Below are 115,343 nucleotides of genomic sequence, written 5' to 3' on the forward strand. Positions count from 1 at the left end.
AGCCCTCGCGACTTGCGCCTTCGGCGCGTGCGCTGCGAGGGCTGAAACGCGAGCCGGGCCGCAAACCGGGCGGGGTTGGTTTGGGTGTGGGTAGGGGCGGTTGGTTCAGGGCAGCTTTGGGAGGGTGTGCGCGTGCGCAGCGGTCGCTGGAACGCGAGCGGGATCGCAAACCGGGCGGGTCGGTCGGGGGTTGTGGGCGGGATCCAGGCAGGTGCTGGTCGCCTATCTGTGCCGCGACCGCCGAGGTGTCGTCGTGATGCCGGGGTGCTGATTCTCTTCCGAATTCAGGGGTAGGCAGGGCGTATCCGCGTTTTGCTCGGCTATGCGCTCAGGCGGTATCCGGTTGCGGCCGGTACCGCCCGCATGGCTGAGTGGATGTTATGTTCGGCCGTTTTTTTACCTGCTCGTCTGGCTTGGGCCGGGCGTTCTGCCGATGTGATCGGCTGCCCGGTTGTGGTTCGGAATGTCCTGGTCGGTGGTTTGTCCGCCGGCGTCACGAAGTGCGTGAAGTTGTAGGGCGAATCGAACATCCGAGTGGAAGGGCTGACAGCTGATGCGAATCGGTGTATCGGTGCATGCTGCCGTAGTGCTGCTGGTCGCGGTCGGCCTGGGGTTCGCAACGGGGGGTCGTGCGGGGGCGAACGACCTGGATCGCTACCTGGATGTGCCGCTGGTGAACCGGGATGCCGCGAACGGGCCGGGCGGCGTGCACCCGGACCTGCCCTACGATGCGGCACGATTGCGCGAACTGCTGGATCAGGCCCGCGACCGGGGCATCGCACCGTTCAGGTATGCCGCGCTGCTGCAGCAGTACTGGTTGGTCGAAGCAACCAACCGGGCCGGGATCGATCTTCGATCCTGGGATCCGCGCGCCGGGGTGCAGGCCAATCGCGACAACCTGATCGGGTCGTATCGCCTGTACGAAGATCTGCAGCTGACGCATCGGGAACTGCAGTGGGCCGGTATGGCAGGCCAGGTCGGCGCCGATTTCGGTGGGGGACTGCTCGACTTCGAACTGCTCGGCGATATCTACGGGCTGCCCGGGATCTCCGAATCCGCACGCGGTGTGATCGCCGCCGTCGAACAGACCGCGGGCCCGCAGGCGCTGGCTCTGCTACCGCGCGGGCTGCACGCCCTGGCCGAGGCCGGGCCGCGGATAACCCCCCAGGACCTGGACTACATCGTCGGGATGATCCTGGTGATGCAGAAGAACATCTTCTCCGACCTCATGCCCATGCATATCGCCTACGTCACCGGCGGCTTTCCCGCCGTGGCCGAATTCGAGGCGGCGGGGCTGATCGACGCGCAGATCGCGCAGGCCTGGCGGGATATCGCCTCCGGTGACCGCGATCGGGTCGCGAGCGGTAACGCCGCTCTGCTGCGGCGGGAGCAGGACTGGGCCATCGGCGACCAGTGGAACCAGGTACGCGCCTATAAGGGCTCGATCGGTGAGGCCGTCACCTACCTCAGCGGCACGGTCGGTTCACCGTCAGTGGCCGGGGTCGTCCCGCCGCGGGCGTTCCGGCCGATCCAGGTGCCGTTCACCATGGCCGACGGCCGGCCTGCGCTGCTGACCCTGCCGCTACCCCATTGGAACTGGTCGGTTCTCGACGAACGGTGGGACTACATCACCACCGAACTGCTACCGAAATACAAATACCAGGTGGAGCACAACTGGCCTGCTCTGGAGGCCGTCCTGCGCACCCCGTACGAGGTGCAGCTGGAAACGCACCGGCCGCTGCTGAACATCCCGCAGCTGTTGAATTCGGCGATCCGGCAATTGCAGGTGACACCGGTCGACGCGGAACTGGCGGTGAACTGATATGCGCACACACCAGGTCGGGAAACAGTCAGGAAAGACCGGGCTACGTCAGCGGGCAGCCGGACGGCTACTCGTGACGTTCGGTATCGCGATGACCCTGTTCACTGCGACAAGCGTCGTCGTCACCGCCCAACCCGCGCCGGAGCCCCCGCCCCCGCCCGTCCCGATGCGCACCCCGGGACTGGGCGAGGTGTTCAACGGTTACGTGGTCGGCACCCTGCAGGGCGCCACCCTCGCCTCCCCGCAGGAGCTGTTCCAGGCGCTAATGGCCGATGACCCCTTCTATCAGGAACCGCCGCTGACCGGGAACGAACGCCCGGGGGACGTACTGAAGGCCAAGAAGGTCGACGTGATGTTCTGGGGCGTGAAACCAGCGAACCTGGACGCCTACAAGCTCATGTATGTCACCACCGGCAACGACGGGAAGCAGCCCGTCATCAGCACTGGCATTCTGATGATCCCGGTCGACGGCAAGCCGAATTCGCAGCGGAAGCTGATCTCCTACCAGGAGGCCAACGACAGCGTCGGCGCGAAATGCCACCCCAGCACCCAGTGGACCGGCGGCGACCCGCTCGACGGCGCATCCTGGTCGGCGCTCGGCCCGCTGGCGCAGATGTTCGGCAGGGGGTACGCGGTGATGATCTCCGATGTCGGCAACGACGCCGACCGCAGGCCGCACGGTATTTTCGCAGGCAAGTTCGCCGCGCACGCCCAACTCGACGGTGCCCGCGCGGCACGGAACTTCCGCGACGCCGGGCTGGACCCGGACGCGCAGATCGCGCTGTTCGGTATCGCGGGCGGCGGCGTCGGGGCGGGTTTTGCGGCCGAGATGCAGCCCGAATACGCGCCGGAGCTGAACGTGAAATCGACCGTTTTGCAGGGCATGGTGGTCGAACCGAAGAACTTCATGCGCGTCGCCGACGGCTCGGTCGGCTCGGGTTTCGTCTTGGCCACCCTGCTCGGGCTGGAGCCTTGGTACCCGGAGATGAAGATCGACGAGAAACTGACCCCGGTCGGTAAGGTGATCGCCGACTTCTTCCGCACCCAATGCCAGACCCCGGCCTATTTCACCATGCCGTTCGTCCCGATGAACGTCCTGTTCGAGTCGGGTCTCAACCCGGCAGACGAACCGGCGTTCCAGCATGCCTACGAGGACAATATCCTCGGCCGCTCCGGCACCCCGGAATCCAAGGTGCTCATCACGTCCTGCGCCCGCGACGATTCGTTGATGTCGCTGGTTCCCGCCCAAGATTCCCGCGAGCTCGCCGCCATATACCGAGCGCAAGGCGTCGACGTCACCTACGCCCCGTCGGATTGCAGCATGGTCCGCATGATCACCAACCTGTACGGCTGGGGCACCGACGTGTTCGGCATGCAAACCCTCGACTGGCTCGACGCCGGCTTCGACTGACTTGATTACCCGTCCGGCAGTTCGTCGTGCCCGCCGAATGCTTTACGCATCGCAGACAGGAGTTGATCGGCGTACCGGGATTCGCCGCGGGAGGAGAAGCGCTGGAACAGGGCGGCCGACAGCATGGGGGCTGGGACGCCGATATCGACGGCGGCGTCGAGGGTCCAGCGGCCTTCCCCGGAGTCGGAGACTCGGCCGTCGAAGGTGTCCAGGTTCGGGTCGGCGTGCAGGGCTTCGGCGGTGAGGTCCAGCAGCCAGGAGGCGACTACCGAGCCGCGCCGCCACACCTCGGTGACCTCGGGGATGTCGATGTCGTAGCGGTAGTACTCGGGGTGCTCCAGCGGGGTCTGCTCGGCCGAGGTTCCGCCGCTGTGGCGGGCGCCGTAATCGGCTTTGTGCAGGATGTTCAGTCCCTCGGCGTAGGCGGCCATCGCGCCGTATTCGATGCCGTTGTGCACCATCTTCACGAAATGGCCCGCGCCGGCCGGGCCGCAGTGCAGGTAGCCGTATTCAGCCTGAGTGGGTTCTCCGGTGCGGCCCGGGGTGCGCGGGGCGGCGTCTACGCCGGGGGCGATGGACCGTAGCAGCGGGTCCAGGTAGGCCACCTGTTCGGTCTCGCCGCCGATCATCAGACAGAAACCGCGGGTGCGCCCGAATACCCCGCCGGAGGTGCCGATATCCACATAGTGGATGCCTAGCGGGGTGAGCTTTTCGGCCCGCTCCAGATCCTGGTGGTAGCGGCTGTTGCCGCCGTCGATGACGATATCGCCTGGTTCGAGCAGTTCGGCGACCTCGTCGATCACCGCGCCGGTCACGCCCGCCGGGATCATCACCCACACCACCCTGGGGGTGTGCAGCGCGGCCACGAATTCGGCCAGGTCGGTGCTGCCGGTGAACCGTTCACCGAGCTCGGTGGACAGGTCGTCGATGAGGGCGCCGCGACGTTCGTAGCCGACCGCGGTGTGCCCATCGGCGACAACGCGACGCACGATATTGCTGCCCATCCGGCCGAGACCGATCATCCCCAGCTGCATACCGTCTCACTTTCCGTTCCTATCGGGCCCCGTTGGTGTTTCGTTCACGATCGCTATACCCGATGTGTAACGCCCCGCACGCGGCGCCGATAGACAGATTGGCTCCGTGTAGTTGCCTGACCCCCGACCCGGCAACTGCGCGGAGCCTCAGCATGCCCCGGCCCGGTCCCACTGTGACGCGATCGGCAATGCCGAGACCGGGCCCTGATCGTTATCGTTGGCGGAGGCTCGCAGTCCGAGCGAGTCCTCCATGGAACTCCGAATGGGGAGGACGGTTCGTGAGCGGCGAATCGAGCGCCGGAAGCGGTGACAGAGCGAGAGCGGCAGGCCGCGCCGAGTACGGCGACGGCGGTCTACGTCAGCTTCTCCAGGCCGCTCGATCACACACCCCCAACGATCCCCCGCCCCCGCCGCGCATACCCCGGCCTCGGCGCGCCCCCGCCGATCCGGCTCGGCAGCACGCGCAGCCCGCGGATACGGCCGCGTTCGCCGATGCCGTCACCCAGGAGCATGCCCTCCCTCACGGCTTCGCCGACCAGGGTGGGACCGCGCCGACCGAGCCCATGACCGCCCCACGGGCGCAGCACGGGACGCGAGGTTCCGAGCCCCACGCGGCGCCGCGTCCTCCCGCGCCGCGGCGGCCCGGTGAGCGCAGGCCCATCTCCCGATCGCAGCCCGAGCCCGGGCGCGGTGAATTCTTGGCGAAGCTGAAATCCCCGCTGGCCCGGCGCGCCGGTATCGCAGCCGGTGCGGTGCTGGGTTTGGCCGCGCTCGGTTATGTTGCCGACCTGGCGATGAGCTCCGGCGAGGTGCCGCGCGGGGTGGTGGTCGCCGGGATCGATATCGGTGGGATGGACATCGCGGCCGCCGACGCACGGCTGCGCACCGAACTGGATGGCCGCGCCGACCGGGAATTGCCGGTGCGCATCGCGGATGTGCGGACCACGGTTGTCCCGAGCGAGGCCGGGCTCGGTATCGATTGGGATGGCACCTGGGAGCGGATCGGCGGCCAGCCGCTCAACCCGATTGCCCGGGTGGTCTCGCTGTTCGGCACCCGCAACGTCCCGGTGGCCAGCACCGTCGACGACGCGGCGCTGGACCGGCAGCTCGACGAACTGCGGGTGCACGACCAGCCGACCGTCGAGGGCACCGTTGTGTTCGTGGACGTGACGCCTGTCGCGGTTGACCCGGTTCCGGGCCGGGTGCTCGATCTGCCCACGGCCCGATCCATGCTGATCGAGCGCTGGGTGGCGGCGAACTCGTTGCAGCTCCCGGTCACGCCCGCACCGCTCACCGTGCGCCCGGAAGCGATCGACCAGGCGCTGCGCACCGTGGCCGAACCCGCGGTCGCCGCTCCGGTGGTCTTCACCGGTAAGGACGGCGTCACCGCCACCCTCGATCCGGTGCAGATCGCCTCCATTGTCTCCTTCGCGCCGGACGGCAAGGGCGGTCTCGCCGTCCAGTTCGACCACAAGGCCGCCACCGACCTGCTGGCGCCGCAGCTCGCGGAAAGTGAGATCGAACCGAAAGACGCAAGTTTCACTCTTTCCGGTGGTGTGGCGACGGTCGTGCCCGCGGTAGTGGGCGAGAAGATCAACTGGCCCAAAACGCTGGAACAACTGCCCGCTCTCCTGGCCGCGCCCACCCCGGACCGCACCGCGCAGGCCGTCTACGACAAGATTCCGCCGAAGCTGACCACCGAGGCCGCCGAAGGGCTTGGCATCACCGAACCGATGGCCGAGTTCACCACCAGCGGGTTCAGCGGACCGTCGGGGGTGAACATCCGCACCGTGGCCAGGGAAGTGAACGGGGCAGTGGTCAAACCCGGTGAAACGTTCTCGCTGAACGGGCACACCGGTACGCGCGGTGTCGCTGAAGGCTACGTGGAATCGGGCATCATCGACCACGGCCGCCCCAGCACCGCGGTCGGCGGCGGTATCAGTCAGTTCGCCACCACCCTCTACAACGCCGCCTATTTCGCGGGGCTAGAGGATGCGGGCCATACCGAGCACAGCTACTACATTTCGCGGTACCCGGCGGCCAGGGAAGCCACTGTCTTCGACGGCGTGATCGACCTGCAGTTCCGCAACAACACCCCGCACGGCATCTATATCGAGGCGTTCGCCGACAGTTCCGAAGTGACGGTGCGGATCTGGGGCACCAAAACCGTCGAGGTCGAATCCATCACCGGGGAACGCACCAAACCGACGGAGCCGAAAACCATTACCCTCCCCAAGGGCGATGATTGCATCGCCACCGAGGGCGCACCCGGCTTCACGATCAGCGATACCCGGGTCATCACCGATATCGCCACCGGGCGGGAGATCTCCCGGAATACGCGTACCGTGAAATACGACCCGATTCCGATCGTGAAGTGCGAGTGAGCCGAGCGAACGCTATCGGTCAGCGGGCAAGGGGGTCGGGGACCAGCCGGCACAACCACCAGGGGCGAGCGGGGAATTCGGGCGAATAGAACCGCGGGACCAGGGTGCGGACGCGGCGCGTGACCGGGTCACGAACCACAATCCGTGGGGTGCCGATATCGTCCGCCGCGATCGCCGCCCAGAGCTCGTTCCATTCCGGGGCGCGTTCGCAGGTGGCGACGATCTCGGCGACCCGTTGCTGGTCGGCGCTCTCGCGGGTCAGTGCCCAGAACGCGGCGACGAGCCGTCGCGCGTCGGTGAACCATTCCGGAAACACCCTTTTCGCCGCGGGCTCTAGCAGCATCCATTCCAGCAGGTTCACCCCGGGACGCGTGCCGGGGAACCAGCGCTGGAACGCCGTGTTCGCGGCGATCACATCGAAGGTGGCGGGCGTCTGGTAGACGGCAGGATGCGTCAAGCTCTGCAGGTCGGCCAGCTCGTCGGCGGAGGGTTCGATGCGGCCGCCTGGATAACGCCCGCTCAGCCGGTCCGGTGCCTCTAGCGCGGTGGGTAGCAGCCGGATGTTCGCACTGTTGACCTGTCCGGCGCCAGGCTGCGCCGCGCTGGTCAGTGTTCTCGCGAGGCCGGAGCGCGGCGTCGGTTCGGGGCAGGCTACCCCGGGCTCAGGGTGGTGTGCCCGAAGATGCTTACCGATCCGGTGCTGTTCGATCATCGCCTCACTGCCTTTGGGTCGAATCCGCGTCCGCGCGCGGCCATGAGTGCCTCGATGTACCGTCGCCGCGCGACGGCACATCGTTCGACTCGTGATCTAGGGAACCGCAACTACGAGTGTACGTACATCTGTACTTGCATCGAGTGTCTCAGTCGCTGACGCCTCGTGGCCGAACACTCCAGTATTCGCGAAATGAATCCGGGTTGCTGCGCACGGAGAAAGAAGCGAAAACCGGAGGCGCAGAAGGCGAGTCGCAGCTACACCGGATAGACAGCCGGGTAGAGCGGGTCGCCATGACAGGTCCCCGGAACCGGCCCTGAATCGATACTGCGAAACCCGCGAACGGCAACCCATGCTGTTCTTGTCTTGGTAGGTTTCTCGAGCTGATGATGGGTTTCGGACCCATATTGGTGCGGTTTCTACCATGTCATGGCGTCTTGTTCGGGCATGTCCCCGTGAAGGTAGCTGGAGGAGATGCGCGTGAGGGCGCTGGCACGAGGGGAAAACCGGCCCTTGGTTGGACGCATCGAGGAGATGCGCTCGCTCCGCGAGGTACTGAAAGTATGCGCCGACGGTGGGACGGCAGCGGTCTCGGTATCCGGCGAACCGGGCATCGGGAAGACCCGGCTCCTGCAAGAAGCGTGTAAGACAGGACAGGAGCTCGGTTTTCGGATCCTGACCGGCGGGGCCACCGAGCTGGAGCGCGAGATTCCGTACTCGGTGCTGGTAGACGCGCTGGACCAGCCGTTGGGCGCACTTCCCGACCGCCAGTTGCGGGCGCTCGGCGCGAAGAATCTGGCGGAGCTCGGCCGGTTCCTTCCCTCACTGCGGACGTGGGCTGCCCCGTTGTCGGCCGCGACATGGATCGAGCGGCAGCAATGTCACCATAGCGTGCGAATGACGTTGCAGTATTTGGCCGAACAACAACCGGTCGTGCTAGTGCTCGACGATGTGCATTGGGCCGACCACGCGTCGTTGGAGATCATCGCGCATCTCCTCCGCAGCGGCGTGCCACGCTGCGCGCTGTTGCTGGCGCATCGCACGGCGCAGTTACCCGAGGTCCATGCCGCGGCCTTGAACCGAGCCGCATACGAGGGCATTCTCACGTCGCTGGGACTCGGCCCGCTGTCCCTGACGGAGACGGCGCAGCTACTCGGGGGGCAGGTGCGCGGGCAGGAGCTGGCCGAGCTGCACCACGACTGTGGTGGGAATCCGTTCTATGTACGTGAGCTCGCATGGGCGCGGGGCGGGCCGCACGATGCGGTCGACGACCGGGCGGGTGGCGGCGACAGCGGCCGCGTACCCGCGGTCGTGCAGGGCGCATTGGATCAGGAGATCCGCGCGCTATCGTCGCGGTCCCGGCGATTGCTGTATGCCGCCGCCGTCGCTGGGGAGCCGTTCGATCTGGGGCTGGCGGTATTGATTGCAGGTTTGGCCGAGGACGAGATCGCCGCGACAGCAGACGAATTGGTGGCCACCCAGTTGGTTCAGGAGACGAAGACATTCGGCAGGCTGTCCTTCCGGCATCCCCTCATCCGGCGCGCGGTTTATGAGCGAAGCGGATATGGATGGCGTCGCGCCGCACACCGTCGCGCCGCGCAGGTGCTCACCGCACGGGGGGCCGATTTATCGCTGCGTGCGCATCACATCGAGCACAGCAGCGATATCGGCGACCCGGCGGCGGTCGCTGTGCTGGCCGAGGCCGGGGCGGCCGCCGCGGCACGCGCACCGGTCACCGCCGTCCGCTGGTTCCGGGCGGCCTTGCGTCTCCTTCCCGCAGATGCGGCGACCGAGCAGAGACTTACCCTTGTCATGGCGCTATCGGAGGTGCTGAACGCCTGCGGTCGCCTCCGCGAGAGCCGAGACGTCCTTCGCGCAGTGGTCGAGTTGGCCTCGTCGGCGGCACCGGCTGATCACGCGCGCATGCTGGTCATGCTCGCGGCGACCGAACAAGGACTCGGCAACACCACCGAAGGTCAGCGGTTGCTGACGGCTGCCCTCATGCTGGCGCCGCCGGACAGTGTCGAGGCCGCGTCGTACAAGCTGGAGCTCGCGAAGAGTCACATGGTGCTCGGTGCTTGGGACCGCGCCGTGGCCATCCTCGCCGAATTGAAAACCACAGCGCGGTCGAGAGCTGACCGCCGTCTGCATTTCCTGGCCACCGCGGCCAGCGCCTACCTGGCGACCACCCAGCTGAACCCGAGGTTGGATGACGGACTCAGCGACCTCGACGAGTCGGCGCGAACACTGGACACGCTCACCGACTGTGATGTAGCGCCAGGCCTGCTGGGAGGGCTGGCGGATGTGGTGTATGCCGACGTCTGCTTCGAACGCTGGACAGTCGGAGTGGAGCATGCCGACCGGGGTATCCAGCTGTGTCGCAGCACCGGCCGCGGGCAGCATGTCGTAGACCTGATACACCTGAAGGCGGTGGCTCTTCTGGTGCAGGGAAGTCTAGAGCGTGCTTTGGCAGAGGCGGAGAATGCCGTCGAAACCGCACTGGTGCTGGACCATCCGCCGATGGTCGCCATGACCGAGGCGACGCGGTGCTGGGCGTTGTCCCTGCTGGGGCATACTCGGCAAGCCCTCACGGTCGGTGCTCGAAGTGTGAATATCGCCGCTCAGGTACCGCGCGGTGTGAGTTCTTGGCATGCTTCCCTGTCCTATGGGGCGGCGCTCATCGAGAACGGCCAGTACGAACATGGTCGCGAGCAGATCACCACTGTCGGCGGCTATCGCGAATTCGGCGAGATCCTGCCGACATCACTTCCCTACTGGTTGCGTTGGCTGGTCGAAGCCGAGGTGGAGCTGGGCCGGCTGGACCGGGCGGCGCAGGTCGTCGAGCATTTGGAGGTCATCGCTGAGACGGCGCCGATGATGCGTATGCGTATCGGTGACGCCCGATATGCCCGTTCCCGGCTGCTACTGGCCCGCGGCGAGGTGAACGACGCGGCGGTCTCGGCTCGTGTTGCGGTCGCGGCGTATGAGAAGAGCGGAACCCTCGTGGAAGCTGCCCGTTCCCGGTTGCTGCTCGGCCGTATTCTGTCCGGTATCGGTGACTTCGCCACTGCTGAAAGGGAACTCGGTGCGGCGCTGTCGGTGGCGACCCACTGTGGCGCCGCCACGTTGGTCGAGCGGGTGCGGCGGGTGCTGGACGAACTCGAGGTGGAACCGGGACGCAGCAGGCAGCCATGTCCGGCGGTATCGGTTTTCGCCGATCTCACTTCGCGCCAGCGGGAGATTGTCAACCGAGTGGTTCTGGGTAAGACCAACCGCCAGATCTCCACAGAGCTGCATGTGAGCGAGAAGACCGTAGAGGCACATCTGTCACGGTTGTTCACCAGGCTGGGTGTCGCATCGCGCACCGAACTGGCCGCACGTGCCGTGGCTGATCGAGCTCGCCGCGGCACCTGAGTATCTCCGAGAACGCTTACTGTAGTGGGGTTTTCCCTACTTGTGTTCGTCGGTAGAACTGCCGAGCATACGAGATGCGTCTTCGTTCGGGACGCGAGCCCTTGGTGGGGTGCCGCTCGAATCAGAGAAAACCTCGAATCAGAGAGAACACGGCCATGACGGATACTTCTTCGAAACCATCGACTTCTCCGGGAAGGGGAGCGCGTCCGCCTGGTCCACCCGGCGGGTTGCGGTCAGCGCTCGCCTTCCAGCGATCACCCTTGGCTTTTCTCTCCGCTACCGTCGACAAGTACGGGGATGTCGCCACGGTCGAGATCCCCAGGATGCCGTTCGTCATGGTCAATCATCCCGACCATGTAAACCACATCTTGAAGAAGCATCAACGCAACTACGACCGCCATGGTCCCGCGCACGATATGGCCCGCAACTTTTTCGGTAACGGCCTGGCCACTGCGGCCCGACCTGGTTGGCTGGCTCAGCGTCGTCTGCTCCAGCCGGCGTTTCACCGGAAGCACATCACCGAGTTCGGTGCGGCGATGGCCGACACCATCGCAACCACCATGGACAGGTGGGAGACGGTTCGTGCGGGCGGCGGCACCCTCGACCTGACCGACGAGATGAGCGATCTCACGCTGCGCATCGTGGTGCGTGCGCTGTTCGGCATGGATCCCGAAGACGCGATGATCCGCCGCTTCACCGGCGCTGTGGCGACCGCGACCCGGGAACTCGCCGCGTACATGCAGTTTCCGCTGATCCCGCTGTCTGTGCCGACCCTTGGGCATCGCAGGTTTCGCCGGGCGCTCGCCACCATGGACGAAATCGTTTACACCATGATCGAGCGGCAGCGCCGCGAAGTCCTGGCCGGTACGGACAGCGGTAGCTTGCTGTCGCTGATGGTCCGGGCCCGCGACGCCGACACCGGCGCATCCATGGACGATGAGCAGCTGCGCGACGAAGTACGCACCATGCTGTTCGCCGGACATGAGACCAGCGCGAACACGCTGGCCTGGGCCTGGTACTCGATCGGTCGCCATCCCGAGGTCGAGCAGCGTCTCCGGGAGGAGGTAGATCGGGTACTCGGCGATCGGCAGCCCACCATGGACGATGTACCGGCGCTCACCTACACCCGGCAGGTCATCCTGGAGACGCTGCGGATGTATGCACCGGCCTGGCAGAATTTCCGGCAGGCCGAAGAAGACGACGAGATCGACGGCTTCCGGATTCCCGCGGGAACCCTGCTTTTCTGGAGCTACTATCTGGTGCATCGTCACCCCGATTTCTGGGAGCAGCCCGACCGGTTCGATCCGAACCGTTTCACCGGACAAGACGGCATCAACGGCGAAGCCCCAGCCTTCTTCCCGTTCGGCACGGGCCCCAGGCTCTGTATCGGAAATACCTTCGCGATGACCGAGATGCAGCTGGCGATCGTCATGATCTTGCAGCGTTTCCGGCTGGAACCGGTGGATTCCGCGGAAATAGCACCGAAAGCCAGTGTGACGCTCAAAATGGCCGAGCCGCTCATCGTGCGGCTCGCGCAGGCCGAGTAACGGTATCGGGCCGAAGACCGAGGTCGAGGTCAGGTGGTCTCGTCCCCGAGGTGAGAACGACGTCTTATAGCGGGGTGCGCATCAACAGCACGTTGTATTGGTGATGGACGGTCAGCAGGAAGTACAGATCGCTACCGGTCTGATACGGAAAGATCATCGGCGCGTAGGCCGAAGGCAGCGCTGCGGTGTCGACCAGCGTCCGCGGCGGGCTCCAGGGCCCCTGCGGCGCTGCGGCGGTCCGCATGACCACCGAATTCGTCGGATCCGTTGTCAACATGACGTACTGGCCCAGGTGCTCGTTCCACTGCACGGACAGTTCCGCAACACCCTCGACGATCGGCGCCGCTGCCTTGGCGTCGCCTGGTTTCCAGGCCGTCCCGTCCCAGTACTCGTAGGCGTCTATATTCGCGATATCGAATTCCTGCACCCGCGAAATGAATCCGGGGTTGTTGCGCCCGGCGGGAGTGCCATAGCGGTAGACGTAACCGTCTTCCTTGACGAAGGCGTTCTGCTGAAACCGCTCGTGCCCGTCGACGTTGGCGCGGCGCGTGGTCGGCAGCTGCGCCCAGGTCTGCCCGCCGTCACCGGATGCGGCGAGAGTGACGAAGTTGGTGGTCCATCTGCCGTGGTCGCCCCATCCACGAACCGACATCAGGCTCAGGTATTGCACGCCGCCCACCGCGATACCCGCGGTGGGGATCAGGCTGATCTCGATACCGGGGATCTTCGGGCTGGGCAGCGGGTTCGGCACCACACTGTCGAAAAAGATGCCCTGGGACGGGTCTTTGGTGTGGCTGCGGAAGATCACGTTGCTGGTCCAGGCCCACACACTGCCCGCGAGCAGGTTCGGAATGCCCAGCCCGGCGCTGTCGCCGAAAGCGGTGAGCAGGGTGCCGTTGCCGTCGTCCCACATCACCCCGAGGTCGGTGCCGAGCACATTGACCTGATGGGTGCGGTTCGGGCTGTCCATTCCAGTGACCTGGAAGATCGCCTGAGTGGGGCCGGGTAGTGCGGGCAACCCACGCGGTTGGCCGTTGAAACCGGGGATCGGGTTCACATTGTTGGGGTCCGCAACAGCGGCGCCGGTCGCCACCAGCGTCAATGCGGCTGCCAGAGCACCGATTCGAGCGATTGCCGACAGCGAACGGTTCATTGCCAACGGTCCCTCCTGCGCGATCTGCCGCGATTGTGCCACGGACACGACGAAGCGGCCCGGATTGTCCGGGCCGCTTCAGGAGATCGCGCACAGGTCAACGCATCAGAACGCTGCTTCGTCGAGCTCCATGATGTCGTTGTCCAGGTTGGCCAGGATCGCGCGGGTCGCGGTCAGCTCGGGCAGGATATTGCGTGCGAAGAACTGCGCCACACCGACCTTGCCCTGGTAGAACGCGCGGTCGGCGCCCTCGGCGCCCGCGTCCAGCGCCGCACCGGCCACTTCGGCGCCGCGCAGCAGCTGCCAGCCGATGAGCAGGTCACCGACGGAGAGCAGGAAACGCACCGATCCCAGGCCGACCTTGTACAGCTCGCTCGGCTGTTCCTGGGCGCCCATCAGGTGCCCGGTGAGGGTGGCGGCCATGGCCTGCACATCCTCTAGCGCGGTGGCCAGCAGCTTGCGCTCCCCCTTCAGCCGGCCGTTGCCCGCCTCGGAATCGATGAACTTCTGGATTTGCCCGGCCACATGGCCCAGCGCCACCCCGCGGTCGCGGGCGATCTTGCGGAAGAAGAAGTCCTGCGCCTGGATGGCGGTGGTGCCCTCGTACAGCGAGTCGATCTTCGCGTCGCGAATGTACTGCTCGATCGGGTAGTCCTGCAGGAAGCCGGAACCGCCCAGGGTCTGCAGCGATTCGGTCAGGTACTGGTAGGCCCGCTCCGATCCCACACCCTTGACGATCGGCAGCAGCAGATCGTTGACCCGGGCGGCGGTATCGGCGTCGGCGCCGGAAACCAGCTCGGCCACATCGGCGTTCTGGTGAGCGGCAGTGTAGAGGTATACCGCGCGCAGCCCCTCCGCGTACGCCTTCTGGGTCGCCAGGCTGCGCCGCACGTCCGGGTGATGAGTGATGGTGACGCGCGGGGCGGCCTTATCGGCCATCTGGGTGAGGTCGGCGCCCTGCACGCGCTCCTTGGCGTACTCGAGCGCGTTCAGGTAACCGGTCGACAGGGTCGCGATGGCTTTGGTGCCCACCATCATGCGGGCGTGCTCGATGACCTCGAACATCTGCGCGATGCCGTCGTGCACCTCGCCGACCAGCCAGCCCTGGGCAGGAACACCGTGGCCGCCGAAGGTGACCTCGCAGGTGGCCGAAACCTTCAGACCCATCTTGTGTTCGACGCCGGTGACGAAAACGCCGTTGCGGTCGCCGAGTTCACCGGTCTCGGGATCGAAGTGGTACTTCGGCACGAAGAACAGCGACAGACCCTTGGTGCCCGGTCCCGCGCCCTCGGGACGGGCCAGCACCAGGTGCATGATGTTGGGGAACAGGTCGTCGGAGTCGGCGGAGGTGATGAACCGCTTGACGCCCTCGATATGCCAGGAGCCGTCCTCCTGTTTGACGGCCTTGGTGCGGCCTGCGCCCACGTCGGAGCCTGCGTCGGGCTCGGTCAGCACCATGGTGGCGCCCCAGCCCTGCTCGACGGCGATCTGCGCCCACTTCTTCTGCTCGTCGGTGGCGTTGTTGTAGAAGATGTTGGCGAAGCCGGGGCCAGCGGCGTACATGAACGCGGCAGGCTGAGCGCCCAGGATCAGTTCGGCGATGGCCCAGTAGGCGGCGCGCGGAACCGGAATGCCGCCTAGTTCCTCGGCAACCGAGAACTTGTCCCAACCGCCCTCTTCGAGGGTCTTGTAGCTCTTCTTGAACGATTCCGGCAGCGAGACGGAGTGGGTCTCGGGGTCGAAGACCGGCGGGTTGCGGTCGGCGTCGGCGAACGACTCACCCAGCGGCCCTTCGGCCAGGCGGCGCACCTCGTTGAGCATCTCTTTGACGGTGTCGGTGTCGAGATCGCCGTACGCACCGCTGTCGAGGAGGTTGCCGAGGCCGAGTACCTCGAAGAGGTTGAACTCCAGGTCGCGGACGTTGCTCTTGTAATGACCCATGTCAGTAACTCACTCTCCGTTGAGTTGGTGCGGTCGGTTGGTTGCCGTTCCCGCCCGTTGTCGCCATCGGGTAGCCTTACCGGATCAACCGCATGCTACTCGCGGGTAACTTAGTGTACATATTACCGATCGGTAAGGCAGCCGCAAAGATGAATCCGCTCAATGTGACGAGTTGAACACGAAGGTTTGCCGACAAGCTGCTATACGTCACACCTTGGTTACGGTGAGGCGTGTGCGGATCTCCACCAGCGCCGGCCCGGCCGACATCGAACTCGACACACCGGACGAACCGAGATTCCTGCTAGCGATCACCCACGGTGCGGGCGGCGGCGTCGACGCGGCCGATATTCTCACCGTGCGCGACACCGCGCTGGAACACGGGGGTGCGGTCGCGCGCATAGTGCAGCCCTACCGGGTAGCCGGACGGCGCGCCCCCGGCTCGGCCACTATCCAGGACGCGGCGTGGCTGGACATCGTCGCCACCGTAGGAGAACAAGTCGCCCCAGGGTTGCCGCTGATCCTCGGCGGGCGCAGCAACGGCGCTCGCGTCGCCTGCCGCACCGCCTCCCGGCTCCAGGCGCGTGGCGTCATCGCACTGTCGTTTCCGCTGCATCCCCCCGGGAAACCCGAAAGCTCCCGCCGCGACGAACTACTCGCCGCGCACCCGATCGAGGTGGTGGTAGTCAACGGCGGGAGCGACCCGTTCGGCATCCCGGACCCCGCCGATGCCGCCGAGGTGCGCATCATCCCAGGTCAACCGCATTCGTTCCGGAAAGGTTTCGACATCATCGCCGAAACGACGGGCTCGTGGCTCGAGCGCTGGGCTGGGTGAGCGAGAGCGAAAGCCGTATGGGCACCAACACCCAGGCGTACAGCCACCCTCACCCGGTGCGTCGTTGCGCGCGCCGCGTTCCAGCTGGGACTGGTGGAAGCCCGTGCCGCGGATCCTGGGGCCGCCGGTACGGCCGAGGGTTCAGACAATCCCATGCGCCGAGCGTGGCCGTCGACGTGATTCAGATACCTTGTGAATCGCTCGACTCGGAGGGGTCTGGTTTCGGTGGTTTCATCGCGATGACCAGGGCGTCGATGGCATCGGGACCCTCGGTTGCGCGGGGCACCTGTTCGGCGGTTTGGATTGTCACATCCGAGTCGTAGCCGAGGTCGGCGACGATATCGTCCGGGGTGAACAGAATCTCCGGGTCCTGCGGACCGCCGTAGCCGTCGGTGAGGTTGCTGCTGTCGTGGCCGAGGACGAGCAGGGTGCCGCCAGGGGAGAGCAGGCGGGCGGACTGCCGGACCACCTCGCGGCGCTGCGGGGCGGGCAGATGCAGGAACACCATCAGCACCAGCTCGTAGGGGCCGGTGATACCGGCTCCGGGCAGATCGGTGACGTCGGCACATTGCCAGTGGATTCGTCCGCGCACCGAACGCGACAGCCGGGAGGCGATGGTGCGCGCCTTGTCGATGCCGACCTGCGAGAAATCCACCGCGTGCACCTGCCAGCCGTGCGTGGCCAGCCACAGGGTGTTGCGTCCCTCGCCGCAGGCCAGGTCCAGCGCACGCGGTGATTCCGGTAGCTGCCCGTCGGCGTCCGGGTACAGCGGTGTCCGCCGGTGCAATCCGTGCACATGCTGCACCACCGTGCTGTTGGGCGGAGCACCCCACACCAATTCACTCTGCGCGTACCGCGCGTCCCACTCGGCCGCGTCCATACCCCGAGTCTATGGACGCGGCCGGCGTCCGGAACATCCCCTCGCTTATTACCCGTCGAATTCCGGCAGCCAGTGCAGCGCCGTTGCCTTCCTGATGTGGATGAGCATGTCGAATGCACCCGCCAGCGAGTTCAGCTCGATATGCGCCTTGTCGTCCTCGGCCGGGTCGTAGACACCGCTGATGACGCGGGCGCGCGCGGGTCCGCGCCGCCACCGGTGTACGTCCTCGGGTGCTTCGTCGCGCAGATCGACATAGAAGGCGGACAGGCCGACGGTCCCGAGCGTCGCGTCCACCAGGTCCGGTCGCGGTTCCGGGGCGGTCACCACGCCGAGGTCACCGTGGTGGAATCCGATGGCCACCGAGAGGTAGCGTGGCCCGAAATACGTGCGCAGATGGCTGCCGATACCGAGGAACTCGTCGCCGCCCATGCCGACGGGCAGGCCGGACGTGTGGGCGGTCCCGTCCCAGAACACGATCCGTGCTCCGGTGCGGGTGTGGTGCTCGATGATGATTTCGGCGAGCCGCCGTTCATCCCGGGCGAAACCGCCCTGACCTGCGACACTGCTCTCATGGAAGGCCACGATCCGCCCGGCGTGCGCGAGTGCCGCCCGGTGCGCGTCGGGGTCGCCGGGCAGGGCCGACAGCAGTGTGAGTGCGTCCCTGGCGTCGTCGGCGAACGGTCGTCCCGGGTGGATGCCCTGATGTCGTTGCACATGTTCGTCGATCTGGTGTGCGGTACGGATCGGGTCCAGATGTGCCCGAAGCTGCGGCAGGTGTTGCGGCGCGGCGGTGCGCACGTAGTCCAGGATCGCGTCGTAGTCGGCGGGTTCCGCGCTGGGGGGTGCCACCCCGATCACCTCGACCTGTCTGTCGGGGTGGCGTTCGTTGTGGCCGCGGAGCCATTTCAGAGTGGTGACCATCTCTTCGGTGCGCCACGGCCGCCACGCTCCGGCCAGGATGGTGTGCGGGTCGCCTTTTCCGGCGCGGACATACGCATTGATCCGCTCGCCGACGGCCGCGCTGTCCTGGATGGCCAATGCGCGGAACCCGTGTTCTTCCACCAGGGTCCGGGTGATGCGTTCCCTGACCCCGTAGGTCTGCCGGGAGAACCTGGTGGATTCGCCGAGACCGACCACCTTCGCGGGTGCGAGGCGGTCGGTCAGCGGCTTCAGATCGGTTCCGGTCGCGTCCGGTTCGGTGGCGTGCACCGGATGGGCTGCACCGCACAGCCAATCGAGCACAGCGGTTTCGGCGATGGTGCTGGACGAGGTCGGCATGGTTCCTCCCGGGTCTGGGTGATCTGACAGGAACAGCCTTATACCTAAACAATTGTTTAGGTCAAGCCTTCGGTTCACAACCGGGTGCGCATCAGAATCACGTTGTACTGGCTGTGCACCGTGACCAGGAAATACAGATCGCGGCCTGTCTGATACGGGAAGATCGACGGTGCGTAGGCGGTGGGCAGTTCGCGGGTATCGATCAGCACCCGCGGTGCGCTCCACGGACCGGTCGGGGCGGGGGCGGTGCGCAGCACCACCGAATTCCATGGATCGGTGGTGAGCGAGACGAACTGCCCGAGGTATTCGTTGTACATCACCGACAGTTCCCCGACGCCGTGCATGATCGGCACCGCCGCGTTCGCATCGTTCAAGCGCCAGGTCCGTCCGTCCCAGTACTCGTAGGCGGCGAGATCGGTGATGGCGTGTTCGCGTACCCGGGCGACCCGCGCCGGATGATTGCGTCCCGAAGGGGTTCCGTACACGTAGACGTACCCGCCGTCTTTGAGGAAGGCGTTCATCTGGAAGTTGGCATTACCGCCCTCGTTGGGGCGCCGGGTGTGCGTGAGATCCGCCCAGGTTTCGCCGTTGTCACCGGAGGCGACCAGGCCGGAGAAGTTGGTGGTCCATTGGCCGACATCGTCCCAGGTCTTCACCGACATCATGCTCATGTACTGGGTGCCGCCCACCGAGATTCCTGCGGTCGGGATACGGCTGATCTCCAGGAACGGAATCTTGGGGCTCGGCACCAGATCGCGGGCCTGACCGAAGATATCGCGGACCACGCTGTCGAAGTAGATGCCATGGGACGGATCGCGGGTGTGGCTGCGCACCAGGATATTGCTGCGCCAGGCCCAGGTGCTGCCCGCGAGTAGGTTGGGGAAGCCGATTCCGGCGGTATCGCCGAACGCGGTGAGCATTTCGCCGTGCCCGTTGTCCCACATGATGCCCAGGTCGGTGCCGAGCACATTATAGGTGTGGGTGTTGTTGGGGCTGGCCATACCGGTTGCTTGGAAGACGGCCTTGGTCGTACCGGGCAGGTTGGGGAGACCGGTGGTGCCGTTGAGTACGGGAATCGGATTGATGGCGTTGGGGTTCGCCGTTGCGGGGGCGGTGGCGGTCAGCAGCAGAGCCGACGCGCCCGCCAGCGCGGACAACAGGATGGATCCGGTCTTGGTCAAGTCCGTCGGCCCTCCGGGTCATGCCGAAACGCGACGCTCGAACACGGACCCGACAGACCTTCGGAGAGTGTCTCGCGTCACGTCTCGACTGGCTGGCAAATAGTCCGCAAATGCTAGCAGTGAAAACAGAAAATATGGTCTGTTTGCTTCTGACCTCGTTGGATGTCCTCTGTTGAGGCGGTTTCTCCTTCGTATGCGCCGTGTGCTGATCTGTAGCCAGGAGGGTCTGGTGCATGCGGCCGGACTCTGTTCTAATCGAACTCAAGTTACCGTCAATGTTGACGGTAACTGGGTGTGACGTATGCGGAGGAACAATGCTGCCTGCCGGGATGGACCCGCGAACACCGGTGCTCGTCGGCGTCGGCCAAGTCGTGCACCGCAACGGCGAACTCGGATTACCCGGGCCGGTCGAACTGGCCGCCGAAGCGCTGCGCCGCGCAGGCGCAGACAGCGGCACAGGTGACAAGCTGTTGCGTGCGGCCGACCTGGTCGCCTCGATCGCCCCGGTCAGCCGCACGTACCCGGACCTGGGCACGCTGGTCGCGGCCGAGCTCGGAACATCACCGAAACGCACCTGGCAGTCGGCCCCGTTCGGCGGCGACGGGCCGCAGCGCCTGCTCAACGCCGTAGCCGGAGCGATCGCCGACGGCACCGTCGATGTCGCGCTGCTGGCCGGTGCCGAGGCAGTTGCCTCACGCAATGCTGCGAAGAAGACGGGTGCCACCCCGGATTGGCCGGAACAGGCCGCCGACGTGCGGCCGGACAAGATATTCGGCGCGGACAGCGGACCCAACTCCGAGATGGAGAACACCGCCGGGCTATGGGGCCCGATCTACATGTATCCGCTGATGGAATCGGCCATGCGCGGCAAGCTGGGTCTGGGCGTCGCCGAACACCAGCGGCGGATCGGAACGCTGTGGTCGCGGTTCTCGTCTGTCGCGGCGAACAATCCTCATGCGTGGCTGCCCACACAACGGTCGGTCGAGGAGCTCATCACGCCTGCACCGGACAACCGGATGGTGTCGAGCCCCTATCCGAAGCTGCTGGTGGCCAATCTGACCGTCGATCAGGGTGCGGGCCTGATCCTGTGCAGCGCGGCCGCGGCCGACGCGGCAGGCGTACCGCGGGAACAGTGGGTGTTCCCGCACAGCGGCGCCACCGCCACCGACACCTGGTTCGTCTCCGAACGTGCCGATATGGCTGCATCCCCGGCGATCGCAGCGGCCGGGCGTACCGCGCTGGTCGATGCCGGAGTCGGCATCGACGACATCGCCCATATCGACCTCTACTCCTGCTTCCCGATAGCCGTGCAGGTCGGTGCAGCAGCGCTGGGGCTGCCGATCGACGACCCGAACCGGCCGCTCACCGTCACCGGCGGCCTCACCTTCGGTGGCGGACCGGGCAACAACTACACCACCCACGCCATCGCCACCATGGCCGAGCGGCTGCGCGCCAACCCTGGCGACTACGGCCTGACCACCTCGCTCGGCTGGTACATCACCAAACACGGTGTCGGCGTGTACTCCACCGAGCCACCCGCCCGGCTGTTCCGTGCTGTCGAACACCATTCGGTCGAAGACCGCCGCGAGACCGCCCCCGGCTACACCGGTCCGGCCACCGTCGAAGCGTTCACGGTCCCGTACCGCAAGAGCGGCGATGGCGACGAGCCGGAAGCGGTGGTGATCAGTGCCCTGAACCCGGCGGGTGCCCGCATACTTGTCCGGGTGACCGACGCCGACATCATCGCGGCATGCACCGACGGCGACCCACTCGGCGCGAGCGCCGAGATCACCGCCGTCGACCGGATCACCCTGAGCAGCGAGAGGAAAGCCTGATGACCGACACGCTTCTGGTCGAGCGGCGCGACGCGATCACCATCCTGACCGTCAACCGTCCGCAAGCCCGCAACGCGATCGATCTGGCGACCGCGCAGGCGCTCGAAGCCGCGATCGACGCGTTCGAAGAAGACGACACCGCCCGCGTGCTCGTGCTCACCGGCGCGGGCGCAACCTTCAGCGCCGGAATGGATCTGATCGCCGCATCCCGTGGGGAGATGCCGGTGACCCAGCAGCGCGGCCCGCTCGGCATCGCCGCCAAACCGCCGGTGAAACCGATGATTTCGGCAGTGGAGGGTTTCGCACTGGCCGGTGGTTTCGAGCTGGCGCTCTCCGGTGATCTGATCGTCGCCGCGCGCGACGCCCGATTCGGGATCCCCGAGGTGAAGCGTGGCCTGGTCGCCGCGGGCGGCGGCGTATTGCGGCTGACCCAGCGGCTGCCGCGCAGTATGGCCGCCGAACTCGCGTTGACCGGCGGGCGGATCAGCGCCGACCGGCTGTATCAGCTGGGGTTGGTCAACCGGGTCACCGAACCCGGCGACGCGCTCGGTGTCGCGCTGGAGCTGGCGGCCGAAATCGTTGCCGCCGCACCGCTGGCCGTGGCCGCGAGCAAACGGATCATCGACGAATCCCCGGACTGGCCTGCCGCCGAGGCGTTCGCCAAACAGGGCGAAATCGCTTTGCCCGCCTTGATTTCCCAAGATGCCGCCGAGGGTGCGCTGGCGTTCGCGCAGAAGCGTGAACCCCAGTGGCAGGGACGCTGACCGCCGTGGCCGAACGCGTCAGGGAGACGCAGGCGCAGCGCCGGGCACGGATGCGCACGCGGCTCCTGGACGCCGCCGTGGCGAGCCTGGTCGAAGTCGGCTACGCGGGCACGACCACGCTCGCCGTACAGCAGCGTGCCGCCGTCCCGCGCGGCACACTGCAACATCATTTCCCCACCAAAGCCGATCTGCTGGCCGGTGTCGTCGAACATCTGGCACAACGCCGATCGGCTCAGCTGACCAGCGAATTCGAGGCCATCACCCCGGACATCGACCGGTTGACCGCAGCGGTCGAGCTGACCGCGAAAATGCTCAGCGGCCCGTCGTTCGTCGCCGCACTCGAGATCTGGGTGGGCGCACGCACCGACCCGGAGCTGCGGATGGCGTTCCTGCCGTTGGAGAACCGGCTGTTCGAGCTGATGCACACCAGTATTCGCGACGCGTTCCGTCAGGAGTTCCCTGACGACCCCCGGGTCCCGACGATCACGGACTTCACGATCGAGATCATGACCGGACAGGCGCTGCGCACCTTGCTGGCCGGTGACGACGAACGCAACCGTGTTGTTCAGCATCGCTGGCGTAACGCGGTGCAGGTTCTGCTGGGCACCGCCGACGCCGCGTCGCTGCTGGCGCCTCCTTCTCGCAGCTGAGCCGGTGCGGCGCTACCTGGCGGCAAGTCATCGTGAGCTGATATGGCGCTGCGGAGCTGCATCGACGCGGAGCCGTTGTGTCATTGCTGGAGACGCCGCGATGCCGACCGTACTGCCCGTGACGCCGACCGGCTCCCGCCCCCGCTACCTGTTCGCGTGCAGCTGGTCGCGTAGCAGTAGCGCGCAGCCGTCTGGGTCGTCGTAGAACGGGGTGTGCCCGCTGCCGCGCAGCGCGGTATGCCGTGCGTTCGGCAGCACTTGCTCGGCCCGGCGGCTCTGGGTGGCGTAGGTGAGCAGGATGTCGTGGTTGCCCCAGGCGATGGTGACTGGCAGATCGGCCAGTGCGGTGGGGTCGGGCAGTGTTGTGTCGGTGAACGACGCCAGCGCCGGGTCGAATCCGAGCGCGTCGATGGCGCCGTAAGCGGTGTCCAGTGCGGTCTGGGTGTCCAGCGTCCACGGTTTGCCGAAGACCAGGCTCAGGAAGGCGGTGCGGCCTGCCGCGGTGCCGAGGATGGCGGGCAGCGTGGGGCGCAGCATCCGCGCGAGCCGCCGGGAAATGCTCAGCGACCGTTGGCACCAGACGCGGCCGGGGGTGTCCCAGAATCCGATGGGGGAAAACGCGGTTGCCGTTCGGGCCAGTCCGCGGGCGGCGAGGTTCAGCGTGATCAGGCCGCCCATGGAGTTGCCGCCGATATGCGGGCGTTCGATGCCCTGTTCGGCGAGGAAATCGGCCACCGCGTCGGTGAGGGTGGTGACGGTGGTGCGGTCGAGCGGGGCGGAAGCGCCGAACCCGGGCAGGTCGATCGCGATCATCTCGAACGAGTCGGTCAATTGCTCGATCACCGGCTGCCAGACCTGCCAGCGGCTGCCTACCCCGTGGATCAGGACCAGCGGTTCGCCGCTGCCCTCGCGGTGCTGGTTCAACATCGTCATCGGCGTTCTCCTGATCGGTGCAGAATTCCGCTCACATTAACAGCAGGCGGTGGCCGTCAGTTGTGGTCTGCCAATCCCCCGAAACTGGGGGCGGTGAACGGTACGATAAAAGGTATGGCAACACGCAAGGTCACTTTATCGTTGGACGCATCGGCCTGGTCGTACGCCGAACAGGCCGCCGCACGCGCGGGGATGTCACCCTCGGCGTGGATATCCAAGGCCGCCCGCCGGGAGGCGGTGCGCACCGGTGTCGGCACCATCCCCGAGGTGACGGCCGAAGCGGCTGCCGACGCCGCCGAACTAGCGGCCGCCGAGGAGGCGATGCGTGCGCAGGGGTGAGCTGTGGATCTACCACCCGCACGGTTCCCCGCGCCGCCGCACGGTTGTGCTGATCAGCAGCGACGGCATCAATGAATCGCCGCGCCCCTGGCTGGTCGCGGCCGAGGTGCTCGACGAGGACCCGCAGGACATCCTCGCCGTCGCCCTGCCCGAGCACGGCTGGGTGCACGCAGGCAACATCGGCCGCATCTATCGCGGTTGGCTGACCGAACGGGTCGGCGATATCGATCTCGACACCGTGGAACGGCTGGACACCGCTCTGCGCGCCGCCTTGGACCTGTGAGCCCGCTGAGGATCCCTGCCCCGGCTTGCAGTTTCCGCGTGACTGCGGCTACATAAATGGCTTGTGGACAGCGGTCCACCGGACATAGTCGAGAGAGGAACCTGGTGCGGACCACCCTGATCGCCGCGGCCTTCATCACCCTGCCCCTGCTGGCTGCCTGTGGCGGCGGCTCCGGAGCCGAGCCCGTCACCGCGGCGGATATCTCCAAGTCGATGCAGGACAAGGGCCTGCAGGACCCGGCGTTCGCCGATTGCGCGGCGAAACTCTATGTCGACGAGGGTATTTCGCAGGAAGGTCTGCGTGCCATGGTCAACGAAGAACACGACTCCCAAGCCGTGGACCCGCAAACGCTCGGTATGAGCGAAGACGACGCCGACAAGGCGCGCGCGGCCACCGACAAGATCATCAAGCAGTGCCTCGGGAATAAGTAGCCTTCGGCTGACCAGAGCAGGCCGGGTGCGGTTCAGATTGCGACGACGATCTGAACCCGCGCCGACGACCCCGCACTCAGATCTTCGGCCGAACGTACCGCCTTCTTCACCGGCAGGATGTAGGTCCCCCGGGATTTGTCCGGGAACAGCGAAGTCGACCAGCGGCTGCTGCCGATGGTCACATGCACCCGCACCGCGCCGAACCCACCGCTGCGGTGCCCGTAGATCGCCTCGATCTCGTCGGCAATATCCTCGGGCAGGTCGGCGAAATGCCAGCTGCCCTGCCCGTGGTGCTCCCATATCCGGGTCGTGAACGTGTACCGCGCTCCACTCACCCGGCGACGATAACCCCGAGCCCCGACATATTCGCCGCGGTTTCGATCGCGCTGAGGTTCTCCGTATCCACGGGCTCGCCACCCATCCGGCCCCGCGCTTCCACAGCACCCGGTTTCGCCTGCCCTGAGGCGAGTCAGCTGTATCCGCCGCGAGGCGTGCATCCATTCGAGTCACAAACAGCCGCACTTGTCGCGCTGAGCGAGCAAGATCGCACTGAGGGGTGGGTTCCGCAGGTCGGAGCCTCTACCAGCTCTGTTTCGTGAAGTGCGCGGGCTCTGCTAAAGTCTCGGTGGTATCTCTGGGTACTGCGCCGATGTAGTTCAATGGTAGAACTTCTGCTTCCCAAGCAGACAGCGCGGGTTCGATTCCCGTCATCGGCTCCACGAACACAATTGCGATGTTGCGCTGGTTAACCACGCATCTGCTCCACTGCTCCTCGCCGGACGCTTCGTTTGGGCCGCATCGAACCCGCCGTAGTGCCACGCATGTGCCGCTATGCGCCGGTGCGGCCCTCTCGATACTGCTGCATCATCCGCGACATATCGACAGCGATGTGGCTCGGCGTCATCGGCAGCCCGTTAGTAGATCAGCGCTGCCCGTCACGGTTCTATCAGGGGTTCCGCTTCGTATGCGGCTCGCAGTGAGGCGACCAAGTCGGAGCTGCGACTCAAAGCGGCATCGCCTATCCGCTGTACGGCTATGCCCGGTGTCCACGAGTTCATGACAACCGCGCCGGTGAAGGCGGCCACATCGTCGGGTTTCACTATTTGGGTTCGTTGTGGGACGCCCGCATGGGCGAGCTGTCGGCGGAGAATGCCCATCGTGGTGCCGGGAAGAACGTCTGCGTCAGGCCACACGATGGTGTCACCATCCGAGAATGCAAGGTTCCAGATCGACGCCTCGCTCAGGTGCCCGTGCCGGTCCACGAACGCAGCGTCGTCGAACCCGGCAGCGCGTGCACGTCGCATGAAGTACGTCTTCGCGCCCTCACCGACATGTTTGATCTCGGGCATGAACCGTTCGTGCTCGAAGAGGGCGAGCGCCAGCGGACCCTGCGGCCCGTTCGCCGGGGGCGCGGTCCTGATCAGCGTGTGCAACGACGGCTGTCGTGCCTCGTTGGTGAACTCTCCGTTGGAGTCGAAGACCGTGACGGTCAGGGATAGGTCTGCGGGAGACATCGTCAACGCGGCGCGCAGCTCGTGTCGGACCTGATCGGGCGAGAGTGCGGCACCGAACAATGCCCGTGAGGCATCGACCAAGCGGTTGAGGTGGAGATCGAGTCCGCGTACCGCACCATCGCGAACCTGCATCGCGGTGAAATGCGCGAAGCCCGCGAATGCTGTAGGTGCGAGTCCGTCGAGATCGGCAGGATTGCCGTCCAGCAAGGCTGGGTGAAGTCTGCTCATGCGGCCGAAACCTAAACTATGACGTCAGTGTCAATGTCAAGGTCATGGCTCGCTACCACTAGGGAATATCGAGGAACGTTCGCGATTCCCCCTACTACTACTTATTCGTGGACGGGCAGTTGTAAGTGGCTCGTTCATGAGTCAGGTCGGGGTCAGTAGGGCTTGCAGATCGGCGGGCACCGGCATCGGCTGGAGCAGCCCGATCCGCGCTCGCCCGGTGTTGCCCTCGGGGTAACGCCCGATCAGTGAGCCGGGCGCGGCAACGACGATCCGCACGAACTGACCGAGCGCTTCACGGCGGTCACGCTGACGCACCGCCAGGACGAACATGGCGATGTGGTTGCCGGTATGCAGCCACGGGTCGGGCTGGGACAGTATGTGTGCGCGTTCCAGGTGCGCCCACCGCTGTCCGATATCGGTCGCGGCGCGGGCGGCGCGCATTTCCTCGTGGTAGCGGCCGCGGGCAGCTTCCGGGATCCGGGGCATGGCGTGAGAGTCCTTCCGAGAACGATGGTTCAGTCGCGGCAGTCGCAGTCGTGTCCGGCGCTGTCACCGGTGAGCGCGGCCGGGTTCGGGCAGCAGGTGTCACCGCGCCAGGCATCGAGGCCTTCACGGACCGCGATCGCGGCAATGACCAAGGCGGCGATCGGATCAGCCCACGACCAGCCGAACACGCTGTTGAGCAGCAGCCCGGTCAGCAGCACCGCCGATAGATAGGTGCACAGCAGCGTCTGCTTCGAATCGGCGACCGCAGAAGCGGAACCGAGTTCGCGGCCGGCGCGGCGCTGCGCCCACGACAAGCCGGGCATCACTGCCGAACTCACGGCGGCCAACGCGATCCCGACCGTGGAGTGCTCGGCCGCACCGACCCCCAGCAGGGAGCGCGCAGAGTCGACGGTGACGTAGAGCGCCAGAGCGAAGAACGAGAACGCGATGACCCGCAGTGCGACCTTCTCCCGCGCTTCCGGATCGCGCCCGGCGAACTGCCAGGCCACCGCCGCCGCCGAGGACACCTCGATCACCGAGTCCAGACCGAACCCGATCAGCGCGGTCGACGACACCCGCGCGCCCTCGGAGAGTGCCACCACGGCTTCGATCATGTTGTAGGTGATCGTCGCGGCGACAAACCAGCGGATTCGCCGTGCCAGCACCGCCCGCCGCTGCGTTGACGGCTTCGATGCGGCGGCAGAGAGGGGCAACCTCAGCGGCTGAGCCATCAGCAGCAGCCTTCGGTCTCGGTGTCCGGGCAACAGGCCGGATCCACCGCCAGCACCAGACCAAGCAGGTCCTCCAATGCGGCCGCGATCCGGGTATCGGCCAACTCGTAGCGGCTGCGTCGGCCCTCGGGCACCGCCACGACCAGCCCGCAACCACGCAGACAGGCGAGGTGGTTGGACAGGATCTGACGGGTCACCCCGATCTGCTCGGCCAGCTCCGAGGGATATCCGGGCGCTGCCCGCAGGCGCAACAGAATCCGGGTGCGGGTCGGGTCGGACAGGGCGTGCCCGAACCGGGCCAGAGCATCGGTGTGTACAGCGGTCTCCACAACCGAACAGTACATCAGAAACTGAATACAGAAAATTCTGTATTAGTTTGTGAGTTGTCTCTGGCCCGTGACGGCGCAGGTGGGTCAGGGTTCGGCCCAGACGCCGAGTTCGTTTCCGCTGGGGTCGGTGAAGTGGAAGCGGCGGCCGCCAGGGAAGTCGTAGGGGCCGTCGGTGACGGTTCCGCCTGCGGAGCGGACGGCGGTGACGGAGGCGTCCAGGTCGGTGGAGAAGAGCAGGACCAGTGGGCCGCCGGTGCGGGCCTCGGTTGCTACGGCGAGGCCGCCTGCTTCGCCGGGGGAGCCGTCGAAGCGGCGGATGCCTGCGTAGGTGGGGCCGTAGTCGTTGAACTGCCAGCCGAAGGCTGCGGTGTAAAAGCGTTTGGCGGCGTCCAGGTCGGTGACTGTCAGTTCGATGTAGTCGATGCCGTGATGGGTGTGGGTGCCTGAGTCGGTCATGGCGGGCAGTATTCGCCAGGGGTGTGACAAACAGTGGGCGTTATTCACCGGGGGCGTGTCGACTACGAGCGGGCGTCGCCAGGTGAGCGTGCCTGCGGACGGGTGGTGATCAGGCGTTACGCTCGTCGGCGTGCTGCTTTCCGATCGTGATATCCGGGCGGAGATCGCCGCGGGGCGTCTCGGGCTCGAACCGTTTGCCGAAAATCTGATCCAGCCGTCGAGTATCGACGTGCGTTTGGACCGGGTGTTCCGCGTGTTCAACAACACCCGCTATACCCATATCGATCCGGCGCAGCGCCAGGACGAGTTGACGAGTTTGGTGGAACCGGCCGAGGGTGAGCCGTTCGTGCTGCATCCTGGGGAGTTCGTGCTCGGGTCCACTTTGGAGGTGTGCTCGCTGCCCGACGATCTGGCCGGGCGGCTGGAAGGTAAATCGAGTTTGGGGCGGCTCGGGTTGCTCACGCATTCGACGGCGGGATTCATCGACCCGGGGTTCAGCGGGCATATCACGCTGGAGTTGTCGAATGTGGCGAATCTGCCGATCACGTTGTGGCCGGGAATGAAGATCGGGCAGCTGTGCCTGTTCCGGCTGTCCAGCCCCGCACAGAACCCGTACGGCAGCGCGACCACCGGCTCGAAGTATCAGGGGCAGCGCGGCCCGACTCCCTCCAGGGCTTACCTGAATTTCCCGTTGCCGAAGTAGGAGCCGGGCCGCGATATTCAGTGCAGGTCTTCGCCTCCGGCCGTCAGCGCCGTGTCGACGATCGCCGACAGCGGCGGCAGCGGTTCGCCGCGTTCGGGTGGGGCGACCCAGTAACATCCCTCCCTGGTCCAGCGGCCGAGGCCGGTGGGCAGCATGACGGCGCTGCCGACACCGGGTAGTCCGATATCGAGCCGGTTGAGCGTCTGCAGCACTTCCGCCTCGGGCCTGCTGTCCGGGTAGGCGAGGAAACTCCAGCGAATCTGCCTGGCCAGCATGGGAACTCGAACATTTTCAGATCCCTGCTGAGCAACTGCGGCGCGCACTTTTTCGGCGCGCACGGTGGGTAGGTGCAGGATGCAGACTCGGCTGGTGATCGGCAGCATCACGAAACCACCGCGTTCGGCTACCGGCAGACCGAACTCGTGCCGATAGTAGGCGGCCCAATCATCGGCTGTTCTGAGCTTTTCCACGTTCATGGTCGAACTCCTTGCGTCCGGGCGTAAAGAGTCGTGAGCCTCCCGGCGCATCCCCATCGCCGGGTTCCCTGTCCAGTAAGGATCTCGCGACACCCCGGCGCGCCGGAATCGCCTACACGCCCGCCTTTTACTGCCCTTTTGCTGCCAGAGTTATGGACAGCGGCAATCGTTGTGGTTGTGCTCACAAACCGCTCGTACTCTGGGGGAGAAAAACTTTCGAAAGGGTGACAACGTGGTCGGCCAATGGTCAGGGAAGGAGGCCCGGGCGCTGCGCGATGCCAAACGGATGAGCATCCGGGAGTTCGCGGCACATTTGGGTGTGCACGAACGCCTGGTGTCCAAATGGGAGGCAGGCGGTGTGCGGGTGCATCCGCGTCCGGTCAATCAAGCCGCCCTCGATACCTGCCTGGCTCGATCCGACGATATCGAGCGGGCACGGTTCACGGAGTTGATCGCCGCGCCCGAACCGGGGCTCGGGGCACGCACCGGCGCCGTGACGCCCACCAGTTATTCCAACGACGCGGAGCTGCTGGCGCTCATCGACGCGGGGGCGGTACGGGGGGACGCGTCAGCAGCTATTTCGGAGAGGGATCTGATCATGGCGGCTGCCCACGAGGCAAGTGAGCACGCAGGTAAGGCGGAGAGCACCAATGTCGGCGCGAGCACACTGGACCAGCTCGACGCCGACGTCACCCGGATCGCCAACGACTACGTGCACATCCCGCCCATGCCGATGATGGTGGAGATGCTTCGGGTGCGGCGGCGGGTGTATCGGCTGCTGGAGGGGCATCAGCGTCCGGCCGATACCAGTCACCTGTATCTGCTCGCTGGCACGTTGTCCGGGCTGCTGGCCAACGCGAGCACCGATCTGGGCTATCTGGATGCGGCGGGTGAGCAGATCCGCGCGGCGTGGGCCTATTCGGAACTGTGCGGGCACAACGGGTTGCGTGCCTGGACACGGGGAATGCATGCGCTCATCGAGTACTGGTCGGAGCGCCCGCATCGGGCGGTGCTGCTGGCGCAGAGCGGGCAGGAGTTCGCCGATTCGGCCACCGCGAAGGTGCGGCTGTGCAATATCGAGGCCAGAATATGGTCGAAGATCGGCAGCGCCGACGAGACGCAACGGTGTATCCGGGCGGCGGAGGAGGCGCGCGGCGGTGCGGCGACCGACAGCCTGCACGACGAGATCGGCGGGGTGTTCGGTTTCTCCGACGCCAAGGCCATGTATTACGCGGGCGCCACCTACATCCACCTGGATATGGCCGAACCCGCGCTGGAAGCCACCCGTAATGCGATCGACCTGTATTCGCGCGGGCCGTCGCGGCAGCGTTCCTACGGCGCGGAGGCGCTGGCGCGGGTGGACGCGGCCGCCGCGCATCTGATCAACGGCAGCCTCGACGGCGCCGCCGACGCGTTGCGGCCGGTGCTCGACCTCGACGAGGACAAACGCATCGCGCAACTGGAGGAGCGGCTGACCGGGGTGCGCCGCCGCATCTGCGGGCCTGCTTTCCGCGAGGCGGCCGAGGCGCGGACGCTCGACGAACGTATCGAGGAGTTCTGCGGCGGGGCGCCCGCCCGTGGCCTGCCGGTTCCGCCCCGCCCGCCGCGACCGGCGTGACCGGTGGTTTCCTGGTGACGGCGCTGACATTGTCTGCCACCGTCGGAAAAACCACTGGCCAGGCAGTGGCACCATGGTTCAGGTGAGTACCAGTCATCCCCATCGCCCGCGCGTCCTGGAGCAGTCCACGAAGCTGCAGAACGTCGTCTACGAGATTCGTGGACCGGTACTCGCGCATGCAGCACGGCTGGAGGCAGAGGGGCATCGCATCCTCAAGCTGAATATCGGCAACCCGGCCCCGTTCGGTTTCGAGGCGCCGGACGTGATCATGCGCGACATCATCGCCGCGCTGCCGTATGCCCAGGGCTATTCGGAGTCGAAAGGGATCCTGTCGGCGCGGCGCGCGATCGTAACCCGCTACGAGCTGGTGCCCGGCTTCCCTGAGCTGGACGTCGACAGCGTCTACCTCGGCAACGGCGTGTCCGAGCTGATCACCATCACTATGCAGGCGCTGCTGGACAACGGCGACGAAGTGTTGATCCCCGCGCCGGACTATCCGCTGTGGACCGCCATGACCAGTCTGGCCGGCGGCACCCCGGTGCACTATCTGTGCGACGAGGCCAACGGCTGGCAGCCCGATATCGCCGATATCGAATCGAAGATCACCGACAAGACCAAGGCGCTGCTGGTGATCAACCCGAACAACCCCACCGGCGCGGTGTACACCACCGAGGTGCTGCAACAGTTGGTTGATCTGGCCCGCAAGCATCGACTGCTGCTGCTCGCCGACGAGATCTACGACAAGATCCTCTATGACGACGCCAAGCACATTTCGCTGGCCTCGCTGGCTCCCGACCTGCTGTGCCTGACCTTCAACGGACTGTCCAAGGCGTATCGGGTGGCGGGTTACCGTTCGGGTTGGCTGGTCATCACCGGCCCGAAGGACCACGCCGCCGGGTTCATCGAAGGGATCGATCTGCTCGCTTCGTCGCGGCTGTGCCCGAATGTGCCCGCCCAGCATGCCATTCAGGTGGCGCTCGGGGGGCATCAGAGTATCGAGGATCTGATTCTGCCAGGCGGTAGACTGCTCGAACAGCGGGATGTCGCGTGGGAGCGGTTGAACATGATTCCGGGGGTGACGTGTGTGAAGCCGAGGGGGGCGCTGTACGCGTTTCCTCGTTTGGACCCGAATGTGCACGAGATCTACGACGATGCCAAGCTGATCTTGGATCTGTTGCTGCAGGAGAAGATCCTGATGGTGCAGGGGACCGGGTTCAACTGGCCGAACCACGATCATCTGCGGATCGTGACGTTGCCGTGGGCGCGCGATCTGGCGGTGGCGATCGAGCGGTTCGGCAACTTCTTGTCCAGCTACCGGCAGTGACCGGAGAGGTCCGAGAGCCCGTTTCCCCCGATAAAAACATACCTTCTGCACGGCTTTGGACGAGTTTTCCTGACTGACTGGCGCGAAAGCGGATCTTTTGTGTACAGTAGTCCTCGGCACCTCTGGTGCCCGGCCCGGTTGTCTACCCCCCCTGGGCAACCCGGCCTTACGGGTTAGGCCGCCTACCCCCCTGGGCCGCCAACCTGCGGGCGGCGGAGACATCCCCCTGCTCTCCGCCGCCCCCTCCCGAATCTCTGAGCTCTCAATTCTCACCGTCAGTGGGCTTTTCGCTCGCGACGCTGGTGAAAATGACATCCTTTAAGCTCACCCGGGTGAGCGACCACCACCATCACCACAACCATTCGGGCCCGATAGCGATCGGGGCCACCGCGGCCCGGGTTGTCGTCGGACTACTCGCCGTGATCGGCGTGGTCGTTGTTATCGCCACCATCGTGTTGTGGCCGAGCCGCCAGAGCGTCGATATTCCGCTGCCGATGCAGAACGCCGACGGCAGCGCGGTGGTCACCGAGGCAGGCACCGTCTTCCGGCAGGACGTCGGGCCGTGCGGCAGCCCCGATAGCGGCAAGGTGTTCCGCGGCGACCCCGCACCCCCCGCCAGCAACGTCTACACCTGCCAGCGCAGCCTGATCGCGATCGAATCCGGACCGCACAAGGGCAACAACACCCTGTTCGAAATCGCGCCCGGCCCAGGGCAACCCAGTCTGGCCGCCGGTGACGAGCTCCGGATCGTCCGGCAGACCGCACCCGACGGCACCCCGATGTACACGTTCGACGATTACGCCCGTGGCCTGCCGCTGGCCTTGATCGCGGCGGTTTTCGTGATCGTGATCATCGTGGTGGCCCGCTGGCGCGGATTGCGGGCATTGCTCGGCCTCGGGTTCGCATTCGCGGTGTTGGTGATGTTCCTGCTGCCCGCGTTGCTCGACGGAAAACCGGCGATACCGGTCGCGCTGGTCGCCGGGTCGCTGATCCTGTATGCGGTGCTCTACCTTGCGCACGGGGTGAATCTGCGCACCAGTTCGGCGCTGCTCGGCACCTTGACGTCGATGCTGATCGCCGCAGTGCTGTCCTGGGCGGTGATCGAGATGACGCGGTTGACCGGGTTGTCGGAGGAACAGAACACCAACGTCGCCACATATATCGAGAACGTCAGCATCACCGGTCTGCTGCTGGCCGGTTTCATTATCGGCTCACTCGGTGTGCTCAACGATGTCACCATCACTCAGGCTTCGGCTGCGTTCGAACTGGCCGCGCTCGACAAAGCGGCGACGCGGCGGGAGATCTTCGCGGCGGCGATGCGCGTCGGCCGCGACCATATCGCCAGTACCGTCTACACCCTGGTGCTCGCCTACGCCGGTGGCGCGCTGCCGCTGCTGCTGCTGTTCAGTGTGGCGGGCCGCTCGATCCGTGACGTTCTGGTCGGCGACGCTGTTGCCATCGAAATCGCCCGCTCCGCGGTCGGCGGTGTCTGCCTGGCCCTTTCGGTGCCGCTGACCACCGGTATCGCGGTGCTACTTGCCCGCCCCATTGGTTCCGGCCCGCAGGCTCCGGAGCGCCGGAAGCCCGCACGGCGTCATTCTGCCGAGGTTCGGCGGTCGCCGGGAGACCGGCGGACAGCCGGTGATCGTAACCGGAGGGCACCGGGCGATCGCCGAGCCGCTGATCGGCGCACCCCTGACCGGCGCGCAACGGCTGACCGCCGCTCTGCCGCCGAGCAATCGAGCGCCACTCGTCAGCGTCCACCCGCTGACCGCCGTGTTCAGCAATCCGATGGCCGCCTTTCCCCGGACCGGCCTCAGCCTGCCGCACGACCCGAGACCCCGCGTTACGGCCCGGCTCCACAACCCGGGAGCGTCCCACCGAATCCCGACCAGTTCGGCAGGCAACCCGGGCATTGGCCGCGTCACGGCCAGCCATAACGTCTGGTCCTCTCCACGTCGGCCTCTGGCTGTCGTCCATATAGAGCTGGCCATGAGCGCCTGGTCCTCGCTCCGTAACGGCCAGGTGTTGGTCGGTTCGGGGTCGTACGCGTCCCGCTGGCTTCGTTTGTCTCGAATGTTGCCGTGTTTCTCGTGAAGCTGGGGTAGCTGCCCGGCGCATATCGCGGAACCAGCTGAACGCCACCTCGGCCTCGGCGCGGATCTTCGTTCGCTCAGCGCCGTTCCATGCGAGGCCAGCTCGCCGGGTAACGGACGTGACGAACCGGGCCAGTGTGTCGACCAGGCGATCAGGCGGGGGGCTGGGCCGGTGGCGGCGGGAAGGGGAACACGTCCGGCGGGATGGTGGGGACCACGATCGGCGGAAGACCCGGCACTACGAAGGTGTTCGGGCCCTGCGTGGTGGTCGGCGCTTCGGTGGTCTGCCTGCGCGGGGGCGGCTCAGCGACCGATTCGCTTTCCGGGGTGGTGCTGGGGATGCTCGCCAGCTGCTGTTCGCGGGTGGGGGTGGGCGATATGGTGGTTGGCACCGTGGTGGTGTAGTCGTCGCTGCCTTGCGAATCCTGTTCCAGCACTTGGGGTCCGTAGCCGAGGCCGAGACCGAGTGCGGCGAGCACGGCGAGCGCGCTGACGGTGAGGACCGCGCCGCTGACCTCGCGGCGATCCTGGCGGCGGGCGTGTTCGGTGAGCCAGGCCGGTGACATCTGGTCGTTGTCGAAACCGGGGGGTAGGCCTGCCGGGGCCGGTGGGCGGGCCGGCTGCACCGGGCGGGCCAGGAGGGCCGCCCCGCGCGCCATCACCGTCTCGGGGCTGTCCGGGACGACCACCGGGATACCGAGCCGGTGCCGCAGCACCTCTGCGACCAGCGGAATCCGGGATCCCCCTCCGATGGCGAGCACCGCCTGTGCCGGGCGCTCGGAGCGTGCGATCACCTCGCGGGTGATGCGGGCCGACGATTCGATCGCCAGGTTGATCAGGGACTCGAAGTTTTCCTGCGCGAGCAGGACCAGACCGTGTTCGCTGGGCAGGGCGACCGCGGTATTCGTGGACAGTTGTTCTTTGGCGACGCGGCACAGGGTGTCCAGTTCGGCCAGTCCGGACGGGTCGTGCGGGTGGGCGATCCGCCCGGAGGCGATCTGCTGTTCCCGGATCAGCGAATCGATGTAGTCGCCGCTGATATCGCTGGTGCGTTCGGTGTGACGGAGTTGGCGGCTCGGCACGTCGACCAAGCTCACCGACAGTCCCGAGCTGCCGAGGTCGTACACCACCAGCGAGGCGACGCCCTGCAGTTCACCGGAGTTCTCGGCGTAGGCGAGCGCGGCGTCGATCTCCGGGACGAGCTGATAGTTGGTGATCTGCTGGCGAGCCATGGCGGCACGCAGCGCGCTGGCATGCTGGTCGCCGCGGTAGGCGATGGCGGTGGCATTGATTCCGGGGGTGGCTTCCAGAGTGACGCCGATCGTTTCGGCAGCCAGCTCGCCCGGCTGTTGGCCGGTAACGGGGATGGCTTGTAGCTCGAACGACTCGGCGGCGAGCTGACCGGACGGGTTACCGGAAAGCGGGCGCGCAAGGCGAATCGCGCCTGCCCCCACCGAAACTCCCAGAACCGAACTCATCAGTTGCCCATCCCGTTTTCCACGTCACGAATGCGAGCCGCCCGGTGAACGGTGATGGCCCTCCCCCGAACGTACCGACCGCACCGACCCTACCGCCCGTCAGCATCGGTGGCCGAGGCAGGATCGTCGTGCTGCTGGCGGCCTGTTTCGTGGGTGAACTCTACGGTGTGCCGCGTCCGGCGTACACCCGCCCGGCGCCATGTCGAATGGCGCGATCGAGACAGTTGCGGCCGTCGGTGCTCGACCTGGTCCGCACGGCGGAGCTCAGGTCGTGTGGGCGCAGGGCAATGGATTCGGAGCGGCCCTGACCTGGGTTTGTGCCTGCGGGCGGGCAGTAGGATCGGGCGATGCGTCGCCGGATCGGATGGACCGGGATCGGTCTCGTCATCGTTGTGGCGGCGGCGGTTGCCGCGTTGTGGCCGGTCTATGTCCGCCCGCGTATCGATGTTCCGGCGCCTGCCGATGCGATCCTGGTGCTGGGTGGTGCTCATGACGGCCGGGAACAGCTCGCGTTGCGGCTGGCGGCCGAGGGGTACGCGCCGCGGGTGCTGATTTCCAACCCGTATGAATACAGCGCCCTGATCAACCGGATCTGCCATGGCGGCTACAGCTTCGAGGTGGATTGTTTCGACCCGGCCCCGCGGACCACGCGCGGGGAGGGGGCCTATCTGGCGCAGCGGGCGCGGATGGAGGGCTGGCAGCGGGTGATCGTGGTGACGTTCACACCGCATATCTCGCGTGCACGGTATGTCATCGGCAAATGTTGGGACGGTGACTTGCTGTTCGCCGATCCGCGCCCGCGTTTGTCGGTGGCGCGCTGGGCCTACGACTACGTCTACCAATCTGCGGGGTTTGTGAAGGCGATGTTCGAAGACTGCGAGTAGGGTGTGAAGGCACGCGCCTTCAGTTTGACTCAGTGAGAAGAAAGTGCTTACATTTTCTCACTAATCGGCGGAGGCCGACCCCGGTGCGATGCCGCATAACCCTCGGGAGCGCGAATGGATTACGACTGGTCGGAGGCCGATAAGGCCTTTCGAGATGAGGTGCGGGGGTTCCTCCGGGAGAAGCTGACACCGGAATTGCGGGCAGCGGGACGGTTGCAGACCAGCGTCTACTCCGACCACGAAGCCAGCATGCAATGGCAGCGGATCCTGCACGAGCGCGGCTGGGCGGCGCCGGGCTGGCCGATCGAGTACGGCGGCTGCGATTGGACACTGACCCAGCACTACATCTTCAACCGGGAACTGTCGCTGGCCGGTGCGCCCGCGCTGTCACCGATGGGCATCCGGATGGTGGCCCCCGCGATCATCGCCTTCGGCACCCCCGAGCAGAAGGACTTCTACCTGCCGCGCATCCTCACCGGCGAGGTGTTCTTCTGCCAGGGCTACTCCGAACCGGAAGCGGGCTCCGACCTGGCCGCGCTGACCATGGCCGCCGTCGACGACGGCGACGATCTCGTGTGCAGCGGCAGCAAGATCTGGACCACCCACGCCACCGAAGCCAACTGGATCTTCTGCCTGGTCCGCACTTCCCGCCAGAGCAAGAAACAGCAGGGCATCACCTTCCTGCTGATCGATATGCGCACCCCCGGCATCGACATCCGGCCGCTGGTGATGACCTCCGGCGAGCAGGTGCAAAACCAGGTGTTCTTCGACAATGTGCGGGTGCCGAAGACCAATGTGCTCGGCCGGATCGACGACGGCTGGACCGTCGCCAAATACCTGCTGGTACACGAGCGCGGTGGCGCGGCGGCCCCCGCCTTGCAGGCGATGGCGCAGCAGATCGGCGAAGCGGCGGCCGGTCAGCCGGGACCGGACGGCAACCCGCTGATCGAGGATCCCGCTTTCGCCGCGAAACTCGCCGAGGCGCGGATTCGCACCGAAGTGCTGGAGGTCCTCGAAATCCGCACGCTATCGGTGATATCGCACGGACGCGACGCCGCTCCCGCCTCGTCCATGTTGAAGATCCTGTCCACCGAACTCAGCCAGCAGCTCACCGAACTGGCGTTGACCGCTGCGGGACCGCGCGGGCGGGTCTACCAGCCGCACGTCACCGCGCCCGGCGGTCCGATAGCCGAATACACGCCGCCCGCCGACGGCTACGGCAGCGGTGCGGACTGGCAAGCCGTCGCACCGCTGCGCTACTTCAACGACCGCGCAGGCTCGATCTACGCCGGTTCCAACGAGATTCAGCGAAACATCCTCGCCAAAGCAGCATTGGGGCTCTGAATGAACTTCACCTTCACCGATGAACAGCAGATGCTGCGCGACGCGGTCGCAGGTTTTTTCGCCTCCCGGTATGGACTGGAAAACAGCCGCAGCGCCGTGAAAACCGGAGCGGGCTGGCAGCCGGAGATCTGGCGCGGTCTCGCCGAACTGGATGTGCTGGGTGCGACGCTGCCCGAACAGGTCGGCGGTATGGGCGGCGGCCCTGTCGAGAGCATGATCCTCGCCGAGGAGATCGGCCGCGCGCTGGTTGTCGAACCGTATGTGGACACTGTCGTGATCGGCGGCGGGCTGCTGCGGCGCTCAGGAGGGGAGAGCGCCGAGGAACTGCTGCGCACCATCGTCACCGGGGACGCCCGTATCGCGTTCGCTGCGCTGGAACCCACCTCCGGCGAGACCCGCCACGACGTGTCGGTCACCGCCCGCCGCGACGGCGACGACTGGGTGCTCGACGGTACGAAGATCGTAGTCACCAGCGCACCACTGGCCACCCACTTGATCATCTCCGCCCGCACCTCCGGCGAACGACGCGCCAAAGATGGAATCTCGCTGTTCGTCACCGAATTCGACGCGTCCGCCCCGCCCGCAGGTGTCGAGGTGCACAGCTACCGCACCATTGACGACCGCGTCGGCTCCGACCTCACCTTCACCGATTTCCGGCTGCCCGCCACCGCCCTGCTCGGAACCGAAGGCGACGCCTGGCCGGTGATCGAACCAACCATCGACGAGGCGATCGCCGCGATCGCTTCCGAGGCCGTAGGCCTGATGCGCAAGGTGCTCGGCGACACCGTCGAATACACCGGACAACGTCAGCAGTTCGGGGTTCCGATCAGCAGTTTCCAGGTGCTTCAGCACCGCATGGTCGATATGTACATCGAACTGGAACAAAGCATCGCCGCCGCCTACCTCGCCGCTTTCGCCCTGAACGCCGAACCCGCCGAACGCGCCCGCTCGGTATCAGCCGCCAAAGTCACCATCGCCCGCGCAGCCCGTTTCATCGGCCAAAACGCAGTACAACTGCACGGCGCGATGGGCATGACCGAAGAACTGGCCATCGGCCACTACTTCAAACGCCTCACCGCCATCGAACGCGAATTCGGTTCCGCCGATTTCCACCTAGCCCGGTATGCGGCGCTGACCAAGCCCTGATACGGGACCGCAGCGCTGGAGACGTCTCTTCGCATTCGCTTCTCTTGCGCTACGGCTCCTGCCGAGCATCCCGGCGACGCTCGGCAGGCACGCCTCCCAGCCCACGACGGTTGAGGTTGATTCCGCAGGTCACGGACAGGTCGGGTGCCAGCCCGCTAGGCGATAATGCTGATGAACAGCGCCTCGAGTTCGGTGATCGGCAGGAAGGAGGGCCGGGCGTGACCAGGAAAGATGCGCGGCTCCAGCTGATGTTTGCTCGAGTGCTCGACAAGATCGAACGAGAACATTTGCGGCTGGACGGCCCGGCAGTGCGAGATAGGCTGCAGGTGATCCGGCGTGAGGTCACCGGGCCGAGCATGCACCGTGCCGTCAACCAGTGGGAGCAGTGGATCGCCACGGGTGACTTGACCGCGATTCGTCAACTCAGGGATTCGGACGGCGACACGGTTCTGCAACTGCGCAGCCTGTCGCCCTTGAATGTGTTGTTGTCCGAGCGGGAACGCATCGAAGTCCTTGATGAGCTTCATCAAAAGACGCATCAACTGATGAGCGCGTGAATCGCAGCCAGCTTCTCAAAGCGATTCGGGCTGCGCCCATCTACAGGAACCGTACGTGGTGGTGTTCGGGTCGCAGTCAATTCTGGGCAGTTTTGACGAGACTGTGCTGCCGCCAGAGGCCTCGCGCTCTCTCGAGGTGGACATAGCTCCGTTCAGTGCCTTCCATGATGGCGTTGACCCCACAACCATTGCGGACAAGTTGTATGTCCTCGATGTGTGGCTGGGGGAAGGGTCCGCCTTCGAGGAACTGACCGGAACTTACGTCGAAGGCGTCGCCCGCAAAACCGTCGTGCTGCCGTACGGATGGGAAAACCGCCTGGTCAAATTCAGTGTCAGCGGAGGAGATAAAGAAGACTACGGCTGCGTGGGTTACTGCCTCGATCCGATCGACCTGTGTGTGGCGAAGTCTCTCGCAGGCAGAGAGAAGGACAAGGAGTTCGTGGGCGCGCTGGTAGCGGCAAAGATCGTGACCGCTACCGAAATCGTCGGACGGATCGATGCCGCAGGAATCGACTGGCCTGCGGGTTATATCGCGACTAGCGAGGAGGCCGAGGCGCGCGCACGAGCCTGGCTGAGCAGTATCAACGCAGGTTGAAAGATGGTACCGCCGTCAGTGGTGGCGGAGCGTTTGCGCCTGCATGGACCGCTCGCGCCACCTCGAGTCCGAATTGCGCTGGTCGGGCTTCTACTTCGTCCCGCCGTACACCGTGGAGAACGGTATCTCACTGAATTATGAAGGGCTGATCGTTCTGAGGAAAGAAAAATGAGAGCGCGAAAGAACACCGTTTCTTTTCTTGCCCCCTTCAATTTATAGCGGACCGGGGGGCTTGCGGCAAGGCCCGGGTTGTACCTCAGAATTGTCGGCCGAAAGCCAAAAGCCGTAGGGAAACGGGAGATTCGCAAAATGCGTGTGTTGTTGACGACGGTGGGGTCGCGAGGGGACGTCGAACCATTGGTGGGGCTCGCGGTGGCGTTGCTAGGGCTCGGCGCACAGGTGCGGGTGTGCGCGCCGCCGGACGAGGATTTCGCGGCGCTACTGGCGCGTGCCGGTGTGCCGCTGATACCGCTCGGGCCACCAGTGCGCTCGGTGGTGGCCGGTGAGCGGCCGCCGACAGCGGAAGACGCGTTCCGGTTCGCGGCCGAGCTGGTCGCCGCGCGGTTCGACACGCTCACCGCGGCGGCCGAGGGATGTGACGCACTGCTGGCGACCGGCCTGATGCCGGCCGGCGCGCGGGATGTGGCCGAGAAACTGGGCATCCGCTACGTCTACGCGTGTTTCCAGACGTTCGGATTGCCGTCGCGGCACTTCCCGCCCGGGGCGCGGCCGGGCAAACAGTCCTCGCTGGAGGAGACCGACCTCGAGGTGTTGTGGGAAGAAGACGCCCAGCGCGTGAACGCGTTGTACGGTGCGGCGCTCAACAGTCATCGGGCGGCGATCGGCCTGCCACCGGTGGACAACGTCCGCGACTACGTCTTCACCGACCAGCCGTGGCTGGCAGCAGACGCGACACTGTGTCCGTCGCAGGGTATGACGAACCTCGACATCGTGCAGACCGGGGCGTGGTTCCTGCCCGACGACCGACCGCTCCCGGAAGAGCTGGAGGCGTTCCTGAACACCGGCGCGCCACCGGTGTATGTGGGCTTCGGCAGCATGGCCTCATATCTCCCGAAAGACCTCGCCCGGGTGGCCATCGAAGCGGCCCGCGCGCAAGGCCGCCGCGTCGTCCTCGCCCGCGGCTGGGCTGAGTTGGCCCCGATCGACGACGCCGACGACTGCTTCGTCGTCGGCGAGGTCAACCAGCAGGCACTGTTCCGCCGCGTGGCTGCCGTCGTACATCACGGCGGCGCAGGCACCACGACGACAGCCGCGCGAGCCGGCGCACCCCAGCTGGTGGTGCCCCAGATCGCGGACCAGCCGTACTGGGCCGCCCGAGTTGCCGAGCTGGGCATCGGCTCGGCTCACGACGGCCCGACGCCGACCTTCGACTCCCTGTCCACTGCGCTCACCACGGCCCTGACGCCCGAGACCCACGCCCGAGCCAGGGCCGTGGCCGACACGATTCGCACTGACGGGGCGATGGTGGCCGCGAAACTGCTCCTCGACGCAGCCGACCCCAAAGGCCGCCCGTAACCGGGACGTTGGTTCGGCTTCTGCAGCGGATGTAGCCGTGATCACGGGCTGTCCGGAGCTCGACGCGGACCTGTTGCCGTGAATCCTCCCCCTGGTATAAGTCGACCTATTATAAGTCGACTTATACATCCTCGCGGATCGCGGCGTGCGTTTGCGGAGTTGCCCAGCAGATATGCGCTCTCGTTCAAAGCTCGGTCGTTAGCCTTCTCGAGCCGCGAGTGCAGCGCCGATGACGTTTGGCGCGACGTGCGCAACAGAGCTGGCTGTGATGGGGCCGCCGCCGCGGCTACGATGCGCTTCGGCTGCGGCTCGGCCGTGAATGAAGGCTGCCATTTCGCCTGCGTCGAAGGCGTCTACCCCGCCGGACATGAGTGCGCCCGCGATCCCGGCGAGCACATCGCCCGCGCCTGCTGTCGCCAGCCAGGGTGGGGCTTCAGCTTGGCTGGCGATCATCCCGTCGGGGCGCGTGATCAGGGTGGTGGCGCCTTTGACAAGGACGGTGGCGTCGACCGCTCGCGCCACCTCGAGCCCGAAATACGCTGGTCGGGCTTCTACTTCGTCCCGCCGCACATCATGGCCGAGCCAGCCGAGTATCCGGGCCAGCTCACCGGCGTGCGGGGTCAACAGGATGCGGTCTGCGGGGGCGGAGCGCTCGCCTGCCATTCGCCTGCGTACGCACGCCTCGAGCGCCCCGGCGTCGACCACGCAGGGCAGGCCGCTGTTCAGGGCGGTGTCGATGGCGCGGTCCTGTTCGGCGTCGTCCTCGACGCCGGAGCCGAGTAACCACGCCTGTACCTGGCCGAAGCCCGGCACGGCTTCGGGGACTTTGGTCAACACGTGGCCGGTGACTCGGGGTGGGCCTATGTAGCGGATGATGCCCGCCCCGGCTTGTTTCGCGCCTATCACGGCGAGCACCGCTGCGCCGGGATAGGTATCCGAACCGGCTACGACACCGAGAACGCCGCGCAGGTACTTGTGCGAGGTCGTGGTCGGGACCGGCCAACGCTCGGCGATGCCTCGATCACCGAGACAGCGCACGATCGGCTCGGCCGGGATCGGTGGCAGGCCGACGCTGACGAAGCGAAGCCGCCCAGCTGCATAGCTCGCGGGCGGCAGGAAGGTGGCGGCTTTCCAGGCGGCGAACGTGACGGTGATATCGGCTTTGATATGTGGGCCGTGAATTTCTCCGGTGTCGGGTTCGACACCGCTCGGGATATCGACCGCGATAACCGGGGTGCTGGGCGGGATGGCGGCGGCGAGTTCAGCGGCGTAACCGTACAAACCGCCGGTTCCGCTCTCGCCGATGATCCCGTCGACTACCAGATCAGCTCTGCTCAATGCGCTTTTGGCGGAATCTGAATCGCCAGCCGCGAGAACGTAGCCCCCGAGGCGGGTCAGCTCGCCGAGACCGGGTTCGTATGCGCGGTCACCGACGAGAAGCGCGTCGACCACGACTCCCCGACGCCGGAGCCGAACCCCTGCGAGCAACGCATCCGCGCCGTTGTTGCCGGTGCCGACCAGCAAGGCGACCCGACGACCGTACACATTGCCGCATCGCGCGGCCAATTCCTCAGTGCAGATAACGGCCAAACCTGCGGCGGCTTTGTGCAGCAGGCGATCTGCCCGGCCTTCCTTCAACTCTTCAGCGACCGCCGCCAGCACATCGGTGGCGCGATAGGCTTTTCGCATTGTCGTTTCGTCCACTGTGCTGGTCCCCTCTGTTTTCTGACGTATCATCCGGCAATCAGGCCCGACCGTTGCGCAAGCGCCCGCACATGCGGCCGTGCCCGGGCGTGGTCACGGAACAGCAGTTCGCGGAGTAGTTCCCGGACCAGCGTCGAGTGGTGAACCTCGTCCGCAGAGATACGTTCGGCGTCGAGCAAAGCCAGCACCGCAGCCTGGTCTTCCTTTCGCTGAACGTAACCACGAGCTGTGTTGATCAGCACGCTGGCTCGGCGTTCGACCGAGGGCAGGTCGTCTACGTCGAGGCGGGAGGCGTATTCGACTACCGCATCAGGTTTCCCGAGCTCAGCGGAGATGGCTAGGCCGTGGATATCGACAACCATCCCGGTGCCTGGAAAAGCTGCGCGCCGCCATCGAGCATGCCACCGGCGGCCCTGTCGACGCCCTACCCATGGTCAGCGTGCGCCTGAGCTGACCGAGCCGAAAAGCACGGTGACACCGCTCAACCGTCCGACTGGGCGCGGAGGTGTTCCAGGATCGCCAGCACCCTGCGGTTGTGCGCTTCACCGACGGGCAGGTCGAGTTTGCCGAATATCGCGTTGATGTGCTTTTCGACCGCGCTGCGCGTGATGTAGAGGCGTTCGCTGACCGCCGCGTTACTCAGGCCTTGGGCGATGAGTTCGAGCACTTCACGTTCGCGGGTGGTGAGCCGTTGGATCGGGGAGCCGGTCCGGCTGTGCTGCAGTAGTTGCCGGACCACTTCCGGATCGAAGGCAGTGCCGCCTGCGCCGACCCGGTCTACGGCGTCGAGGAAGGAGTCGATGGCGGCGATCCGGTCCTTGAGCAGGTAGCCCACACCGCCAGTGCCGGTGAGGAATTCGGCTGCGTGCCGACGTTCGACGTACTGGGAGAGCACCAGCACCGGGATATCGGGCTGTTCACGCCGGATCGCCAAGGCGGCCCGAATTCCCTCATCGATATGATCCGGTGGCATCCGCACATCGGCCACCACCAGGTCCGGCGGACGCAGCCGGACGGCGTGCAGCAGCTCGACGGCGGTGCCGACCGAGTCGATGATCTCATGGCCTTCGGCTGTGAGCAGCTGAGCCAGGCTTTCCCGCAGCAGTGCCGAGTCTTCGGCAAGGGTTATGCGCAAGGTACCTCCGCGGTGATGGTGGTCGGCCCGCCGGCCGGAGAGTCGACGGTGAACGTACCGTCCAGCGCGTGGATCCTGGCCGCGATACCGGATAACCCGTGCCCGGTCGGGTCGGCGCCGCCGCAGCCGTCGTCGCGTACCCGCAGCCGGACGGCCTCGCCGGTACGGCCGACCGCGATCTCGAGCGCAGCGGCGCCGGAGTGCTTGATGGCGTTGGTGATGGCTTCGCTGGCAGTGAAGTAGCAGGCCGATTCGACCGGTCGAGGTGGCCGTGCGGGGAGATCGATATCGAGACGCGTCGGCAGCGGTGTGCGGTCTGCCAGCGCCTCCAGCGTGGCGTGCAAACCGTCACGCGCCAGCATCGCCGGGTAGATCCGCCACGAGACATCGCGTAGTTCGTCGAGCAGCTGTCCGGTTTCGGCGCGTGCCCGCTGATACAGGTCCGCGCGTACGCCGGCGTCGGTTTCGCGGTTGACCCGGGCCAGGATGATCGATAGCGCGACCACCCGCTGCTGGACACCGTCGTGCAGATCGCGCTCGATACGGCGACGTTCCTCGTCGATGACCTCGGTCACCTCGGCCCGGGTGGTGGTCAACTGAGCGACCCGTTCGGCCAGCTCACCCGCCCCGGGCTTCGCGAAAAACCGCCACGCCCACAGCTCGGCCCGGGTGACACTCAGCAGCCCTTGCACGGTGAGGAAAGCGAAGATCAGCCCCGGTAGTAAGACCACGAGCACGGTTTTCCAGCGGACCTGCCCGGGTTCGGGGGCGTCGACCACCGGGACCGCCGCACCTGTCGACGCACCGTAGACGAGTGCCACGCCGACCATCACCCCCGCGCCGAGTAGCGCCAAGATCACCCCGCCCAGCAGCCCGAGTGCGATCCGCAGGCTCAGATACCCCACCGCGCGCTGGCCGGTGGGTTCCCCGGCCGGCGGCTTGCCGAGCAGCAGGCCCAACCTTCGCCGTTCCAGAGCGACAACGCGCTGCGGATGGCGTGGACCGAACAGCCCGGCCACCGCGGCGGCGAGATCCAGCACAACGGTGCCGACACCGAGTACAGTGCCGATGAGTACGGCAGCGCAGCGGCGCGCGCCGCGCTGCGGGAAAATCCTCATCGTCACCTCCTCACTTGCCGCGTCCGCCGGTGCCGGGCCCACACCCGTACGCAGTACATTACGGACGCCACCAGGACCGCCACGATCACGACCTTCTGCAAAATCCCCGCGTAGGTCTCCACCACCGGCCAGTTCTCGCCGAGGAAATACCCGGACAACACGAACACCGAATTCCAGATCAAACTGCCCGCGGTGGTGAGCAGCGTGAATCGCCCGACCGGCATCCGCTCCACACCGGCGGGAATGGAGATCAGGCTGCGGAAGATCGGGATCATCCGCCCGAAGAACACTGCCTTACCACCGTGTCGGGCGAACCACTCCTCGGTCCGGTCGAAATCGGACAACTGCACCAGCGGCATCCTATCGATAATGGCCCGTAGCCGGTCCCGGCCGAGCAGCACGCCCAGTCCGTACAGCGCCAGTGCGCCGAGCACGGAGCCGAGCGTGGTCCACATAAGGGCCTCCGCCAACCCGAATTGCCCCTTACTCGCCGTGAAGCCGGCCAACGGCAGGATGATCTCGCTGGGTAGCGGCGGGAAAAGGTTCTCGAGGGCGATGGCTGTACCCGCCCCCAGCCCGCCGAGCCGCTCCATGAGATCGACCGCCCAGGCAGCTACCCCGGTCAACTCGTCGGTGGATTCCATTGCAATAGGCATACTCCGAAGCTAGGAATCGGCGGAGTCGCGCACAGTGGTGCCGCCCACCCGGTCCGGCGGGTCCGACCGCAGTACCCCGGTGCGGTTTTCCGCACCCCGACCGACGGGTCTGCACCCTCGCCGCGCTCCCGCCCGCACCCTAGCGTCGAAATCCATGAGGCAGAAGTTGCTCCGGTTCGGGATCGTTGTGACTGCCACCGTCGTGGCGGCGGTCATCATGGCGGCTCTGATCCTGGTCACCGCCCGTGATCAGGTGACAGCACATATCGCTGCAGGGGCGGCGCGGCTCGCCGATGCCGATCTGATGCTGCGAGTGTCCGACCACGCGGACAGCCGCGACGTGATCGCGACGAGCAGTGGTATCGATCAGGATGCCGAATTGGGGTCCGCGACCCGGTTTCGGATCGGCAGTATCACCAAGACCTTCGTCGCGACAGTCGTATTGCAACTGGTGGACGAGGGCCGGATCGAACTGGATGCGCCGATCGCCGGACAGTTGCCCGACCCGATCCCGGGTGGAGATCGAATCACCGTACGCCAGGTGCTCAACCACACCAGCGGTCTATACGACTACATGAAAGAGGAGGGGATGTCGACCAACCGATGGCGCGGGGACGAACGTTTCACCTCCTACCAGCCCAGGCAATTGCTGGCCACGGCGCTGCGCCACGACCCCTACTTCGCCCCCGGCACCCGATTTCGCTACTCCAACACCAACTACATCGTGGCCGGCCTGCTGATCGAGCATGTCACCGGCCGCTCTTACGGCACCGAGATCGCCGACCGTATCCTCACTCCACTTGGCCTGACCTCCACCACAGTTCCCGGCCACGATCCCGGTCTCCCGCGCCCCGCACTGGCCGCGTACCGCACCATCGACGGCGAGCGGACCGCGGTCACCGATATGAACCCGTCGCTGGACTGGGCAGCCGGTGAGATGGTGTCCACCATCGCCGATCTGGAAAAGTTCTTCGCTGCCCTGCTGTCGGGCGAGCTGACCAGCCCACACGCGCTGACGCAGATGCGACAAACCGTTTCGATGGGCGGTATGGGGTTCCATTACGGCCTGGGACTGCAACGCTTCGATCCGCCGTGCGGGGACTCGGTATGGGGTCATGGGGGCGAACTGCTGGGCTATCTCTCCTACGCCTACCGCTCCGACGAGGGCCGCGCGATGACGATGGTCATCGCCTCGGCCGACAGCTCCAACGAGCTGCCGATGTTCGCGGTGCTCACCTCGGTGTACTGCATGAAGTGACTCCGCAGGCACGGGGCCGCCGCACGCACGACGCTGGGCCGATCTGTGGACGCGTGCCCTGCTGCTGTCTTGGCGCGGCGTGGAACCCGATATGACTGACCAAGCCGTGCGGACCAGGAAGACAGCTGCCCTCCGTGCTACAAGCGACGCGGGTCGACCAGCTGGATCCGATATATTCAGCCTTCGTACTGCCAGTCCAACTTGCCTTCCTTTACTGAAGGCCGCCGGTCTCCGTCGAACGAAGCACCGGTCTCGAGGCTGTGTGCGAGATCGGTGAGCATGGCGCTGAGCGAAATCCAGCGGGGCCCGGCCGCGTCGGCGTCAACCTTCTCGAACTCGGTGACGCATCCGTGCAGATCGCCGGGTCGTGTGTCGATGAACAGCAAGTAGCCGTCGAGTCCCGCAAAGGGGATGAACTCGGGCAGGAAGGTGTAAACGGGCGTACCGGCGGTCGTTCCTTCCGGTGGTACGTATTCGTGTAGGGCGTTCGTCTCGTCGTAGATGTCGAGTTCCATTTGCCGCTCACACACGAGCCGCTCGAGGTCGAACAGCTCATGGCTCGGGAGAAGGTGGACCCATTCGTCGCGGGGAAACCCGTTGATCTGTTCATAGAACTCGATCAACTCGGGCGGCCAGGTGATACCGGTTGATTCAGCGGCCTGGGCGATTTGAGTCGGCGTGGCGCCGATGATCGTTGTGGGAGAGTGGTTCGCCCGCAGCCACCGAGCAATGCGTGCCCACTGCTCGGTCACCGATCCGGCCGGTGTCGGCGATCTGGTAGCGCCGCCAGATGACGGTGCTGCCGCTGCTGCACTGGCTTGCAGGCGCTCATTCTCATCGGCGACGGCTTCCGCGATGCGTTCGGAAAGTTGTGCGTCCGTGACAGCTGTATCGCCGAAGCCTGTCACCCAGGCCGTTTCCGTTCCCAGACGAACGAAGAATGGAGTTACGGCCGGGTGGTACTGGGCCGCGAACTGGCGACCCGCCTCGATAACCTCAGCCACTGCTGACGATCGGTCGAAGGCCATGCCGTTCGTCAGGACGGACCGCCCGGGTTCCGTGGGGCACGCGACTTCCCAATGCATCTATTCCCTATCCTCCGAGGTGTATTCGGATGCTACGGGAGTGTCGCCTGCGTTTTCATCTTTCTGTTCGGTGCTCGGAGCGCTCCAGACGGTGTGCGTTCGTCGGTTCAGCCAGCAGATAACTGGTCTCTTTCAGAGCATGGCCCGTACCGGTTTTCGAGCTCCCGCATGCCGCGAGTACAGCGCCGATGATGTTCGGTGTGGCGCGTGCAACGGAGCTGGCGGTGTTCGGTCCGTCGCTTTGTCGGCGGTGCTTCATCCTCGCCTCGACAGCGCAACATAACGCGGCACGTTCATGGCGCATTCAACGATGCTGCAGTCGCGGTGAGCCGCTGCCACGATTTGTGCTCGGTACCACGTGGGAGGACCTGATGCTCGATCGGCGACAGATCAGCAAAGCGTTGGCGACGGTGGTCGTCGGTACACCACTGCTCGAGCCGTTGGAGCGGTGGTTGCGGTACGGGAACGTGCTCACCGTTCCCGGGCGGACGCGAGCCGGGGTGGGGCTCCAGGAAGTCGAGCAGTTGGAGAAAGCTGCCCGAGTGTTCCGGGCTTGGGACGACGAGTACGGCGGTGGGCTACGGCGCAAGGCTGTGGTCGGGCAGCTCGCGGAGGTCAACGAACTGCTCGGCGAAGCGCACCCCTCGGAGATCCGGCAGCGGTTGTTGGGCACGATGGCGCAGCTCGCCGAGACCGCCGCGGTGATGGCGTGGGACCGCGGACAGCAGGCAGTGGCGCAGCGGTACTACGTGCTGGCAGTGAAGGCCGCGCGGGAAGCAGACGATCCCGCGTTCTGTGCTGTGGCGCTCAGCGGGGTGGCGCGGCAGCTGCTGTATCTGGAACGCCCATCGGATGCGTTGGAACTGATCCGGCTCGCACAGGAATACTCCGCAGGCAGGCTCACTGCCACCGCACAAGCCATGCTGTACACGCGGGAGGCATGGGCCTACGGGAAACTCGGCCGACCGACGGCGTTCCGGAAGGCCTGCGACAAGGCGCACGTCGCACTCGATGCCTCCTGTCCGGCAATGGATCCGTACTGGATCAACTACTTCGATTCCGCCGAGTTGGCGGGAACAATAGGCGGACGCCTGCTCGACATCGCCCGTCGCGACCCCTCCTATGCCGGTGAGGCCGCCGGGTATATCGACCGCGCGATTGCGGAGCGGAACCGAAAGCGGCGGCGCAGTGCGACACTCGATCAGTCCAATATGGTGGAAGTGCGGCTGATCCAAGGCGAGATCGAGGAAGCATGCCGGGTCGGTCATACCGCGTTGCAGGTGGTTGAGCAGACCGGGTCCGACCGTGTGGCCAAGAAACTGGCGCGGGTGTACAACCGCACCGGAGAATTCGTGAAACTCGGCGCGGTGACCGAACTGCGGGAACGCATGCGGCCCCTCGTCGCAGCGACAGCATAGGAGCGACCTACATGGTGCGGATTGCCGTCACCGGGCATATGAATATTTCGCGAAGCACCGCGTCGCTGGCGTACGACGCGGTCACCCGTATCCTCGCCGATCACAGTGACCCTGCCGACCTGGTCGGGGTGAGCTGCATTGCACGCGGGGCGGACTCGGTGTTCGCGCAGGCTGTGCTCGATGCTGGTGGACAGCTCGAGGTGGTGTTGCCGTCGCGGAACTACCGCGAGCGAAAGGTGAAACCGGACCACGCCGAGCTGTTCGACGAGCTGATCGGCCGGGCGGCGAAGGTACAGGTGATGGATTTCGACGATGCCGGGCGCGAGGCGTATGAAGCGGCGAACGAGGCGCTGCTGTCCAGCTGTGACCGGTTGGTCGCGGTGTGGGACGGCGAGGTGAGCCAGCGAGGTGGCACGGGCACGGTCGTCGAACTCGCCCGCGAACGCGGCGTTCCCGTCGACGTCGTCTGGCCTTCGGGGGCGGTCCGCGAATAGACGCGAATCAGATCGGTCCGGGCCGGATGGGACTCCGGGCTGATTCCTCCGAGTGACGGGAGCGGCCGTCGGATGCAGCGGTTCTGCAACATCCCGTCGTGGCTGTCTCTGCCTGTGTGGTGCTCGGTTTCAGTCGAGGACTGCGGTTGCTTCGACTTCGACGAGCAGGTCGGGTTCTCCGAGCGCCGCAACACCCAGCAGTGTGATCGGTTTGACCGGGTCGACACCCAACTTTTCGGCTGCGCGGGCGACACCCTCTCCGAGTAGCGGCATCTTGTCTGGCGTCCAATCGACGACGTAGATGGTCAGTTTCGCCACGTCATCGAATGAACCGCCGACTTCGGCCAGGGCGGTGCCGACGTTGAGGTATGCCTGTTCGACCTGAGCGGCAAAATCTCCCGCACCTACCGGTTGCCCTTCGGCATCGCGGGCGACTTGGCCCGCAAGGAACACCAGCTTCGATCCGGTGGCGATCGACATCTGGCGGTAGACGTCGGGTTTGGGCAGCCCATCGGGGTTGATCAGTGTCACGGCCATATTCACTCCTCGCAGGAAGGTACGTAAATGGGCGCTCCAAAACATAGCAATGATATGTAATGTGACGCCATGGTGAGGATGAAGGACCCGGCGGTCCGTTCCCTGCTGATCGAACGAGCCGCCCACATGCTGGCTACCCGGCAGCCGGTCACGCTGCGTTCACTGGTGGATGGCACCGGCGTCTCGACGATGGCCGTCTACACCTACTTCGGTGGTATGGACGGACTGTGGAAGGCGGTGCGGCAAGAGGGATTCACGCGCCTAGCAGCTATCCTCGCCGTGGTCGAGCCATCAGCCGACCCCGTGCGAGACCTCGCCGCCCTGGGGGCCGCCTACCTGTCCAACGCCCTGTCCAGCCCCGATCTCTACCGAGTCATGTTCGATGCCAGTGTGGAACTCGAAGACCTCGCGGCCGCCGACCAGACGCTGCACTACTTGGTTCTGGCTGTCGAAAGGGCGAGGGAGGCCGGGCGCTTTCGCGACACCATCGACCCACTGGAATTGGCCACCCAGGCCTGGACCATCGGCCACGGGCTGGCCTCATTGGTCGCCACCGGGCCCCTGCCGCAGCATGCACTCGCCCACGGCCTGCCGTTGCTGACCGCTCTGTTCACCAGCGCAGGCGATCAGCCCGACCGGTGCCGCCGGTCGGTCGAACTCGGTTGGCACCCCTGACATAGAACACTGCATCGAGCCGGTCGACCGAGACCACTTCCCGTGCAAGGGAATTCGAAAATTTAAAGCACTGCTCGGGATTGTACAGTGCTCTGCTGATTGTTCTTCTTGCTCCGGCGAAGCGCATACGAAACCGCTGTGGCAAGGGCAGTGGCGGAGCGAGAACGAGAGGCCGACTTGGCTGAGCAGTGGATAGCCAAGGCTCTCGCGGCCGCACGTGATGAGCTGCGTGACCTCCTGCCGACAGCGATCTCGGCTATTGCCCGTGGTTGGAGAAACGGCAGTGGTGGCCTACGGGGCGCCTCCACCTCCATGTCTGCCGACGACGGAAAAAACAGGATCGAAATCGAACAGGCAGCGGCCAGGAACGCTGGGCTGGACCGAGCCGCAACGGCCGATGCAACCGCAGATCGCGACAGGTCGACTGACGAGCACCCGGTCGACTCCGGGAGCGCAGATGCCGACACGGGTTCCGAAGCTCGCCCGCATCCATTTCGTGGTCTCTGGCTGGAAAGGCGGGTGTCGGCGGATACGACGCTCAACCCTTTCGGGTCGATCCTGGATTTCCCCGACGAGGAAGCGGCGAGGATCGCGGAGGAGATGGGAAAGCGCGTCGATGGCGATTACGTGACCATCCGCAAGGCTGCTGAGGCCTGGCTGCGATCACATAATACGTCGAACAGGGATTCAACCGAGCCAGCGGTGTACTTCAAGCTCGTGAAAGAGCCGGGTACCTACCCCTTTTCGGAGAAGTCCGCCACGATTTGTATTCCGGCCGACTCGATTCCCGCCGAGCACATGACCATAACGATCGAGGACAGTTTCTTCCACTACCAAATGGTTTCCGGGAACCCTCCCGGAAACACTCCGGAAGGTTTCGTGCCAGGCGTCATCAGCGGTGACGAACTGTACGGTGCGGTCGACTTCGACGGGGAACACCGGGACTACCGCGGGACTCTGGCCGGCGGTAACGGGCGATATATCGAGGCACAAGTGTGGAACCGTGATGTGCCGGTCTTGGCGGAGGTCCGCAGGAGGTTCGAAACAGGATTACCGGCGGACCGGTTGCTCATCGTGGAACCAGGGTCGTGGGAGGGGTGAGAGATCGCAGTTCGGAGATGTCCGATACGGGTCCGGCCAGAGTCCGATGAACTCTGGCCGGACCGCTGTTTCGGTGGGGAACGCTAGCTCTTGCGGCCTGGCGCTTTCGCACCCGACTTGAAGCCCAGCGCGCCCGGTTTGGCCTGCGGCGGCGGGGCACCGTTGCCGGCGGTTTTCGGCTCCGCCTCGGGCGACCCGGTTGCGGCGGGTTCGGAAGGCTCCGTTGCCTCCGTTTCCGGGGCCTCGGCCGCCGCAGCCGGTGCCGGGGCGGTTGCTTTCGCGCCGGGTGCCTTGGGGCCGGGGCGTTTGAAGCCGGACTTCATGGCCAGGCCCTTGGCGGGAACCGTGGGCTTGGTTTCGGTGGGCTCCGATGGCTGAGCAGCCTCGGCGGTGGCTTCCGGGGTTGCGGTGGCTTCCTCGGCCGGTTCTGCAGCCGGTGCCGGGGCGGATGCCTTCGTGTCGGGTGCCTTGGGGCCGGGGCGTTTGAAGCCGGACTTCATGGCCAGGCCCTTGGCGGCGACCGTGGGCTTGGTTTCGGTCGGGCCCGCAGCCGTTTCGGTTGCTGCCGATTCGGGGGTTTCCGTGTCGGCGGCCGGTTCGGCCTTCGCGGCGGGGGCTTTCGCGCCCGGCGCCTTGGCTGCGCCCTTCATAGCCAGGCCCTTACCGCCGGGTGCCTTCGCCGCACCCTTCATACCGAGCCCCTTCACAGGCTTGGCCTCGGTGGTTTCGGCTTCGGCGGCGGGAGCGGTTTCGGCCTTGGCTCCGGGCGCTTTGGCTGCGCCCTTCATCGCGAGACCCTTGCCGCCGGGTGCCTTGGCGGCGCCCTTCATGCCCAGGCCCTTGGCGGGCGCGGCTTCGGTGGTTTCGGCGGCCGGTGCTTTCGCGCCGGGTGCCTTCGCCGCGCCCTTCATGCCGAGGCCTTTGCCGGGTGCCTTGGCCGGACCTTTCATGGCCAGACCGCCGCCGGTGGGCGCGGCCTTCTGGGCGGGGGCCGCGGCTTCGGCGACCGGTTCGGGCTCGGGTTCCGGTTCGGGTGCGGCCTTCGGTTCCTGGATAACGGTCAGGTTCTCGGTCAGCTTCGCCGGTTCGATCCGCTCGATGGAGTCGAGCATCAGTTGCGCGACGTCGATGACCTCGACACCTTCGCCCTGCCCGCCTTCCTGTCGGGCGGTGACGCCGTCGGTGAGCATCACCCGGCAGAACGGGCAACCGGTCGCGATCTTGGCCGGGTTGGTGGTCAGCGCCTCGTCCACGCGGTCGATGTTGACGCGTTTACCCAGCTGCTCTTCCATCCACATCCGCGCCCCACCGGCACCACAGCACATGGAGCGTTCACCGTGGCGCGGCATCTCGACCAGCGTGGAGCCGGAGGCTTCCATCAGCTCACGCGGCGCGTTGTAGATCTTGTTGTGCCTGCCCAGGTAGCAGGGGTCGTGGTAGGTGACGTTCTGCGATACCGAGGCCACCGGGATCAGCTGCTTCTGCCGCACAAGGCGGTTCAGCAGCTGGGTGTGGTGCACCACCTCGTAGGTGCCGCCGACCTGCGGGTATTCGTTGTTGAGCGCGTTGAAGCAGTGCGCGCAGGTGACGACGATCTTCTGCTGTTTCTGCTCGACGCCCTCGAACACCGAGTTCAGCGTCTCGATGTTCTGCTGCGCCAGCTGCTGGAACAGGAACTCGTTGCCCGCGCGGCGCGCCGAGTCACCGGTGCAGGTTTCCTCCGCACCGAGCACCATGTATTTCACGCCAGCGGTGGCCAGCAGTTCGGCGACGGCCTTGGTGGTCTTCTTCGCGCGGTCCTCGTATGCACCGGCGCAGCCGACCCAGAACAGGTATTCGTAGCCGTCGAAGCTGTCGGCATCTTTACCGAAGACCGGGACGTCGAAGTCCAGCTCGTTGATCCAGTTGAGCCGGTCCTTGGCGTTCTGGCCCCACGGGTTGCCCTTGTTCTCCAGGTTCTTGAACAGGCCCGCGAGCTCGGACGGGAACTCCGATTCGATGAGCACCTGGTAGCGGCGCATATCGATGATGTGGTCGACGTGCTCGATATCCACCGGGCACTGTTCGACGCAGGCACCGCAGGTGGTGCAGCTCCACAGCACTTCGGGGTCGATGATGCCGTTGACGTCTTCGCCGCCGACCAGCGGGCGCTCGGCTTCGGCGCGAGTGGCCTCGGAGATCTTGGCGAGCTTCGCCTCGTCGGGGTTGCCGTCGGCGTCGACCAGGCCGATTTCGTCACCGCCCATATCCTTGCGGCCTCCGGCCAGCAGATACGGTGCCTTGGCCCGGCCGTGGTCGCGCAGCGACATGATCAGCAGTTTCGGCGACAGCGGCTTACCGGTGTTCCAGGCGGGGCACTGCGACTGGCAGCGACCGCATTCGGTGCAGGTGGTGAAGTCCAGCCAGCCCTTCCAGGAGAAGTCCTCGATCCGCCCCGCACCCAGGGTGTCGGTATCCGGGTCGACGTTCTCCATATCGAGGGCCTTGCCCTTCGACATCATCGGCTTGGCCGCACCGAGGGCTACACCGCCGTCGTCTTCCCGCTTGAAGTAGATATTCGGGAAAGCCGAGAAACGGTGCCAGGCCACGCCCCAGGTGATATTGCGGCCGACCAGGTAAAGGAAGGCCATACCCGACATCAGCTTGATGAAAGCGAAAACCGACACCAGTACCGGGCTGGCGGGCAGCAGTTTCGCCACCTGCATGGTGAAGAAATCCGTGGCCGGGTTGGCATGGCCGTAGGTCGCGATCTTTCCGGCCTTCACGAAGATCATGCCCAGACCCTCGAGTAGCACGATCGCCTCGATCACATAAGCCGCGCCGAACACCGAACCGCTGAACCTCGACAGCCGGTCGGGGACGCGCGGGTGATTCAGCTGGCGGATCGCGATCAGCACCCCGATGCCGATGACGGTGCCGATACCGAGAATCTCGTCCCACAGGTGGTAGACGGCGAGGTTGCCGATGATCGGCCAGTGGAACGCCGGATCGAATGTCTGGCCGTAGGCCTCGAACCACAGGATGGCGCCGCCCATGAAGCCGATCATCACCAGCCAGTGCGCCCAGCCGACGGTGCGGAATTTGTTCATGCGCGTGTGCGCGAGGAATTCCACGACCATTTGTTTGAAGCGCGGGAAGAACGGCCGCCACCGATCGGGTGCGGGCTGGCCGAGCATGATGGAGCGGACGATGTCGCGGACGCCGCCGATGAACGACGCCCAACACAGGATGCTGAGCGCCGCTCCTATGGTGCCCAGTGTCACTGTCAGGGCATTCATGTCGCGACCTTTCTTTAGAGGCAACACGAGGTTCGAGGACGGCATGGCCGCCTCGTCCGGCTCGTATCCTAACTGCCAGTAAGTTACCCGCCGGTAACTACCGGTGTCCACTGTACGATCAGGAGCTGGCTCGTAGCCTGTCTGCCTGGGATTCAACCCTAGATCGACTGTGACAAATCCCACACTGCCGGAATGGGGGCCGAGTGAGATTTGGGCTGATTAACACCGTAAAGGGCCGGTCTTCGCAGGTTCTGCTAAGGACAGGCTTACTCGCCCTATTTCCATACGCGGGACTAAAGGTTCTCGCCTCCCGTCCGCGCCTGGTCTAGGCTCACCGTCGATCTCTTTGTTGCGCAACGTCATCGCATTGCTCGGGGAGGATTTCGACCCGGTTGCCGGCTGGAATGGAATTGAGCTCTCGCGTGCGGGCGTCGCGCTCGACCGATGATGGATTGGAAACTGAATGAAGCTCCGTAGAACCACCGTGGTCGCCGCGTTGGTAACCGGATCGTTGGCACTGGGTTACGGAACCGCTCATGCCGAACCCGCCCCTGCACCCGCCGAGCCCATCAGCTACTCGCTGAAGCTGGTCGACAAAACGGTCGTCGCGACGCTGAAGAACGGTACGTTCTCCATCACCGAAGAGGAAAAGGCCGTCGAAGGCCAGCCGATCGCCGGGGAGATCGCTGACGACCAGCAGGAGAAGACCAAGGTCGCGGAGATCAAGGACGACAAGGGCAATGTCGTCCTCTCGATGCCGATCGATTTCTTCAATGTCGGCGATATCGCGGTGCCGCTCGAATCGGAGGTCAAGGAGGACAACACGGTCCTTGAGCTGACGCCCGATCAGGCTGCGGTCCCGGCCGACACGAAGGTCAACGCGGTGAATATGGCCCTCAAGCCGGTCGCCTCACCGATCGAGAACCAGCGTGCGCAGAACGAGTTCGCCAGTCAGTTCGGCATGGCCACAGCGGTCGGCGGCTTCCTCGGCACCGCTATTGGTGTGGTCGCTGGTGCCCTGATCGGGACGGCCGTCGGCATTATCGAGTGCCTCACGATCATTGGGTGCATCGCGGCGATCCCGACAATCGTCGCGTTCGCCGGTATCGGTGGCATTCTTGGCACCATCGCAGTGGGAGGGCCGGCACTGGCTATTGCTGGCATGGACCTGATCAACACCCTGCAGGCGGCTCCGGGGACCACCAAGTGGACCGATGAGAACATGAAGAAGGGTGTGAACTAGCCTTCCGGTTAGTGCTTCGCCCTCTAACGACACCCGGCCCGTCCCGCAAGGGGGCGGGCCGGGTGTCGTTTCGCGGCGAACCTAGTTCACGACCGGCCGAGGGCACCATGGTCGGTGGCGTTTCTCGACAGATCGATCGAACGGACCCGGCGATCCCGACCTGGCGGCGGCCGTTCCGGCACTGCCATACACGGTTCGCGACCCCTATCCACCGCGTTCGAAGCTCCAGGGCGGCGGAGAAGCCACGCACCGTTGGTGGGTAACCCTGAACCTCATCCGGTATTCGTTTGTGCCTCTCAGGGTGATTCAGGCGGGTTTGAGTGGTTTGTGTCGTTCCGGCTACCGTGGGTTCGCGCGTAGGTTGCGGTACCGCAATCTCGGGCAAGCCGTCCGTGCGGCTGCCGGACGTGCATACAGCGGTGCCGCAGTGATTGCGTGCAGTTTGCGCCACTGTCGATAGGCGGACCCGCTGCCGACGTCGACGCTGGTCGCCGGGGCGTGCCCCGTTCCCACAACTACATTCGCGAAACAAAAAGGGCCGGCAGCGGAGTGCTGCCGGCCCTTTCGTGCTCTAGCCCTGTAGTGGTTGTCCTAGCTGGTGCGGACCCGCAAGCCGGGGTTGTCGGACAGCACGACGCTGACCGGCTGCGCGAACAGCTGCGGAGCATTACCGGTGAGAGCGCCGATCAGGTTCGGGATCTCGCAGATCGGGAAATCGGCCACCGAGGAGGCGCTGGAGATACCGAGCGCCTGGCGTCCGGTCACGATCGGGCCGCCGCTGTCGCCGGGCAGCGCGCAGATATTGGCCGAGAAGCTCTGGGTGAGCTGACGTTCGCCGACCTGCACGGTCTGGTCGACGGCGTTGACGACGCCGCAGCTGAAACCGGTACGGGAACCGGACTTGCAGACCGGGGCGCCGACCACGGGGGTCGCGACACCGTCGACGAAGACCGGCGCGTTACCAGGGACCCGGACCGTGTTGTTGGCGAACCGGTTCGCGGCGCCGTCCGCGATCCGCACGATCGAGTAGTCCTGGTTGCCGAGCACCGATTTGGTGAAGGTGCCAAGCCGGGCGCCGAGCTTGTCGCCGGGCAGCAGCTCGTGCACGTTCGCCGCGTTGCCGGTGCCCGCCGAATCGACGTCGGGGTTGCAGTGGCCTGCGGTGATGTTCACCGTGTTGCCGTTGCGGTCGACGCCGTTGAAACCGAACGAGCAGCGCAGCGAGGTGCGTCCGGCGACGGAGGCGTAACCGTCACCGCCGGCGAGCGGGGGGCCGCCCATATCCTCGGCGATCTCCCCAGCAGCGGGAAGGGTTTCCGCGGCCACCGGCGGCGCCATCACGATGACGCGGGCCGGGTCGATGAAGTTCGGCATCGGCAGGCCCGCCTTGTCGACGCGCACCGCGATGCTGTTGTTCACGGTATCGATGACGACACCGCGCACCAGCGAGGCCACCGCCTCGGGCTGTCCCTCCAGCCACCGTTCGAACGCGCTCTTCTCGCCACGCAGCGCGGACTCGCTCTTGGCCACGTTGCGGACCACGAAACCGGCCGATTCGGCCGCCTTACGCGCCTCGTCCGCGCCGGGGCCGGGGGCGACCGCGACTGTTCCCTTGCCAGCATCGTCCAGCCACGCACCCGCGAAGACCTCGGGGAACTGGCGCTGCGCCGTGGTGGCGAACGCGGCCACCTGCTGAGCGACGTCGGCGCGCCGCAGATATTCCTCCGGGGAAATCTTCAGGTCACGATTCACCGCGGCGATCAGCTCGGCAGGCAGGCCGGGATCGGTGTCCGGCTCGGCCGAGGCGACGGCGGTGGGGCCGAACAGCAGGATCGCCGCCGAGGCAGCGATCGCGGCCTTGCGCATTCCCGTCCGTACGGGTGCCGAGCGGTGCCGGAGTTTACCTATGCGTGGCAGGAGCATGATCAGACTATATAGGGATCAGCCGACGTTCGGCCGGGTTCGTACCTGGATACCGCTGCCGAGACCGCCACCCGAGGAAGCGTCGATATCGGTCAAGATCTCCCGGATCGGAATACCGAGGGTCGCGGTGCCGCCGTACTGGGCCAACGCAATATTCGCCTCGCTGCAATCCGGGGCATCGGCGGCGTTGGAACCGCTGGTGATGCCGAGCGCCAGCGTGCCGGTCACGATCGCGCCACCGCTGTCACCGCCCAGGGTGCAGGCGCTGCTGGCGAAACCGCGCACCACCTTGGCTTCGCCATCGGTGGTGTAGAGCTGGGTCTCCACCCGGTCGGCGACGACGAACCCGCAGGTGAACGTGGAAGACTGACCGGATTTGCAGATCGGGGCGCCCACGATCGGGTCGGCGGTGCCGGTGATGGTGAGAGTGGTGCCGTTGGCGCCGCGCACCGAAGGCTGGTCCATCCCTGCTTTGACCGCGCGCTCGTTCAGTTTGATCACCGAATAGTCCAGGCCGCTGACGCCGCCCAGTTTCGCCTGCACGAAAGTACCGAGCTCCGGGCTGGCCGGGATGTCGTGGACGTTGGGCATATAAACCCCCGCCTGCTGACCGCCCTTGTCCAGATTCGGATCGCAATGTCCGGCGCTGATATTGAGGGCGTTACCGCCCGCGTCGACCGCGTTGAAACCGAACGAGCAGACATCCACGCTGCGCAGGGAGGCGTCACTGAGCGAACCAGGTGCGCTGATATAGGTATCGCCGCCCATGGGCCGCCGCTCGACCGGACCGCCACCGTTCGGGGACAGAATGACCTTCACATTGGCGATCAGCGTCGGCAGATTGAGCATATGGCCGAGCGGAGTGTTGGCCACGTTGAGCACCAGCTGGCTGTTGAGGAAGTCGATGGCGACCGAGTTGATCACCTGCGACATATCCAACGGCAGCGCGGCGATCCACTGATTCACCTGCACCAGCGAATGTTCCAGATCCTTGGCGGAAACCGGGGCCAGGCGGGTCTGGTAACCGTCGGCCGACGCGATGCGGGCGGCATCGTGCGAGGTGACCGCGACGATCGGCTTACCTTCCTCGTTGATCCAGGCGCCCGCGAAGGCGTCCGGGCGTTCGGCGCGGAATTCGGCTGCGTAGGTCTTCAACTGCTGGGCACGCGCGGAACGGTCCAGGTATTCGGTCGGTGTCATCTTCAGATCGCGCGAGATGGCCTGGACGAGTTCCGGCGGGAGATCCTCGGCGCGGAGCTGTGCCGGCGTTGGTTCCGCCGCGGCGGGGGTCGTCCCGAACAGGGGGGCCAAAAGAACGGTCGAGGCGATAGTGGCAGCTTTGACCGCGGCGCGACGCGCCACCGACTTGCGCATGAAGTCCCTTCGTCGGCACAACTGTGCCAGTAATCCGTGGCCACGGGCTTATTCCGTTGGCGCACAGCCTACGTCGAGTAATGAACCGGCTGACGGCGGGTAGCCGACAACTCCGGTCAGCGGATCACTCTAAAGCACAATCCCTCGGTGCGGCGCACCTTAGCGGGACTCAGTAGTACCCGGTACCGGGGATCTCCAGGCCGGGCGGCATCGGAATCGTCGGCCACGGGTACCGGCGGGTGGTTGTGGTCCTGGTGGGGCTGGTGGTCGTCGGCGATGTGCTGGTCGGCTCTTCGGTGGTGGTGGTCGGTTCCTCGGTGGTGGGTGGCGGTGTGGTCGTGGTCGGTTCGGGTTCGGTGGTGGTGACCGGGGCCGCGGGCTCCTCGGTGGGCGCCGGCGCGGGCGGCGGTGGCGGCGGGGCGGGCGGTACCGGCACGGTGGTCGTCGGTATCACGCTCACCGGTTCGGATCGGTTGTCCTGCCCCGGCTGCGCGGGGACAGGGTCGTCGGCTCCGGCGAGCAGGGCGACGCCGACGCCGCCGAGCACCAGACCGAGCAGTGCGGCGCCCGCGATCAGCAGCGGGATGCGTTTGTTCGCCTCGTCGGGTTTGGCGTGGTTGGCCCTGCCTCGATGGGTTTTGGCCCGGCGGGACTTCGGTGCGGCCTCGGTCTTCGCCGTATCCTCTGCTGCCACCGTGGGCTGGGCGCTCGCCGCCTCCTGCCCGGCGCTCGCCGGGGCCGCCGGGTTCTCGGTCGCGCTGCCTGCGCCGATCAGCGCCGTGCTGCCCACGGTGAGCGCTGGGTCGGCGACGGGCATGGCCGCCGAATACGCCTGCGCCTGCGGCTCGGATTTCGGCACGGCGGGCATGACGACGGTGTCCACGGTGGCATTCTCGGCCGTCGTCGGATCAGGCGGGGCCGCACCCGCCGGGGTTTCCAGCACCGCGACCAGCGCGGCCTCGGCGGCACCCTTGGCGAGGATTTCGGCGCGGGTGCCGGTCGCCAGGGGAGACGCCGTGGCCTCGGGCAGTTCACCTTCCCCGAGCAGCACCACCGAACGCAGACCCAGATAGTCCAGGGCCTCGCGCAGCGCCCGCACCTGCGGCTCGGGCCAGTCCGCGGGATGGGTCGCATAGAACTCGGTGGCGCCGCTCAGATGTTCGGCGGTCAGGTTGATCAGACAGAACAGGGCGGTGGCGAGCAGATCCTCGGCCCGGTACGCCTCACCGTCGTCGACCGGGATACCGGCGGGGTCGCCGACCGCTTCGACGAAACCGGTGATGGTGTGCGAACGGCCGGGCGGTGCGTCGCCGCCGAGGGTGGCATCACCGTCGGCGGACATGTGCAGGACCGGTTCGCGGACGATGTACTGCGGTTCGCCGTCGTTGGTCACGATCGCCGCGGTACACCCGTCCGCGGCGATGTGTAGGCCGACCCCTGTGGCCATCCGCATTTCCTCGCTTCGGCGTTGCCTGCTCATATGAACCGTCCGCGCCGTGGTCCGGGCATGCGGGCTCAGACCAGCAGCGAACCGTGGCCCATGGCGCGGAGCATCGACAATAACTCCGATCGGGACCTGGCACCGATTCGACGTCGGATGCGGGCGACGTGATGTTCCACCGTTTTCGCCGAGATGTAGAGCCGAGCGCCGATCTCGCGGTAGGTGAGGCCTAGTAGCACCAGCTCGGCTACCTCACGTTCCCGATCACTCAACCGCGCTGTCGGGTCGGGTGCGCGTCCGGTGCGCGGCAGCATCTGTTCACCCGGCGCGGGAACCGGCTCGGGCCGCTCCACGGTGACCACACCGGAACGGGCGGTGGCCTGCGCCCAGCGCTCGGCGATCGCGTCCGGGTCGGCGCCGCTGGCGACGGCGGCCGCGTAATAGCGCGCGGCGTCACTTCCGGCACGTTCGGCCGCAGCGCACAGAAACTGCGCCAGCCGCGGATCACGCACACCCGATTCGGCCATCAGCAGCGCGGTATGCGCACCGAGCAGGTTCGCGTCGAGCCGGGCGGTGAGCAGCCGCCGCTGCACCGCGATGAAACGCTGTTCGCCCAGCAGCGCGCGCAACGGTGCGACGGCGGCCGCGAGCAGCAGGTCGGCGTCGGTGACCAGGGCGCTTGCTCGGGCCTGGTCGATGACGTCGTGGGCGGCTTCCGGGGAGATGTGGAAGATGGCCGCCAGCTCGTCGGCGTCGAGACCCGCCCCGGTGGCAGCTATGACGAAAGTGTCCAGCAGGACAGGGGAAAGACCGCTGAGCTGGGAACGAGCCCAGACATGCACCGCCTTGTCCACGGCGGCGGGTGTCGCGCCGTCGAGTCGGGCGGCGCAGGCAGCGCGCAGCCCGGCGATCACACCACCCCTGATTCCGCCGGTCTGGCGGTGGATGTACCCGGCGACCGGCGGCGGGACCAACATCCCCAGTTCCCTGGCGAAGGGGGCCATATCGGCCGAACCGAGGGCGCGCAGCTCGACCACCCGGCCGTGCCTGGCTACCGCATCGGTGAGATCGCGCAAGCCGCGGTGGTGCGGGCGGGGTTCGGCGGCGACGAACACCGGGCACCTGCGGCGTTCGGCAGCCACGCGCAGCAGCTCTAGCCGGTGAATCGGCAGCTGGTGGGCATCGTCGACGATGAGGGCGCACCGTTGCCCGTTGCCGTCCGCGTCGTGCGCTGCCGGGTCGTCGACCGTGGCGATGCCGCGTGCAGCGAGCCTGCGCCGGATCGTGGTGAGCAGGGTGGATTTACCGGTTTCCGAGCGTCCTCGAATGAGGTAGAGCAGGGGTTCCCGGTCGGCCACCCCCAATTCCTGGAGGATATCGCGGGCACAGGACAGGGAGCCGAAGGCGGCTTCGACGCCGTCGGGTGCGATAGCTGCCGGCTTCCCGCTGTTACCGCGCGCCAGACGTGTCATTCCTACCCCGTTCGAGACTGTTTCCGGTGCCGCCACGGCGTCGATGCCAGGTGCGGGGCGGCTCGATACCGATCCACGATCTGTGTCGGCTTGCGCCATCCAGCTGTTACCGCTGTTCCCGGCTGGGGCGCCGATATACCTGATGCGGATGGGTCGGTGCGCCTGGTGTGGACGTGATACATGCGGGTACGCGCCTGTCAGCGGAAGGAGGTGTCCGATGAGCCGACGAGACGTTGTGCGTGTGTTACTGGATCGGGCAGGCACCGGCTACGCCGCGCAGGCCGGTATCGATCTGGCGAACAAACCGGCGCCGCTGTTCCAGCTGCTCATGCTGGCGGAACTGCTCAGTACCCGGATCTCCGCCGATCTCGGGGTCGCGGCGGCCGCGGAATTGCTCCGCAGCGGCTATCGGACCCCGCAGCGCGTCGCCGATGCCGAGTGGCAGGACCTGGTGGACGCGCTCGGTCGCGCCCACTACAAACGCTACGACGAAAGCACCGCATCGCGGCTCGGCGCGATCGCCTCGGCGGTGCTCGACCACTACGACGGCGACCTGCGCGAACTCGCCGCCGCAGCCGACGGTGATCCGGCCCGGGCAGCCGAGCTGCTGCGCCAGTTCCAGGGCATCGGCCCGGTGGGCAGCGATATCTTCCTGCGCGAAGTGCAGGACGTATGGACCTGGGTCCGTCCTCACTTCGACGAGCGCGCCCTCCGCGGCGCGAAACGTATCGACCTCCCCACCGACCCCGACAAGCTCGCCGCCCTGGCCCCCGGCACTCACACCGCCGACCTCGCCGCTGCCCTGGTGCGTGTTTCGCTCGACGACGAGTTGGCTGAGGACGTACGAGCGGCTGCCCGCTGAACTGTGAATCGGGCCGCCGCCTTGGTTCCCGTCAGCCATGCTGCCGCCTTCGCTGCGGCGCTGGTGTGTATCCCTTGGCGACGAGTTGACCGAGGGAGATCGGTTGCCGCCTGCTAACCGCGAGTTCGGCTGCCCTGAGACAGCCTGCCTGCGGCTTCGGAGCAGGTTTCGCTAGCAACAGCGGGGTGCGAGGTCACTGCTGCTCGGCTGCCACCTCGTTCAGCCCCGCCTGTAGATCGCGCAGCAGTTTCTCGAACTCTCGCAGTAGCTCGGGTGGACGGCTGGCCAGGATGGCGTCTTGGCGTGCGTTGATGGGGTCGAAGAATTCGTTGCCCCGCCGCTTGGCCTCCGCGGTGGCGTGCAAGGTGACGACTCGGCGGTCGGCGCTGTCCCGGGTTCGGGTTACGTACCCGGCCCGTTCCAGCCGGTTGAGCAATGCGGTCATCGCACCGGAGGAGAGCCGGATGCGTTTGCCGAGCTGTGCTGGTGACAGCGATGTTCCCCGCTCTTCGGCCGCGGTGATCTCCAGCAGCGCGAACGCGTCGGTGGTGTGCACTCCCAGTGCGACAGCGAACAGCCGGCCGAGTTCGGTGAAGGTCGCGCCGTAGGCGAGCAGTCCTTCGGTGAGCTGCTGCCGCGTCGTGTCGGACGCCTGGTCCGTCATCTCCTCTGCCTCCATCCTCGTGCGCCGCGAATTGACAACCTACCCCGCTCAATTTAGCTTTACGATAAAGTTACTTTACGATGGAGGTAAATATGAGCATCGAGACCGCGGCTCCGACGCGGCGGGAGTGGTTCGGGCTGATCGCGATATCAGCGGGGGTCGCGCTGATCGTGGTGGACCTGACGATCGTGAACGTGATCGTCGCGCCGATCATCAACGATCTGAAAATCACCTCTACTCAGGCCCAATGGATCCAAGAGTCGTACGCGATCGTCTTCGCCGCGCTGCTGCTGGTGGCCGGACGGCTCTGCGATCTGCACGGTGCCCGCAGAATCTTCCTGACCGGGCTGACGGTATTCGCGGCGACAAGTGTGCTGGCCGCCGCCGCCCCCGACGGCGAGTTGCTGATCGCTGCGCGCTTCCTCCAGGGCATCGGTGGCGCGCTGATCCTGCCTGCGTCGTTGGCCCTGGTGAATACCACCTTCCAGGGGAAGGCACGTGCCCAGGCTTTCGCCGTCTGGGGTTCGACCATCGGCGCCGCCGCGGCGGTTGGACCGCTGCTCGGCGGCTGGCTCGCCGACTTCTCCTGGCGCTGGGCGTTCGGCGTCAATCTTCCGCTGGTCATCCTCATCGCGGCCGCGGTGCTGAGCTACCTGCCCGCCTCGGCTCGGATCCCGGGGCAGGTCGACATACCGGACGCGCTACTGTCCATGGCCGGGCTCGGGCTGCTGTCGTTCGGGCTGATCGAGGGGCGCTCGCACGGCTGGTTGCTCGTCACCGAGCCGTGGCGGATCGCCGGATTCGACTGGAACGCAGGCCCGTCGCCGGTACTCGTCGCATTCGCGGTGGCAGCACTGGCACTGATCGTCTTCTGGCGCAGGCAGGTGGCGGCGAGCCGGGCAGGTGTGCAGCCGTTGCTGGACGTGCGGTTGTTCGGCATCGGCTCGTTCCGCCGCGGCAACGTAGTCACCCTGATCATCGGCATCGGGGAATTCGGCATCATCGCCGTACTCCCGTTGTGGTTGCAGTTCACCCTCGGCTACACCGCGTTGCAGGCCGGGTTGGCGCTGGTACCGCTCGCAGTGGGCAGCTTCTGCGCGAGCGGGGCCAGTTTCTCGCTCGCGGCCTCGGTCTCGGCATTGGGGCAGGTGCGGATCGGTCTGGTGCTCGAGGCCATCGGCCTGGTTCTGCTCGGCGCCTGCGCGGCCGTCGACAGTCCGTGGTGGCCGATCGCGCTCGCCCTGTTCGTCTACGGCATCGGCGTCGGCTTCGCCACCGCACAGGTCACCAATATCGTGCTCGCCGACGTTCCTCCCGTGCGCGCCGGGCAAGCCTCCGGTATCCAGAGCACCGCCCGCGAACTCGGTTCCGCGCTGGGAATCGCCCTCCTCACCACGGTGTTCTTCAGCCTGCTCGAATCGGGCCTGCGGGAACGCCTGACCGATGCAGGAGTATCCGATCCGGACGCGCACGAACTGAGCGCGGCGGTCACCGACAGTGCGGGTGTGATGGTCCCCGATCTCGCCGCCGACCCCGCGACCAGCGCTGCCGCCCACGCCGCTGGTACCGCTATGACCACCGGTATCGCCTGGTCCAGCTACATCTGCGCCGCATTGCTCATGGCGGCGCTGGCCGCGACGCTGTTCGTCACCCCGACGCGCAAGCCGGAGAGCTCCGATCCCGCGAGCGAGGGCGCGTCCGCCGAGCCGGGCGGCGCGACAAGGTAGGGCGGTAATCGCGCGAACCATCAGCCGGCTCGTCTACAAGGTCTCGGTCCGGGTAGGCCACGATGTGGGGCTCGTCTGTGCTGCCCGGAGCAGGGAAGTGCGGCGCGGCCCCGGTAGTGGCCACCGCGGCGAGGTCGAACGGGCCAAAAATAGATCGAACTGCCGGGAATAGAACGCGGGGGCTGCTGGTTGAGCTTTTCGACAATGTTGAGTGAGATCGACTCAAGTTTGGCTTGACTCCGGGCGCGGTCCCGATGCAGGATTGAGCCGACCACGCTCAGTATTGCTGGGACCGTGCTCCGTGCAGTGTTTGGGGCCTGGTCCGGCGCCCGATCACGGCGCAGCGGGCTGATCGCCCAGACATTTCACACAGGCAGTCGAAAACTAGGAGGAACCAATGGCTCGTGCGGTCGGAATCGACCTCGGGACCACGAACTCGGTCGTCGCCGTTCTCGAAGGTGGTGAGCCGGTCGTCGTCGCCAACTCCGAGGGTTCGCGTACCACGCCCTCGGTCGTCGCGTTCGCCAAGAACGGCGAAGTACTGGTCGGCCAGCCGGCCAAGAACCAGGCCGTCACCAACGTCGACCGCACCATTCGCTCGGTCAAGCGCCATATCGGCACCGACTGGACGGTGGAGATCGACGACAAGAAGTACACCCCGCAGGAGATCAGCGCGCGCACGCTGATGAAGCTCAAGCGCGACGCCGAAGCCTACCTCGGTGAGGAGATCACCGACGCGGTCATCACCGTCCCCGCCTACTTCGAGGACGCCCAGCGCCAGGCCACCAAGGAAGCCGGCCAGATCGCCGGCATGAATGTGCTGCGCATCGTCAACGAACCGACCGCGGCCGCGCTGGCCTACGGTCTGGACAAAGGCGACAAAGAACAGACCATCCTGGTCTTCGACCTCGGTGGCGGCACCTTCGACGTCTCGCTGCTGGAGATCGGCGAGGGCGTTGTCGAGGTCCGTGCCACCTCCGGTGACAATCACCTCGGCGGTGACGACTGGGACGAGCGGGTCGTGAAGTGGCTGGTCGACAAGTTCAAGGGCAGCTCAGGCATCGACCTGACCAAGGACAAGATGGCGATGCAGCGGCTGCGTGAAGCCGCGGAGAAGGCCAAGATCGAGCTGAGCTCCTCGCAGAGCACTTCGATCAACCTGCCCTACATCACCGTCGACGCGGAGAAGAACCCGCTGTTCCTCGACGAACAGCTGACCCGCGCCGAATTCCAGAAGATCACCAGCGATCTGCTCGACCGCACCCGCGCGCCGTTCCAGCAGGTCGTCAAGGACGCGGGCATCAAGGTGTCCGATATCGACCATGTGGTGCTCGTCGGTGGTTCCACCCGTATGCCCGCCGTCACCGACCTGGTGCGTGAGCTGACCGGTGGTAAGGAACCCAACAAGGGCGTCAACCCGGACGAGGTCGTCGCCGTCGGCGCCGCCCTGCAGGCCGGTGTGCTCAAGGGTGAGGTCAAGGACGTCCTGCTGCTCGACGTGACCCCGCTGTCGCTGGGTATCGAGACCAAGGGTGGGGTGATGACCAAGCTCATCGAGCGCAACACCACCATCCCGACCAAGCGTTCGGAGACCTTCACCACCGCCGACGACAACCAGCCGTCGGTGCAGATCCAGGTCTTCCAGGGTGAGCGCGAGATCGCCTCGCACAACAAGCTGCTCGGCTCCTTCGAGCTGACCGGTATCCCGCCCGCCCCGCGTGGTGTGCCGCAGATCGAGGTCACCTTCGATATCGACGCCAACGGCATCGTGCACGTGACCGCGAAGGACAAGGGCACCGGCAAGGAGAACACGATCAAGATCCAGGACGGCTCGGGCCTGTCCAAGGAAGAGATCGACCGGATGATCAAGGACGCCGAACAGCACGCCGCCGAGGACAAGGCGCGTCGCGAGGAGGCGGAAACCCGCAACCAGGCAGAATCGCTGGTGCACCAGACCCAGAAGTTCATCGCCGACAACGAGGACAAGGTCCCCGCGGAGGTGAAGTCGAAGGTCGAGGCCGCCATCGAGGAGGCGAAAGAAGCGCTCAAGGGCACCGATATCGCCGCTGTGAAGGCCGCGATGGAGAAGTTGGCCACCGAATCGCAGGCCCTGGGCCAGGCGATCTACGAGTCGCAGGCGGCGGACGCGGCCGCTTCCGGCAACGGAGCGAGCGCGGGCGCCGATGAGGACCAGGTGGTCGACGCTGAAGTTGTGGACGAGCCGGTTGACACGGAGAAGAAGTGACACAAGCCAACCACGCAGATCCCGACGAGCCGATCAACTTCGTCGACAAGCGCAAGGTCGATCCGGAGACGGGTGAGGTCAGGCAGCCGACAGCAGCGGAAAACGGTTCCGCCGCCGACACTCCACAGACCGAGCCCGGCCCGGAGCAGGCCGCGGCGGAACAGGCGGCGGAAGCCGCGGGTGCCGCTGGGCAGGGAGGTCCCGGCAACGGCGAGCCCGCCGGAACGGGCGACACCGCTATGCAGCTGGCCGAGCGGACCGCCGACCTGCAGCGGCTGACCGCGGAATACGCCAACTATCGGCGCCGGGTCGAACGCGATCGCAAGACCGCGATCGACGGCGCGAAGGCAGCCGTGGTCACCGAACTGCTCGGCGTGCTCGACGACCTCGACCGTGCCAAAGCACACGGTGACCTGGAAACCGGCCCGCTGAAGTCGGTGGCCGACAAGCTCACCGACGCGCTGCGCAAACAGGGCTTGGAAGAGTTCGGCGCCGAGGGTGAGCCTTTCGACCCGAGCTTGCACGAGGCCGTACAGCACGACGGTTCCGGGCACGACCCGGTTATCGGGCTGGTCATGCGCAAGGGCTACCGATTGGGTGAGCGGGTGCTGCGGCACGCGCTGGTCGGGGTGACCGACGGCATGGGCGAAGCCGCTTCCGCCGCACCGGAAGATAGTTCCATGCCTGGCGAAACAGGGGCATCGGATGCTGATGCCGGCACGAATAACGGATAAGAACCCGGCGCGAGCACCGGGGCCGCGGCGGGCGGCGATATGCCCCCGCGGCGGCCCCCGGCAGCGCCGCAGCTCGAGCACTGCGAAAGGAGGAGAGACCCGGTGAGCCAGCGGGAATGGATCGAAAAGGACTTTTACAAGGAGCTGGGTGTCTCCTCCAACGCCTCGACCGACGAAATCAAGAAGGCCTACCGCAAACTCGCCCGCGACCTGCACCCGGACGCCAACCCGGGTGACACCAAGGCCGAGGAGCGGTTCAAAACCGTCAGCGAGGCGCATGCCGTGCTGTCGGACCCGGCCAAACGCAAGGAGTACGACGAGACGCGTCGCTTGTTCGCCGGCGGCGGATACGGTCGCGGCGGGTTCACTCCCGGCGCGGGCGGAGGTTTCTCCCAGGAGTTCAACCTCGGCGATATCTTCGGCGGCACCGCGGGCGCGGGTGACGGCGGGCTCGGCGACCTGTTCGGCGGATTGTTCAACCGCGGCGGCGGCGCCCGCACCACGAGCCGCCCCCGTCGCGGATCCGACGTGGAAACCGAGACCACGCTCGGGTTCCGCGAGGCCGCGCAGGGCGCGACCGTCCCGCTGCGCATGACCAGCCCATCGCCGTGTACCACCTGTCACGGCAGCGGCGCGAAACCGGGGACGAGCCCACGGATCTGCCCGATCTGCAACGGAACCGGAGTGGTCAGCCGCAACCAAGGCGCATTCGGGTTCAGCGAACCGTGCGACGAATGCCGCGGCACCGGGTCGATCATCGACGATCCATGTGTGGACTGCCGGGGCAGCGGTATCCAGAACCGCACCCGCACCATCACCGTCCGTATTCCGCCGGGAGTCGCCGACGGGCAACGGATCCGGCTGGCCGGCCAAGGTGAGGCAGGACTACGCGGAGCGCCCTCGGGCGACCTGTATGTCACCGTGCACGTCAGCCAAGACAAGGTCTTCGGCCGCAACGGCGACGACCTGACCCTGGTGTTGCCGGTCAGCTACAGTGAATTGGTGCTCGGCACAACCGTTTCGGTGCCCACACTGTCGGGCCGGGTCGGAGTCAAGGTGCCCGCAGGCACTGCGGACGGGCGCACCCTTCGGGTGCGTGGCCGTGGGGTTCCGAAGCGGGGCGGCGGAGCCGGTGACCTGCTGGTCACCGTCAAGGTCGCCGTGCCGCAGAAGCTGGACGATGCCGCCACCGAAGCACTGCGCGCGTATCAGGAGGCGGAGCAGGCCAGCGGGTTCGATCCGCGAGCAGGATGGGCAGGTGCGTAATGTCCAACGATCCGAAGCAGGCGTCGGGCGGGCCGTCGGCGCGCGCCGAGTACTTCATGATCTCGGTGGCGGCACAGCTGGCGGGTATGCACGCGCAGACACTGCGCACATACGACCGACTGGGACTGGTCACCCCGCAACGCACTTCGGGCGGCGGGCGGCGCTACTCGGCCAGGGACGTGGAGCTGCTGCGCGAGGTGCAGCGGCTGTCCCAGCACGAGGGCGTCAACCTGGCGGGCATCAAACGCATCATTGAACTCACCAACCAGGTGGAGGCGTTGCAGCGGCAGGTGGACGAGTTGACGGCGGAGCTGGAACGAGCCCGCACGAACTATCGTTCCGATCTGACTCCGCCGCAACGCAGTACCGCACTGGTGGTGTGGCAGCCGCGTAATCGGCGACACTAGGCGTGCGTACCTCCGCCTTCGCTCCGGCCATGCGCTCTTCTGCGTACTTTTCGCATACGCACGGCTGTGCGGGGGTTGCCTGCTGTGGTCTTTGCTTCGGGTGTGTGACCTGTGTGCCTCCTCGGCTTCGCCTCGCGGGCACGCGCTTTGGCGCCTACCTCTGCGCTGGCTCGAGGTAGGGGCGGCATTTTGTTCGGTGGACGACGGGTGACTCCGGGTCGGCTCTCATATGAGGCCGGTTCGGGGTCGTTTTGTTTTGGTGCCTGTTATCGGACGCACTCGTTCCGCGAAAGCGGTTGGGGTGTCTTCATGTTCGTGTTCAGCTGTGTTTCACAATTGCCAGTTGGTCACTGTGACAGAGAGCTTTTCAAAGCGAGTACTGCAAAACGGACGGGAAAGTTCCTGAACTTCCGCTGATTTGCCGTCCTGCGGTCCGTTTCTTAGGTGGTTTCCACGGCCTGTTCCGGCTTTTCAGGTGTGTTACGGGTAATGGTTTTGTCGTTATTTCCCTCTCGGCAAACCTGGCCTACACTCCAAGCCACGGCTGCTGACGAGTGTTTCGCAGCACTTCACTCGCCGGCACATTCTGGTGATCGAATGTGAAATGGGGTAGTGACGCATATGAATTCGCAGACCGTTGCGCTCATCAGAACGACGTTCAAAGCGGTCGGCGCGGAAGACGGCGGTGCCGAACGGCTCGCCACCTCCTTCTACGCGATCTTGTTTGCGCGGTATCCCCATATCCGCGAATTCTTTCCGGTCGCCATGGAGAAACAGCGCGAACGTCTGGTCAAGGCCATCGGATACGCGATCGACCGGCTGGAGGAGCCGGACAAACTTCTTCCCTTCCTCGCGCAACTCGGCCGTGATCACCGCAAATACGGTGTGCAGCACGAACATTACGCGGCTCTGGTCACCGCGCTGAAGACAGCGATGCAGCAGTTCGCTGGCACCGAACTGTGGACCGACGAGGTGGATATGGCCTGGGATGAAGGGCTCGCCCTCATCGCGGGGACCATGCTCGCGGCGGCCGAACAGGAAACCACTCCGGCGGTCTGGACCGGCACCGTACTGGAGCGGCGCGAAGTGCTGCGTAATCTGGTCGTGGTCCGGCTGCGATTGGACCAGCCGATCTCCTACGCTGCCGGGCAGTACGTGAGCGTGCAGATTCCGTCGCGGCCACGGATGTGGCGGTACCTGTCGCCTGCGGTGCCCGCGAATCCCGACGGCGAGATCGAATTCCATATCCGCAGTGTGCTGGGCGGCTGGGTCAGCCCCGCCATCGTGAGCAATACCGCGGCCGATGACACCTGGCTGCTCAGCTCGCCCCTGGGCGGGCTCGGTGTACCGCGCAATATCGAACGCAAGATGCTCATGATCGGCTGCGGCACCGGAATTGCCCCGCTGCGCGCGCAACTGCTCGCGATGGCACAACGCAGCGATAACCCCGCGGTGCACGTTTTCTTCGGCGGCCACCATCCGTGCGATCTGTACGATCTGGAAACGCTGAGCAAGCTCGCGGTCGATAACGCATGGCTCACTGTTACGCCGGTCGTTGAAACCGACGAAAACCCATGGTGGAAAACAGATTTCGTGGACAAAACCTGGCCGGGTCTGGAGCCGAGGATTACCGGGCAGGTGGGGAAAGTGGCCGCCGCCCGCGGGGCCTGGGCCGATCACGATGTGCAGATCGCCGGTTCCCCGTCGATGGTGCAGACCACCAAATTCCGGCTCATGGCCAACGGTACACCCGCGGCGAATATCCGCCACGACCCGCTGTTCTGAATCAGCCGCCTTCGACCTGAATCCGCTCCGCCGGCGTCCCTGTTTCCACGAGCCGATCGACGGTGGCACGCGCCATCGCGGGCGAACCGCACACCAGCACCTGATGCTGATCGAAGGCGCCGTGCGAGCCGATGACTTCCGCGAGTGTGCCGTTCAGGTAATCGTCCGGGACGAAACCGATATCCACCCGCGACCGCTCGTACCATTCATCGGTCCAGGACGGATCGTCCAGGTTCTCCACCACGGGAACCACCGTCAACCACGGCAGTTGCTCGGAAAGCAGCGTCAACATATCGGCCGCATACAGATCGCGCGGCGACGACCCACCGACGAACAGATAGGTATTGGGCTGAGACTCCCGCCGCGCCAGTTCGAGGATCTGCGAACGCATCGGCGCCAAACCTGTTCCGCCCGCGATCATCACGATATCGTCGCCGTCGGGATCGACGGTGAACAAACCCTGGGGTGCGCCGATGACCCACTCGTCGCCGGGCTGTGTATCGGCGACAATGGAGCCGCTGCACCAGCCGCCCGGCACCGTGCGCACATGAAACTCCAGCTTGCCGTCCAGCGAAGGCGGCAGCGCGGGGGAGAAGCGGCGGCGCAACTCCGGAAACTGCGGCACCTGCACCTGGACCGACTGGCCCGCGGCGAACGGGACGAATTCGCCGATCAACCGGATCACAGCCAGGTCATGACGCAGCCGATGATGCCCGACGACGGTCGAGGTCCATTCCGTCGGTAGCGGGGCCGTGCCGTTGCCGACATCGGCGCCGTTGACCGGCGTATGCGGATCCATGTCCATACCTTCTCTCACACCTACACGGGGTCGGAGCTGATGATCGACTCCGGAGTACCGACCGCCATGAGGGCGCGGCGGGTGTCGGCGATCATCTTCGCCGATCCGGCGATCTGGATCTGCCGGTCCTCCCATGCCCCGAAACTGGCGACAACGGCACCGAGATTACCGACCAGACGCCGGTGCATCCCATACGGTGCGTCGGCCGGCGGATGCGGATACCACCACGGGTTGGTCTTGTGCTCGCACACCGGCACCACCGTCAGCCACGGGTTGCTCTGCGACAGCTGCCACATGTTCTCCACGTCGTACAGCTCGCACGGGTACGCGCCGCCGATGAAGAAATGTACGCGCGGATTGATGCCGCGCCTACCCATTTCGATCAGCTGTGCCCGCAGCGGGGCGATACCGGTGCCCGAACCGATCATCAGCACATCGCGGCCGCTGTCGTGATCGACGTGCAGCCCGCCGAGCGGACCGCCGATCAGCCATCGGTCGCCCACCGTGGTCTCGTTCACGATGGCCGGGCTCACCCAGCCGCCGCGGACCTTTCGCACATGGAATTCGATCTCGCCGTACGGGTTGGCCGGGATGGCAGGGGAAAGATAACGCCACATCTTCGGCCGCTGCGGCACCGCGACCGGAACGTACTGGCCCGCCTGGTAGGGGATCGGGTTGTCCGATTGCAGGCGGACGATCGCCAGATCCTCCAGCACGTGGCGATGCCCGACCACGGTCGCCTCCCAATACGGTGGGGAGTCGTCGGAGTTCGCGCCGATCGCCATCGCGGCGGAGATCAGCAGGCTGATATCGGCCCAGCCCGCGGCGAGCTCGTCGTTCCAGTTCGCGCCGTGATAGGTGCGGAACGCCGCGAGCAGCGCCCGGCCCGCCATATCGTAGTGGGCGGCCTCCACCCCATATTTGCGGTGGTCACGGGCCAGTTGTTCGAGGAAGGCCTGGGCCCGGTCCCAGTCCTCGAGGTGGTCGAGCATGTACTGGATAGCGGTGACCATCCGTTTCGGCTGCATGTCCATGGCGGGCGGGAACAGTTCCCGCAGCCGCGGACTCTCCGCGAACAGGTGACCATAAAAAGCGCTGATCAACCGCTCGGGTCCATGAGGTGCGTCGAGCACCGCACGGAAATCGGCGCGGACCAGCGCTGCCGAACGCGCATCCACGGCGTGGAGCTTCCTTTCCCTCAGTTGCTGCCCGGGAACGTTGCCGTAACAGGCAGTTCTCCGCGGACCAGTATCCCTGAAAAATCCGTTGTCGTGTCAGATAGGCCGGATTGCTGGTTTGAGAAGTTGGGCAACGGGGTATAGCGGGCCGCGTCGGTGCCGGTCCGGTCGGTTCGGGATGCTCATATGGTCAGCACTGTCTTCCCGCGCGCCCCCGGCCCGTTCGCCGCGCGGCCCGCGATCACCGCGGCGGCTTCGTTCAGCGGAACAGTGGTCTCGACCGGCACCACCACATCGCCCTCGGCGACGTGGTTCAGCAGTCGGGCCAGCTCGGGGGCCCGGCCTTTGGAATCGATATTGCCGCCGGTGATACCGCGCGCGGCCAATGCCTGTTCGTCGGCTGCGAAGACCGTCGAATACACCGACCCGCCGTCGCGGACCAGTGCGGTGAGTTCGGCGAGCGCCTCGGGCGGGCTGACCAGGTCGACCAGGATGTCGATACCTTCGGGGTGGGCGGCGGCCAGGGCGGTGGTGATCGGCGCGCGGCGGTAGTCGATGGTTTCGGTCGCGCCGAGACGGATCATCTGGTCGGCGGCGTCGTTGCGGGCGGTGGCGATCACCTGCGCTCCCGCCAGGTTGGCCAGTTGGACGAGGAACGAGCCGACGCCGCCCGTCGCGCCGACGACCAGCATCAGTTGCCCGGACTGCGGCGCGGCCGCGTCCACGATGTCCTGCGCGGTGACGCCCGCGGTCGGCAGCGCGGCCGCGGTGACGATGGGGACGCCCTCCGGGATGGGGACCAGGGTGGCTTTCTCCGGGACCACCGCATACTCGGCGAAGCAGCCGTGGCCGACGGGTGGGGTCAAGAATTTACCGACCACACGCTGCCCGATCTCGAACCGGCTGACACCGGTTCCGGTCGCGACGACAGTCCCGGCACCGTCCACACCCAGGATCATCGGGAAATCGTGCGGTAATTTGCCGTCCAGAATGCCGTCGGCCATCTTCCGGTCGAATGGGTTGACCCCGGCGGCCTCGATACGGACCAGTACCGCGCCCGGTCCCGGCTCCGGTTTCGGCATGTCGGCCTGCTCCGGTGTTGCCCCGAAGTCGCGTACCACGATCGCGCGCATCGTTCGCTCCTTCATTGGATGGAGAGTGATGTGCCAACCAACCAGCAGCCGCAGCACCCATCGTATGCGCCCGGTAGGGACAGCGTAGCTTCCGGCGTGCGGGGAATGCCTGCCGTGCAGGACCAGTAATTCAAACTTGAGCGGAACAGACTCAACCTTTTGAACGTTGAACGGTTAAGACACGGCACCCGCCCGCGACGATGGCGGCGCACCCGGTGCCGGGAAAGACATCGACAAGCAGGAAGGTGCTTCGTGGACTCGTTCAATCCCACCACCAAGACTCAGGCGGCGCTCACCGCCGCCCTCCAGGCCGCGTCCACGGCGGGCAACCCGGAGATCCGTCCGGCGCACTTGCTGGTGGCGTTGCTGGATCAGACCGACGGTATTGCCGCGCCCTTGCTCAAGGCCGTCGGCACCGATCCGGCCACAGTTCGCCGCGAGGCGCAGGACATCGTCGACCGACTGCCCCGCGCGACCGGCGCCACCACCGCACCACAACTCGGCCGCGAAGCGCTCGCCGCGATCACCGCGGCGCAACGGCTGGCCACCGAACTCGGTGACGAATACGTCTCCACCGAGCACGTCATGGTCGGCCTCGCCGACGGCGACTCCGACGTGACCATGCTGCTCACCAAATACGGCGCCACCGCGGCCGCGCTCCGCGAGGCATTCACCACCGTGCGTGGCAACGCCCGCGTCACCAACCCAGACCCTGAGGGCAGCTACCAGGCGCTGGAGAAGTACTCCACGGACCTCACCGACGCCGCACGTTCCGGCAAACTCGACCCGGTCATCGGGCGGGATACCGAAATCCGCCGCGTCGTCCAGGTGTTGAGCAGGCGCACCAAGAACAACCCGGTGCTCATCGGCGAACCCGGTGTCGGTAAAACCGCCATCGTCGAAGGACTTGCGCAGCGTATCGTCGCAGGCGACGTCCCGGAATCGCTGCGCGGCAAATCCGTGATCTCCCTCGACCTCGGCGCCATGGTGGCGGGCGCTAAATACCGCGGCGAATTCGAGGAACGGCTCAAGGCCGTACTCGAAGAGATCAAGAGCAGCGCCGGGCAGATCATCACTTTCATCGACGAGTTGCACACCATCGTCGGCGCAGGCGCCACCGGCGAATCCGCGATGGACGCCGGCAATATGATCAAACCGATGCTGGCCCGCGGCGAACTGCGCCTCGTCGGCGCTACCACCCTGGAGGAGTACCGCCAGCACATCGAAAAGGACGCCGCCCTGGAACGCCGCTTCCAGCAGGTGTTGATCGGTGAACCCTCGGTCGAGGACACCATCGGCATCCTGCGCGGTATCAAGGAACGCTACGAGGTGCACCACGGCGTACGGATCACCGACTCTGCGCTGGTCGCCGCCGCCGCCCTCAGCGACCGCTACATCACCTCGCGATTCCTGCCAGATAAGGCGATCGACCTGGTCGACGAATCTGCGTCCCGGCTGCGGATGGAAATCGACTCCCGGCCCGTGGAGATCGACGAGGTCGAACGCGCGGTGCGCAGGCTGGAAATCGAAGAGGTGGCGCTGAGCAAGGAAACCGACGAAGCCTCCAAACAGCGCCTGGAGAAACTGCGTTCCGAACTGGCCGACGACCGCGAAAAGCTCAACCAGCTGATGACCCGCTGGCAGAACGAGAAAAGCGCCATCGATCAGGTCCGCGTCCTCAAAGAGGAACTGGAATCACTGCGCGGCGCATCCGAACGCGCGGAACGCGACGGCGACCTCGGCAAGGCAGCCGAACTGCGCTACGGCCGCATCCCCAGCCTGGAAAAGCAGCTCGCCGAAGCCGAAAAAGCTTCGGGTGCTGCCGCCGACGGCGAGGTCATGCTCAAAGAAGAAGTCGGTCCCGACGATATCGCCGAAGTGATCTCGGCATGGACCGGAATCCCGGTCGGCAGGCTGTTGGAGGGCGAAACCCAGAAACTGCTGCGCATGGAAACCGAACTGGGACGCCGTGTGGTCGGGCAGACCGAAGCCGTACAGGCCGTCTCCGATGCGGTACGCCGCGCCCGCGCAGGTGTCGCCGACCCCAACCGGCCCACCGGATCGTTCATGTTCGTCGGCCCCACCGGCGTCGGTAAAACCGAACTCGCCAAAGCGCTCGCCGATTTCCTGTTCGACGACGAACGCGCCATGGTCCGCATCGATATGAGCGAATACAGCGAAAAGCACTCGGTGGCCCGGCTTATCGGCGCTCCGCCCGGATACGTCGGCTACGACCAGGGCGGTCAGCTCACCGAGGCCGTCCGGCGCAGGCCCTACACCGTGGTGCTGTTCGACGAGATCGAAAAAGCGCACCCCGATGTGTTCGACATCCTGCTCGCTGTCCTCGACGAAGGCAGGCTCACCGACGGCCAAGGACGCACAGTCGACTTCCGCAACACCATCCTCATCCTCACCTCCAATCTCGGTGCGGGCGGGGACAAGGAGTTCGTGATGAACGCCGTGCGATCGGCGTTCAAACCGGAATTCCTCAATCGGCTCGACGATGTGGTCATGTTCAGCTCGCTCGACGAGGAACAACTGGAGCAGATCGTCGATATTCAGCTCGATCAGCTGCAGAACCGGCTGGCGCAGCGCAGGTTGAAGCTGGATGTCAGCGATTCGGCGCGGTTCTGGCTGGCCGTGCGAGGCTACGACCCGGCATACGGTGCGCGGCCGCTGCGGAGGCTGATCCAGCAGTCCATCGGCGACACCTTGGCCAAGGAATTGCTGGCCGGGGAGGTTGCCGACGGGGACACGGTCAAGGTGAACGTGAGCCCCAACGGGGACAGCCTGCTGGTCGGCAGGTGAGACCGGTACCGGTCCCGGGGAGGGCGTGCCACGGGACCGGTACCCGAACCCGCAGGTGCGGCGAACTTCGGCGCATCCGGACACCGAACACATACGCTGGGGTATATGACCAACCCGAACGATCCCTGGGCGCGGCGGCCGGATGAGCCGACCGAACACCTGGGTCAGCCGGGGAAATCGGCGGCAGAATCGCTTGAACCGCTGCACACCAGCGATTACACGGAGGCCTACGGGCAGCCGGGGCAGCCGACCACGGCGTATCCGGGCAACGAGACATACCAGGCGTGGTCGCAGGGGCCGCACCCGACGCGGGAGTTGACCACCTACGACAGCGGCTGGGACGGCTCCGGAACTTACGGTTATGACCAGCAGGGGGTGCCGACCCAGCAGGCGTATCGCGCCGGGGCGTGGTCGCCGGGCAGTGGACCCCCGGAAGGTGGGCCGCCACGACCGCCGAAGCGCAATACCGGGCTGTGGATCGGGCTCGGACTGGCGGTGGTGCTGCTGGTCGGGCTGCTCGGCGTCTTCGCGGGACTGCTGTTCGGCGGGGATGACTCCGCAACCACCGCGAGCGAAACCGGCACCTCGCCGGTACCGACACAGGGCAGGCTGCCGGATCGGGGTACCGAGCCGAGTGAGCCGCCGCTGGTGTTCCCCAGCTACCCGGGTACAGAAGACCCGGGTAGCGCGGGTGCGGTGATGGGCAGGATCGATGCCAATGACGGCGCGACCCTCACGATCAGCTCGCTCGACGGGTCCGATGTCACGGTGCACACGGGGCCGGAAACACAGGTGATCTCGCTGGCGGGCACCTCGGTCACGGATCTGCCTGCCGGTGATCTGGTGGTCGTTCAGGGGGATCGGGCACCGGACGGGTCGATACACGCGCAGCTCATCATCAGTGCCGCGATGCCGGGCCCGGGACGATGAGCCACAATCGTGGTGACGGCACGATTCGCTGCGGCGCGCGGCGACGGTGCAGGGCAATCACCAGAACGGCTGGTTAGGCTAGGCGACGATGACGGCAATGTGGTTCGGGCTGGCGGCAATCGCTCTCGTAGGGGCGATCGTGCTGCTGTATTTCGACCGGCGGCAACGGCAGCGGACTGGTCATGCGCGCCAGGTGTGGGCGAAAGCTCAGGGATACACCTATGTATCGGTGGAGCCGACGCTCGCTTCGACCTGGCGCCGCGGTGCGCTGGCCAAACTCGGGTATCTGACCGCGGTCGACGTGGTGACCGGTATCCGCAAGGGCGAGAAGTTCGTGCTGCTCGACCTGGAGGATTCCGCGACGCTGGTCGCCGTCCGCAGGCAGATCGGCTCCGATATCGATGTGGATATGCGGTTGAAAACCGCGTCCCCGCCCAAGGACGCCGACCTGGAGCTGCTCGGCGCGATCGGTGACCGGGTCGTCTTCGCCACCAATCCCGAAATCGCCAGGCACGCCGTGGACCAGCGGATGGTGGCGTTCATCGAATCGCTGCCGGAAACCGTGCAGATGCTGTGGAGCGAGGGCAACTGGACCCTCGGCATGCTATCGGTCGGCACCACATCGAAGGACTGGGAGACCGCGATCGACGCGGTGCTGCGCCTGTCCGGTCTGCTGCATGTGCTGCCGCCGGTTTCCGAACCGCGCGACGAGCGCGAACCCCGTCCGCAGGCCCGCGGCCGTGGTCGCGTCGCCGGTGACGACGCCGACGATGCGCCCCGCGTCCGGATACGCCGCGAAGAGCCCCGCGACTACGACGACGAACATGACGACCGGCCCACCGGACGCGACCCCGAGACCCGCTTCGATCGTTCGCCGGAGCCGGAGGATCGTGACGAGCCCGCGGCGAACACCCGGCGCCGCCCCAGCCTCGCGGTGGTCCCCGGCTCCCGCGGCGGCAACCGTGCCGACCTCCGTGCCGACGGGGAACGTGGTGAACCGGCTGCCGACCTACCCGACGACGACGCGCCCCGTTTACCGGGCGGCCCGTTCCATCCCGGTTTCCGCCCCTACCAGGGACCGGTGCCGAGGTAACCCGATCGCGGCTCGCCGTCGCCGGACCACGCCGAACCGGGGACGACGCATACGGCAGCCGCCGCGCACACCGTATCCTTCACCAGGTGCTGGCGGGCTCGCCGAACCGCTGTGGCGCGAGGTGTCTACACGCGGAAGGACTCATATGATCGACCAGGCAACAACCGACCGGGACAGTTTGGCCGCTCTGGTGCGCGAGCTGGCTGTCGTGCACGGCAAGGTGACCCTGTCGTCAGGGAAGGAAGCCGACTACTACGTCGACCTGCGCCGCGCCACCCTGCACCACCGCGCCGGTCCGCTGATCGGCAAACTACTGCGCGAGCTGGTCGCCGACTGGGATTTCTCGGCCGTAGGCGGGCTGACCATGGGCGCCGACCCGGTCGCACTTGCCGTGATGCACGCACCCGGCCGCCCGATCGACGCGTTCGTGGTGCGTAAAGCCGCCAAAACACACGGTATGCAGCGGCAGATCGAAGGCCCCGATATCACCGGCAAACGGGTGCTGGTCGTCGAGGACACCACTACCACCGGAAATTCCCCGCTCACCGCGGTCCGGGCGCTGCGCGAGGCGGGTGCCACCGTCGTCGGGGTGGCGACCGTGGTGGATCGCGAAACCGGTGCAGATCAGGTCATCGCCGCGGAGGGACTGGAATACCGGTCTATTCTCGGTTTGACAGATCTGGCGCTGGGATGAGGCGCCCTCCGGGCTTGTGCTGACACTGGTTCGCCCTCCGATAGCCTGTTGACTGATTTTGTTCGGTAGTCGAAGGGTCGTGTGAGTTCGTCGTGGTGAGCATTGCAGGCAAGAAGGGACGCGACAATGTCGCAATGCTCGGTATCGGCGCCTACCGGCCGAAGCGGGTGGTCAGCAACGACGAAGTGTGCGAGGTCCTCGACTCCTCCGACGAATGGATCTACGAGCGCAGCGGTATCCGCAACCGCCGCTGGATCAGCGGTGACGAAACGCTGCGTTCCATCGCCGCCGCCGCAGGCGAGCGCGCGCTGAACAACAGCGGAATCGACCGCTCGAAGATCGGCGCCCTCATTTTGGCGACCTCGAGTTGGCCGATGCTGACCCCGCACGGCGCCCCCATCATCGCCAGCGATCTGGGCATCAACGGGATCCCCGCCTTCGATCTGGTGTCCGGCTGCGGCGGGTTCGGTTACGGCCTCGGGGTGGCCACCGATCTGATCCGCTCGGGTTCGGCGGAATATGTGCTGCTGATCGGCGCGGAAACGATGACGATCGGCATAGACCCCACCGACCGTGGGACGGCGTTCATCTTCGGTGACGGTGCGGGCGCGGTGGTCGTCGGGCCGAGCGAGGAGAACGGTATCTCCCCGACGGTGTGGGGCAGCGACGGCGAGAACGCGAGCGCGATCAGCCAGGACGTCAACTTCATCGACTACATGCAGCGCGCCCAGGAAATGCAGGGCACCGACCCGAAGGTGGAGCCGCTGGGCCGGATGTCGCTGCGAATGGAGGGACCGCGGGTGTTCCGCTGGGCGGCGGTCACGCTGCCGCGCGCACTGTCGGCCGCCCTGGATGTCGCCGGGGTGTCCAAGGACGATATCGAGGTGTTCATCCCGCACCAGGCCAATGCCAGGATCAACGAGCTGATGAAGAAGAACCTCGGCCTGGCCGACGAGATCCCGATGGCAGGCGATATCGAGAACACCGGCAACACCTCCGCCGCGTCGATTCCGCTGGCCATGGAGGAAATGCTGGTCACCGGCAAAGCCAAGGGCGGTCAGCTGGCGCTGCTGCTCGGATTCGGCGCCGGGTTGAGCTACGCGGGCCAGGTGGTCACCCTGCCGCCGGCCCCCAAAGAACCGAGCTTCTAGACCGTGCGCGCCTTCCGGGTGGGTTATCTCGCCGCCGCCGCGGTGACCGTCGCCGGTGCGGTCACCGGCCGAGACCGGCTGCAATGGTTCGCGAAGCCGTTGCTGATGCCGCTGCTGGCGGCCGATATCGCGCGCAACGGCACCGCGCTGGACCCGGTCGACCGTGGCCTGCTGCTGGGGTCGCTCGGCGCGGCCACCGTCGGTGATGTGCTGCTCATCGACCCGGACGACGACCGCCGCCTGGTGGCGGGCGCGTCGTCGTTCGCGGTCATGCAGACCGGTTACGCGGTGCTGTGGTCGCGCCGCGGTGCCAAACCGCGTCCCGCGATCGTCGCGCAGCGTGTGCTGGCCTGGCTGGGTGCGGGGGCGCTGCTGCGGGCGAAAGCCCCTGCGGTTGCCGTCCCACTCACCGCATACGGAGCGACCCTCGCCGTAGCGGGCACCCTCGCCTCCGATCCGGCTCTCGCACCCGCAGCGAAAAGCGTTGCCGGGCTGAATGTTCCGTCCGCCGACCCGCGCAGTCGGCTCGGCCTGGGTGCCCTGTTGTTCACGGTGTCCGACGGCCTGATCGTGCTGCGCCGCTTGTTCGCCCGCAGCTCCCGCTCCCGCCGCCTGACCGAGGGGGTCATCCTGGCGACCTACAGCGCCGCGCAATATCTGCTCGCCGACCCCGAGGCCCATACCGCGGCACGCTGACCGTCGCGGCGGTGAACGGTACGAACCGTCGTTTCCCGGCGGCTGCCCTCATCCCCTGAGGTGGAGCACGGCCAGCACCCGGCGATGATGGGTGTCCGACGGTGGCAAGTCCAACTTGGTGAAGATATTGCCGATGTGTTTTTCCACGGCGCGTTCGGTGACCGTAAGCGCGCGGGCAATGGCGATATTGGTCAGTCCCTGCGCCATGAGTTCGAGGACCTCCCGCTCACGCGGGGTCAGCCGGTCCAGCGCCTGCTGCTGGCGTGCCGCACCCATCAGTTGACTCACCACCTCCGGGTCCAGGGCGGTGCCGCCGGTCGCGACACGGTCCAGCGCGTCCAGGAAATCGGCGATATCGGCCACCCGGTCCTTGAGCAGATACCCGACGCCACCCGCGCCTCCTGCGAGCAGTTCGGTGGCATAGCGTGTCTCCACCCATTGGGAGAACACCAGCACCCCGGTCAGCGGGTATTTGCGGCGGAGTTCGATCGCCGCCAGCAGGCCCTCGTCGGTGAAACTCGGCGGCATCCGGACGTCGACGACCGCCACATCGGGTGCCTGTTCGCCCACGATATCGGCGAGGGTGGTGGTGTCGGAGACCATGGCCACCACCTCATGTCCGCGTTCGGCGAGCAGCCCGGCCAGACCGTCGCGGAGGATGGCGTTGTCCTCCGCGATCACCACACGCAGCGATGAACTGTTCGCGGTCATCCCTGCCCCGCTGCCGGGAGGGTGAGAGTGACGACGGTCGGGCCGCCGAGCGGGCTGTCGACGATGAGCTCACCGTCCACGGTCGCGGCCCTGGCGGCCAGCCCGGACAGGCCGCTGCCCACAACGGGCTCGCCGGGGGACGGCGCGCCGCCGATACCGTCGTCGCGCACGCTGACCGCGATACGCCCGGCCCCGGACGGCGCAACCGATACCCAGGCACGGGACGCTTCGGCGTGCTTCACGACGTTGGTCAGCAGTTCGGCGATGGAAAAGTACGCGATGGCCTCGATCGCCGGGCTCGGCCGCTCCGGCAGATACACCCGCAGCTCGACCGGTAACGAGCACCGCGCGGCGAGGGTTTCCAGCGCAGGCTGCAGTCCGAGCTCCAGGGCAGGCGGGTGAATACCGCGGACGAGTTCACGCAACTCGACCAGCGCCTCCTTGGATCCGGCGTGCGCCTGGGCGATGAGCTCGCTCGCGTCGCCGCCCTGCGCTACCCGTTCCTCGGCACGACCGAGCGCCATCGCGATGGTGACCAGCCTGGCCTGGGTGCCGTCGTGCAGATCGCGCTCCAGCTTGCGCAGGGTGGCCGCGGAATCCTCGACCGCCACCCGGCGGCTTTCCTCCAACTGTGCCATCCGCTCGCGGTTGGTCGGCGTGAGCAGCGACGCGGCGGTCCACCGGTGTATCAGGCAGGTCAACCGGATCAGCCACGGCAGGACGAAACAACCGACGACGCCGATCGCGGCGAAGCCGAGCACCCGCGGCCAAGTGTCGAAGTAATAGTCGCCGAACTGCACCATCGAATGCCGTTCCACGCCGTCGGCGTCGATATTGGTGGGATGCAGCAGCACCCACGGGATCGGTGAGATTGCCGTGAAAACGGTCATCGCGGCGACAACCAACACGAAATAGCTGATCACCACACCCAGCACGGCCTGCACGAGCAAGAACGCCAGCGCCCGCCAGCTCGCCAGATCAGTGAACGCGCCCTTGGTGAACCCGAGCAGCCCGCGCTCGGGACGAAACAGCGGCGGCGCGGCCAGCTCGGTGTCCAGCAGGCTCCGGACCAGCGCGCGATGGACCTGACCCCAGACCCGGCCACCGAGCACCACCAGCGCGACCAGGGGAATCCCGATGATGGTCGCGGCAGCGAACGGGCTGAACACGGTTCCTAGGTAGAGGTACGTGACGCCGATCATGCCGAGGGGGAGCACGGCGACGAGGTAGGCGAGCTCTTTCCAAGTCCGTGCCTGGATCGGCGCCCGAAGCACCGTACGCAACGCATGTTGCGCGGACGGTTCCGGTTTCGCGGGCGCGGTGTCGAGCACCTGCGTGACGGCGGCGGAAGTATCGGTCATGCGCACCATGTTCTCGTTGAGACCGGCGGGGAATCGAGGGAGCTGTCCGGCGAAATAGTGGTGTAGCTGGCTACACCATCTGCGCTCCTGGCGTGAGCTATACGCGGCGTTCACCGTGCCGATCACGACCGACTGACCGTGCACACCGGCCCGGTGGCCGCGCGCAACCGTGGAATTAGCATCGTCGGAGTGACGAACCCAGTCCCGGAGACGACGCCGCAGGCGCCGGACCCGGCCGATGAGCAGCCAGGCCCGACTGAATGGGGTGAACACCCGCGTGGTGTCGGCCCGTGGATCGACGAGCATGGGACCCCGCCCCCGGACGATCCACGCCTGGATCCGATGCTGCTCGCCCAGGGGGACCGCCGCAATGTGGTCGATGCCTACCGGTACTGGACGCGGGAAGCGATCGTCGCCGATATCGACCGGCGCAGGCACCCGTTCCATGTGGCGATCGAGAACTTCGGCCACGATGCCAATATCGGGACCGTGGTCCGCACCGCCAATGCCTTCGCCGCGGCCGCGGTGCATATTGTGGGCCGCCGCCGCTGGAATCGGCGCGGGGCGATGGTGACCGACCGCTACCAGCACATCCGGCACCACCCCGGTATCGCCGAACTACTCGAATTCGCCGATGCCGAGGACCTCAGCGTTGTCGCGGTGGACAATGTGCCCGGTTCTGTCCCGCTGGAAACCGTGCGGCTGCCGCGCCGCTGCTTGCTGCTGTTCGGGCAGGAAGGCCCCGGTGTCACCGACGGCGCCCGCGAGGCCGCGGTGCTGACCGTTTCCATTGCCCAGTTCGGTTCCACCCGCAGTATCAACGCAGGGGTGGCCGCGGGGATCGCTATGCACACCTGGGTGCGCCAGCACGCCGACCTGACCGCGGCGTGGCCTTGAGCGTCGTCCGGGCACCGAACCGGCGAACAGCGTACGATTGCGCCTCGGATTCGTAACAATTCAGCGGCGGAAAACGGGTTTGGCCTGGCACCATTGTCCTATGACCTCGCGGAGCGACGATATCGGCGCGCCACGCCCCCAACCAGCCAGGGAGCGCAGGCCGCACGGGGAGGCGACCTCCGCGATGTGGTCCCAGCGCGCCGATGCGGCCGAGTCCGCGCTGCTGTCCCGGCATCTGCGACCGCTGTGGTGTTTGCCCGGCACGTCGCTCGGGGTGGTGGGCTGGCCTGCGACCAGACGCGAGCGTTTCTTCCTGACCTGGCACTACTGGTGGCAGGCTCATCTGATCGACTGCGCCACCGACGCGGCAACCAGGGCGCCGACACCCGCCAGGCGCAAGCGTATCGCCGCCATCATCCGCGCACACCGCATCCGCAACATCACCGGCTGGACCAACCGGTACTACGACGATATGGCCTGGCTGGCAATCGCCCTGGAACGCGCCGAACGCACCCAGGGCGCCGAACTGGCACGCGGTGGGCTGATCCAGCTGGAACGCCAGCTCTACGATGCGTGGGCACCCGAACAGGGCGGCGGAATCCCGTGGCGGGTCGGCTCGGACTATTTCAATGCGCCCGCCAACGGTCCCGCTGCGATCGCTTTGGCCCGGCTAGGCCGCTACGATCGCGCCGCCGAAATGGCCGACTGGATCGATACCGTGCTGCGCGATCGGGAAACCGGGCTGATCCTCGACGGTATCCACCTGCCGTCCGGCCAGGTCGAACGTCCGGTGTTCAGCTACTGCCAGGGGGTGGTGCTCGGCCTGGAAACCGAGCTCGCGGTGCGCACCGGCGCCCGCGAACATCTGGACCGGGTGCACCGGCTGCTCGGCGCCGTCGAGGAGTATCTGACCGACAACCTGGTAGTCACCGGCGGTGGCGGCGGGGACGGCGGCCTGTTCAACGGCATCCTGATCCGCTATCTCGCCACGGTGGCCCTCAGGCTGCCCGGTGAGCAACGCGAACAGGTCAGTGATCGGCATATCGCAGCAGCGATCGTCCGCGCATCGGCAACGGCCGCCTGGTCGAACCGGCTAGAGGTGGAGGCGGAACCGCTGTTCGGCCACGACTGGGGCAGGCCTGCCCGGCTGCCCGGCAGCAGCACGGGCGCGGGCCGCTTCACCGAGGGTGGCTCGGTGTCCCCCTCCAAGGTGCCGGAGCGGGATATGTCGGTGCAGCTGTCGGGCTGGATGCTGATGGAAGCCGCGTACGCCGTGAGCGCCGCCGGGCTGTGACCAGCACAACCAGCACGATCAGCGCTCCGGAACTGTTGCCGCGTCCAGATCGAAATCCTCGGCAGGCTGCGCCATCTCCCGCCGGTACTGTCGGATCCCGAGCGCGGTGCCGATGACCAACCCGGCCACCATCACCACGAGCACCACGGGCATCAGCCACGACACCCGCTGCAGGAAGTTACCCGCGTAGTAGCCGATCAACAGCAGCACCGGCGCCCAGATGATCGCACCGATGGTGCTGGCGATCGTGAACCTGCGATGGTCCATACCTGCCGCGCCGGCCACCATCGGGCACAGTGTGCGCACCCAGGGAATCCAGCGGGCGACGAGCACCGCGAAGAACCCGTGCCGTTGCAGCAGTTCCGCCACCCGGCTCAGGTTCTCGGTGTTGATGTAGCGGCCGTTCTTCCGTGCCACCAAATGTTGCCCGGTGCGCTCACCGACCACATAGCCGATCTGATTACCCGCGACAGCCGCGACCATCGCGCCCACCGACAACAGCCACACCTGTGCCTCGCCGGTCGCGTGTGAGGCCATGACCACGCCCGCGGTGATGAGCATCGAATCGCCCGGCAGGAAAAGGCCGAGGATGAACGCGCACTCCAGGAACACAAAAGTGAGCACCACTGTCCAAACCAGAGCGGGCCCCGCGGAGATCAGCGGTTCGAAACTGCCGAGAGCTTGGGGAGTAGACGCCATGGACACCTATCAGCGAACACTTTCCTTCGTCACGGGCACTCGTTCGGTTATCCGCTCTCCGCTGCGTGCGGCAGCACCGAGCAGAACGACGAACAGCACGGTGAGCAGGGAAAATCCGGTGAGCATGAGCATCGGGTCGAGCAACTCGACCGAGGCGAGTCTGCTTGTCACCGCGTCGGGGGCTGCCAGCGCAATCACCTGGACCACAGTACCGGGTGCCTGGCTATAGCTGCGGCCACGGCAGCGCAATCACTCCCCTGATACCGGGCGTGACCGTGCTGGCTTAGGGTATGGGCAGACATCAGACGCCCTCGTCTGCCGCACGACACGGAGGTCTTCACAGTGCCCATCGCGACTCCGGAGGTCTACGCCGAGATGCTCGGTCGGGCCAAGGCGAACTCCTTTGCCTTCCCTGCCATCAACTGCACCTCGTCCGAGACGATCAACGCAGCCATCAAAGGTTTCGCCGAAGCGGGCAGCGACGGCATCATCCAGTTCTCCACCGGTGGCGCGGAGTTCGGTTCCGGACAGGGCGTCAAGGACATGGTGACCGGTGCGGTCGCCCTGGCCGAGTTCGCGCATGTGGTGGCCGCCAAGTACGACGTCACCATCGCCCTGCACACCGACCACTGCCCCAAGGACAAACTGGACGGTTTCGTCCGGCCGCTGCTGGCCATCTCTCAGGAGCGAGTCAACGCCGGGCAGAACCCGCTGTTCCAGTCGCATATGTGGGACGGCTCGGCCATCCCGATCGACGAGAACCTGCAGATCGCCCAGGACCTGCTGAAGGCAGCCAAGTCGGCCAACATCATTCTCGAGGTCGAGATCGGCGTTGTCGGCGGTGAAGAGGACGGCGTCGAAGCGGAGATCAACGAGAAGCTCTACACCTCGCCCGCCGACTTCGAGAAGACCATCGACGCGCTCGGCGCAGGCGAGAACGGTAAATACCTGCTCGCCGCCACCTTCGGCAATGTGCACGGTGTGTACAAACCCGGCAATGTGGTGCTCAAGCCCGAGGTGCTGGCCGAAGGTCAGCGCGTGGCCGCCGCCAAGCTGGGCCTGGGCGCCGACGCGCAGCCGTTCGATTTCGTGTTCCACGGCGGTTCCGGCTCGCTGAAGTCCGAGATCGAGGATTCGCTGCGCTACGGCGTTGTCAAGATGAACGTCGACACCGACACCCAGTACGCGTTCACCCGCCCGGTGGCCGCGCATATGTTCTCCAACTACGACGGTGTGCTCAAGATCGACGGCGAGGTCGGCAACAAGAAGACCTACGACCCGCGCAGCTACCTGAAGAAGGCCGAACTGTCGATGGCGGAACGCGTCGTGGAGGCGTGCAACGACCTGAAGTCCGCGGGGCGTTCGATCAGCGCTTGATCCAGCGCTTCGCTCCCAGCACATGAGTTTAGAGGTTCGCGTGCTCGGGCCCGTGCAGCTGCTCGTCGGCGGTGAGCCGGTGGCAGTCGGCGGGCCCAAGCCGCGAGCGCTGCTGGCCGCCTTGGCGGTGAACCGGCGGCGCGCAGTGTCGTCGGTGGCCCTGGCCGATATGGTCTGGAACTCCGAACCCCCCGATTCCTACGTCGCCAGCCTGCAGGTGTTCGTCTCGAATATCCGCAAAGCGCTACGTAATTCGGGAATGGACCCGGCGCCGGTGCTGCGCACCGAATCATCGGGCTATCGACTCGAGATCACCGACGACGCCTGCGATCTGGGACGTTTCGAAGCGGCCAGAGATGCGGGCGCCCGCGCCGCCGCCTCAGGCGACCACACCTCGGCGGCGCATCTGTTCGCCGCGGCGCTTCGCGAATGGAACGGCCACGCGCTGGCAGACCTGGCCGGACTGCAGTTCGCCGACAGTTTCGCCACCGCAATGGATGAGGAGCGGTTGCTGGCCGCTTCCGCCCGCATCGACGCGGAAATCGCCTGCGGGCGCGCCTCGTCGGTTATCGGGGAACTGGTGTCGATGACTACCGAGCATCCGCTGCGGGAACCGCTGTGGGGCCAGTTGATCACGGCGCTGTACCTTTCCGGGCGGCAGGCCGACGCACTCGATGCCTGCCGCCGGGTACGCACCGTACTTGCCGACGAACTCGGTATCGATCCGGGACCGCAGCTGACCGAACTGGAGCAGCGAGTACTGCGCCAGGAACCGCTGAATACGGTGGAATTCCAACGCGCGGAGCGGCTGTCGGCGGCGATGGTCGAGACGGTGACCGAAGTACCGCGCACTGTGCGCAGCGGACAGCTGCGGTTGCCCGACGGCAGGCTGGCAGTGGTCGCGCCCGCCGGTATGCGGATCGGCCGGATGACCGATAACGACCTGGTGCTCGACGATCCCAAGGCCAGCCGGTACCACGCGCAGATCGTGCCGAGCCGGGTCGGATTGCTGATCAAGGACCTGCATTCGGCCAACGGCGTCTACGTCAACGAACAGCCGGTCGATGAGTCGGCGCTGCTGTCGGACGGCGATAAGATCCGCATCGGCTCGACCGTGCTGGTTTTCCAGGCGGCGCGATAAGCGTACGCGTACCTCCGCATTCGCTCCGGCCATGCGCATCAAGGCGCACCTTCTGGATACGTGCGGCTGTGCGTGGTCTGCCTATCTGCCGCCTTCGCTTCGGGCGTGCGGGCTGTGTAGCTCCGCCTTCGCTTCGGCCATGCGCTTTTAGGCGTAGTTGTGCATTTGCTGCGGCCCGTGCGTGACCGCTTTGCAGCAGGCTCTGGCTTGCGGGGCATCGGGGGTGGTGGCATTGGTTGTCGTGTGGCGTGCGGCTCGTGTGCAGGTCCCCGATATGTCTCGGTAGCGGAGGTATGGTCTGTCGCTGGTGCGGGGTGTCCTGTGGCGGTGCTTCGGCGAATCGAAGGGCGGACCATGACCAGGCGGCTGATGGCGGTGCTCAGTGCGGTGGTGTTCGGGGCGGGGTTGTGTGCCGAATTCCCGGTTGCGGGAGCAGACCCCGAGACGTCTGGTATCGCTGTCGGTGTTGTGGGCAGTGGGCCGTGCGCGAGCGATCCTGCGCCGGTGCATGAATCGCTGATCCCGGACGAACTCGAGGTGCCGATCCCGTACCCGGTGGTCACTGTGCTGGCGCCCCCGCCGCCGGAACCGGAGCCGATCCGGACCTCGATGACGTTGCCGCCGGACCCGTGCACCGACCCCTGCCCTGATCTCACCAACCAGCCGGAACCGCCGCCGAGCCTGGCCGACCAGCTCGGCATCCCGGAAATCCTGTTGAGCCCCAAACCATTCCACTTCGCCATACCAGGACCCGGCCCAGATCCGGGACCGGCGGAGCCACCACCACCGCCGGTCACGCCGCCGGTCGAGGACGCCCCGCTCAGCCCGGCGCGGCCCGCACCGAAGGTCGGCGCGGTCCGGGAGGTCGCCAAGCAGACCGGCGCGCATTCGGTGAACCGGACCGATAAACGCTGGCAGGTGTACGGCACCGACTTGGGCATCATGTGGGAAAGCGCGCCGGGGGAGATCGCGACCGCGTTCGGCGATACCGTCGGCCGGGGTTTCCATCCGCCGGGCGGTATGGGTGGGGACTGGCGCAGCAACGTGCTCGCGTTCAGCACCGACCGGAAACTCGACGACGGTATGAGCTACGACCGGATGGTCACCGACGGCCGCTGCCACGCCGCCGAGGTGCTTTCCAGCCGCAAACTCGACAACGTCGAGGTCACCACCATCCCCACTTCGGGTTTCGCCCTGGGCGACCGGCAGTACCTGAGCTATATGTCGATCCGCACCTGGAACAGCCTGCCCGGCACATTCTTCACCAACTACGGCGGTATCGCCTACTCCGACGACGGCGGCCAGACCTGGACCAAGGATCCGCACGCCCGATGGGACAATATTTTCGGGCTGGCGAACTTCCAGGTCAGCGCCATGGTTCCGCAGGGCGGCTATGTCTACATGTTCGGCACCCCCAACACCCGCCTGGGCTCCGTGGGGTTGGCCAGGGTGCCCGAAGACGAGATCCTCAACACCACCGCCTACCAGTATTGGCGCGACGGCACGTGGACACCGATCGGCGGAGCAGCGGAGGCGGTACCGGTGGTCGACGGTCCGGCCGGGGAGCTATCGGTCCGCTACGACAGCGGTCGTGGTGTCTGGCAGATGAGCTACCTCGACACCGCGCAGGCCGCGATCGTGGTGCGTGAGGCGGATTCACCGCAGGGCGTGTGGTCGCCGGGCACCCCGATGGTGAGTGTCCTCGATTATCCGGAGCTATACGGCGGGTTCATCCACCCGTGGTCGTCGGGTGCGGACCTGTACTTCAACATCAGCACCTGGAACGACTACAACGTCTACTTGATGCATGCGACCCTGCACTAGGGCGGCGCTGCACCGGGCTCAGGAGAACCGGACCTCGGCAATGGCTCGGCCGAAGATCTTGCGACCACCGGATCGCCCGCCGAGCACGACCGTCGCCATGCGCTGATCGGGGTCGAGCGCCTTGATCTTGCCGGTGAAATCGATAACGCTCGGTGTGGCGGCGGCGACCGGTACGAAACCGGCGAAACGTACGCTGAGCTTTTCGATCGCGGTCGGATCGTCGAGCCAGGAGGCCAGCTGACCGGCTGCAAGCCCCATGGTCAGCAGTCCGTGTGCCACCACGTCAGGCAATCCCGCCACACTCGCGGCGTGCTCGCTGAAATGGATGGGGTTCGCATCGGCGGAAACGCCCGCATAGTTGACCAGGTCGCCGCGGGTCAGTTCGACAGTGCCCAGCGCCAGTTCGTCGCCGACGGACAGCGTGTCGAAGTCGACGGCGGTGTGCACCGGCAGACGCGGCGGGACCGGGACGGGCGCGTCGGCGGGCCGCGGTTCGAGCTCGACGAGCAGGTCTAGCTCGTCCAGCCCCGCGGCGGCACGGGCCGGGCGGTGGCCGTGCATCATGATGTTCTCGATGGCCTCGGCCACCCGCGGGTCGGTCTGCGCCCCCCGGCGCGCTACGACCGTGGTGGAACCGACAACCGCGGGCTCGTCGTCCTGATTGCTCAGCACGAATGAGATATGAATGAAATCGCCGTCACCGAACTGGCGGATCGAGGTGATCTCCACCTCGCTGACGATCCGATCGCCCGCCAGCATGGGCCGGTGCATATAGAACACCTGATCGGTCTGCAGCACCTGCGACAGGTCGTAGTCGGTGAGCACCGAATCCAACAGCGCAGAGGTCGCGGCCATCCCGATCACCGACGGAAAGGTGGGCGGCGCGATGAGGGCGTCGTAGCCGAGTTCGCTCGCCCGCTCTTCCTGCCGATGCGCCGGATGGCGGTTCTGCACGGCGCGGGCGAATTCCCGGATCTTTTCGCGGCCGACTTCGTAATGGTCGCGGACCCGGAAACGTCGTCCATTCAGTGCCGCCGCCGGCACAACCTCGGCGCCCGGCTCCTTCGAAGCTTGCTGCCTGCCCATGATCTGCGCATGCTACTGACGAACCGGGCCACCGACCAGACAGGCACAGTCGAACTGTGACCTTCGATACCGGATCTTGTTCCACGGTTACGGAGTGCCTGCGGGCGGATCACACACCTTCCAGCCGTCGTCGGTGTGTTGCAGATCGAAAGTCCGCGCCGACGTCGCCGGATCGGCCTCGGTATGCACCGTGGCCTGCGCGATCGCCGTGTTGTCGGTGATCCGGATGGCGTCCACGCTGGTTACCTCGGGGATGGAACCCTGCTCCACCGACTGCTGGTGCACACCGGCGAACTGGTCCTCGCTCAACCCCTGGTAGAAGTCGTGCAGCGACCCGCACGTCGCGGAACGCAGCGCCGCCAGATCACCGTCCTCCAGCGCCTGAGTGTAGGAGGTGATGACGTTGCGGATCTGCGCCTGCGGGGAATCGTCACCCGAACCGACCACCAGCGCCGCAATCAGCGCGACCACGAGCACTGCCGCGGCCCCGGCCACGATCAGCCACCGTTTCGGTTTACCGCCCCCGGCCGCCGGTTCGGCAGCAGTGGGCGCGGGACCGACCCGCTGCGGTTGTGCCAGATGCGGTTGTGGACGCGGACCGCTCACCTGGTGTGCCGCCACCGTCGGCTGTATATCCGCGGGGGAAGGAGCAGAAGCCTGCGGCCGTGGCGCGCCCTGATGCGGCGGCCGATTCGGCGGCTGCTGCGACACACTCGGACGCTGCTGCGGACCACCTGGGCCCGGCTGCGGGCCCGGACCCGACTGCTTGGGTCCGGGCGCCGGTCGCGGCGTACTCGGTGGTTTCGACAGCGCCTGCCGCGGCCCGCCGCTCACCCGATCCGTACCGCTGTGCCCCTGCGGCCCAGGCTTCTTGGCATCGGCCATATTGATCCGCTCGGTGCGCCCGGCGTCGGGACGCTGCACCGGGAGCGCCATGGTTTCGGCATCGGCGGAGCCGACGATCGGCAGCACCATCGTCTTCGCATCGGGCGAAGCGTTGTCGCCGGTGGCTGCCGGCTCGTCACCGGGCCCGCTGCCGGCCTCTGCTGCCGTGGAGGGGGCGGCGTCCTTTCGGTCACCCTGGTCCCCAGGTTTCGGCCCGGCTGCTTCCGGCCCGCCGCTCGCCTCGGGTTCGCTGCCTTCGGTCGCCGGCCGTGCGTTCGCAGCGCCCTTGCCCGGTCCACCCGCGGTGCCGGATCCGCGGTTCGGTGCGCCGGTTTGCGTGCCCGTTTCCGATGGCGCGCCGGTACTCGCTGTTCCGCGGTCGCCGGAGCCGCCTGGCGTGTTCGGGGAGCCCACGCCGCCCTGCTTGCCCGACCGGGCAGGATCGCTCGCCCCGGCGGGGGCGCCTCTGCTGCCAGCATCGGCTCGGCCCGTCTCTGCGGCCCAAGGGCTGTTCTTCAGGCTGTTCCCGCCGGGTTTACCGGAACCCTGTTCGGTGCTCTGGGCGGCCACCTCTGCTGTGTCAGCCTCCGAGCCTTCGGCCGTACCGCTCGGCCCGGTTTTCGCGCCCGGATCGGCCGCAGGACCGGCGTTCGACACCTGCGAGCCGCTGTTTCCTGCTGTTTCCGCTGCCCGCCCGGCGCTGCTCGGCCCGGTTTTCGCGGTATCCGACAGAGTCTGCGATCGTTCACCCGCGCTCTTCGCCCGGCCCGGTCCGTCACCGCCCGCCTGCTCCGCTTTGGGGATGGCGACAGTGGCCGCGGTCTCGTTGCTCGCGCTCTGACCAGTGGTCGCTTTGCCGCCGGTCCCCCCGAACCGCGGCCCACTGCCCGCTACTGCCTTTCCGCTTCCTGCCGCGGGACCACTCGCGGGAGCCGCCGCACCGCCTGCCGTATCGCCACTGCCCAGACCGGAATTGCCGGAACCGGGTCGGTCACCGGTTGTCGGGGACGGCTTGCCGCTGCTCGAGGCGGGATTGCTGTGGTCGGATTGGTTACCGGCCGCCATTGACGGCTTGTCGCCGCCTGGTGCGGGATTACTGGAGTCGGGTTGGTTGCCGGTTGCGGGTGTCGGCTTTGCGCTGTCTGGGGTGGGGTTGCTGATGCTGGGTTGGTTACCGGCCGTCGGCGACGGGCTGCCAACGTTTGGGGCGGGGTTGCCGGAAGCGGGTTGGTTACCGGTCGCGGGTGTCGGCTTGCCACCACTTGGTGCGGGATTACCGAAAGCGGGTCGGCTACCGGCTGTGGGTGTCGGCTTGCCACTGCCCGGGGCAGGGTTGCCGGGAGCGGGTCGGTTACCGGCCGCCATCGACGGCTTGTCGCCGCCTGGTGCGGGATTACTGGAGCCGGGTTGGTTGCCGGTTGCGGGTGTCGGCTTTGCGCTGCCTGGGGTGGGGTTGCTGGTGCCGGGTCGGTTACCGGCCGCCATTGACGGCTTACCAACGCTTGGTGCGGGATTACCGGAAGCGGGTCGGTTGCCGGTTGCGGGTGACGGCTTGCCGCTGCCCGCGCCGGGGTGCGCGATCGACGGGATGGGACGGCCGGAAGGCTTGCTCGCGGCTTGTTCGTGGATTTCCTTGGTCGGCGCATCCGGGTTGATCTGACCAGCGCTCGGCGCACCCTTGCCTGCTGCGCGGGCATCGCGAGCCGAGCCGGTGGCGGGGAGGGCTTCGGTCGTCGCGTCCTCCCGCTTGCCGCCAGGGTCCGCCGCGTCGCTGGGTTTCGCCGCTTGGTCCTGTTTGCCCTGGGCAGGGCGCTGAGGAGACCCGCCGGAGCTTCCGGGGGTGCCTGCCTGCGACGTCCGGTCTACAGAAGACGATGTGCGCGTGTCGTCACGCGCCGGTATGTCGGAGTCGGCGCGGTCACGCATCGTTTTCTGGTCGTCGTTCCGGTCGGACACCACTACCCCTCGCTGAAGCAGAACATTGTGAAGTCGATGGCCAGCCTATCGAGCCTCGGGACAACCGGTGCACAATGAAGCCCATGACCTCGTTCGGTGACCTGCTCGGCCCGCAACCGGTACTGCTACCGGAGAACTCCGATGCCGAAGACGCCCTGATCGAAGGCGTGGATCCGGCCCGGGTAGCGGCCGACCATCCCGCCGCATCGATCGCATGGGCGTATCTGGCCGAAGCCGCCCTAGCCCGCGCCGCAAACGACGCCGAACCGATCAACCACGATGTGGTGGCTGCGTATGCGTTCGCCCGCACCGGTTATCACCGCGGCCTCGACCTGCTGCGCCGCAGCGGGTGGAAGGGTTTCGGCCCGGTGCCGTGGAGCCATGAACCCAACCGTGGTTTCCTGCGCAGCGTCGGCGCGCTCGCCAAAGCGGCACGCGCCGTCGGCGAAACCGATGAGTACGCCCGCTGCCTCGACCTGTTGGAAGACTGCGACCCCCAGGCCGCGAGCCAGCTGGGACTCGACTGATCGCTGCCTTGTCCTACGGAAATTCCCGGATAGCCACACTCGCCAGGGTGGGAAGCGCAAACCGATTGCGCCGATCCCTGACCCGGCTGCGGCTGTCTGCGCTGCCGATCCTGCAATGTGCAGTCGGCGCATCCCTTGCCTGGTTCCTCGCCAAAGAAGTGGTCGGGCACCAACTGCCCTTCTTCGCGCCCACCGCCGCGGTGGTGTCCATCGGCATCTCCTTCGGAGCGCGGCTGCGGCGCTCGGTGGAGCTGGTGGTCGGGGTCGCGGTCGGTATCGGCATCGGCGACCTGTTCATCTCGCAAGTCGGCACAGGAACATGGCAGATCGCGCTGGTGGTGGCCATCGCGATGGGTTTGGCCGTGTTCATGGACGGCGGCACGATCATCGCCATGCAGGCTTCCGGATCGGCGGTGCTGGTCGCGACCCTGATGCCGCCGGAAGCGGGCGGCGGTTTCTCCCGCATGATCGACGCCTTGATCGGCGGCCTGGTCGGAGTGGTCGTGGTGGCCGCCATCCCGCTGCACCCGGTGCGCCGCGCCCGCGAGCACGCCGCCGCGGTCCTCGGCGTGATGAGCAAGGCACTGTCCGAAGGTGCGGCGGGCCTGCTCGAACAGGACCCGCAGAAACTGCATGACGCGCTCACCGCGGTACGCGCCACCCAACCACAGCTCGACGCCTTGCGTAGATCGCTGGAAGGCGGCAGGGAAATCAGCCGGATTTCACCCCTGTACTGGAATTCGCGTAAACGACTGGAAAACATCAGAACCGCTGCGGACCCGCTCGACAACGCCGTCCGCAACACCCGAGTGCTGCTGCGCCGCTCGCTCACCCTGGTCCGCGATGACGAAATCCTCGACCCGCGCATGATCGACATGGTGCAGCAGCTGTCCGATGCGGTGGACGTGCTGCGCCAGGTGATGCTGGCCGACCCCGGAGAACAACCCGACCGTGCCGAAGGAGCGCGAGTGCTGCGCAGCATCGCCAAACAAGCCCAACCAGACCTGGTAGCGGGCGCGGGCCTGTCTGCGCATGTCGTTTTCGCGCAGATCCGGTCCACGCTGGTCGATCTGATGCAGGTATGCGGTCTGCAACGTATTTCGGCGATCGCGCTGCTCCCGCCGACCGTCTCCAACCCCTATGTGACTCCCCGTAATTGAGTTTGCGCGAGCATCCGGACTACTCAACCGATTCCGGATGACCGGCCGAAATGCGCGTGTAGCCGCGTCCGACGCAGCAGGCGTACCTGATCTTCGCGTAGTCCACTACTCGGGTGCGCCAGGGCTTATCGCCATAACGTGGCAGCGACCGGGTCCTACGAGGGGTGGCGCGGTCGGAACGCGGAGAGCCGGGCCGCCGGGGCGGACCAGCCGGGCGGCCCGGCGTCAGGTCCAGAAACGAGTGAGGTAACCGCCCCACTGTGACCACAGCGGCGGCACCCCGGACAAGCTGTACAGCGCATACACCGCATCGAAGAACACTGCGTTGATCGCGGGCGTGAACAGCAACGCGAACAAGATCAACATGCCGAAGGGCTTGAACTGCTCGAGCCCGCGCCGCGTTCGATAACTCAACGACGGCTCCACAATCCCGTACCCATCCAGGCCCGGAATCGGCAACAAATTCAACAACGCCGCCGTCACCTGCAAAAACGCCAGAAAACTCAACCCGAACCAGAACGCCGCATGCTCTCCGGAACCACCGAACACCGCGACCACCGCCAGCAATACCACCGCGCACACCACGTTCACCGCCGGGCCTGCGCCGCTGATCAGCCGCTGCGTTCGCACATCGAAATTATGCGAATGCACATACACCGCACCACCGGGCAAACCGATACCGCCCAACGCGATGAACACCAACGGTAAAACGATCGACAACAACGGGTGGCTGTACTTCAACGGGTTCAACGTCAAATACCCGCGCAGCTCCACCTCACGATCCCCCGCCCGCCACGCCACAAACGCATGCGCGAACTCATGCACACACAAACTCACCACCCAACCGGCCACCACCAGCACGAACACCCCGGCCTTTGCCCGCACCGAATCCAACTCGGCACCCCACGCCACCACCCCACCAGCCACCGCAGCGGCAACCACCAGCAGAAACACCGGGCTCGGCCGCACCGCGCCGAAACGCCGCCGCGCGGGCGCAGGAAAAGTCATCGCACCAGCAACCAAGGCTCGTGATGCCGATAAAAACTCGCCCGCGGCACCTTACGATCCCCAGCGACACCATCCCGCGTCACCAACGCCCCCGGCGACCCCAACTGCACCGCCCGGCCACTCAACCAACGCCGCTTCCGCACCCGCTTCTGCACCGCCGCCCGCACCCCCGGCGCCTCCATCGACGGCGACACGAACATCGCCGCCACCCGCCCCGAAAACAACCTCGCATCATCCACGTAAGCCTCCCCCTCCAACTTCTCCCCACCAACCCCCACAATCTTCGCGCGCCCCACCAACACCGTGCCCGTATCGTCCCGAATCAACGGAACCTCCGAAGCCCGCCCCTCCAACGCCTGCTTCGCCGCCGCATTACCCGTCCGCAACTGATACGCCCGCGAACCATACGTCTTCTCCACCGGCACATAACCGACCTCGACATGCAGCCGCTCCGTACGCATCAAATGCGTCAACACAGCTGCCAAAGCGGCATCATCGCCCAACACGATGAGCCGCGGCAAACTATCGGCAGCCAACACCGGCAACAGATCATCGACAACAGCAGGATCCGGAATCGCATCAGTCGAAGTCGTCGGCTGCGAAGCCAACGCAATAGGCACCGGGACACCATCACAGCGGAGAACGTGGGTACTCAAACTGCCGTACACCCTCCTCTGTCTGTATTTATTGTGCCGCGCCTTCGGCACGGCGTGTTCGCGGCCCCCCTATGGCTCGCGTTTACGCCCTCGCGACTCGGGCCTTCGGCCCATGCGCGAGGGTCGGACGTCCGTCCGTCCCGGCGCTCCAAGCGAGGGTCGAATGTCCGTCCGTCTCGGCGCTCCAAGCGAGGGTCGGACGTCCCTCCGCCCCAGCGCTCCCAGCTGCGAGGGCGCAAACGCGAGCCGGGCCACGAACAGGCTCGTAAGGCTCGCCCTCGACGGGGCTGGGTGAAGGAGTATTTCTCGGGCTTCGGTCTCATGATTTGCGGGGGTCGAAACGCGGGGCTGCTCCGAACCATACGGGAATGGGCGAGTGCGGAGGGAAGGGGATGCTGAGTTGGTGGGAGCGCGCGGCTGCAGAACGCATATATGGGCCGGGGTACTCCGTATGCAAACTGCGCGTGGCCGTAAGTCCACGCACGACCGAGTGGTACAGAAATGCGTATGACCGGAGCGAAGGCGAAGGTATGCCCGGAGTGTGTGCGGGGAGGTACGCAGGCCGCACGCCCGGAGCAAAGGTGGTAGGAGGCGAACCACGCACAGCCGCGCAAAGCAGAAGGTGCACAGAAGTGCGCACGGCCGGAGCGAAGGCGGAGGTACGCCCGTTGCGTGGTTCGGGTCGGGTCGTCAGCTAGACTGTGCTTCCGGCCACCGCCTCAATACGGCAGGTAGCTGCAACACGGTGGGTGTTGCGCGTCGAACCGTAGGAGACAACGACCATGCCGGCAATCGTCCTCATCGGCGCCCAGTGGGGCGACGAGGGCAAGGGCAAAGCGACCGATCTGCTCGGGGGCCGCGTCCAGTGGGTGGTGCGCTATCAGGGCGGCAACAATGCCGGTCATACGGTGGTGCTCCCCAACGGCGACAACTTCGCGTTGCACCTCATTCCGTCGGGCATTCTCACTCCTGGCGTCACCAACGTCATCGGTAACGGGGTTGTGGTCGATCCCGGGGTGCTGCTGACCGAGCTGGCGGGGTTGGAGGAACGCGGCGTCGACACCTCGGGGCTGCTGCTGTCGGCGGATGCGCATCTGATCATGCCGTACCACGTGGCGATCGATAAGGTCACCGAACGCTTCCTCGGCACCAAGAAGATCGGCACCACGGGGCGCGGGATCGGGCCTTGCTATCAGGACAAGGTCGCTCGCGTTGGTGTCCGGGTCGCCGATGTGCTGGACCCGAAGATCCTCACCCAGAAGGTGGAGGCGGCGCTCGAATTCAAGAACCAGGTGCTGGTCAAGATCTACAATCGGCGTGCGCTCGACCCGCAGCAGGTGGTCGACGAAGTGTTGGAGCAGGCCGAAAGCTTCGCGCACCGGATCAGCGACACCAGGCTCGAACTCAACCTGGCGCTGGAACGCGGCGAAACCGTGCTGCTGGAGGGCTCGCAGGGCACACTGCTCGACGTCGACCACGGCACCTACCCGTATGTCACCTCGTCGAATCCGACGGCGGGCGGCGCGGCGGTCGGCGCGGGGATCGGGCCGAACCAGATCGAGACCGTGCTCGGCATCCTCAAGTGCTACACCACCCGCGTCGGTTCCGGCCCGTTCCCGACGGAACTGTTCGATGAACACGGCGCGTATTTGGCCAAAGCGGGCGGGGAAGTGGGTGTCACCACTGGGCGCGCGCGCCGCTGCGGTTGGTTCGACGCCGTGATCGCCCGCTACGCCACCCGGGTCAACGGCATCACCGATTACTTCCTGACCAAGCTCGACGTGCTCTCCAGCCTGGATCGGGTGCCGATCTGCGTCGCCTACGAAGTGGACGGTGAGCGGGTCGAGCAGATGCCGACCACGCAAACCGGGTTCCACCACGCCAAGCCGATCTACGAGGAGATGCCCGGTTGGTGGGAGGACATCTCCGGCGCACGCACCTTCGAGGAACTGCCCGCCAACGCCCAGGCGTATGTGCGGCGGTTAGAGGAGTTGTCGGGTGCGCGGATCTCCTGCATCGGCGTCGGGCCTGGACGCGAGGAAACCATCGTCCGGCATGATGTTCTGGGCTGACGTCCGCTAACACCTGCCACCACAACGGTTCCCGCTGGTGAACAGCGCCATCTACAGTATGGGAATGGCTCGCAACTGGCCGATGGTCGAACGCGCGACCGAGTTCGAGGCGATTCGCGCTACGCTCACCGGCACGGAACGCGTCGGCGCCGTGCTCACCGGCGATGCGGGCGTGGGCAAAACCACCCTGGCCAGACAGGCCGCGGCCGCGGCCGGGAGCACTATCCGGTGGGTGGCGGGAACCGAATCGGCGCGCAGTATCCCGCTCGGTGTCTTCGCACATATGGTCGGCGTCTACACCGCGCACGACCCGGTGACGTTCATGTCTGCAGCACGGGAAGCGCTACTCGCCGATGGTCCCACCATTATCGGCGTCGACGACGCGCACCTGCTCGATCAACTGTCGGCGACACTGCTTTTGCAGCTGGCCATCGATAAGGCCGCCCATATCGTCGTCACCGTGCGCAGCGGGGTGCACGTGCCGGACGCGGTGACATCGCTGTGGAAAGACGGGCATCTGGTGCGCATCGACCTGAACCCGTTCACCCAGCAGCAGAGCGTCGACCTGGTGGAATCGATGCTGGGTGGGCAGTTGGAAGGGTTCACCGCCAACCTGATGTGGGAATCCTCCGGCGGTAACGCGCTGTTCCTGCGACACCTGGTGGAAGGTGCACTGGACGCTGGGGCGCTGCGGCAGGTGAATGGGGTGTGGCAGCTGCGTGGACGTGCCGCGGTCACCTCGGAACTGGCCGCGCTGCTGGAAGACCGGGTCGAACAACTCCCGGAACCGGTGCTGCGGGTGTTGGAACTGCTCACCTTCTGTGAACCCATCGACCTCGAGGTGATGGCCCGGCTCGCCGGCGACGAAGCTGTGGAGGAGGCCGAGAACCGGGGCGTTATCAAGGTTGTCGAAGATTCTGCCAACTTCGTGGTGCGCTACAACCATCCGCTGTTCGGCGAGGTGATCCGGCGCAGGCTCGGCATCGCCACCGCCCGCCGGTTACGCGGCCGCCTGTACTCGGCGCTCGAACAGCACCCCATCAATTCCGCCGCTGATCGGATCCGGTTGGCCGAATTGGCTTTGGACAGCGATAAATCCGCCGACCTCGAACTGTTCGAGGCCGCCGCTGCCGACGCTATCGGGTTGGCGAACCTGCCGCTGGGCGAACGTTTCGCGCGGGCGGCGGTGGAGCGGCGTGGCGGAGTGGAAGCGGCGGATCTGCTGGCCAGAGCGCTGCTGTGGCAGGGGCATCGGATCGAGGCCGAACGCACCCTGGCCAGTTTCGACCCCGACCAACTCAACGAGGTGCAGCTGGCCCGCTGGGGCAGCACCAGGGTGTCGAACCTGCTGTGGGCCATGGGCGATGCCGACCGGGCCGACGAAGTGCTGGAACTGGTGCGCAGCAAGGTGCGCCACCCCAAGATCGCGCTCATCCTGACCGGCCTGGCCTCGGCGTGCGCGGTCAACGAGAACCGGCTCGACGACGCTTTCGATGCGGCCGAACAGGTGATGAACGCCTGCGACAGCGGTACTGCCGATACGGCGCCGCCGTGGGCGGTGTGGTGGGCCGCGTTCGGTGGTGGTCTGGCGTTGGCGCTGATGGGACGCGGCGCGGCCGCACGTCAATACGCCGAACGCGGGCACGAGGTGGAAGCACATATCGACGGCCTCAACCGGTTCATGTCCACGCATGCGGAAGTGCTCGCGTTGACCCTCACCGGCGACCTGGAAGCCGCCCGCCGCTGCGCCACCGCGTATTTCGGCTATTCCGCGCCGGGACAGTATCTGGCGTGGGGGATGTCGAAAATCCTGCAGGGCACCGTCGACGTGGCGTGCGGCCGATTCCCCGACGGTATCGATAACCTGGAACAGGCGCTGGCCGCCTTGTCCGCCGAAGGCGCCGCGGCCTGGATGTTTCCGGCGCGGATCCGATTGGCCGAAGCGTATGCGGCGCTGGGACGCACCGCTGAAGCCGCGGAGGCGATCGAGGGTGCAGCCGCCCGCGGCGGCAGGCACAGCGCCGTATACGAGGCGCAACTCGATATTGCCAGGGCATGGCTGGCGGGAGCGGAAGGAGCCCGCACCGACGCGATACGAACCGCGCTCGAAGCCGCCGATGCCGCCGCCCGCGCACACCAGCACGCGATCGAGGCCGTCGCATTGCACACCGCGGCCCGTTTCGGCGAGCATTCGGTGGCGGGCAGGCTCGCCGACCTGGCCGCCCGAGTCGACGGTGAACTGGTGCAGGTGCAGGCGCGGCACGCGGTGGCCCTGGCCGCACACGACGGCCCCGGCCTTGATACCGCGTCCGCCGAATTCGAGCGGATCGGCGCGCTGCTGTCGGCCGCGGACGCTGCAGCGCAGGCAGCGTCCGCGCACGAACGCGCCGGGGACCGCAGGCGACTGCTCGAATCGGCAGCCGCCGCCAACCGTCTCGCCGCTGCCTGCGGCGGAGCAGGCACCCCGGCCTTGCGGCAAGCCGCTCAACCGCTGCCGCTGACCGTCCGCGAACGCGAAATCGCCAACCTCGTCGCCGCGGGCCTGACCAACCGGCAGATCGCCGACCGGCTCACCGTCTCGGTTCGCACCGTCGAAGGTCACCTCTACCGGGCGTGCATCAAGCTCGATGTCACCGACCGCGAATCCCTCGCGGCGCTGCTGCGAGGCGAATCCGCCTCCTGAGTGATACCCCGCTGCCACGGCGTGACGCGAGGGGTTACGCTGGCCGCCCGACACGCATCAAGCGCACGGCTGCAGCGAATGCGGAGGTACGCATGGAGCGCACGGCCGCAGCGAACGCGGAGGTACGCACGGCAGGAGGGTGACGGCGATGGCGGTATCCGCTTCGACAGCCGGTCGCGCGGCCGCGGCCCTGATCGGTCTGATCACGTTCGTCAGCGCACTGTCCGGGTGCGGTGGCGTGGCAGGCCCGGAACCGGTCTCCGCGACGAGCTCGATCACCAGCATGTCCGCGACCGAGAGCCCGCAGCAGCGCGACCGGCGTATCCGCGACGAGCTCATCGAACTCGGCTGCGACAGTAGCGCCTGCATTCAGACCTACTTCGGCTGCCGCGACGGGTACATTACCGGCGACGCCTGCGAGTTCTACCGGCAGCATCCGCTCGAATAAGACAATTGCCAGCACCTTCGTATTCGCGCGGCTGTGCGTTTTTCTGCGTACCTTCCGCATTGCGCGGCTGGCTGCGGTCTACCATCTACCGCTTCGTTCCGGCCGCGCGCTTTGAGGCGTACCTGAATGTTCGCTCTGACCGTGCGCTTGGTTTTACCTACCGCGTTCGTTCCGATCGGCGCCGAAGGCGGAGATACGCCTAGCTCGTTGCGGTGCGATCGTTGGCCAGGAACTCCGCCGCGGCGGGTGCGAGGATCGCGATCGACGGGTCGTGGCTGAGTTTCGCCAGTTCACGGTGTCGAGCGTTGGGTAGCACTGCGGCGATCGCGGCGGCGCCGGTGCGCAGTATCGGGGTGCTCTTGGCTCCCGAGATGACGAGGGTGGGGACTGTGACCCCGGTCCAGTCCGCCGCGCGCAGCGCCTCGCCGCGCATGTACGGCCCCATCACCGCCCAGTCGTGCGGGGTCGAGTTGGCGGTGGCGGCCAGCCCCTTCCAGGCGGAGGTGAGCCGCATCAACAAGACGAACGTCCACGGAACACCCATTGCCTTGGTCATGAAATACCGGACAGTGCGCCCGCGCTTATCCGCCGCGACCAGTTCGTGCAGTTTCTTGTGCAGGTCTGCGGGCGGGACGTGACGGCCCTTTTCGACCACGAACGGCGGCTCGAACGCCACGATCCGCCCGATGCCGGGCACTCGGCCGGACGCGGCGGCGCGCAATGCCAGGCCCGCACCCGATGACCAGCCGAACAGATGGGCGGAACCACCGGCGGCTGTCACCAGTGCGGCGATATCGTCGATCTCCTGGTCCACGTCGTAGGCGCCCGGGGTATCGTCACTGTCGCCCCGGCCGCGGCGGTCGTAGTTGAGGACGGTGAACCCGTACTCCTCGGCCAGCACTTGCGCCAGTTCGACCATCTTCGGGAACTTCCGGTAGCTGAATGCGCCGCCGACCAGGATGACCGTTCCCGCGTCGCCTCCGGTAACGCGGTCGAACGCGATGGTGGTGCCGTCGGCGGAAACGACGGTTGCAGTGGCGGTTTCGGTCGGCATGGTCTGCTCCTGAAATGTTGTTCGGTAACGCGGGGTGACGATGATCGCGGCGTTTCGTCGTATGGACGGTGCGGCTGATGTGGATTCATCGGCGATCTGCACGGAATTCCGCCGCACGGGCTTGCTGGGTAGCGGCTGCTTGCTTCTGTCAGAACAGCATGGGTTCCCCGAAGCCCGGGGTGCGTTCGATGCTCAGCAGGCGCTGTTTGGTGTCGACACCACCGGGCGCGGAGAATCCGTGCAGGGCGTGGTCGGCGGCGAGCACCCGATGGCAGGGGATGATGAGCGGAACCGGGTTGCGGCCCAATGCCTGGCCTACCGCCTGGGCTGCGCCGGGCGCACCGGCTCGTTCGGCGACCTCCCCGTAGCTGAGAGTGTGGCCGGGGTCGATGGTGCGGGTGACGGTGTAGACCGCCCGGTGGAATTCGGGTAGCTCGTCGATATCCACGCTGACCGAGCGCAGATCGTCCAGTTCGCCGTCGAGGTGAGCGCGGATCCGCCGCACCGTGTCCGCTCGCGACCCCACCGCAGGCTCCGGGCACAGCAGCGCTCCGTCGCGCGTGAGCAGGTCCCGGGTGGTGGCGGAGTCCGCGTCGGGTAGCCGGAACCGCACCACGGAGTTCCCGGACCAGGCGACAGCGCAGACGCCTATGGCGGTATCGAACAGGGTGGCGTCCAGTCGGTGGCCCACAGTGGAAGGCATAACGCTCAGTCTGCCGGTAACCACCGACAAATACACCAAGACCAGTCCAGTTGTTGATAACTGGACTGGTCTTGGTTGTGTGTTCGTCTCCGCGATGACGGAGCACAGCCGTACTGTTGATATGGATCCATTCGCCGCGGCGCCGGGGTGGTTTCGATCTGACCGTTCGAGACGGTCCCGCCTGGTAACCATCCCGTTGCGTAGGCTCAGGCTGTAGGACCCGCTTTGCTCAGCGACGGGGGCGTGCTCAGGTCCAGATGTCTGCGCTGGTCGCTGGATTCCGGTGCGGAATCGGTGGCGACCGGGCCACGCGGCCGGTACCGCTCTAGCAGCTCGGGCAGGCGCGACTCCTGCAGGTAGTTGTAGGTGATGATGGTGAACACGGCGATGGCTACAAATGCGACGAGCAGAGTCATACCATCAATAATGCGAAAACTGGCCTTGCTTTTAAAGGTCCACTCGTTCGATACTGGCCTGCATGGCGACACGAGTGATCGGTGCGGCCGGACTGGCCCGCGACCTGGGGCAGTGGCGGCACGCGGACGGAGAGCCGGGAAACGGCTCGCGCCGGCCCGGTCGCCCCACGTATCTGGCGCTGGCCGAAGGCATCCGGCTGTTGATCCACGACGGACGTGCGCCGCTCGGCGTCGCCTTGCCCAGCGAACGCGACCTCGCCACCACCCTCGGAGTCAGCCGCACCACCATCACCTCCACCTATTCGCTGTTGCGCGAACACGGTTACCTGATCAGCAGGCAGGGCTCCCGCAGCACCGTCGCACTGCCCCCCACCGTGCAACACGACGGCAGCAGGGCAGCCAAAAGCATTCTGGCTCTGATGGGTTCGGGCCCGCAGCCGACGGTAGACCTCACCTATGCGGCCATGACCGCTCCGCCCGAGATGCAGGACGCGTACGCGGTGGCGCTACAAGGCATTCCGGCCTACCTCGGCACCCACGGTATGGACCCGGTCGGTGTGCTCGCATTGCGTGAGGCACTCGCCCGCCGCTACACCGCGCGCGGCCTGCCCACCGAACCAGACCAGATCCTGGTGACCCTCGGTGCCCAGCACGGCCTGCGGCTGCTGCTGAACGTGCTCGCCCCCACCGCTGCTCGCGTGCTGATCGACCACCCCACCTACCCGAACGCCATCGAAGCCATCCGTGACGTCGGCGCCCGCCCGATACCGGTACCGCTGCGTCCGGAACATCCCGAATCGGGCTGGGACCTCGAGGGGATCCGCAGCGCCGCCCGCCAGACCGCGGCGACGCTCGCCTATCTGGTCCCCGACTACAACAACCCGACCGGTCTGCTGATGAACGCAGAGGACCGCGCCGAACTGGTCGCTATCGCCCGCGACACCAGGATGACCGTGGTGATCGACGAATCCATGGCCGATCTGGCCCTCACCGACGGCCCGCAACCCCCGCCGGTGGCCGCGTTCGCCCGGGGCGACGAGATCATCACCATCGGTTCGGCGTCGAAGTCGTTCTGGGGTGGTCTGCGTGTCGGTTGGATCCGTACCAGTCAAGCCCTGATCACCAAACTGCTCGGCATCCGCTCCACCGTCGACCTCGGCACCCCCGTCATGGACCAGCTGGCCACCGTGCAGCTGTTCGAGAACGCCGACGCCATCCTGCCCCGGCGCCGGGCCCAGTTGCGCACCCAGCGTGCCGCCCTGCTGGCCGCAATAGCCGAAGAACTCCCGGATTGGCACGTCGGCGCGGGAGCGGGCGGTATGTCCATCTGGACCCAACTTCCCGCCCCTGTCTCCACCGCGCTTGCCGCCACCGCCCCCAATCACGGCGTCCTTCTCGCCGCAGGCCCCCGCTTCGGCGTCCAGGGCGCATTCGAGCGTTTCCTCCGCCTCCCTTACACCCACTCCGAAGCCGATCTCCGTCGCGCTGTTTCCGCCATCGCCACCGCCTATGCCGCCCTCACCCCCCGCGCCGCCGACCCCCTCCAACCCCTCACCTGCTACTGATTCTTGTCGACCGGGAGACCCCGACCTGCCCGTCGCCGACCAGATGCGCGACCTGCCATGAACTCATGTTCAGCATGTCGGCGGGTTACCGCCGGGGTCGCCTCGCGCGTACCTGACCGAGCCGATGAGTGACAGCGCGGATGACCGGAAACGTTCGACGCCGCGTCATGCTGCTGGCTCAGGCACTCGGTATCCCTGCGCCCACCGTTCTTGCCAGCGGGTGCCCGAGCAGTCGGTGCAGGTAGACGCGAGGCACTGCGGTTGCTGATGCCCCCTTTATCGCAGGGCATGGCGTAGCAATGACGCAGCCGCCGACGGTTGGCTTCCGGGATTCCCGGGAACCGTCGGCGGCTGAAATGTCCGGGTCAGTCGGTCCAGACCTCGTCGATCGGGGTGGCCGCGGTCGGGGGCGGGGTGGGGGTGCCGGGGGCCGTACGGGAGAAGCGGGGCGCCGGGGCGTGCTGGGTGATGTTGTCCAGTTCGAGCAGGGAGCCGCGGGCGATGAGGTGCTCGTTTTCGGTGGCTTCGGTGAAGGTCAGCACCGGGGAGACACAGGCGTCGGTGCCTGCGAAGATCTCGGTCCATTCGTCGCGGGTCTTGCTGCGGAAGCGTTCGGTGAACAGCTTCTTCAGGGTGTCCTGGCCCGCGGGGTCGATCTGGTGCGGCAAACCTTCGGGGTCGATCTCCAGGCCGGCCAGCAGCTGGGCGTAGAACTGCGGTTCGATGGCGCCGACGGCCATGTACTTGCCGTCGGCGGTTTCGTAGGTGTCGTAGAACGCCATACCGGTGTCGAGCAGGTTCACCCCGCGCTCCTCCTGCCAGGCGCCCATACCGCGCATGCCCCAGATCATGTGCGACAAGGCCAGCGCGCCGTCGACCATCGCGGAGTCGATGACCTGACCCTTGCCGGAAGTCTGCCGTTCCACGAGGGCGGCGAGGATGCCGAACACCAGGAACATCGAGCCGCCGCCGAAGTCGCCGACCATGTTCAGCGGCGGTACCGGGCGTTCGCCCTTGCGGCCGATGGCGTGCAGGACACCGGTGAGGCTGATGTAGTTGATGTCGTGGCCTGCACGGTCGGCGAGTGGGCCGTGCTGACCCCAGCCGGTCATCCGCCCGTACACCAGCCGCGGGTTGCGGGCCAGCACCTCGTCGGGGCCGAGGCCAAGCCGCTCGGTGACCCCGGGCCGGAAGCCCTCGATGAGCACATCGGCCTTGTCCAGCAGGCCGAGCACCTTCTGAATATCGGCCGGATCCTTCAGGTTCGCCTCGACGATCGTGCGTCCGCGCAGCTGCGGCCGATCGAATCCGCCAGGGAGCTGACCGGCGCGCTGCACGCGCACCACGTCGGCGCCCAGATCGGCGAGCAGCAGCGCGGCGTGCGGGCCGGGACCGATCCCGGCCAGCTCGATAACCCGGATGCCCGCGAGCGGGCCCTGCTTGGCGGTGGATGGTGTGCTCACGCCCTACCTCGGTTCGTCGTCGATCTTGTCTGCCGCGGGAGTGCACCCCCGTGGACGTATTGACACTACGACAATAGCCCGGCGCGATGAAGGGTGTGTCGCGCACCACGTCGCTGGACCCGGTGCGAGGCCGACGCTGCGCCAGCAGACATGGTGCGAGACAATCTGGTCAGCGTCGACAGCGGGAGGAAATCAGTGAGCGTGTGGGGTGAGATCGTCGTCGCCTTGGCGATCTTGATCGGATTGGCCGGGATCGTCGTCCCGATCCTGCCGGGAGTGATCCTGATCTTCGGCGCGATCGCGGTCTGGGCGTTCGTCACCGGCGGCACCACGGCGTGGATCGTGCTCGCCGTTTCCACCGTGCTGCTGGTGATTTCGGGAGTGGTCAAATACACCTGGCCCGGGCGCAAACTACGCGACGCTGGGGTCCCCACCCGCTCACTGGTGCTCGGTGGGGTACTGGGGATCGTTGGGTTCTTCGTCATCCCGGTGGTCGGGCTATTCCTCGGTTTTATTGCCGGAGTTTACCTTTCGGAGTTGCAACGGCTGCGCGTCCAGCAGCAGGCGTGGCAATACACCTGGCACGCGGTCAAGGGCGTCGGTCTGTCGATCCTGGTGGAACTGTTCGGCGCGCTGCTGGCATCCGGTGTGTGGCTGATCGGCGCAATCGCCGCTTGAGCCGCTGAGGACGGCTCTAGCAGCAACGAACCACCCGATCGGAGAAATCGTCCGCAGGTTGTCCGCTCCACGGCAGGCAGTGGAAGTGTGTCTCTTGCAGCGGGTTCCGTCGTACTGCCCGGTCGAGCGTAAAGCGGGCAGGTGGGACAACTGAGCGACAGGGCTCAGCCCGAACAGCAAAAAACGGCCCCGATTGGGGAAGGAACCGTGCGCGGATGGTTCACTCCACGACAGGCAGCGGAAGCGCTCCTCCACAGTGGGTTTCGTCGCATCGCTCAGGAGCGGCGGCCTGGGTGTAGAGCTGGGACAGCCTGAGTAGTAAGGAACTGCCCGATTCGGCAGGAGTCGTCCGCGGTTTGTTACTCCACGGCGGGCAGTGGAAGGGTGTCTCCTGCAGCGGGTTCCGCCGTATCACCCCGGGGGCGCGGCGGTCCGGGGGCGTAGAGCGGCAGCGTGGGATGCGGGTCTTCGGCGGGACGCTCACGTTCGGGTAGGCGGTAGAAGGCGCGCGCATTGTCTTCCAATACCGCGCGTACATCCGTGCCGATGGTGTCGCCGATCAGATCGATATCGGCATCGCGGAACGGGCGACCCGCGCGGGCGCCGGGCAGGTCGGTACCGAACATCAGGGCCTGCGGGTTGACCGCGTGGATACGCCGCAGCGCGCTCGCCACATTCATTTCCACGCGCCCGAACCCGGTCGCCTTCACCCGTGCGCCGCGGTCGACCAAGTCCAGCAGGTATGGCAGCGCGTCCTCGGACATGCCGAGGTGGTCGATGGACAGCTTGGGCAGTTTCATCACCACCGGCTGCAGCGAGGCGAGCATTTGACCGTCGATATAGACCTCGACATGCCAGCCGGCCAGTTCGTGCGCGCGCACCGCCTGCCGGGTCATCCCGGCGATATCGGCGGCGGCCCGTTTGAGGTTGAACCGGAGGGCGCGCACACCGATACGGTCGAGTTCGAGGATTTCCTCGTCGGTGGCGTCCAGGTCGAGCCGAGTGACGCCGACCCAGTCGGGTCCGAGTTCGGCCAGCGCGGCACGCAGGTAGGTTTGGTCGTTGCCCTGGAAGGAAGCGCTGACCACCGCGCCACCGCTGATATCGAAGCGGGACATGCGCTGTCGATAGTCGGCGATGGTGTACGGCTTGGGCAGATAGCCTTCGTTCTCGATCAGCGGAAACCGCGGATCGATGATGTGGACATGGGCATCGAACACTGGTACAGCATGCCTCAGTAGCGAGGGCCTGCGCTCCTCGACGCGGGGCGCATCAGACTTTGTGCGGCTCGCTGGCGCGCAGCATGTCTTCGCGTTCGACAACCTTGACCCGTTCGCGGCCTTCGGGCTCACCCAAAGCGCGCTCATGCGCGTCGAGGCGGTACCAGCCGTCCCAGGTGGTGAACGGGATACCCCTGCCTTCCAGGAACTCCACAATGGCTTCGGGTTCAGGGGCGGTGGCGGGGGTGAAGCCGCTGCTGTCGTCGAGCAGGCAGGCCACAGTTTCGTTTGCGTCGCCCTTGGTGTGGCCGATCAGGCCGACCGGTCCGCGTTTGATCCAGCCGGTGACGTAGGTGGCGGGCAGGTAGCGGGCACCGCCGTCGGCGTCCTCGTCGGCCAGCACGCGCCCGGCCTCGTTGGGCACCACACCGGCCTGGTCGTCGAACGGCAGCTCGGGGATGTTCTGCGACAGGTAGCCGACGGCGCGGTACACCGCCTGCACGTCCCAGTCCTTGAACTCGCCGGTGCCTTTGACGTTGCCGGTGCCGTCGAGCTGGGTGCGTTCGGTGCGCAGCCCGACCACCTTGCCGTCGGAGCCGAGGATTTCGGCGGGCGATTCGAAGAAGTGCAGGAACAGCTTGTGCGGGCGATTACCCTGATCGCGGATCGCCCACTGTTCGAGGGTGTTGGCGACCATATCGACCTGCTTGGAGTGGCGGCGCGCGGCCTCCGAGCCCTCGTCGTAATCGATGTCCTCCGGGTCGACGATGACCTCGATGGTCGGCGAATGATCCAGTTCACGCAGCTCCAGCGGGGTGAACTTGGCCTGCGCGGGCCCACGGCGGCCGAAGACGTGCACCTCGACGGCCTTGTTGGCCTTGAGGCCCTCGTAGACGTTCGGCGGGATCTCGGTGGGCAGCAGTTCGTCGCCGGTTTTGGCCAGCACCCGCGCCACGTCCAGTGCGACGTTACCGACGCCGAGGACGGCGACCTTTTCTGCGTCCAGCGGCCAGGTGCGCGGCACATCCGGGTGCCCGTCGTACCAGGAGACGAAATCGGCCGCGCCGAACGAGCCGTCCAGATCGATACCAGGGATCGGCAGCGCGCGGTCGGCGTTGGCGCCGGTGGAGAAGATCACCGCATCGTAGAAGCGGCGCAGATCTTCCAGCGTGATATCGGAGCCGTAGTCGATATTGCCGAGCAGCCGGACCTGCGGCTTGTCGAGGACCTTGTGCAACGCCGTGATGATCCCCTTGATCCGTGGATGGTCCGGCGCCACGCCGTAACGGATCAGGCCGAACGGCGCGGGCATACGCTCGAACAGGTCGATGCTGACATCGGCATCGGACTTCATCAACGCATCGGCGGCGTAGATTCCGGCCGGCCCGGCACCCACGATCGCGATGCGGAGCGGACGGGTCGCTGCGGTCTGTTCGGTCATCGTTTACGCGCACCTTTAGTCGGGAGAATTAATGGCGTCGGTGTTTAGCTTAGGCTAACTTGACGCGCGGCTCGTTTGCGCCCTCAGCGGCGCCACCAGGTGCAGCGGCCGCGTTGCCGCTCGGCACCCCGCGTCACCGCGGCGTGCCGGCAAGCACGGCAGACCGCGATTCCCCCCGATTCTATCGGGGGGACTTTCGGGCACGGGGCGGACACCAGGGATCATCGACGCCATGACCGATTCCCAGTCCGCGGATGACGATGCCAACGAGCCGGAGCCGCGCGACGAGATCCGCTCGTTGACGCCGTTCATCCTGGCCGCGGCGATCGCCGCGATCGTGCTGGCCGTCATCGTGATCGCCGAGTTCGTGACACCGGCTGAGAAAAATGTCACAGAATCGGACCGCATCGCGGCAGGCGTGCAGCGTTTCGCGGAGGCGAGCAGCCGCTACGGCCTGGAACCGCCGGAGGACGCGGTATGCCCGGATTTCGATCCCGCACGTTCGCCGCTGGCCGGTCGGCTCGTCGCGGGCGAATCCGGAAAGTCGGTCGAGATCACGGATTTGACGGCGCCGACCGCGCAGGGCGATACGGCGACAGCGAACGTCAC

General features: G+C 66.3%; 100 protein-coding genes, 1 tRNA gene and 1 pseudogene (1 of these 102 running past the window's edge). 55 read left to right on the forward strand and 47 right to left on the reverse strand.

What is annotated here, in order from left to right:
* The first annotated feature begins 553 nt into the window (after positions 1-553).
* Together B0T44_RS11655 and B0T44_RS11660 are read left to right on the forward strand one after the other, a co-directional pair.
* Entirely contained in the window at positions 554-1,822 is a 1,269-nt protein-coding gene (locus B0T44_RS11655) for a hypothetical protein (protein ID WP_077115488.1), read from the forward strand.
* A 91-nt stretch (positions 1,823-1,913) separates the two neighbouring features.
* Positions 1,914-3,233: a lipase family protein gene (locus B0T44_RS11660; RefSeq protein ID WP_077115686.1), complete on the forward strand. Its 1,320-nt coding sequence runs from the start codon at positions 1,914-1,916 to the stop codon at positions 3,231-3,233.
* 5 nt (positions 3,234-3,238) lie between these two features.
* On the opposite strand, the gene gnd is transcribed toward B0T44_RS11660, so the two are convergent.
* Positions 3,239-4,267: a phosphogluconate dehydrogenase (NAD(+)-dependent, decarboxylating) gene (gene gnd, locus B0T44_RS11665; protein WP_077115489.1), complete on the reverse strand. Its 1,029-nt coding sequence runs from the start codon at positions 4,265-4,267 to the stop codon at positions 3,239-3,241.
* A gap of 380 nt (positions 4,268-4,647) precedes the next feature.
* Positions 4,648-4,878: a hypothetical protein gene (locus tag B0T44_RS28005; RefSeq protein WP_254893676.1), complete on the reverse strand. Its 231-nt coding sequence runs from the start codon at positions 4,876-4,878 to the stop codon at positions 4,648-4,650.
* Between the two features lie 87 nt (positions 4,879-4,965).
* On the opposite strand from B0T44_RS28005, the gene B0T44_RS11670 reads away from it, so the two are divergent.
* Entirely contained in the window at positions 4,966-6,651 is a 1,686-nt protein-coding gene (locus tag B0T44_RS11670; RefSeq protein ID WP_245839545.1) for a VanW family protein, read from the forward strand.
* Positions 6,652-6,670: 19 nt separating this feature from the next.
* Here B0T44_RS11670 and B0T44_RS11675 read toward each other — a convergent pair whose 3' ends face one another.
* Positions 6,671-7,363: an MmyB family transcriptional regulator gene (locus B0T44_RS11675; protein ID WP_077115491.1), complete on the reverse strand. Its 693-nt coding sequence runs from the start codon at positions 7,361-7,363 to the stop codon at positions 6,671-6,673.
* A 480-nt stretch (positions 7,364-7,843) separates the two neighbouring features.
* Here B0T44_RS11675 and B0T44_RS11680 point away from each other — a divergent pair, with 480 nt between their 5' ends.
* On the forward strand, positions 7,844-10,777 hold the full coding sequence (locus B0T44_RS11680; protein ID WP_175647960.1) for a helix-turn-helix transcriptional regulator: 2,934 nt from the start codon (positions 7,844-7,846) through the stop codon (positions 10,775-10,777).
* Between the two features lie 260 nt (positions 10,778-11,037).
* A complete protein-coding gene (locus B0T44_RS11685; RefSeq protein ID WP_175647961.1) occupies positions 11,038-12,324 on the forward strand; it encodes a cytochrome P450 in 1,287 nt (428 codons plus the stop codon).
* 64 nt (positions 12,325-12,388) lie between these two features.
* Here B0T44_RS11685 and B0T44_RS11690 read toward each other — a convergent pair whose 3' ends face one another.
* Both B0T44_RS11690 and B0T44_RS11695 read right to left on the reverse strand, forming a co-directional pair.
* Positions 12,389-13,477 carry a glycoside hydrolase family 183 protein gene (locus B0T44_RS11690; protein WP_077115687.1) on the reverse strand — a complete coding sequence of 363 codons (1,089 nt, stop codon included), beginning with the start codon at positions 13,475-13,477 and terminating at the stop codon, positions 12,389-12,391.
* 105 nt (positions 13,478-13,582) lie between these two features.
* Positions 13,583-15,418, reverse strand: coding sequence for an acyl-CoA dehydrogenase (locus B0T44_RS11695; protein ID WP_077115494.1), 1,836 nt, complete (start codon positions 15,416-15,418; stop codon positions 13,583-13,585).
* 232 nt (positions 15,419-15,650) lie between these two features.
* On the opposite strand from B0T44_RS11695, the gene B0T44_RS11700 reads away from it, so the two are divergent.
* Entirely contained in the window at positions 15,651-16,250 is a 600-nt protein-coding gene (locus B0T44_RS11700) for an alpha/beta hydrolase family protein (protein ID WP_077115495.1), read from the forward strand.
* Between the two features lie 181 nt (positions 16,251-16,431).
* Here the strand turns inward: B0T44_RS11700 and B0T44_RS11705 are convergent, their stop codons facing one another.
* The 3 genes from B0T44_RS11705 to B0T44_RS11715 all read right to left on the reverse strand — a co-directional run bounded on the left by B0T44_RS11705 (position 16,432) and on the right by B0T44_RS11715 (position 19,589).
* The gene (locus B0T44_RS11705) at positions 16,432-17,130 is read right to left on the reverse strand and encodes a class I SAM-dependent methyltransferase (RefSeq protein WP_077115496.1); all 699 of its coding nucleotides are present in this window, start codon (positions 17,128-17,130) and stop codon (positions 16,432-16,434) included.
* Between the two features lie 48 nt (positions 17,131-17,178).
* Positions 17,179-18,408, reverse strand: a complete 1,230-nt coding sequence (locus tag B0T44_RS11710; protein WP_077115497.1) for an erythromycin esterase family protein — start codon at positions 18,406-18,408, stop codon at positions 17,179-17,181.
* A 74-nt stretch (positions 18,409-18,482) separates the two neighbouring features.
* On the reverse strand, positions 18,483-19,589 hold the full coding sequence (locus B0T44_RS11715) for a glycoside hydrolase family 183 protein (RefSeq protein WP_077115498.1): 1,107 nt from the start codon (positions 19,587-19,589) through the stop codon (positions 18,483-18,485).
* Positions 19,590-19,903: 314 nt separating this feature from the next.
* Between B0T44_RS11715 and B0T44_RS11720 the strand changes: the two genes are divergently transcribed.
* The 3 genes from B0T44_RS11720 to B0T44_RS11730 are packed head-to-tail and all read left to right on the forward strand — an operon-like array spanning position 19,904 to position 22,838.
* Positions 19,904-21,424: an acetyl-CoA acetyltransferase gene (locus tag B0T44_RS11720; RefSeq protein ID WP_077115499.1), complete on the forward strand. Its 1,521-nt coding sequence runs from the start codon at positions 19,904-19,906 to the stop codon at positions 21,422-21,424.
* Complete coding sequence (locus tag B0T44_RS11725) at positions 21,424-22,188, forward strand: crotonase/enoyl-CoA hydratase family protein (protein WP_077115500.1); 765 nt, start codon at positions 21,424-21,426, stop codon at positions 22,186-22,188. Before B0T44_RS11720 ends, B0T44_RS11725 begins: the two co-directional genes overlap by 1 nt.
* A gap of 5 nt (positions 22,189-22,193) precedes the next feature.
* Complete coding sequence (locus tag B0T44_RS11730; protein ID WP_245839543.1) at positions 22,194-22,838, forward strand: TetR/AcrR family transcriptional regulator; 645 nt, start codon at positions 22,194-22,196, stop codon at positions 22,836-22,838.
* A 144-nt stretch (positions 22,839-22,982) separates the two neighbouring features.
* Here the strand turns inward: B0T44_RS11730 and B0T44_RS11735 are convergent, their stop codons facing one another.
* Positions 22,983-23,771 carry an alpha/beta fold hydrolase gene (locus B0T44_RS11735; protein ID WP_077115501.1) on the reverse strand — a complete coding sequence of 263 codons (789 nt, stop codon included), beginning with the start codon at positions 23,769-23,771 and terminating at the stop codon, positions 22,983-22,985.
* 114 nt (positions 23,772-23,885) lie between these two features.
* On the opposite strand from B0T44_RS11735, the gene B0T44_RS11740 reads away from it, so the two are divergent.
* From B0T44_RS11740 to B0T44_RS11750, 3 genes are all read left to right on the forward strand, one after another.
* A complete protein-coding gene (locus B0T44_RS11740; protein WP_077115502.1) occupies positions 23,886-24,110 on the forward strand; it encodes a hypothetical protein in 225 nt (74 codons plus the stop codon).
* On the forward strand, positions 24,097-24,393 hold the full coding sequence (locus tag B0T44_RS11745; protein ID WP_077115503.1) for a hypothetical protein: 297 nt from the start codon (positions 24,097-24,099) through the stop codon (positions 24,391-24,393). Before B0T44_RS11740 ends, B0T44_RS11745 begins: the two co-directional genes overlap by 14 nt.
* Positions 24,394-24,497: 104 nt before the next feature.
* Positions 24,498-24,824, forward strand: coding sequence for a hypothetical protein (locus B0T44_RS11750; protein ID WP_077115504.1), 327 nt, complete (start codon positions 24,498-24,500; stop codon positions 24,822-24,824).
* A 32-nt stretch (positions 24,825-24,856) separates the two neighbouring features.
* Here B0T44_RS11750 and B0T44_RS11755 read toward each other — a convergent pair whose 3' ends face one another.
* On the reverse strand, positions 24,857-25,159 hold the full coding sequence (locus B0T44_RS11755; protein ID WP_077115505.1) for a DUF1905 domain-containing protein: 303 nt from the start codon (positions 25,157-25,159) through the stop codon (positions 24,857-24,859).
* Positions 25,160-25,469: 310 nt separating this feature from the next.
* Here B0T44_RS11755 and B0T44_RS11760 point away from each other — a divergent pair.
* Positions 25,470-25,543 (forward strand) — tRNA-Gly (locus B0T44_RS11760).
* A 216-nt stretch (positions 25,544-25,759) separates the two neighbouring features.
* Here the strand turns inward: B0T44_RS11760 and B0T44_RS11765 are convergent.
* The 5 genes from B0T44_RS11765 to B0T44_RS11785 form a co-directional block, all read right to left on the reverse strand.
* Positions 25,760-26,566, reverse strand: coding sequence for an aminotransferase class IV family protein (locus B0T44_RS11765; protein ID WP_077115506.1), 807 nt, complete (start codon positions 26,564-26,566; stop codon positions 25,760-25,762).
* A gap of 141 nt (positions 26,567-26,707) precedes the next feature.
* Positions 26,708-27,052: a DUF3703 domain-containing protein gene (locus tag B0T44_RS11770; RefSeq protein ID WP_077115507.1), complete on the reverse strand. Its 345-nt coding sequence runs from the start codon at positions 27,050-27,052 to the stop codon at positions 26,708-26,710.
* A gap of 29 nt (positions 27,053-27,081) precedes the next feature.
* The gene (locus tag B0T44_RS11775; protein ID WP_077115508.1) at positions 27,082-27,783 is read right to left on the reverse strand and encodes a cation efflux transmembrane domain-containing protein; all 702 of its coding nucleotides are present in this window, start codon (positions 27,781-27,783) and stop codon (positions 27,082-27,084) included.
* On the reverse strand, positions 27,783-28,112 hold the full coding sequence (locus tag B0T44_RS11780; RefSeq protein WP_077115509.1) for an ArsR/SmtB family transcription factor: 330 nt from the start codon (positions 28,110-28,112) through the stop codon (positions 27,783-27,785). The genes B0T44_RS11775 and B0T44_RS11780 overlap by 1 nt, the downstream gene beginning before the upstream one ends.
* Before the next feature lie 84 nt (positions 28,113-28,196).
* Positions 28,197-28,568 carry a VOC family protein gene (locus B0T44_RS11785; RefSeq protein WP_077115510.1) on the reverse strand — a complete coding sequence of 124 codons (372 nt, stop codon included), beginning with the start codon at positions 28,566-28,568 and terminating at the stop codon, positions 28,197-28,199.
* A 130-nt stretch (positions 28,569-28,698) separates the two neighbouring features.
* Here B0T44_RS11785 and dcd point away from each other — a divergent pair, with 130 nt between their 5' ends.
* Positions 28,699-29,271 carry a dCTP deaminase gene (dcd, locus tag B0T44_RS11790; protein ID WP_077115511.1) on the forward strand — a complete coding sequence of 191 codons (573 nt, stop codon included), beginning with the start codon at positions 28,699-28,701 and terminating at the stop codon, positions 29,269-29,271.
* 17 nt (positions 29,272-29,288) lie between these two features.
* Here the strand turns inward: dcd and B0T44_RS11795 are convergent, their stop codons facing one another.
* A complete protein-coding gene (locus B0T44_RS11795; RefSeq protein ID WP_077115512.1) occupies positions 29,289-29,747 on the reverse strand; it encodes a hypothetical protein in 459 nt (152 codons plus the stop codon).
* Between the two features lie 232 nt (positions 29,748-29,979).
* Between B0T44_RS11795 and B0T44_RS11800 the strand changes: the two genes are divergently transcribed.
* The 3 genes and pseudogenes from B0T44_RS11800 to B0T44_RS11810 form a co-directional block, all read left to right on the forward strand.
* Positions 29,980-31,365: a helix-turn-helix domain-containing protein gene (locus tag B0T44_RS11800; RefSeq protein ID WP_245839542.1), complete on the forward strand. Its 1,386-nt coding sequence runs from the start codon at positions 29,980-29,982 to the stop codon at positions 31,363-31,365.
* A 73-nt stretch (positions 31,366-31,438) separates the two neighbouring features.
* Complete coding sequence (locus tag B0T44_RS11805) at positions 31,439-32,689, forward strand: pyridoxal phosphate-dependent aminotransferase (protein WP_077115690.1); 1,251 nt, start codon at positions 31,439-31,441, stop codon at positions 32,687-32,689.
* Between the two features lie 308 nt (positions 32,690-32,997).
* A pseudogene (locus B0T44_RS11810) lies at positions 32,998-34,284 on the forward strand (YibE/F family protein); the annotation flags it as partial.
* Between the two features lie 653 nt (positions 34,285-34,937).
* Here the strand turns inward: B0T44_RS11810 and B0T44_RS11815 are convergent.
* Positions 34,938-36,263: a DUF7159 family protein gene (locus B0T44_RS11815; RefSeq protein WP_077115513.1), complete on the reverse strand. Its 1,326-nt coding sequence runs from the start codon at positions 36,261-36,263 to the stop codon at positions 34,938-34,940.
* Between the two features lie 347 nt (positions 36,264-36,610).
* Here B0T44_RS11815 and B0T44_RS11820 point away from each other — a divergent pair, with 347 nt between their 5' ends.
* The 6 genes from B0T44_RS11820 (at position 36,611) to B0T44_RS11845 (ending at position 42,325) form a co-directional block, all read left to right on the forward strand.
* A complete protein-coding gene (locus B0T44_RS11820; protein WP_077115514.1) occupies positions 36,611-37,147 on the forward strand; it encodes a YdcF family protein in 537 nt (178 codons plus the stop codon).
* A 114-nt stretch (positions 37,148-37,261) separates the two neighbouring features.
* Complete coding sequence (locus B0T44_RS11825; protein WP_077115515.1) at positions 37,262-38,491, forward strand: acyl-CoA dehydrogenase family protein; 1,230 nt, start codon at positions 37,262-37,264, stop codon at positions 38,489-38,491.
* Positions 38,492-39,637 carry an acyl-CoA dehydrogenase family protein gene (locus B0T44_RS11830; protein WP_077115516.1) on the forward strand — a complete coding sequence of 382 codons (1,146 nt, stop codon included), beginning with the start codon at positions 38,492-38,494 and terminating at the stop codon, positions 39,635-39,637.
* Between the two features lie 218 nt (positions 39,638-39,855).
* Positions 39,856-40,194 carry a hypothetical protein gene (locus tag B0T44_RS11835; RefSeq protein WP_139347714.1) on the forward strand — a complete coding sequence of 113 codons (339 nt, stop codon included), beginning with the start codon at positions 39,856-39,858 and terminating at the stop codon, positions 40,192-40,194.
* Positions 40,195-40,249: 55 nt separating this feature from the next.
* Positions 40,250-40,789 (forward strand): DUF6036 family nucleotidyltransferase, encoded by a 540-nt coding sequence (locus B0T44_RS11840; protein ID WP_175647962.1) that lies wholly within the window; start codon positions 40,250-40,252, stop codon positions 40,787-40,789.
* A gap of 309 nt (positions 40,790-41,098) precedes the next feature.
* A complete protein-coding gene (locus B0T44_RS11845) occupies positions 41,099-42,325 on the forward strand; it encodes a glycosyltransferase (protein WP_077115517.1) in 1,227 nt (408 codons plus the stop codon).
* A gap of 198 nt (positions 42,326-42,523) precedes the next feature.
* Here the strand turns inward: B0T44_RS11845 and B0T44_RS11850 are convergent, their stop codons facing one another.
* The 5 genes from B0T44_RS11850 to B0T44_RS11870 form a co-directional block, all read right to left on the reverse strand.
* Positions 42,524-44,029 (reverse strand): bifunctional ADP-dependent NAD(P)H-hydrate dehydratase/NAD(P)H-hydrate epimerase, encoded by a 1,506-nt coding sequence (locus B0T44_RS11850; RefSeq protein WP_175647963.1) that lies wholly within the window; start codon positions 44,027-44,029, stop codon positions 42,524-42,526.
* A 29-nt stretch (positions 44,030-44,058) separates the two neighbouring features.
* A complete protein-coding gene (locus B0T44_RS11855) occupies positions 44,059-44,391 on the reverse strand; it encodes a hypothetical protein (protein ID WP_077115519.1) in 333 nt (110 codons plus the stop codon).
* A 119-nt stretch (positions 44,392-44,510) separates the two neighbouring features.
* The gene (locus tag B0T44_RS11860) at positions 44,511-45,164 is read right to left on the reverse strand and encodes a response regulator transcription factor (protein WP_077115520.1); all 654 of its coding nucleotides are present in this window, start codon (positions 45,162-45,164) and stop codon (positions 44,511-44,513) included.
* Positions 45,155-46,282 carry a sensor histidine kinase gene (locus tag B0T44_RS11865; protein WP_077115521.1) on the reverse strand — a complete coding sequence of 376 codons (1,128 nt, stop codon included), beginning with the start codon at positions 46,280-46,282 and terminating at the stop codon, positions 45,155-45,157. Before B0T44_RS11865 ends, B0T44_RS11860 begins: the two co-directional genes overlap by 10 nt.
* A gap of 2 nt (positions 46,283-46,284) precedes the next feature.
* A complete protein-coding gene (locus tag B0T44_RS11870; protein WP_077115522.1) occupies positions 46,285-46,938 on the reverse strand; it encodes a DedA family protein in 654 nt (217 codons plus the stop codon).
* Between the two features lie 154 nt (positions 46,939-47,092).
* Here B0T44_RS11870 and B0T44_RS11875 point away from each other — a divergent pair, with 154 nt between their 5' ends.
* Complete coding sequence (locus B0T44_RS11875; RefSeq protein ID WP_077115523.1) at positions 47,093-48,196, forward strand: serine hydrolase domain-containing protein; 1,104 nt, start codon at positions 47,093-47,095, stop codon at positions 48,194-48,196.
* Positions 48,197-48,372: 176 nt separating this feature from the next.
* On the opposite strand, the gene B0T44_RS11880 is transcribed toward B0T44_RS11875, so the two are convergent.
* The gene (locus tag B0T44_RS11880) at positions 48,373-49,281 is read right to left on the reverse strand and encodes an SMI1/KNR4 family protein (RefSeq protein WP_077115524.1); all 909 of its coding nucleotides are present in this window, start codon (positions 49,279-49,281) and stop codon (positions 48,373-48,375) included.
* A 191-nt stretch (positions 49,282-49,472) separates the two neighbouring features.
* Between B0T44_RS11880 and B0T44_RS11885 the strand changes: the two genes are divergently transcribed.
* Together B0T44_RS11885 and B0T44_RS11890 are read left to right on the forward strand one after the other, a co-directional pair.
* Positions 49,473-50,699, forward strand: a complete 1,227-nt coding sequence (locus tag B0T44_RS11885) for an NsdA family TPR-like regulatory protein (protein WP_497006528.1) — start codon at positions 49,473-49,475, stop codon at positions 50,697-50,699.
* Positions 50,700-50,710: 11 nt separating this feature from the next.
* Positions 50,711-51,193, forward strand: coding sequence for a hypothetical protein (locus tag B0T44_RS11890; RefSeq protein ID WP_081512005.1), 483 nt, complete (start codon positions 50,711-50,713; stop codon positions 51,191-51,193).
* 129 nt (positions 51,194-51,322) lie between these two features.
* On the opposite strand, the gene B0T44_RS11895 is transcribed toward B0T44_RS11890, so the two are convergent.
* On the reverse strand, positions 51,323-51,730 hold the full coding sequence (locus B0T44_RS11895; RefSeq protein WP_077115525.1) for a RidA family protein: 408 nt from the start codon (positions 51,728-51,730) through the stop codon (positions 51,323-51,325).
* Between the two features lie 69 nt (positions 51,731-51,799).
* Here B0T44_RS11895 and B0T44_RS11900 point away from each other — a divergent pair, with 69 nt between their 5' ends.
* Positions 51,800-52,405 carry a TetR/AcrR family transcriptional regulator gene (locus tag B0T44_RS11900; RefSeq protein ID WP_077115526.1) on the forward strand — a complete coding sequence of 202 codons (606 nt, stop codon included), beginning with the start codon at positions 51,800-51,802 and terminating at the stop codon, positions 52,403-52,405.
* 138 nt (positions 52,406-52,543) lie between these two features.
* Positions 52,544-53,506 (forward strand): hypothetical protein, encoded by a 963-nt coding sequence (locus B0T44_RS11905; protein WP_139347716.1) that lies wholly within the window; start codon positions 52,544-52,546, stop codon positions 53,504-53,506.
* A gap of 83 nt (positions 53,507-53,589) precedes the next feature.
* On the opposite strand, the gene B0T44_RS11910 is transcribed toward B0T44_RS11905, so the two are convergent.
* Positions 53,590-56,784: a (Fe-S)-binding protein gene (locus B0T44_RS11910; RefSeq protein WP_077115528.1), complete on the reverse strand. Its 3,195-nt coding sequence runs from the start codon at positions 56,782-56,784 to the stop codon at positions 53,590-53,592.
* A 484-nt stretch (positions 56,785-57,268) separates the two neighbouring features.
* Between B0T44_RS11910 and B0T44_RS11915 the strand changes: the two genes are divergently transcribed.
* Positions 57,269-58,027 carry a DUF8020 domain-containing protein gene (locus B0T44_RS11915; protein ID WP_254854152.1) on the forward strand — a complete coding sequence of 253 codons (759 nt, stop codon included), beginning with the start codon at positions 57,269-57,271 and terminating at the stop codon, positions 58,025-58,027.
* 591 nt (positions 58,028-58,618) lie between these two features.
* Here the strand turns inward: B0T44_RS11915 and B0T44_RS11920 are convergent.
* The 4 genes from B0T44_RS11920 to B0T44_RS28010 all read right to left on the reverse strand — a co-directional run bounded on the left by B0T44_RS11920 (position 58,619) and on the right by B0T44_RS28010 (position 64,237).
* Entirely contained in the window at positions 58,619-59,893 is a 1,275-nt protein-coding gene (locus B0T44_RS11920) for a S1 family peptidase (RefSeq protein ID WP_081512007.1), read from the reverse strand.
* 75 nt (positions 59,894-59,968) lie between these two features.
* The gene (locus tag B0T44_RS11925; RefSeq protein ID WP_077115531.1) at positions 59,969-61,324 is read right to left on the reverse strand and encodes a S1 family peptidase; all 1,356 of its coding nucleotides are present in this window, start codon (positions 61,322-61,324) and stop codon (positions 59,969-59,971) included.
* A gap of 169 nt (positions 61,325-61,493) precedes the next feature.
* A complete protein-coding gene (locus B0T44_RS11930; RefSeq protein WP_254854153.1) occupies positions 61,494-62,771 on the reverse strand; it encodes a hypothetical protein in 1,278 nt (425 codons plus the stop codon).
* 68 nt (positions 62,772-62,839) lie between these two features.
* Positions 62,840-64,237 (reverse strand): helix-turn-helix domain-containing protein, encoded by a 1,398-nt coding sequence (locus B0T44_RS28010; protein ID WP_077115533.1) that lies wholly within the window; start codon positions 64,235-64,237, stop codon positions 62,840-62,842.
* Positions 64,238-64,454: 217 nt separating this feature from the next.
* Between B0T44_RS28010 and B0T44_RS11940 the strand changes: the two genes are divergently transcribed.
* Complete coding sequence (locus B0T44_RS11940; RefSeq protein WP_077115534.1) at positions 64,455-65,099, forward strand: HhH-GDP family DNA glycosylase; 645 nt, start codon at positions 64,455-64,457, stop codon at positions 65,097-65,099.
* 193 nt (positions 65,100-65,292) lie between these two features.
* On the opposite strand, the gene B0T44_RS11945 is transcribed toward B0T44_RS11940, so the two are convergent.
* A complete protein-coding gene (locus B0T44_RS11945; RefSeq protein ID WP_217697457.1) occupies positions 65,293-65,763 on the reverse strand; it encodes a MarR family winged helix-turn-helix transcriptional regulator in 471 nt (156 codons plus the stop codon).
* Between the two features lie 92 nt (positions 65,764-65,855).
* Between B0T44_RS11945 and B0T44_RS11950 the strand changes: the two genes are divergently transcribed.
* The 6 genes from B0T44_RS11950 to B0T44_RS11975 all read left to right on the forward strand — a co-directional run bounded on the left by B0T44_RS11950 (position 65,856) and on the right by B0T44_RS11975 (position 73,927).
* Complete coding sequence (locus tag B0T44_RS11950) at positions 65,856-67,490, forward strand: MFS transporter (protein ID WP_077115536.1); 1,635 nt, start codon at positions 65,856-65,858, stop codon at positions 67,488-67,490.
* A gap of 397 nt (positions 67,491-67,887) precedes the next feature.
* On the forward strand, positions 67,888-69,735 hold the full coding sequence (gene dnaK / locus B0T44_RS11955) for a molecular chaperone DnaK (protein WP_077115537.1): 1,848 nt from the start codon (positions 67,888-67,890) through the stop codon (positions 69,733-69,735).
* On the forward strand, positions 69,732-70,469 hold the full coding sequence (grpE, locus tag B0T44_RS11960; protein WP_077115538.1) for a nucleotide exchange factor GrpE: 738 nt from the start codon (positions 69,732-69,734) through the stop codon (positions 70,467-70,469). Before dnaK ends, grpE begins: the two co-directional genes overlap by 4 nt.
* A 102-nt stretch (positions 70,470-70,571) precedes the next feature.
* The gene (dnaJ, locus tag B0T44_RS11965; RefSeq protein WP_077115539.1) at positions 70,572-71,735 is read left to right on the forward strand and encodes a molecular chaperone DnaJ; all 1,164 of its coding nucleotides are present in this window, start codon (positions 70,572-70,574) and stop codon (positions 71,733-71,735) included.
* A complete protein-coding gene (locus B0T44_RS11970; RefSeq protein ID WP_077115540.1) occupies positions 71,735-72,142 on the forward strand; it encodes a heat shock protein transcriptional repressor HspR in 408 nt (135 codons plus the stop codon). The genes dnaJ and B0T44_RS11970 overlap by 1 nt, the downstream gene beginning before the upstream one ends.
* A gap of 621 nt (positions 72,143-72,763) precedes the next feature.
* Entirely contained in the window at positions 72,764-73,927 is a 1,164-nt protein-coding gene (locus B0T44_RS11975) for a globin domain-containing protein (protein WP_077115541.1), read from the forward strand.
* A 1-nt stretch (position 73,928) separates the two neighbouring features.
* Here B0T44_RS11975 and B0T44_RS11980 read toward each other — a convergent pair whose 3' ends face one another.
* The 3 genes from B0T44_RS11980 to B0T44_RS11990 form a co-directional block, all read right to left on the reverse strand.
* Positions 73,929-74,726 carry an FAD-binding oxidoreductase gene (locus B0T44_RS11980; protein ID WP_077115694.1) on the reverse strand — a complete coding sequence of 266 codons (798 nt, stop codon included), beginning with the start codon at positions 74,724-74,726 and terminating at the stop codon, positions 73,929-73,931.
* A gap of 20 nt (positions 74,727-74,746) precedes the next feature.
* Positions 74,747-75,904, reverse strand: coding sequence for an FAD-binding oxidoreductase (locus B0T44_RS11985; protein WP_077115542.1), 1,158 nt, complete (start codon positions 75,902-75,904; stop codon positions 74,747-74,749).
* A gap of 182 nt (positions 75,905-76,086) precedes the next feature.
* Positions 76,087-77,037 (reverse strand): NADP-dependent oxidoreductase, encoded by a 951-nt coding sequence (locus B0T44_RS11990; protein WP_077115695.1) that lies wholly within the window; start codon positions 77,035-77,037, stop codon positions 76,087-76,089.
* 252 nt (positions 77,038-77,289) lie between these two features.
* On the opposite strand from B0T44_RS11990, the gene clpB reads away from it, so the two are divergent.
* The 6 genes from clpB (at position 77,290) to B0T44_RS12020 (ending at position 84,409) form a co-directional block, all read left to right on the forward strand.
* Positions 77,290-79,845, forward strand: a complete 2,556-nt coding sequence (gene clpB, locus B0T44_RS11995) for an ATP-dependent chaperone ClpB (protein ID WP_077115543.1) — start codon at positions 77,290-77,292, stop codon at positions 79,843-79,845.
* 105 nt (positions 79,846-79,950) lie between these two features.
* Positions 79,951-80,775: a DUF5666 domain-containing protein gene (locus B0T44_RS12000; protein WP_077115544.1), complete on the forward strand. Its 825-nt coding sequence runs from the start codon at positions 79,951-79,953 to the stop codon at positions 80,773-80,775.
* 88 nt (positions 80,776-80,863) lie between these two features.
* Positions 80,864-81,868 carry a TtfA family protein gene (locus B0T44_RS12005; protein ID WP_254854154.1) on the forward strand — a complete coding sequence of 335 codons (1,005 nt, stop codon included), beginning with the start codon at positions 80,864-80,866 and terminating at the stop codon, positions 81,866-81,868.
* Positions 81,869-82,013: 145 nt separating this feature from the next.
* Entirely contained in the window at positions 82,014-82,562 is a 549-nt protein-coding gene (gene pyrE / locus B0T44_RS12010) for an orotate phosphoribosyltransferase (RefSeq protein ID WP_077115546.1), read from the forward strand.
* Positions 82,563-82,654: 92 nt separating this feature from the next.
* Positions 82,655-83,713 (forward strand): beta-ketoacyl-ACP synthase 3, encoded by a 1,059-nt coding sequence (locus tag B0T44_RS12015; RefSeq protein WP_077115547.1) that lies wholly within the window; start codon positions 82,655-82,657, stop codon positions 83,711-83,713.
* A gap of 3 nt (positions 83,714-83,716) precedes the next feature.
* Positions 83,717-84,409, forward strand: a complete 693-nt coding sequence (locus B0T44_RS12020; protein ID WP_077115548.1) for a lysoplasmalogenase — start codon at positions 83,717-83,719, stop codon at positions 84,407-84,409.
* A gap of 48 nt (positions 84,410-84,457) precedes the next feature.
* Here B0T44_RS12020 and B0T44_RS12025 read toward each other — a convergent pair whose 3' ends face one another.
* Both B0T44_RS12025 and B0T44_RS12030 read right to left on the reverse strand, forming a co-directional pair.
* Positions 84,458-85,120, reverse strand: coding sequence for a response regulator transcription factor (locus B0T44_RS12025; protein WP_077115549.1), 663 nt, complete (start codon positions 85,118-85,120; stop codon positions 84,458-84,460).
* Positions 85,117-86,481, reverse strand: a complete 1,365-nt coding sequence (locus tag B0T44_RS12030) for a sensor histidine kinase (protein ID WP_254854155.1) — start codon at positions 86,479-86,481, stop codon at positions 85,117-85,119. The genes B0T44_RS12025 and B0T44_RS12030 overlap by 4 nt, the downstream gene beginning before the upstream one ends.
* Before the next feature lie 189 nt (positions 86,482-86,670).
* Between B0T44_RS12030 and B0T44_RS12035 the strand changes: the two genes are divergently transcribed.
* Together B0T44_RS12035 and B0T44_RS12040 are read left to right on the forward strand one after the other, a co-directional pair.
* Positions 86,671-87,378: a TrmH family RNA methyltransferase gene (locus tag B0T44_RS12035; protein ID WP_077115697.1), complete on the forward strand. Its 708-nt coding sequence runs from the start codon at positions 86,671-86,673 to the stop codon at positions 87,376-87,378.
* A 184-nt stretch (positions 87,379-87,562) separates the two neighbouring features.
* The gene (locus tag B0T44_RS12040) at positions 87,563-88,672 is read left to right on the forward strand and encodes a glycoside hydrolase family 76 protein (protein ID WP_077115550.1); all 1,110 of its coding nucleotides are present in this window, start codon (positions 87,563-87,565) and stop codon (positions 88,670-88,672) included.
* A gap of 18 nt (positions 88,673-88,690) precedes the next feature.
* On the opposite strand, the gene B0T44_RS12045 is transcribed toward B0T44_RS12040, so the two are convergent.
* Together B0T44_RS12045 and B0T44_RS12050 are read right to left on the reverse strand one after the other, a co-directional pair.
* Complete coding sequence (locus tag B0T44_RS12045) at positions 88,691-89,371, reverse strand: DedA family protein (RefSeq protein WP_077115551.1); 681 nt, start codon at positions 89,369-89,371, stop codon at positions 88,691-88,693.
* Positions 89,372-89,380: 9 nt separating this feature from the next.
* Complete coding sequence (locus B0T44_RS12050) at positions 89,381-89,569, reverse strand: hypothetical protein (RefSeq protein WP_139347717.1); 189 nt, start codon at positions 89,567-89,569, stop codon at positions 89,381-89,383.
* Positions 89,570-89,713: 144 nt separating this feature from the next.
* Here B0T44_RS12050 and fbaA point away from each other — a divergent pair, with 144 nt between their 5' ends.
* The 3 genes from fbaA (at position 89,714) to B0T44_RS12065 (ending at position 93,713) form a co-directional block, all read left to right on the forward strand.
* Entirely contained in the window at positions 89,714-90,748 is a 1,035-nt protein-coding gene (fbaA, locus tag B0T44_RS12055; RefSeq protein WP_077115553.1) for a class II fructose-bisphosphate aldolase, read from the forward strand.
* 22 nt (positions 90,749-90,770) lie between these two features.
* Positions 90,771-91,889 (forward strand): BTAD domain-containing putative transcriptional regulator, encoded by a 1,119-nt coding sequence (locus tag B0T44_RS12060; RefSeq protein WP_077115554.1) that lies wholly within the window; start codon positions 90,771-90,773, stop codon positions 91,887-91,889.
* 354 nt (positions 91,890-92,243) lie between these two features.
* Positions 92,244-93,713 carry a glycoside hydrolase family 183 protein gene (locus B0T44_RS12065; RefSeq protein ID WP_077115555.1) on the forward strand — a complete coding sequence of 490 codons (1,470 nt, stop codon included), beginning with the start codon at positions 92,244-92,246 and terminating at the stop codon, positions 93,711-93,713.
* An 18-nt stretch (positions 93,714-93,731) separates the two neighbouring features.
* On the opposite strand, the gene B0T44_RS12070 is transcribed toward B0T44_RS12065, so the two are convergent.
* Together B0T44_RS12070 and B0T44_RS28015 are read right to left on the reverse strand one after the other, a co-directional pair.
* On the reverse strand, positions 93,732-94,799 hold the full coding sequence (locus B0T44_RS12070) for a fused (3R)-hydroxyacyl-ACP dehydratase subunits HadA/HadB (protein ID WP_077115556.1): 1,068 nt from the start codon (positions 94,797-94,799) through the stop codon (positions 93,732-93,734).
* A gap of 87 nt (positions 94,800-94,886) precedes the next feature.
* Entirely contained in the window at positions 94,887-96,749 is a 1,863-nt protein-coding gene (locus B0T44_RS28015) for an Rv0361 family membrane protein (protein ID WP_254854156.1), read from the reverse strand.
* 974 nt (positions 96,750-97,723) lie between these two features.
* Here B0T44_RS28015 and B0T44_RS12080 point away from each other — a divergent pair.
* Together B0T44_RS12080 and B0T44_RS12085 are read left to right on the forward strand one after the other, a co-directional pair.
* A complete protein-coding gene (locus B0T44_RS12080) occupies positions 97,724-98,167 on the forward strand; it encodes a DUF3151 domain-containing protein (RefSeq protein ID WP_077115557.1) in 444 nt (147 codons plus the stop codon).
* 47 nt (positions 98,168-98,214) lie between these two features.
* Complete coding sequence (locus B0T44_RS12085; protein ID WP_245839531.1) at positions 98,215-99,327, forward strand: FUSC family protein; 1,113 nt, start codon at positions 98,215-98,217, stop codon at positions 99,325-99,327.
* 225 nt (positions 99,328-99,552) lie between these two features.
* Here the strand turns inward: B0T44_RS12085 and B0T44_RS12090 are convergent, their stop codons facing one another.
* Together B0T44_RS12090 and B0T44_RS12095 are read right to left on the reverse strand one after the other, a co-directional pair.
* Complete coding sequence (locus B0T44_RS12090; protein WP_077115559.1) at positions 99,553-100,335, reverse strand: site-2 protease family protein; 783 nt, start codon at positions 100,333-100,335, stop codon at positions 99,553-99,555.
* Positions 100,332-100,991 (reverse strand): hypothetical protein, encoded by a 660-nt coding sequence (locus B0T44_RS12095; protein ID WP_254854157.1) that lies wholly within the window; start codon positions 100,989-100,991, stop codon positions 100,332-100,334. The genes B0T44_RS12090 and B0T44_RS12095 overlap by 4 nt, the downstream gene beginning before the upstream one ends.
* Before the next feature lie 782 nt (positions 100,992-101,773).
* Here B0T44_RS12095 and B0T44_RS12100 point away from each other — a divergent pair.
* The 3 genes from B0T44_RS12100 (at position 101,774) to B0T44_RS12110 (ending at position 106,194) form a co-directional block, all read left to right on the forward strand.
* Positions 101,774-103,063, forward strand: a complete 1,290-nt coding sequence (locus tag B0T44_RS12100) for an adenylosuccinate synthase (protein WP_077115561.1) — start codon at positions 101,774-101,776, stop codon at positions 103,061-103,063.
* Positions 103,064-103,127: 64 nt separating this feature from the next.
* Entirely contained in the window at positions 103,128-105,746 is a 2,619-nt protein-coding gene (locus B0T44_RS12105; RefSeq protein WP_077115699.1) for a helix-turn-helix transcriptional regulator, read from the forward strand.
* A gap of 148 nt (positions 105,747-105,894) precedes the next feature.
* Positions 105,895-106,194 carry a hypothetical protein gene (locus tag B0T44_RS12110; RefSeq protein ID WP_077115562.1) on the forward strand — a complete coding sequence of 100 codons (300 nt, stop codon included), beginning with the start codon at positions 105,895-105,897 and terminating at the stop codon, positions 106,192-106,194.
* Between the two features lie 199 nt (positions 106,195-106,393).
* Here B0T44_RS12110 and B0T44_RS12115 read toward each other — a convergent pair whose 3' ends face one another.
* From B0T44_RS12115 to B0T44_RS12125, 3 genes are all read right to left on the reverse strand, one after another.
* Positions 106,394-107,248 (reverse strand): alpha/beta fold hydrolase, encoded by an 855-nt coding sequence (locus tag B0T44_RS12115; RefSeq protein ID WP_077115700.1) that lies wholly within the window; start codon positions 107,246-107,248, stop codon positions 106,394-106,396.
* A 148-nt stretch (positions 107,249-107,396) separates the two neighbouring features.
* A complete protein-coding gene (locus B0T44_RS12120) occupies positions 107,397-107,951 on the reverse strand; it encodes a methylated-DNA--[protein]-cysteine S-methyltransferase (protein ID WP_077115563.1) in 555 nt (184 codons plus the stop codon).
* Positions 107,952-108,157: 206 nt separating this feature from the next.
* On the reverse strand, positions 108,158-108,367 hold the full coding sequence (locus B0T44_RS12125) for a hypothetical protein (RefSeq protein ID WP_077115564.1): 210 nt from the start codon (positions 108,365-108,367) through the stop codon (positions 108,158-108,160).
* A 62-nt stretch (positions 108,368-108,429) separates the two neighbouring features.
* Here B0T44_RS12125 and yczR point away from each other — a divergent pair, with 62 nt between their 5' ends.
* A complete protein-coding gene (yczR, locus tag B0T44_RS12130; RefSeq protein ID WP_077115565.1) occupies positions 108,430-109,932 on the forward strand; it encodes a MocR-like transcription factor YczR in 1,503 nt (500 codons plus the stop codon).
* 365 nt (positions 109,933-110,297) lie between these two features.
* On the opposite strand, the gene B0T44_RS12135 is transcribed toward yczR, so the two are convergent.
* On the reverse strand, positions 110,298-111,395 hold the full coding sequence (locus B0T44_RS12135) for a CaiB/BaiF CoA transferase family protein (RefSeq protein ID WP_077115566.1): 1,098 nt from the start codon (positions 111,393-111,395) through the stop codon (positions 110,298-110,300).
* A 195-nt stretch (positions 111,396-111,590) separates the two neighbouring features.
* Here B0T44_RS12135 and B0T44_RS12140 point away from each other — a divergent pair, with 195 nt between their 5' ends.
* A complete protein-coding gene (locus B0T44_RS12140; RefSeq protein ID WP_077115701.1) occupies positions 111,591-112,073 on the forward strand; it encodes a DUF456 domain-containing protein in 483 nt (160 codons plus the stop codon).
* Positions 112,074-112,432: 359 nt separating this feature from the next.
* On the opposite strand, the gene B0T44_RS12145 is transcribed toward B0T44_RS12140, so the two are convergent.
* Positions 112,433-113,293 carry an amidohydrolase family protein gene (locus B0T44_RS12145; protein WP_077115567.1) on the reverse strand — a complete coding sequence of 287 codons (861 nt, stop codon included), beginning with the start codon at positions 113,291-113,293 and terminating at the stop codon, positions 112,433-112,435.
* Between the two features lie 52 nt (positions 113,294-113,345).
* Entirely contained in the window at positions 113,346-114,734 is a 1,389-nt protein-coding gene (locus B0T44_RS12150; protein WP_077115568.1) for an FAD-dependent oxidoreductase, read from the reverse strand.
* 232 nt (positions 114,735-114,966) lie between these two features.
* On the opposite strand from B0T44_RS12150, the gene B0T44_RS12155 reads away from it, so the two are divergent.
* A protein-coding gene (locus B0T44_RS12155; RefSeq protein WP_077115569.1) for an Rv0361 family membrane protein crosses the window boundary here: on the forward strand, positions 114,967-115,343 show its 5' portion. 91 nt of this gene lie beyond the right edge of the window; the window shows 377 of its 468 coding nt (coding positions 1-377); the start codon lies at positions 114,967-114,969; its stop codon lies beyond the right edge, outside the window.

Origin of the sequence: Nocardia donostiensis (assembly GCF_002081715.1) — a bacterium.
In the GTDB taxonomy this organism is placed as follows: Bacteria; Actinomycetota; Actinomycetes; order Mycobacteriales; family Mycobacteriaceae; genus Nocardia; species Nocardia donostiensis.

Bases quoted from the DNA above. Each gene is read 5' to 3' on its own strand.
- B0T44_RS11655 (WP_077115488.1), top strand. From the start codon at position 554: ATGCGAATCGGTGTATCGGTGCATGCTGCCGTAGTGCTGCTGGTCGCG.
- B0T44_RS11660 (WP_077115686.1), top strand. From the start codon at position 1,914: ATGACCCTGTTCACTGCGACAAGCGTCGTCGTCACCGCCCAACCCGCG.
- gnd (WP_077115489.1), bottom strand. From the start codon at position 4,267: ATGCAGCTGGGGATGATCGGTCTCGGCCGGATGGGCAGCAATATCGTG.
- B0T44_RS11675 (WP_077115491.1), bottom strand. From the start codon at position 7,363: ATGATCGAACAGCACCGGATCGGTAAGCATCTTCGGGCACACCACCCT.
- B0T44_RS11690 (WP_077115687.1), bottom strand. From the start codon at position 13,477: ATGAACCGTTCGCTGTCGGCAATCGCTCGAATCGGTGCTCTGGCAGCC.
- B0T44_RS11695 (WP_077115494.1), bottom strand. From the start codon at position 15,418: ATGGGTCATTACAAGAGCAACGTCCGCGACCTGGAGTTCAACCTCTTC.
- B0T44_RS11705 (WP_077115496.1), bottom strand. From the start codon at position 17,130: ATGGACGCGGCCGAGTGGGACGCGCGGTACGCGCAGAGTGAATTGGTG.
- B0T44_RS11710 (WP_077115497.1), bottom strand. From the start codon at position 18,408: ATGCCGACCTCGTCCAGCACCATCGCCGAAACCGCTGTGCTCGATTGG.
- B0T44_RS11720 (WP_077115499.1), top strand. From the start codon at position 19,904: ATGCTGCCTGCCGGGATGGACCCGCGAACACCGGTGCTCGTCGGCGTC.
- B0T44_RS11725 (WP_077115500.1), top strand. From the start codon at position 21,424: ATGACCGACACGCTTCTGGTCGAGCGGCGCGACGCGATCACCATCCTG.
- B0T44_RS11735 (WP_077115501.1), bottom strand. From the start codon at position 23,771: ATGACGATGTTGAACCAGCACCGCGAGGGCAGCGGCGAACCGCTGGTC.
- B0T44_RS11740 (WP_077115502.1), top strand. From the start codon at position 23,886: ATGGCAACACGCAAGGTCACTTTATCGTTGGACGCATCGGCCTGGTCG.
- B0T44_RS11765 (WP_077115506.1), bottom strand. From the start codon at position 26,566: ATGAGCAGACTTCACCCAGCCTTGCTGGACGGCAATCCTGCCGATCTC.
- B0T44_RS11770 (WP_077115507.1), bottom strand. From the start codon at position 27,052: ATGCCCCGGATCCCGGAAGCTGCCCGCGGCCGCTACCACGAGGAAATG.
- B0T44_RS11775 (WP_077115508.1), bottom strand. From the start codon at position 27,783: ATGGCTCAGCCGCTGAGGTTGCCCCTCTCTGCCGCCGCATCGAAGCCG.
- B0T44_RS11785 (WP_077115510.1), bottom strand. From the start codon at position 28,568: ATGACCGACTCAGGCACCCACACCCATCACGGCATCGACTACATCGAA.
- B0T44_RS11795 (WP_077115512.1), bottom strand. From the start codon at position 29,747: ATGAACGTGGAAAAGCTCAGAACAGCCGATGATTGGGCCGCCTACTAT.
- B0T44_RS11805 (WP_077115690.1), top strand. From the start codon at position 31,439: ATGGTTCAGGTGAGTACCAGTCATCCCCATCGCCCGCGCGTCCTGGAG.
- B0T44_RS11815 (WP_077115513.1), bottom strand. From the start codon at position 36,263: ATGAGTTCGGTTCTGGGAGTTTCGGTGGGGGCAGGCGCGATTCGCCTT.
- B0T44_RS11820 (WP_077115514.1), top strand. From the start codon at position 36,611: ATGCGTCGCCGGATCGGATGGACCGGGATCGGTCTCGTCATCGTTGTG.
- B0T44_RS11825 (WP_077115515.1), top strand. From the start codon at position 37,262: ATGGATTACGACTGGTCGGAGGCCGATAAGGCCTTTCGAGATGAGGTG.
- B0T44_RS11830 (WP_077115516.1), top strand. From the start codon at position 38,492: ATGAACTTCACCTTCACCGATGAACAGCAGATGCTGCGCGACGCGGTC.
- B0T44_RS11845 (WP_077115517.1), top strand. From the start codon at position 41,099: ATGCGTGTGTTGTTGACGACGGTGGGGTCGCGAGGGGACGTCGAACCA.
- B0T44_RS11855 (WP_077115519.1), bottom strand. From the start codon at position 44,391: ATGGTTGTCGATATCCACGGCCTAGCCATCTCCGCTGAGCTCGGGAAA.
- B0T44_RS11865 (WP_077115521.1), bottom strand. From the start codon at position 46,282: ATGAGGATTTTCCCGCAGCGCGGCGCGCGCCGCTGCGCTGCCGTACTC.
- B0T44_RS11870 (WP_077115522.1), bottom strand. From the start codon at position 46,938: ATGCCTATTGCAATGGAATCCACCGACGAGTTGACCGGGGTAGCTGCC.
- B0T44_RS11875 (WP_077115523.1), top strand. From the start codon at position 47,093: ATGAGGCAGAAGTTGCTCCGGTTCGGGATCGTTGTGACTGCCACCGTC.
- B0T44_RS11880 (WP_077115524.1), bottom strand. From the start codon at position 49,281: ATGCATTGGGAAGTCGCGTGCCCCACGGAACCCGGGCGGTCCGTCCTG.
- B0T44_RS11885 (WP_497006528.1), top strand. From the start codon at position 49,473: ATGTTCGGTGTGGCGCGTGCAACGGAGCTGGCGGTGTTCGGTCCGTCG.
- B0T44_RS11890 (WP_081512005.1), top strand. From the start codon at position 50,711: ATGGTGCGGATTGCCGTCACCGGGCATATGAATATTTCGCGAAGCACC.
- B0T44_RS11895 (WP_077115525.1), bottom strand. From the start codon at position 51,730: ATGGCCGTGACACTGATCAACCCCGATGGGCTGCCCAAACCCGACGTC.
- B0T44_RS11900 (WP_077115526.1), top strand. From the start codon at position 51,800: ATGGTGAGGATGAAGGACCCGGCGGTCCGTTCCCTGCTGATCGAACGA.
- B0T44_RS11910 (WP_077115528.1), bottom strand. From the start codon at position 56,784: ATGAATGCCCTGACAGTGACACTGGGCACCATAGGAGCGGCGCTCAGC.
- B0T44_RS11920 (WP_081512007.1), bottom strand. From the start codon at position 59,893: ATGCGCAAGGCCGCGATCGCTGCCTCGGCGGCGATCCTGCTGTTCGGC.
- B0T44_RS11925 (WP_077115531.1), bottom strand. From the start codon at position 61,324: ATGCGCAAGTCGGTGGCGCGTCGCGCCGCGGTCAAAGCTGCCACTATC.
- B0T44_RS11930 (WP_254854153.1), bottom strand. From the start codon at position 62,771: ATGGCCACAGGGGTCGGCCTACACATCGCCGCGGACGGGTGTACCGCG.
- B0T44_RS28010 (WP_077115533.1), bottom strand. From the start codon at position 64,237: ATGACACGTCTGGCGCGCGGTAACAGCGGGAAGCCGGCAGCTATCGCA.
- B0T44_RS11940 (WP_077115534.1), top strand. From the start codon at position 64,455: ATGAGCCGACGAGACGTTGTGCGTGTGTTACTGGATCGGGCAGGCACC.
- B0T44_RS11945 (WP_217697457.1), bottom strand. From the start codon at position 65,763: ATGACGGACCAGGCGTCCGACACGACGCGGCAGCAGCTCACCGAAGGA.
- B0T44_RS11950 (WP_077115536.1), top strand. From the start codon at position 65,856: ATGAGCATCGAGACCGCGGCTCCGACGCGGCGGGAGTGGTTCGGGCTG.
- dnaK (WP_077115537.1), top strand. From the start codon at position 67,888: ATGGCTCGTGCGGTCGGAATCGACCTCGGGACCACGAACTCGGTCGTC.
- B0T44_RS11970 (WP_077115540.1), top strand. From the start codon at position 71,735: ATGTCCAACGATCCGAAGCAGGCGTCGGGCGGGCCGTCGGCGCGCGCC.
- B0T44_RS11975 (WP_077115541.1), top strand. From the start codon at position 72,764: ATGAATTCGCAGACCGTTGCGCTCATCAGAACGACGTTCAAAGCGGTC.
- B0T44_RS11980 (WP_077115694.1), bottom strand. From the start codon at position 74,726: ATGGATCCGCATACGCCGGTCAACGGCGCCGATGTCGGCAACGGCACG.
- B0T44_RS11990 (WP_077115695.1), bottom strand. From the start codon at position 77,037: ATGCGCGCGATCGTGGTACGCGACTTCGGGGCAACACCGGAGCAGGCC.
- B0T44_RS12000 (WP_077115544.1), top strand. From the start codon at position 79,951: ATGACCAACCCGAACGATCCCTGGGCGCGGCGGCCGGATGAGCCGACC.
- B0T44_RS12005 (WP_254854154.1), top strand. From the start codon at position 80,864: ATGACGGCAATGTGGTTCGGGCTGGCGGCAATCGCTCTCGTAGGGGCG.
- pyrE (WP_077115546.1), top strand. From the start codon at position 82,014: ATGATCGACCAGGCAACAACCGACCGGGACAGTTTGGCCGCTCTGGTG.
- B0T44_RS12025 (WP_077115549.1), bottom strand. From the start codon at position 85,120: ATGACCGCGAACAGTTCATCGCTGCGTGTGGTGATCGCGGAGGACAAC.
- B0T44_RS12030 (WP_254854155.1), bottom strand. From the start codon at position 86,481: ATGACCGATACTTCCGCCGCCGTCACGCAGGTGCTCGACACCGCGCCC.
- B0T44_RS12040 (WP_077115550.1), top strand. From the start codon at position 87,563: ATGTGGTCCCAGCGCGCCGATGCGGCCGAGTCCGCGCTGCTGTCCCGG.
- B0T44_RS12045 (WP_077115551.1), bottom strand. From the start codon at position 89,371: ATGGCGTCTACTCCCCAAGCTCTCGGCAGTTTCGAACCGCTGATCTCC.
- B0T44_RS12060 (WP_077115554.1), top strand. From the start codon at position 90,771: ATGAGTTTAGAGGTTCGCGTGCTCGGGCCCGTGCAGCTGCTCGTCGGC.
- B0T44_RS12065 (WP_077115555.1), top strand. From the start codon at position 92,244: ATGACCAGGCGGCTGATGGCGGTGCTCAGTGCGGTGGTGTTCGGGGCG.
- B0T44_RS12070 (WP_077115556.1), bottom strand. From the start codon at position 94,799: ATGGGCAGGCAGCAAGCTTCGAAGGAGCCGGGCGCCGAGGTTGTGCCG.
- B0T44_RS28015 (WP_254854156.1), bottom strand. From the start codon at position 96,749: ATGGCGGCCGGTAACCAATCCGACCACAGCAATCCCGCCTCGAGCAGC.
- B0T44_RS12080 (WP_077115557.1), top strand. From the start codon at position 97,724: ATGACCTCGTTCGGTGACCTGCTCGGCCCGCAACCGGTACTGCTACCG.
- B0T44_RS12090 (WP_077115559.1), bottom strand. From the start codon at position 100,335: ATGACTTTTCCTGCGCCCGCGCGGCGGCGTTTCGGCGCGGTGCGGCCG.
- B0T44_RS12100 (WP_077115561.1), top strand. From the start codon at position 101,774: ATGCCGGCAATCGTCCTCATCGGCGCCCAGTGGGGCGACGAGGGCAAG.
- B0T44_RS12105 (WP_077115699.1), top strand. From the start codon at position 103,128: ATGGCTCGCAACTGGCCGATGGTCGAACGCGCGACCGAGTTCGAGGCG.
- B0T44_RS12110 (WP_077115562.1), top strand. From the start codon at position 105,895: ATGGCGGTATCCGCTTCGACAGCCGGTCGCGCGGCCGCGGCCCTGATC.
- B0T44_RS12115 (WP_077115700.1), bottom strand. From the start codon at position 107,248: ATGCCGACCGAAACCGCCACTGCAACCGTCGTTTCCGCCGACGGCACC.
- B0T44_RS12120 (WP_077115563.1), bottom strand. From the start codon at position 107,951: ATGCCTTCCACTGTGGGCCACCGACTGGACGCCACCCTGTTCGATACC.
- B0T44_RS12125 (WP_077115564.1), bottom strand. From the start codon at position 108,367: ATGACTCTGCTCGTCGCATTTGTAGCCATCGCCGTGTTCACCATCATC.
- yczR (WP_077115565.1), top strand. From the start codon at position 108,430: ATGGCGACACGAGTGATCGGTGCGGCCGGACTGGCCCGCGACCTGGGG.
- B0T44_RS12150 (WP_077115568.1), bottom strand. From the start codon at position 114,734: ATGACCGAACAGACCGCAGCGACCCGTCCGCTCCGCATCGCGATCGTG.